Source organism: Nonomuraea solani, assembly GCF_900108335.1.
GTDB classification, from domain to species: Bacteria; Actinomycetota; Actinomycetes; order Streptosporangiales; family Streptosporangiaceae; genus Nonomuraea; species Nonomuraea solani.
Map to the genome: position 1 here is coordinate 608,648 of NZ_FNVT01000001.1, position 112,637 is coordinate 721,284.

The window sequence follows — 112,637 nt, forward strand, 5'->3', positions numbered from 1 at the left end:
ATCGGCCATGCGTTTGAAGTCGGCCTGGGTGTGCAGCAGGCCCGGGTGGGCGAAGGCCGCCCTGGTGCCGCCGCCGACCAGGGCGGAGGCTCCGGCGGCAAGGGCCGCTTTCAGCACGGTGCGCCTGAGCATGATCACTCCTCGCTAGAAATCGGTACCAGGACGGTACGGCGGCGCGCTCCGAGGGACAAGGGCGCCCAGCGAGGGGCACGGAGGTGCTTCTTTACCAACTCACGAGGTCAGCCGGGTAGCCGGAACGGCTGCCACGAAAGTTTTCGTAAAGGGACCGGTTTCTACGGGGTGCACGGCGGGGTGTACGGCCGCCCCGGGACGTACCGCGTCCATTCGGCCCGGGTGATCGACGTTCCCGACGTCTCGCAGACGTTCGCGCTCGCCTGCTCCACGTTCAGCCCCCACCACTGCGCGGCGGTGCCGTCGGCGGCGGCCAGGGCGGAGCCGTCGGCGTTGAGCTCCACGTCGTTCAGCGGGGCACGGCCGGTCAGCACCGCCCAGAGCGCCGGTTCGGCGGTGTTGACGACGCTCCACACGCGCACGGTCGTGTCCTGCGACGCGGTGACCAGGGTGCGGCCGTCGGCGCTGAAGGCGAGGCCGGACACGCCCGCGGCGTGGCCGGGCAGCTCGGACACCCGCTTCGGGCGCTCGGGGCGGGCGACGTCCCACAGCCGGGCCGTGCCGTCAGACGCCCCCGCGGCCAGTGTCCTGCCGTCGGGGCTGAACCGCAGGTCGAGCACGCCGCCGAGGTGCGCGGAGAAGCCGGCGAGCGCGCGCGGCCTGGCGGGCTTGGTCACATCCCAGAGGCGTACCGACGAGGTGCCGGAGGCGGTCGCCAGGACGCGGCCGTCCGGGCGGAACACGGCCACGGTCAGCCGCCCGTCCACGGCGCCGGGCGTGGACACCTGTACGGGAGCGGCGGGCTTGGCGACGTTCCACAGCCGGGCCGTGCCGTCCCGTCCCGTCGTCACCACCATCTTGCCGCCGGGAGCGTACGCGGCCGAGCGCACGCCGTCCGTGTGCCCCGTGAGCGTGCCGAGGAGCTTCGGTGTGGCGGGCTTGGCGACGTCCCACAGCTTGGCCGTACGGTCGAGGGAGCCCGTGACCAGGCGGCGGCCGTCCGGGCTGAACGCGGCCGACGTGACCGAGTCGGTGTGTCCCGTCAGGGTCGACTGCGGCGTGGCCACCGCCGGGTCGGAGACGTCCCAGAGCTTGACGGTCTTGTCGGCCGACGCGGTGGCGAGCACGCGGCCGCCCTTGGCGATCGCGACCCCGTTGACCAGGCCGGTGTGCGCGGCGAGCCGGGCGAAGGGGGAGGTGCGGGCGGCGTTGGCGACGTTCCACAGCCGGGCGATGCCGTCGGCCGACGCGGTCACGAGGTTCTGGCCGTTCGGGCTGAACGCCACCCCCGTCACGCCGTCGGGGAAGCCGGCCAGGGTGGCGGTCAGCTCGGGCTCGCGCGGGTTCTCCATGCTCCACAGGCCGACGGTGGCGTCGGCGGAGGCGCTGGCCAGCACGTCGCCGTCGGGGCTGAACGCGACGTCCTCCACGGCGGCGGTGTGCCCGCGGCCGGTGCCGGCGAGCTTGGCCGCGGTGATGTCCCACACCTGCACGGTGCCGGTGGCGGAGGCCGTGGCCAGGTAGCGGCCGTCGGGGGCGAACGAGACGCTCCTGACGCCGCCGTCCGCCGAGGTCAGCACGGCCAGGCTGCGGGGCGTGGCCGGGGTGAGCACGTCGAGGATCGTGATGGTGCCGCCCGCGGAGGTGAGCGCGACCATGCGGCCGTCCGGGCTGAACGCCGCCCTGGTGGGCTCCGCGGTCTGCGTCAGGGAGGAGAGCTGCTTGGGCTTGGCGGTGTCGGCGACGTTCCACAGCCGCATCGACTTGTCGCGCGACGCGGTGGCCAGGACGTCGCCCTTCGGGTTGAACGCCACCGCGTTCACATGGCCCTTGAGACCCTTGAGCGTGGCCAGCGGGCGTGGGCGGGTGGCGTCGGCGACGTTCCACAACCGCGCGGTGCCGTCGGCGGAGCCGGTCGCGAGCACCTTGCCGTTCGCGCTGAACGCCGCCGTCGTCACGCTGCCCGTGTGCCCCTTGACGACGCCCGCGCTCTTGGGGCGCAGCGGGTCGGCGACGTTCCACAATCGTGCGGTGAAGTCGCCCGAGGCGGTGACGGCGACGCGGCCGTCAGGGCGGAAGGCGACCCGTTCGATGGGGGCCACGTGCCCGATCATCCGCGCGCCGACCGGACGGGAGAGCGAGCCGAGCAGCGCGCCGCGGGCCTCCGGGGTGGGCGACAGGCGGTAGGCGCTGAGGGCGAGCTGGGAGCCGAGCGAGGTGTCCCGGGCGGTGCCGGCGGTGGTGGCGAGCTGGCGGGAGAGCGCCTGGTCGCGCTGGGTGGTGGCGTCGGCGGCCAGACGTCCGGACTGCCTGCTCTGGAGCAGGGCCGTGACGCCGCCCGCCGTGGTCGCCAGCAGGAGCAGCGCCAGGGCGGCGATCGAGGCCCGCGTGAGCACCGACCGCCGCCGCCGTCGCCGCCACGACGCCTTGAGGAACTCGCGCTCGATGCCGTCCTCGTCTTGTGCGGCGTTCTGGGCGGTGGGGAGACGGTCGTCGGTGTACAGAAGGGACGCGTTCTGGCCGTCCCGATGCCACAGCTCGGCGTCCTCGGCCAGGCGGTGCCGTACGAGCAGGGCGGCGCGGCCGGTCTCGGCCCAGTTCCCGAGCCGGGGCCAGGCGTGGATGAGCGCCTCGTGGGCCAGCTCGGCCTCGTCTCCGTCGACGGTCACCAGGCGGGCCCGGACGAACTCGGTCAGCACCTGGCCCTCCACGGACGCCGTGCCCGTGCTCAGCTCGGCGACGGGAACCCGCCGCCGCACGCCGCCGGCCCGCTCGTCCACGCGGACCAGCCGGGTCAGCAGCTCGCGCGCCACCGGCTCGGACTCCGCGCCCAGCCGCCGCAGGGTCTCCTCGCCGCTCATCGCCAGGGCGCGCGCCACCCCGCCCGCCGACCGGTAGCCGGCCATGGTGAGCACGCCGCCCGTACGCCGCTGCCAGGTCACGAAGAGGGCGTGCGAGAGCCGGGGCAGCGGGCTGTCAACCCCGTCCAGTGCCCGCGTCTCCTCCAGGACCAGGTCGGCGAGCCCGGCCTCCAGCGTGAGCCCCGCCAGCGCGGCCGGCTCCTCGATCGCCTTGCGCAGCGCGGCCCCGCTCATCGGCGCGACGATCTCGGGCCGCCGCATCGCCTCCACCAGCCCGGGGTAGGCCGCGCACCGGCCGAAGAAGTCGCCGCCCACGGCGACCACCACGGCCGCCGACCGGGACAACTCCGCGAGCGCCTCGGCGAACCGCCGCCGCTCCGCCTCCTCGGCGCAGGCGGTGAACACCTCCTCGAACTGGTCCACGACCACCAGCGACCTCGCGGGCACCCCGCGCCGCGCCGCCGCCGGGTCCGACTCGATGACCGCCCGCAGCCGCTCGGGGTCGTTGCCCGTCAGCGCCGCCAGCTCGGCTGCCAGCCGGGCGACCGGCCGCTCGCCCGGCGTCAGCACGACGCACCGTCCGCGCTCCTCCCGCACGGCGGGGATCAGGCCGGCGCGCAGCAGCGACGTCTTCCCACAGCCGGACGGGCCGGTGAGGATGAGCGGGGCACCGGCCTCGTACGCCTGCGAGCCGATGACCACCGGCGGCCCGATCGTCCTGAACGCCTGCCGGACCCGGGTGGCCAGCGCCCTGGTCACGTTCTCGCGGCCGAAGAACAGCTCGGCGTGCTCGGGACCGTAGGCGGCCAGGCCGCGGTAGGGGCAGTCGAGGTCGCCGGGGGCGGCCGCCGGCGGGCCCGGCCGGGCGCGCGGCCCCGCGTGGGCCGGGTTGACCGCGAGCGGCGGCAGGTCGCCCAGCTCGCCGGCCTGGCGGCGGGGGCGGGGGAAACCGGCGCCGGGCAGTGTGCGGGCCAGGTGGTGGTGGACGTGGTCGAGCGTGAACGCGGGCGGGCCCGCCGGGTCGCCCTCGTTCAGCAACCTGAGCAGCGCGCCGCTGAGCGCCGTGTGGCGGACGCCGGGCAGCGCCCAGGAGTTCTCGTCCTTGCTGGCGGAGGTCAGCACGTACGCGCCGCGCCAGGCTTCCAGGGTCTTGTCCATCGCCTTGGCCGGCACCGGTCGGGCGCCGCCGGTGAAACAGCAGTCGAGGACCACGACGACGAGCTCGGCCCGGGACGAGCCCAAGATCTGGCGCACCAGCCCGTACGGCAGCGCCTGGTAACCGGGCACCCCCTGCCCCAGGTCAACGGTGGCCCGCGTGGCGAGATGCAGGTCCTGGTCGGGCCCGAACACCCCATGCCCGACATAGTGGAACATCAGCACGCTCGTGGCCTCACACGCCGCCCGATCCAGCGCCTCGCCCAGGTTGGCCGGGGTCGCCGGGTCCAGCAGCACGGTCAGGTTCGCCGGGGCCACGCCCGCCCGCTCGACCAGGCACTGGCCGAGATCGTTGACGGTGGCAGGCACGGCGGGGACCTGCGGCAGGCGGGAGGAGGGCCGGTGCGCGCCCGTGCCCGCCACCAGCACGCGTACGCCCTCGGCGGCCAGCAGCAGAGGTGGACCGTTCCACCTGAGAGGCCGCACGAGCCGGGTCTTCTCGAGCGTCGCAGATTCGTCCTCGGTCATCCGGCGCTCCACGGCGTGGGAGGTTGATCGGCCACAGCTGGTCGAGGGCGCCGTGCGCGGCGACAGCCTCAGCTGGTCCGGACGACCCCCCGATCGGCGCGTATCGCAGAGGGGAACGACGGGAGAGCCCGCCTTTCCCGGTTGTTAATGTACGCACGTCTGAGGCGGCCGTCGAGGGTCCTGTCAGGTTCGCGCGGCCGGATGCGGTGGCAAGCCGGTCTCTATGGTGGATGTCATCCGATCGCCACCTATAAGGCGCCCAGGCGTCTCCCCCTCCCCATCCGAAGGGACCTGTGCCGAAGTGCGGCGGCTCCGGGGGTTACCAGTTGGCCGGCAGGCCAGGCGTGGTGGGCGGGAGCGCGTGGGCCGGCGGGTGGATGACGTACGCGACCCCACCACTGCTCGAACTACGCAGCCAAACGTTCTCAAAGGCCGCCCGCGGATAGACACGCCGCACAGCCGAGTTACTGGAGGAAGCCGGATCGTTGGCGACCACGTCACCCTCCGCGGTGAACCCCACGACCGCCATGAGGTGCCCATTGGTGCCATATCCGGCACCCGGCAGCTCACCCTTCTTGAACGACTGCGACGTGATGACCGGCACACCCGCCTTGATCAACGCCTCCAGCTCGGTCAGCGACCGCAGCCGGGTGATGAACCCGTCCATCCCGTACCGCCCCGCGTAAGCCGTGTTGAACGGCCAGTTGCCCGCCCCCTCGTAGGCATGGTCGTAGGTGTAACGAGCGGCGTAGTCGACCTCAGGGTTCGGATCCCCGGGATCGACCCAGGAGGTGTCCTGCCCGCTCGGCCACTTGTCCCAGAAGCCCAGCACCATGGTGGTCGAGGTCGGGCTGCACCAGGCCTCGCCCCCGCCGTCCCACTCGGGATAGTGGCCCTGGTGGACGTTCTGGGAGCGGCGCGGCACGGCGAGCTCCGTCCCCCACGCGCCGCCACCCGGGCTGACCGGCACGGTCTTGCGCTCGGGCACGTTGGAGCCCATCACCCCGGACGTACGCACCCGCGGCGTCACCGCCGAACCCGGCACGCGGTAAAGGGTCAGCCGGAGCTGGTAGGCGCTCACGGGCTTGCCCGCCGCCGCGACCAGCGTGTCCACGGCCACCGTGGCGTCCGCGTCGCCCTGCCCCGGCACCGAGGTGCGCAGGATGTCGCCTTCCGCGTGGGACCAGCGGCCCAGCGAATACCACTTCGTCAGGCCCTCCGCGTTCCGGGCGCGCGCCTCGACCTGCAGCCAGCTCCCCGGCGGCACGTCGGCGGTCCAGGAGGCTATCAGCTCGGTGGCCGGGAAGCCGATGTCCTGCTCGGGGCCGGTCCAGCGGGCGTATTCCCAGGTCTTGGTGCCGAGCGCGTCGGTGTAGGAGATCGTGCCGGCCGGGGAGCCGAACGCGAGCCCGTCGCCGGCCGTCGTGCCCTCGTAGGTGCCCGTGGTGAAGTCGGCCCGCTTGAAGACCACGTCTGGGGGCGCGTCCGCCGGCCTGGACCGCGCCTCCGCCGGAGCGGTGAAGGCCGTGACCAGGAGCAGGGAGGACAGGACCGCGGTCAGCGCACGCATGGACCCACCTTCTCGAAAGCCGCTTGGTAGGGCCGACACTAGGCACAGCGCCGGGGTAAAACATCGGCAGATCTACGTAAGTCGAGAGTCCGCGTGATTTCGGGATCAGGGACACGGCCGGTGACCTGCCACACCGCGTGACTATTTTGGGAGGACATGCAATAACCCCCAGGAAGTGGAACATGCGGAAATACGTGATCATGGGTGTGCAGGGCAGCGGCAAGGGCACGCAGAGCGCGCTCCTCGCGGGTGATCTCGACCTCGTGCACATCAGCGTCGGCGACATCTTCCGCTGGCACGTCAAGAACCACACCAAGCTCGGCGCCCAGGTCCGCCGTCTGGTCGCGGCGGGCGAACTGGTGGGCGACGACCTGGTGGCGGAGGTGGTCGGCGACCGGCTCCAGCTCCACGACTGGAACTACGGCTTCATCATCGACGGCTTTCCCCGCAGCCGCGGCCAGGCGGAGTTCTTCCTGGAGAGCTACGACATCGACGGAGTGATCCACCTCGACCTGCCGGACGACGAGGTACGCCGCCGCGTCCTGGCCCGCCGGCTGTGCTCGCGCTGCGGCATGGACTACAACCTCATCGCCCACCGTCCGGCGGTGGAGGGCAGGTGCGACGTGTGCGGCGGCGACCTGATCACCCGCGAGGACGACGCCCCCGACGCCTTGGCACGACGCCTGGCCGACTATCACAGCAAGATCGACCCGGTGATCGAGCTGTTCCGGCGCAAGGAGTACGTGATGACCATCGACGCCAGGGCCGACAAGACCACCGTCCAGCAGACCATCCGTACCCGCCTCAACCTCCCGGCGTACACGCCGTCGGAGGGAGAGCCGGTACGGCTATAGGTCAGACCTCGGCGGCGGCGAGAGGCTTCGCCGCGTCCACGGGGGTGTCGTCGCTCCGGTCACGCATGACGATCAGGGCGAGTACGGCCGCCGCCACGACGCCACCGGCGCTGATCGTGAAAGCACTGGACATGGCCGAGGTGAAGGCCTGGCGGGCGGCGTCGGCGATGGCCGGCTCGCCCAGGGCCAGCGCGTCGCCGATCGACCGCCTGGCCTGCTCGGTGGCGCCGGCGGGCATGCCCGCGGTGAAGCCGCTGGAGACGACGCTGCCCAGGGCGGCGATGCCGAGGGCGGCGCCCATCTGCTGGATGGTGCTGTTGAGCGCGGAGCCGACCCCGGCGTGCGCCGGTGGGATCGTACCCATGAGGGCGGAGATCGCCGCCGGCATGGCCAGGCCGCCGCCGGCGCCCAGCACGAACAGCGCCACCGCCGTCATCACGCCACCGGCCTCCGCCGACAGACCGGCCAGCAGGCCGAACCCGGCGGCCATCACGCCGAGCCCGCCACCCACCATGAACCGGTTGCCGATCCTCTTGCCGAGCGTGGCGCCGAGCGTGTTGAACGTCAGGGAGGCGAGGGCCATCGGGACGAAGGCGAGCCCGGCCTGGGTGGGGCTGTAGCCAAGCACGTACTGCAGGAACTGGGTGAGCACCAGCAGCAGGCCGCCGTTGCCGATCTGGACCAGGGTGAGGGAGAAGCTGGCGCCGGAGAAGGCGCGGTTGCGGAACAGCGTGAGCGGGACCATCGGGTGCGGCGTACGCAGCTCCCAGATCACGAAGACGGCCAGGCAGGCGACGGCCACGGCCAGAGACGGCCAGGACAACCCGTGCGGCAGCTCGATGAGGGTCCAGACCAGGGCGGTCATCCCGGCCGCGGACAGGATCGCGCCGAGCGGGTCGGGCTTCGTTCGCGGCCCCTTGGACTCGGGCATCAGCACCACCGCCGCGATGATGGCCAGCACCGCGATCGGTACGTTGATCAAGAAGACGGCGCCCCACCAGAACCAGGCGATCAGAGCGCCGCCCAGCACCGGACCGCCGACGAGGCCGAGCGTCGCCACCGCGCTCCAGGCGGCCATCGCCTTGCGCCGTTCGGTGTCGTCGAAGACGGTGATCAGGATCGACAGCGTGCTCGGCATGATGAGCGCGCCGCCCAGGCCCATCACCGCGCGGGCGGCGATCAGCTGGACGGGTTCGGTGGCGAACGTGGCCACCAGCGAGGCGCCGCCGAACAGCGCCAGCCCGACGATCATGGCTCGGCGCCGGCCGTACCGGTCGGACAGGCTTCCCGCGGTGAGCAGCAATGCGGCGAAGACGAGAATGTAGGAGTCGAGGATCCACTGGATGTCCTGGACGTCGGCGCCCAGATCGGCGGCCATCGGCGGGATCGCCACGGTGAGCACCATGTTGTCGATGACCAGCACCAGCGTGCTCAGGCACAGCACCACCAGGATCAGCCAGCGGCGGGGGTCGCGCGTGTTCATGGAAACGGGTCCTTCGTCTGTCGCGGGCGGGGCCTGCCGGTTGCGGGCCCGTCCTGCGCGGCTCAGGTTCCTGAACCGGTCATGGCGTTCACCATCGCCGACCGCTCTGATACCGGGCCGTCGCCGCCCTGACGCCGCCGCTGACACGCGCCGTGGCCGCTGCCCGCCACGAGGAGCGGAACCGGTCGGGAACACGTTGTCGGAGTTCTACGACCCCGCACGGCCACGGGGCCCGCACGTCCTCCTCGAACAATGACGGTCGCTCAACCGGTCAGCGTGCCGGTGAGGAGGTCGAGGGCGGCGGCGGTGGCCTCGTCGGAGGCGAGGTAGACGACCAGCCGCTGCTCGTCGGGGTCGGGCAGCTCCAGGCTCTCGTACGCCAGCCGCAGCTCGCCCACCTCCGGGTGCGCCCACCGCTCGACACCGGTGCGCGCGGGCAGCGCGGCCGAGCCCTCGAACCGGTCGCGGAAGCGGGCCCCGGCGGTGATCGTCAGCTCCTCGGCGAGCAGCGCGGAATGCGGGTCGCCGAGCGCGGCCGCGGCCCGCAGCGCGGCGGCCCGCTCGCCGGCGACCGCGTCCCAGTCCGGGTGGGCGTCGTGCGCGCGGGGGTCGGTGAACGCGTACCGGGCCAGGTTGGGCGGTTCGCCCTCCAGCAGCCCGGCCGGGCCGGCGAGCCGCGCGAACCCGGCCGTCCACGCGAGCAGGTCGCCGGGCCGGTTGACGACCAGCGCGGGCGCGGGCTCCAGCCGGTCCAGCAGCGCCCGCACGGTCGGCCGCACCGTCCGCGCCCGCGCTACGGCGGCCCCGCCGCACGAGCCGCCGCCACCGGTGGTGGTCTTCGCCAGCCGGTGCAGGTGGATCCGCTCGTCACGGGACAGGCCCAGCGTCTCCGCGAGCGCGGCGAGCACCTGCACGGATGGGCTGCGGTCGCGCCCCTGCTCCAGCCGGGTGAGGTAATCGACGCTGACGCCGGCGAGCGTGGCCAGCTCGGCGCGGCGCAGCCCGGGTGTACGGCGCCGGTTCCCGTTCGGGAGCCCGACCGCGGCCGGTGGGACCGCCTCCCGGTGCGCGCGCAGAAACGCGCCCAGCTCTGTCTCGCTCATCGACCGCGATTGTTCCACGGCGTTCCTGGCCCTGCCAGGGCTAGGAAAACCGCAGCCTGGCCCCCACATGCCCGGCGCGGGGAAGCTCGTAGGCATGAAAGTAGAGGTACACGCCGACATCGCCTGCCCGTGGTGCCGCCTCGGCACGCACCAGTTCCACCGCGCGGTCGCCGAGACCGGTGCGGAACCGGACGTTCAACTCATCCATCGCCCGTACCAGCTCATTCCCGACGCCCCCGAGCAGCCCCGGCCGCTGATGGACACGGTGGCCGAGATGTTCGGTCCGGAACAGGCCGAGGCGATGCTCACGGGCATGACCCGGCTCGGCGCCGCTGAGGGAATCGAGTACCGGTTCGACCGCGCGGTGGCGGTCAACACCTTCACGGCCCACCGGCTGCTGTGGCTCGCCCTGGACGAGCACGGCGCCGCGGTGCAGGCCACGCTGGCGACCGCCCTCTTCGACGCGTACTTCCGCGACGGCGTGAACATCGCCGACCACACGCGCCTCACCGACCTGGCCGAGCGATCCGGCCTGGCCGCCACCCGGGTACGGGACTTCCTCGCCTCCGACGAGGGCGCCGCCGAGGTGCGCGAGCAGGTGGCCGTGGCACGGCGGGAGGGCGTCACCACCGTGCCACGATTCCTCTTCGAGAACGGCGCACTGATCGTCGGCGCGACCAGCACCGACGCGCTCACCGACACGCTCCGGCACTCCACCGAAGACGGCAGCCACACCAGGCATCCTCGTTGAGAGTGAGCAAGCGCGGCGTCTGACGGTGAAAACCGACAGACGCCTGATCGCCCGCCGCGACCATCCCCTACGGTGCCCTGTCGCCCGTCACGGGCTCCAGGCCCTGTCCGCCAGTGCCGCGTCGAGCGTGGTGCCGGTGACGTTGGCGACCCAGTTCGCCATGACGGTGTACGCCGCCTGCGTGATCACCTCAAGGACCTGCGCGGGGGAGTACCCGCTGCCGAGCAGGGCGGCGAGCTCGGCCCGGTCCACGAGGCCGCCGGATCGGACCAGGGCCCGGGAGAAGGTGGCCAGGGCGGCGGCCTTCTCCTCCGGCACGTCGTCCTTGCCGGCCCGCAGGGCGTCGATCACCTCCGGTGGCACGCCCGCCCGTGCGGCGAAGGCCGAGTGGGCGGCCACCGAGTACGGGCACCGGTTGGCGACGCTGACCGCGACCCCCACCACCTCCCGCTCGGCCCCGGTGAGGGTGGTGTCCCGCAGCGCCCGCTGCAGTTGGTTGAAGGCGTCGATCGCGGCCGGCGCGGCGGCGATGGCCCCGGCCAGGTTGGGTACGAACCCCACCCGCCGCCGCAGCTCGTCCAGCGGCTCCCGGGACGGCTCCGGCGCGGTGCCGACGGAGTGAACGGTGAAGATGGTCATCGAAGACCTCCAGAAGGATTGAACGGTGGCTCCACTGTCGGTTCGCGGCCGCACGGATCCAATTCCCTCCGAGGGAAGTGCGCCCGGACGCCGGAGACCGTTGACTGGCGAGGGTGAGGACATCGAACTCCCCGCTCGGCCACCTGCTGCGCTACTGGCGCCGGACCCGGCGCATGAGCCAGCTCACCCTGGCCCACCACGCGCAGGTCTCGCCGCGCCACCTCAGCTTCGTCGAGAGCGGCCGCTCGACCCCGAGCCGCGAAATGGTCATCACGCTGGCGGGCGCCCTCCAGGTGCCCCTCCGCGAGCGCAACGACCTGCTGCTCGCCGCCGGGTACGCCCCCGCCTACCGCCACACCGGCATCGCCGAACCGGCCATGGCCCGGGTACGGGCGGCGCTGGAGCGGGCGCTGGCCCACCACGAGCCGTACCCGGCGGTGGTGATGGACCGCCACTGGAACATCACCCAGACCAACCGGACGGCCGACGTGATGTTCGCCCACCTGCGCGGCGACCGCCCCGCCACCGGCACCGCCAACGTGATCCGGCTCATGTTCGACCCCCTCGAACTGCGCCCCCACGTCGCCAACTGGGCGCAGGTCGCCCCAGCCCTCATCCAGCGCGTCCACCGCGAGGCCGTGGGCGGCGTCCCCGATGCCATCACCCAGGACCTGCTGGCGGAGGTGCTGGCCGGACCCGGCATCCCGGCCGCGTGGCGCGACCCCGACCTCACCGCCGCGATCCTGCCGATCATCCCGGTCATCTTCACGAAGGGCGGCGTGACCGTCAGCTACTTCTCGATGATCACCACTGTCGGCACCCCCAGGACGTGACCGCCCAGGAGCTGCGGGTGGAGAGCTTCTACCCGGCCGACCTGGAAACCGAGCAGCACCGGTGGCGTACCGCGATCGAATGAGTTGCACGGTGTCACCTGCCACGCCGCACGGCTTCACGGTCGTACGCGGCCACGACTACGGCGACGGCACCCCGCTCGACCAGGTCGAATACGAGCTGATCACTTCACACACCGCATGACCAGGAACACCGGGAACCTGGCGGCGTCGGGTCGCCGCTCCGCCCAGCCGGCGGCCGGTTCCGGCTCGGCCAGCTCGTCCAGCCACAGGCCGTGCCGGCGGAAGGTGTTGAGGTAGGTCGAGAGAGTGCGGTGGTTGGCGCCGACCTGGCGGCGCAGCGCCGACAGCTCCCCGTCGGCCCGCCACCAGCCCTCGGCGTGATAGCGCTCGCCCCACGACCCCGAGACGCCCCGCCCGCCGGGGAAGCACGGGTGCAGGATCGAGCAGGCGAAGACGCCCCCGGGACGCAACGCCCCGGCGGCGGTGGCCACGGCCCCGTCGAGATCGTCGATGTCCGACAGGCCGAAGCTGCAGACCACGGCGTCGAAGGGGCCCGGATCCAGCGGCCCTGGCCGGGTGACGTCGGCGTGCTCGTAGCGGATGCCCAGGGGTTCGTCGCGTTCGGCGGCGCGCGCCTTGCCGATCAGGACGGCGGAGATGTCGGCGCCCAGCACCTCGGCGCCACGGCGGGCCAGCGCGCGGCTGATCCGGCCGTGGCCGCAGGCGATCTCCAGCACCCGCCGGCCCTCGACCGGGCCCAGCAGGTCGAGCAGGCGCAGGGAGGCCGGGTCCTCGATGGCGTCGGTCCAGCCGGCCTCGTAGAAGTCGGCGATCTCGTCGTAGCGCGCGGCACCTGTCACGACTTCGACGGTACGCCGCCCGTACCGGACGCGGGAGGTCGTTCGCCCCGGGCAAAGATCGCGCCATGACGGCGCATGGATCCGGTGGGATCGCCCGCGCGCCCCGGGCGGCCGGGGAGAGGATCGCCCCGGTCGAGCAGGCACGGGACGCGAACGGCGGGGGTACGACATGGGCAGGCCCGGGATCGCGGCGGTCATCGCGCTCGCCGCGCTGAGCGGCTGGATCGCCTCCGCCGTCTCCTCATCGGCCGACGCGTCGAGGCCGACGCCACCGCCGCCCGTCAGCGGGCCCGAGCAGACGATCACGCCGACGCCGGTGCTGCGGATCGGTACGTCCATCAGGCCCAGCCCGCTGATCATCGGCAGGGACTCGGTCTACGCGGTGACCGTGACGAACGCCGAGCACCAGGACACCGCCGGGGTCACCGTCACCATCACCCTCGACCAGAACCTGACGCCGGGCCGGGTGCCGGTCGGCTGCTCGCGTACGAACCGGACCATCACGTGCGACGCGCTGACGATCCCGGCGGACCGGAGCGTGACGTACGAGATCCCCGTCGTCACCGACCCGGCGCTCCAGGACGGCACGATCATCACCAACCGCGCCCACGTCACCGGCGGCCCGGCCACGCAGCTGATCAGCCGCGCCCAGGTCATGACCGACCTGGAGATCGCCGCCGACGGCCCGCGCCGGGCCAAGGCCGGCGACAGTGTCCCGCACACGCTGACGGTCACCAACCACGGCCCCTCACGGGCGCAGCAGGTCACCGTCCAGAGCCCGGCCCACGGCGAACGCTCCCTCGGCGCGCTGGCCCCGGACGAGACCAGGACGTTCACGTACACGAAGACCCCTGGGACCCCCGGCCTGTTCGAGACGTGCGCCGTCGTCCGCACCGGCAGCCGCGAGGAGAACGACGCCAACAACCGCTCCTGTACGGGCACCACCGTCAGGCCGGTCCGCGCCCCCGCCCCCGCCTCCACGCCGGAACCGTCGGCCACGCCCCGGGACGCCGCCGCCGAGGCCGTGGTGGTGGAAGAGCCGCCGATGGCGGAACCGAAGCAACAACAGGTCCGCGAGAACGAGCCCCTCCCCGCGCCCGCCGACGTCCCGCCGCCCGCCCACGACGAGGAGCAGGGAACCCTGCCGCTGACCGGCGTGTCGGTCTGGGCGCTCGGGCTCGTCGTGGCCGTGCTGCTGTCGGTCGGCCTGCTGATCGGCTATTTCTCGCGCCATGAGCCCCGCCGTGAGAAGGCCGGACGGGCCCGCTGACCTCACCTCGTACGCGGTGCCAGCGCGTCTCGCGTCCACGACCCGAGCACCAGCAGCGTCTTCGTCCCCGTCACGTCCCCGGCCCTGCGCAGCCGGTCGATGACCTGTTGCAGGTGCCCCAGGTCGCGTACGCGCACGTGGATCAGCGCGTCGGGGTCGCCGGCGATCGTGAACACCGCCTGCACCTCGGGCACGTCCGTGGCGGTCCTGACGATCTCGCTGACCGGCGTCGTGCCGGGGTAGCGCAGCTCGGTGAACGCCTCAATGCCCCACCCGAGCTTGCCGTAGTCGATCTGCACGGTGAAGCCGGTGATCACCCCGAGGTCCCGCAGCCGGTCCACCCGCCGCTTGACCGCCGCCACCGACAGCCCGATCACCTCGGCCATCTCGGAGAACGTCCTGCGCCCGTCCTCCCGCAGCAGCCGCAGCACCTGGTGGTCGATCTCGTCCAGGTCAGCCACGGGGAACGCCTCCTTCGGGCGCAAATAACATCAGCCGATTACTCCATGAAGTCATATTGTTTGCGTCTTCGACCTACTTTATCATCTAATACTTGCGCACATCGTGCCCTCGTTGCTGTGCTGGGACACACACGTAGAACGCCAGGAGGTTCGCATGAGCGCGAGCGAGACTCCCGCCCCCGTATCGCTCGACGACAGGTACGCCGCCCCTGACGGCCGCGTGCTCATCTCCGGCATCCAGGCCCTGGTCCGCCTGACGCTGGAACAGCGCCGCCTGGACGAGGAGCGCGGGCTGGACACGCGGGTGTTCGTCACCGGCTACCAAGGTTCGCCGCTGGGCGGGGTGGACCTGGAGATGGGCCGGGCGGCCCGGTTTCTGGACCCGGCGGGGGTGGTGTTCAGGCCCGGCCTGAACGAGGAGCTCGCGGCCACCGCCGTGGCCGGAACCCAGCTCCTGGAGCAGGTGCCGGGCCGCCGCCACGACGGCGTGACCGGCTTCTGGTACGGCAAGAACCCCGGCCTCGACCGGGCCGCCGACGCCATCAGGCACGCCAACACGGCCGGCACGGCCGCGCTCGGCGGCGCGGTGGCCTGGATCGGCGACGACCCCGGCTGCAAGTCCTCCACGCTGCCCAGCTCGTGCGAGCCGATGTGCCAGAGCCTGTCCATGCCGCTGCTCGCCCCCGGCTCGGTCGCCGAGATCATCGAGTACGGGCTGCACGCGGTGGCCATGTCCAGGGCCGCCGGGCTCTGGGTGGGCATGAAGATCGTCGCGGACATCGCCGACGCCTCCGCCACCGTGGACCTCGGCTCACTGCGCGAGACCATCCCCGTGCCCGGCCGCGACTCACGGGGACCCGCCCCCATCCTGCTCGGGGCGGCCGCCGTGGCGGCGGAGCACGACCTGCTGACCCGCCGCCTCGACCTGGCCCGCGCGTACGCCCGCGAGCACGGCCTGAACCGGATCACCGCCGGCGCCGGCAACACCACGCTGGGCGTCCTCGCCTCCGGCGCCACCTACGCGGTGGTCCAGCGGGCCCTGTCCGACCTGGGGATCGACCTCGACGAGGCGGGGGTGCGGCTGATCAGGATCGGGATGCCGTTCCCGCTCGCGTACGACGAGCTGGTCGCCATGACCTCCGACCTCGACCGGGTGCTCGTGGTCGAGGACAAAGTGCCGTTCCTGGAAGGGCACCTCAAGCAGGCCCTGTACGGCGGCGAGCGCACCCCGGCAATCGCGGGCAGGGACCTGCTCACGGCCAAGGGCACCCTGAGCGCCGAGGACGTGGCCACGGCCATCGCCCGCTGCCTGGGCGTCGAACGGCCCCGCCGCGCGCCCCGGCGACGCGGGCTGCTGCCGGTGGTGGCGGCGCGGACGCCCTACTTCTGCTCGGGCTGCCCGCACAACACCTCGACCCGCACCTCGGACGACACGCTGGTCGGCGTGGGCATCGGCTGCCACGCGATGATCGCGCTGGACGGGCACGGGCGCGGCACCCAGGTGGGCATCACGCAGATGGGCGGTGAGGGGGCCCAGTGGATCGGGCTGTCGCCGTTCACCGAGGACCGGCATTTCGTACAGAACCTGGGCGACGGGACCTTCCACCACTCCGGCTCCCTCGCGATCAGGGCCGCCGTCGCCGCCGGGGTGACGATGACGTACAAACTGCTCTACAACGACGCCGTCGCCATGACCGGCGGCCAGCGCGCGGAAGGCCGGCTCGACGTGCCCGCGCTGACGCGCGAGCTGGAGATCGAGGGCGTGCGCCGGATCGTGGTCACGACGCCGGAGCCGGAGACGTACCGGGGGGTGCGGCTGGCGCCGGTCGCCTCCGTACGGCACCGCGACGACCTGCCCGAGGTCGAGCGCGAACTGGCCGCGCTGGACGGCGTCACCGTGCTCATCCACGACGACCGCTGCGCCGCCGAGGAACGGCGGCTGCGCAAGCGCGGCAAAGTGCCCGCGGCCACCCAGAAGGTCGTGATCAACGAGCGGGTCTGCGAGGGCTGCGGCGACTGCGGCGACGTCTCCACGTGCCTGTCCGTGCAGCCCGTCGAGACCGAGTACGGCCGCAAGACCCGCATCCACCAGGCCTCCTGCAACACGGACCTGAGCTGCCTCAAGGGCGACTGCCCTTCGTTCCTGCTGGTGGAGCCGGGCACTGTTGTCAGGCGCGAGCCGCCGCCGCTGCCCGTGGAGCTCCAGGAACCTCTTCATGGCGCCGGTGACGAGGTGCTGATCAGAATGCCCGGCATCGGCGGCACCGGCGTGGTCACCGTGTCGCAGATCCTGCAGATGGCGGCGCACCTCGACGGGCTGCACGCGGCCGGGCTGGAGCAGACCGGGCTGGCCCAGAAGGGCGGGCCGGTGGTGAGCGACGTACGGATCTCCAAGCGGTCGCCGGAGGGCTCGATCCGGGCCTCGGGCGGGAGCGCCGACGTGCTCATCGGGTTCGACGTGCTGGGCGCGGCGGCCGAAGTCACCCTCGCCGTGGCCGCGCCGGAGCGTACCGTCGCCGTGCTGAACACCTCCATCGTGCCCACCGCCGCCATGGTCACCGGCCGCGTCCCCGTGCCCGGCCACGCCGAGGCGGTGGCGCGGGTCGAGTCGGCCACCAAGGAGCAGTTCCTGGTGGACGCGCACGCGCTGTCGGAGGCGCTGTTCGGTGACCACATGCCGGCCAACCTGCTGCTGCTCGGGGCCGCCTACCAGCACGGCTGCCTGCCGGTCAGCGCCGGCGCCATCGAGCGCGCCATCACGCTCAACAGGGCCGCCGTCGAGCAGAACCTGGCCGCCTTCCGCTGGGGCCGCGCCGCCGTGTCCGACCCCGAGGCCGTGCGCGGGGCCGTCCTGCCCGGCTCGGTGCCTCAGGGGTTCGACGAGGTCATCGCCGCTCGCGTCGCCGATTTGACCGGCTACCAGAACGCGGCTTACGCCCGTACGTACGCCGAGGACGTACGCCAGGTCGTGGCCCTCGCGACCGAGCGGGCGGGCGCTGAGTCCGCCGCCGCGATCGGCCTCGCCTACGCCCGCGGGCTGCACAAGCTCATGGCCTACAAGGATGAGTACGAGGTCGCCCGCCTGCACCTCGACCCCGACGAGCGGGCCCGCCGCGAACGCGAGTTCGGCCCCGACGCCGTCGTGTCGGTCCTGCTGCACCCGCCGGCGCTGCGCGCGATGGGCATGAAGCGCAAGATCAAACTGCGCCGCTCGGCCGGCGTCCTGTTCCGTGGCCTGCGGGCGGCCCGGGTGCTGCGCGGGACGGCGTTCGACGTGTTCGGCCGCGCGGAGGTGCGCCGGGTGGAGCGCTCGCTCGTCACCGAGTACCGCGACCTGGTGCGTACCGCCCTGACCCGCCTCACCCCCGCCACCGCCGGGGCGGTCGAGGAGATCGCGGGCCTGACGGAGCTCATCCGGGGGTACGAGGACATCAAGCTCGCCCGGGTCGCTCAGTTCCGCGAACAAGCCACGGCCGCCCTCGATGCCCTGGACGAGCCCGCTCCTACCGCCTGACCCCGCCCTTCACCCACAGCCGATCGCCCGCACTTGTTCACCCGCACCCGTTCGATCCCACCCGTTCGATCCCACCCGTTCGATCCCACCCACCCGTCCGACCTCACCGTTTCGATCCCGCCAGGAGTGAGTAACCGTGACCGCGACCGTCGACCGCCTGCTACCCGACCAGGACGCCCGGGACCTCATCGAGCTGACCAGGGAGATCGCCGACAAGGAACTGGCGCGCCGGGTGGACGAGCACGAGCGCGCGGAGACGTACCCGGAGGGGCTGTTCACCACGCTGGGGTCGGCAGGGCTGCTCGGACTGCCGTACCCGGAGGAGTTCGGGGGCGGCGGGCAACCGTACGAGGTGTACCTGCAGGTGATCGAGGAGCTGGCGATGCGCTGGGCCGCCGTCGCGGTGGCGACCAGCGTGCACACGCTCGCCTGCCACCCTATTGCCGCCTTCGGCACGCCACAGCAGCGGGAGCGGTGGCTCCCCGACATGCTGGCCGGCCACATGATCGGCGGCTACAGCCTGTCAGAGCCCCAGGCCGGATCCGACGCCGGCGCCCTGACCTGCAGGGCGGAACGCGTCGAAAACGGCTACCGTATCACCGGCAACAAGGCGTGGATCACCCACGGGGGCATAGCCGACTTCTACGCCCTGTTCGTCCGCACCGGCGAGGGCTCACGAGGCGTGTCCTGCTTCCTGGCACCGGGCACGACCGACGGCCTGACGTTCGGCCGCCCCGAGGAAAAGATGGGCCTCCACGCCATCCCGACAACCAGCGCCCACTGGGACGGAGCCATCCTGGAAACCGACCGCCTGGTGGGGGAGGAGGGCCAGGGCCTCCAGATAGCCTTCAGCGCCCTGGACTCCGGCCGCCTGGGCATCGCCGCCTGCGCCACGGGCCTCGCCCAAGCCGCGCTCGACGAGGCGGTGACGTACGCCAAGGAACGCCAGACGTTCGGAAAGCGCATCATCGACCACCAGGGACTCGGCTTCCTCCTGGCGGACATGGCGGCGGCCGTGGACAGCGCACGAGCCACGTACCTGGACGCGGCCCGCCGCCGGGACGCGGGGCTGGAGTACAGCAGGCAGGCGAGCGTGGCCAAACTGGTCGCCACGGACGCCGCCATGAAGGTGACCACGGACGCGGTGCAGGTGTTCGGGGGCTACGGCTACACGCGGGAGTTCCGGGTCGAGCGCTACATGCGCGAGGCCAAGATCATGCAGATCTTCGAGGGCACCAACCAAATCCAGCGCCTGGTCATCAGCAGACACCTGGCCAAGTAGGTTGCCCTCAGCCACCCACCCGTTGCCCGATTACCAGGTTGCCTGGCGGGATCCCACCCTGAGCGGTCCTCGCTCCGCTCGGGCTGCCCGCCTGGGGCGTGCCTCCGGCCCGCCAAAAAGGTCTTCTCTTGGGGCGCTTCGCGCAAGAGCGGCTCAGACGCTCTCACTCAGGCGCCTTCGGCGCACCCCACGCGCCTACGGCGCCCTCCCTTGCCCGGTTACCGAGTGGGCTGGCGGATGCCCACCCAAGATCCTCGCTGCGCTCGGGCAGAGCGCCTTCGGCGCGCATGATCCTGACTACCGGTAGCCATGACACCGCGGTGGGACATGCGCGGGATGATCTTGGTGGAGTTTTCCAGGTCAGTACTGTTGTTGAGCCCTCGTAGAGTCCACGCTGGGGATGTTGCCGCGGACTGGCGTCGCATCGTCTGACACTTCCAACCAATCCCGACGATTCGGTTGCTGCGGTAGGTGAAGCGCAGTCCAATGGCTCATGTCTTGGTCTCCAGCTTGACCGTCCGCACCCAAGGAGTCAGGTATGACCCGGGAGCAAGTGGAACAGGCCTTACGCAGAGCCGAGCAACTCGCCGATCAGGCCAGGTCCAGACTCGACCGCCCGATCGCGCTCATGGGGCAGAACGTATGGACCGGTCCGGCCGCTCAGCGCTTCGCCGGTGAACTGACCGCTCAGCGCCAAATCCTGATCGGGGCGTGTGCCGGGGCGGTAGAAGAACTCCGGGCGTTGTTGGCCCGTACGCCGGCGGACAGCCCCGGCTAGCCATGGGCCAGTTGGAGGGCATGGTGCCGGAGGGAGTCCGCAGTCTGAAAGACGCGCTGCGCCAGGCTGAATCGGCGCTGGACTCCATCGGCGAGGAGTTATGGACACTACTGCGCGGGGCTTGGCTGTCGCCTGCCTCGGCCGACACCATTCGTCGAGTAGCGGCGTGGGCCGGAATTCAAGGCCCTGAGATCAATAAGCGGTTGGTGCTTCTGGAGCGCATGGAGGTGGACAAGCCGGAGCTGTTCGGCGCGGGCAAGCCACCAATCTCTGTCGATGACTCCGTGTTCGCTCCCGGAGCGGTCCTGCCCACGACAGGTGGCTTCTGGGACCGACTCGGCCAGCAGATCCAGGACACGCTCGACCCGAATCTGAACTCCCGTGACGGGATGACGGAAACGGTCAAGGGCGCGGTGGAGAGCGTGGCCGGCTTGGGGAAGTTGGTGATCGACTACTCGCCCACCCGGGCGGTCATCGACCATATGGGCTGGCAGCGCAGCGTCAACGACATGGCTCAAGGGCTGCTCTACGGCGTTCAGAACCCGGCCGAGTTCGCCAAGGCGGCGCTGGACTGGGATACATGGGCCTCAAATCCCGATCGGGCGTTCGGCCGCCTCATTCCGGACATCGTGGCAGCCATCACCACGGCCGGCTCCAGCGGCGCAGTCTCAGGCACCAAGCAGGCCGTTGGAGCCCTGGCCAAGGCCGCCAAGAACGTGATAAATCCCAAGCCGTCGGCCACGCTCTTCCCCTATGGAGAGCGCTTCGAGTTCAAGGGGAAGGAGACGCCACCGCTGTTCCGGGGGGACGGTCGGATCACGGACAAGATCTTCGAGAAGGGCATGACCGCACGAGACCCGGACATGAGCCTTGAAGATCACCTCTCGGGCGAGAACGGCCTGATCGGTGCCTCAAAGAGCAAGAACGTGGCCAGGGGGTTCGCAGTCGGGCACAAGGGATACATCTTCGAGGTCGATGACCGCGGGAACGGCATGGAAGTGAAATACGGGCCCGGATTCAAACACCTCAAGGGCGAGCAGGAGGTCGTGTTCAAACAGATCGATCCATCGCAGATCAGAGGAGCCTGGAAGCCAGGCAAGTACGGGGAAGCGGACGACGTCTGGATCCCGAACCCCAACTATGTGCCGAGGTGAGCATGCACCATCTCCAATTGGTCGCACTGGCCGACGAATCCCTTGTGCCCTGTCAGGTGACAACCCGTACCGACGACGAGACATACGAGCTGCGACTGAATCGCGCAAACGCGTCGCCCATCGTGGTCCATTCGTCGATCGACTTCGAAGACACCTTGAGACAGCTAAGAGCAGAGCTGGAACGGCAGAACCTATTGCTGCTCTGTAATAGATTCCGCCGCAATGCGTTTGTCTCCTCAATGGCACGTCAGATGAGTGATGGCCTAGGCTGCTACCTCGTTGTTGCAGGAGAACCCGTTTCGCCTGAATTGATTGTCGAGAGCCTCGCGCCCGCCCCCAGGGGGGATGTCGTCCTCGCTGACGAGGCGTCGAAATTTATCAACGATTGGATCGCCAGCTTCGATTGAACGATTTCTGGCTTCGGCGCGCACCGCAGGCGGTCGGGGGTGATCGGCTGCCGCGGCCTTCTGCGTTGGGTCTTGCCACCGGGTAGCTTGATGACGACATTGCTGACGGGACGCAGTCGGAGGATTCGGCGCCAGGAGCCCGTCCACGCGGCCTTCGAAGACGGCCATCCAAAGCGCGGTACGGCCTCAATGTTCGGCGTCGACGTCGTCGACCCGTATGGCCAGCTCGGCGACCACTTCAGGTATCCCTGCTCAGCCGCGACGTGCAGCGGCTCGTCGAAGATGCGCACGCCGGAGTTGGGATCAGCGCCTTCTCGCTAGTCTGGGTAACGGTCGAGTAGCTGGTCCCACGCGGAGACTTCGCCGATGCCTCCAGAGAGACCGTGCCACCAACAAGTTTGAGCTGGCGGCTCAGAGCCTGACCGGCAGAGACGGGTGGTGTCGGCACGCCAGCCGTGGCCGCTTCGATCGCGGTGGCGTCGTACCTTGCCGATCCAGATTGCCCGATGATGATGGGCTCAGTGGATGTCGCACGAGAGAGACTGTCAGCAGCCTATGTGGTGAGCTGCGTACGTATGAGGGCTTGCCAAACTGGTTGAGGAGTCCTAGGGGCGAGATCAAGAGAAGCACCCAGAAGAAGCGATCCTGGGACGCCTGGTCGGGTGAAATTGCGGATCTACGCCGGATCGGACGCGCCACCGGACGTAGGAGCCGGACATCATGTGGGCGTAGACGCGGAGGGTGAATCCGGTGCCGGCGCGGCCGATCAGGCCTCTGACAGCCGTCGCCGTTTGCCGTGCCGCAGCTGCTCACCCAGTGCTCTTAGCCTGTTCAGCTTGCGGTCCGTTGGATCGCCTGCGGCCACTTCGAGCAGGTAAGACTTGAACAGCGCTTCCGTGTCGCGCGTCATGCAAAGCTGATCGAGCTTTTCCTTAAGGGGAAGCGCCCCGGAACGTGTACCGGCATCGTCCGCAGAAGCGGCCGTCCCCTTCTCCGCCTCGTTCAGCAACTTCCCGACAGCCTGGTGTGACATACCCAGCAGGTAACCGATGTCGCGGTGAACGTAACCTCTTCGCGCCAGATCAGCCACCGTTGCCTGCGTCGCTTCAGCAGCCTTCTGTTTGACCAGGGTCGCCGCGAGGCGGGTTACCAGCGTGGCCTCCAGTTCTGTGGCCACTTCATCGTCGGCCACGGTCAGGTCGAAGTCGGCGTTCATCTCGAGGACGTCCACATCCAGCATGGTGACCACCAGGTCACGCGCCATCTCCTCGGCTTGCTCCAGGCGCTTCACCTGGGTGTGGTAGCTGCGCTTGAGGCCAGGTCCGGAGACGGTCAAAGCCCACCAGTCATCACTCCTACTGGCGGTGATGGTGTAAGTGTCGCGCTTGCTCACTGCTCCTCCTGCTCCTTCGCAACCTCAGCCAGGATGCTCTCCCAGTTCTCCAGGATTCCTTTCGCCGTGCGCTCATTGACCTCCGAGTGGCGAGGCACAGGCATCGCCTCCGAGCCGGCATGCCACTTCGTGTGGTTGCCGCCTTCGGTTGAACGAACGGATACGCCATACTCCTTCGCGAGCTTGCGCATCCGCCGCTCTAGATCCCGCTTCCTCATCATCAGTGTAGGCTACCGAGGTTGCAAGCTATAAGGCAACTAAGGTTGCAGGTTCAGACGGCGCCTGCACACTGCGCTGCTGCCCAACCAGGCGTTGCGGCTACCAGGTGCCGGTCAGCGGGTCGAAGCCCAGGGGTGGCAAAGTGAACGCCTCGTGTATCGCCAACCTGAAGGAACTGCGCCCCCGGTCTACCGGACGTAGCGCACTTCGACTGCTGTTCGTCTTCGACCCAAGACGGGACGCCATCGTCCTTGTCGCCGGAGACAAGATCAAGGCGAGCCCTCGCGACCCTGACCGCTGGTATGAGGAAGCCGTACCGCACGCAGAGCGGCTGGACGAAAATTACCTGAAAGAGCGCGCAGAAGGGGAGGGGCAGGATTAATGACGACGTTCAAGAAGTGGAACCGCGCTGAGCACGTTGAGTAGGCCGGAGGGGAAGAGGCTCTGGCCGAGACCCGACGCATGGTTGACGATTTCATCGACGCTTGGCAGCTTGCCCAACGCCGCAAGAGCGCCGCTCTGACGCAGAACGAGGTCGCCGCCTTGATGGGGGTGACGAAGGCGCGTGTCTCGCAGATCGAGCGTGGTGAAGTCTCATCAGTGGATGTGGTGGCCCGTTACGTGGAGGCCATCGGCGGACATCTTGAGCTCACCGCCACCTTCCCCGGCGGCACCTACCGGCCACGTGCCGGCGTGATGAGGAAGGCTCGTCAGCGACACTTCAAGTTCATGGGCTCGCATGTCAAGCCGCGCACTACTGACGCCCGATAGCTGGTCCAGCGAAGGAGCCGGGCCTCCCTCAAACGCGAGACGCTCCAGGGTGCGCCCCACTACGTCGCGGCCGCCCACCTGCCGACGTACGGTCTTTCGATGGCTGGCCCGCTAACACACTCACAGAAGGTATTCGGCCAATGGGCACCTCAGCCGCGTCGTCCACGAGTCAGAATCGCGGGCCAATTACGCCGCCGCCCTCGACGATCAGGAAGAAGCCCTGATCACCCGCTCTGGTGGAGAAGGCGTCGTCATGGTGTCGCAGCGCGAATACGAATCGATGCGGGAGACGCTCTACCTGATGGCCTCTCCCGTCAACCGCAGGCGGCTGTCAGAGGCGGTCGCTCGTCTGGAGGCCGGGGGCGGCACCGTCCATGAACTGGCCGATGAGGACGCTTCCGCGTGAAGATCCTCTTCGATGAGCTTGTCTGGGAGGGTTACTGCTGCTGGCGGCGGGAAGATCGACGCATCCCTCGAAAGGATCAACCAGCTGGTCGCTGACATATCCCGCAACGAGAACGAAGGCATCGGCAAGCCGGACCCGTTGAAGTATGAATGGTTCGACTGCTGGCCCAGGCGCATAACGTCGGAACACCGGCTCGTCTATCGCGGAAACGACGACACCATCATGGTCGCCGCCTGTCGTTATCACTACGGGAAGTAGCGGCAGCCGTCACCTGGCCCGTTAGAAGTCGAGGCCCGTCAGTTCGGCGCTGGCGGTCCAGAGGTGGGTCGCGAGGTCGGGGTCGGCCAGGGGGCCTTTAACAGGTTCGAGGGTGGGTAGGCCGCGGATTCCGAACACTCGGGGGCCCCAGAGTTGGCCGCCGCGTACGGACGGGTCGAGGGCGGCTCGGACGGCGGGCCAGGCGGCGGCGTCCTTGCCCTGCAAGAGGAGGCCGGCGGGGAGGGCGCGTAGGCGGTCGGTGGTTGTGCGGTGGTGGATCGGGCGGTCTGGGGTGAGGGAGTCGAGGGCGCCGCCTGGGTGGGTGAGGACGCTTGTCGTGGTGTCGCCGAAGCGGCGGTCCAGTTCGAGGGCGAAGAGCATTTGGGCCAGCTTGGAGCGGGCGTAGGTGCGTTTGGGGTGGTAGTCGTGGGTGCTCTGGAGGTCGTTGAGGTTCAGGGTCTCTGACTTGGCGGTGAAGCTGCCGGTGGTGATGACGCGGCTTCCGGGGGTGGCTTTGAGCAGGGGGAGTAGCCAGTAGGTCAGGGCGAAGTGGCCGAGGTGGTTGGTGGCGAACATCAGCTCGTGGCCGTCCCTGGTGGTGCGGCGGGGTGGGTGGTCGAGGAGCACGCCGGCGTTGCAGATCAGCCCGTCGAGTCTTTCCAGGTCGTCCGCGGTGGCTTTGAGAGAGGGGAGGTCGGCCAGGTCGAGGGGGAGGTGGCGGACCTTGGCACCGGGGACTCGGTCGCGGATGGAGAGGCGGGCGGCTTCGGCCTTGGTGGGGTTGCGGCTGCCGAGGATGACGGTGGCTCCGGTGGTGGCCAGTTGTTCGGCGACGAAGTAGCCGATGCCCGCGTTGCCGCCGGTTACCAGGAAGACCTTGTTGTCGGCGCGGGGCAGGTGGTGTACGTCCCAGGGGTTCGTTTTCATGCGTTCATACTGAACTGATTCTGAAACTATAGCAACTCTAGATTTGTAGGCGTTCTGGGTTTCGGTATGCTGAGGGCATGACGATGGGGCGCCGTGAGCGTAAGAAGGTGCAGACGCGCCGGGCGTTGTCGGAAGCGGCGCTGCGGTTGTTCTCTGAGCATGGATACGACGGTGTCACCGTCGCGCAGATCGCTGATGAGGCCGACGTTTCCATCGCCACGTTGTTCGCGCACGTGCCGGACGGGAAAGAGGCGCTGATCTTCGATGACGGCGACGAACGGCGCGTCTGGCTGGTGAGTGCGGTTCGTGAGCGGTCGCCCGGTCAGTCGGTGTTGGAGGCGTTGCGTGAGTGTCTGGCGGCGCGAGGGCCGTTCGCCGGTGATCTTCCTGACGAGCTGCGGCGGAAGCGCGATCTGATCGTCGGTACGCCTGCGCTCCGGGGATATTCGCGCAAGCTCTGGATCGCGGGCGAAGGGGCCCTGGCTGAGGCGATCGCTGATGAGACCGGGCGTGATCCCGCTGATATGACGGTTCGTGCGCTGGCTCGCTATGTTCTGGAGATTCCTGAGCTCGCGGGTGCCGAGCCTGACCCGCTGGCCGCGTTGAACGCCATCTTTGACCTGCTCGAATCCGGCTGGTCGGCATAGGCTGGTGGCGGCCGCTCGCCTGCGGCCGCCACCAGGTCAGAGGGTCAGGAGCTTGGGCAGGTGTGGCGATACTCCTCGATCGCCAGGCCGCTGGGAGGCGGGCAGAGGAAGGGCTCGTAGCGGACGTCGTCGTCGACGAACCGCTTGAGCCACGACACCATCGACTTGGCCATCGTGGTGTTGGTGGTCTGCGGGAAGAAGTGGCTGGCGTTGTTCAGTTCCAGGTACGCCTTCTCCGACGACGACGGAATGCTCTGGTAGAACGGCTCCGAATGCGTGGTGACCGAGGCGACGCTGTCGCTCTCACCACCGATGATCATCGTGGGGACACGGACGCCCGACCATGACTTCGTCGTGTGCCACGGCGCGAGGGGTACGGCGGCCTGCAGGGACGGGCGGCTGTTGGCGGCCTCCAGGCTGCCGCCGCCGCCCATCGAGTGGCCCGCCACCGCCAGCCTGGATCCGTCGATGCGGCTGCGGACCGTGGCGGTGCTGTCCTCGACCAGGTAGTCGAGTGCCGCCAGGAGTTGGCGGCCGCGGCTGGCGGGCTGGTCGTAGACCGAGTTGGTCTCGATGCCGATCACGACGAAGCCGTGGGAGGCGATTCTCGGGCCGAGCCAGGACAGGCTTGACCACCTGGCGGTGTATCCGGGGGAGATGGCGATCGCGCCGAACGTGCCCTGGCTGGTGTCGGTCGGGTAGTAGATCGTGCCGCCGCCGAAGCCGCTCACGCTCACTGAGGAGACGCTGGTCTGCGCGGTCGCGAACGGGCCGCGGCTCGCCTCCAGGATGGCGTTGGTGGGGTTCGGGCCGCGGTCGTACGGGCCGGCCGCCTGCGTAAGGGAGGCGGAGTCGTACGGGTCGGCCGCCTGGGCGGGGGAGGCGGGCAGCAGAGTGCCGCCGATCAGAAGGGTCGTGAGGGTGAGCTTGGTCAACGCGCCGGGGTGGGGGGTGGAGAGCTGCACGGCGTCATACTCCCTGCTCGCTTGGGGGGTGACTGCGGTCTGTCGCCATTGTTCGGATGCGCGGTCAGCCGTGCATCGGTGAAATCACCGGTCATCCGATCAGGACATGAGCCGTACCAGTTCGACGCGGGAGCGGATGCCGAGGCGGCTGAAGATGTTCCTGAGATGGTGCTCGACGGTGCGGCGGCTCAGGAACAGCCGCTCGGCCACCTCCTTGTTGGTGGCGCCCTCGGCCACCATGCGCGCGATCCGCAACTGCTGGGCCGTGAGCTGCTCCGTGGTCGCGGACGGCGCCGGGCGGATCGGGTCGCCGGCGGCGCGCAGCTCCGTTCTGGCCTGTTCCGTCCAGAGCCGGGCGCCGTAGCGGTCGAAGGTTTCGAGCGCGGCGTGCAGGTGGGCCCTGGCCGCGCCGGGGCGGCGGTCGCGGCGCAGCGCGCTGCCGTAGAGCAGGCTGGTACGCGCCGCCTCGAACTCGTACATGCCCTGGCCGTGCAGGTCGAGCGCCTCGCGGAACAGCTCCTCGGCCTCGCCGGGCGCGGCGAGCAGCGCGCGGCAGCGCGACACCAGCGCGCGCAGGTCGGGGCTGCGCGTGCTGCCGACCCAGCGTTCGAGCACCCGCAGCGCCGCGCCGGCGCCCTCATGATCGCCGGTACGCGCGCACGCCTCGATGAGGTGCGGCGTCGCCATGACCCTGATGACGACGTGGCTGCTGTTGCGGCGCTCGGCGCGCAGCCGGGTGGCGGCGTCGGCCGGGCGGCCCAGGGACAGATCGAGGTAGGCCAGCGCCCAGTTGCCGATGGCGCCCGCGATGCCCAGGTCGTGGGCGTCGGCCAGGTCGATGGCGGCCCCGGCGCGCATCCGGCAGGTCTCCTGGTCGCCCTCGACGGCCGCCGTGATCGCCAGCCAGGCCAGGTGCTGGGCCGCCGTGTTGAGCTGGCCGGTCTCCTGGGACAGCCGCAGGCCCTGGGCGGCGGTCGTGGCGACGGAGGCGTACCGGCCCATCCAGATCTCCGGGTAGATCATGTAGTCGAGGAGCTGCGGCATGGCCGAGGCCGCGCCTCGCACGCGGGCCGCCTCGACGGCGCGCGCCGACAGCCGGTGGGCGGTGGCGTCGTCGCCGAGCAGCATGCTGGCCACGCACGCCCAGACCAGGACGGCGGGATCGCGTACGGCGCCGGCCAGCTCGACCACGCGCCGCAGCGGGCCCGCCGCCTTCTGGTGGTAGCCGCTGAACGTGGCGGCCATGCCGGCCAGGTACTCGAACATGAGCTGCGTGGGCACCGCCTCGTCGGCGCGGCGCAGGGCGGCGGCCTGGCGGGCGATCGCGATGAACGCCCGGTTGTCGCCGGCGCGGTAGCTGGCGTCCGCGGCCCTGACCAGGGCGCGTACGCCCAGCATGCGGTGGCTCTCCAGCAGCCAGGCCGCCGCTGACAGCAGCTCCTCGCGGGCGCTGCCGGTCTCGCCGCGCAGCAGTTCGAGGCTGCCGTGCAGGAGTTGTACGTGGGCGCGCAACTCGTCGGGCGCGCTCAGGCCGCGCAGCCGGGCCAGGAGTGAACGGGCGACCTGGGGGCGGCCGGCCACCCACGCGTGCCGGGCGGCGGCGGCCAGGCGCTCGGCCTTGGCGGGGGAGCGGGGGTCGGTGAGCTCGGCGGCCCGCTCCAGCGCCAGGTACGGCTCCGGGTGGCCATGGGCGGGGTGCGCGCCGAGTGCCGCGGCGGCCAGTTCGCCGGCCAGCTCGTCCGGGGGGCCGTCGAGCGCGCAGGCCCGATGCCAGGCCCGCCGTAAGCCGCCGCTCGCCCCGATCCCGCGAAGACCGCCGCTTCCGGGGAGATCGGCATTCTCGAAGAGGGGGAGATCGGCGTTCTCGAAGAGGGTGACCAGGAGGCGGTGGGCGGCGCGGCGCTCCGCGAGGGAGGCGTCGTGGTAGGCCACCGCGCGTAAGGCCGGGTCGGGGAAGTCGTAGCGGTCGCCGGTGGTGCGCAGGATGCCGGCGCGTTCGGCCGGTTCGAGCGCGGTGAGGGCGCACGCGGGCCGGGCCGCCCGGATCAGCGTGGCCGCGTCGAGGCCGGGGTCGGCGGCGATGAGCAGCAGGAGCGGGCGCGCCCGCGCGGGCAGGGCCGCGAGGCGGGCCGCGTGCTCGCGCCACAACCGCCCGTCCCTGGGCAGGGTGGCGGGCGGGGCGGCCAGGCCCGTGAGCTGGTCGGGGGTGAGCGAGCCGATCAGCTCGGCCAGGGCGAGCGGGTTGCCCCGGGCGATCAGGTCCAGCGCCGCCAGCAGGTCCTCGGCGATCTTCCCCGGTGCGAGGTCGTCGGCCACCTCCCGTACGGCCACCGGATCCAGCCTCGGCAGGGAAAGGGAAGGCACCCCGTCCAGTACGCCCTCACGCGACGCGAACAGCAGGGCGATCGGCTCGTTCGGCACCCGTCTGGCCACGAACGACAGCACGTCGCGGCTGGCCGGGTCCAGCAGGTCCACGTCGTCCACGCAGATCAGCACCGGCTGCTGGGCGGCCAGCGCCGACAGAACCCCGAGCACAGAGGCGGGAATCGTCAGCGCACCGGTCTCCAGCCCGGACATGAGGGCCGGCGCCTCAGGCACGGAAGGCAGGTCCCGGGCGATCGGGCGGAGCAGGCCGTGGAGGCCCGCGTAGGGCAGGTGCGACTCCGCGGCCACCCCCGGCACCCGCAGCACCCGGAACCCAGGAGCGGCCGCGGCCAGGTCGAGGAGGGCAGTCTTGCCCAGGCCAGGCCCGCCCACCAGCAGCAACGCCCCGCCGGACCCGGCGCGGGCGTCGTCGAGCAGCCGCCGCAGGGCGCCCTCCTCCGCGCCGCGGCCGCGCAGCACAGGTGCGCACGTGACAGGAGACACGCGTTCAGTGTTACGCGCGGATGTCAAACCGGAAAGGGGCTCATCGGCGCGCGGTGTCGCGGTCTCTGGAGAGGCGGCCGGTGATCGCCGGGACCAGGCCGTTCGGCAGGAACAGCACCACCAGGATCAGGACGAGCGCGTACACGGCGTAAGAAAGCACACTGGGGGCATACGTCGGCATCCCCGGCAGTGAGGCCAGCCGGTCCAGCCCCTGCACCAGCAGGGTGATCGCGCCCGCCCCCACCACGGCCCCCCAGATCGTGCCCAGCCCGCCCACCACCGCCATGACGATGTACTGGATCGAGATGAGCACCGGGAACGACCCTGGCGCCACGTACCCGGTGTAGAAGCAGTAGATCCCCCCGGCCAGCCCGGCGAAGGCGGCGGACAGGGCGAAGACCACCAGCTTGTAGCGGCCGACCGGGATGCCCGAGGACGCGGCCGCGATCTCGCTGGTGGCCAGCGCGCGCAGGGCGCGGCCGGGGCGTGAGGTGATGACGTTGTGGGTCACCAGCATGACCAGCGCCAGCCCGCCCCACGTCATGTACGCGTACGCCGCCGCGCCCCCCACCTCGAACGACCCCACCGAGAACTGCGGAATGGCCTGCAGCCCGATGTCCCCGCCGGTGAACTCCAGTTGCCCGGCCAGCGAGAGCAGGATGAGCTGCATGGCCAGCGTGGCGAACGCCAGGTGGTGGCCGCGCAGCCGCAGCAGCGGCGTGCCGATGACGAGCGCGGACAGGGCGGCCACCACGGGCGCGGCCAGCAGCCCGGCCAGGGGAGGCACGCCGCCGAGCGCGAGGAGGGCGGCGGTGTAGGCGCCGATGGCGTAGAAGGCACCCTGGCCGAGGGACACCTGGCCGGCGTACCCCATGAGCAGCGACACCCCGACCGTGACCATGGCGGCCAGGCCGAGCAGGATGTAGACGGCCAGCCCGCTGTCGTCGAGCACCGCGGGCAGGACGAGCGTCGCGGCGGCGACCAGCAGCCCGGCACCCAGTTTGATCATGTGAGCTCCTGGGAGATGGCCGGGCGGCGGCTCGCCTGCACGATCATGACGACGAGCATGAGACCGAGGGCGACCTCCAGTTGGTGGGACCCGTAGCCGTAGCCGGCGGCCATGGTCTCGGCCACGCCCAGCAGCAGCGCGCCGACCAGGGTGATCACCGGCCGGGTGAGCGCCCCGAAGACGGCCGCGGCGAAGCCGTTGACGATGAGCGTGACGTCGGTGTCGAACGAGATCGGCCGCAGCGGCGTGACCAGCACCCCCGCGATGCCGCCGAGCAGCCCGCCCAGCGCGAACGCCAGCAGCCCCATCCGCCGCACGTCGATGCCGACCACCCGGGCGGCGTACGGGTTGGAGGCGCACGCCGTCAGCGCCTTGCCCAGGTAGGTACGCCCGAAGAAGAGCGCCAGCAGCACGAACGTGGCCGCCGTCACCCCGATGACCAGCAGGTGCTGCGTCTGGATGCGCGCCCCCGCCACCGTCACCGAGCCCGCCAGCCCGGGCGCGGACCGCGGCTGGTCGCCCCACAGCACGATCTCCACGGCGTAGGCCAGCACGCCGACGCCGAGCGTGACGATCAGCGACGACAGCGCCGTCGTGCCGGGTTTGCCGATGGCGGCCAGCCCGGTCAGCAGGCCCGCGAACGCCGCCACCAGCACGGCGGCCACCTCGCTCAGCCCGTGCGGGAACCCGAGCCCGAGCAGCGACGACGTGCACAGCCCGGCGACCACCGCGAACGTCCCCTGGGCGAAGTTCACCACCCCGGTGACCCGGTGGATGACGACCAGGCCGCTGGCGATCAGCGCGATGGCGCAGCCGACGGCCAGCCCGTTCAGCAGGTAGGTGAGGAATGCGCTCATGTGATCGTCCCGCCCAGGTACGCGCTGGCCACCCGCGGATCGCCGGCCAGCTCCGCGCACTCGCCCTCGGTCACCAGCCGCCCGGACTCCAGGACGTACGCCCGCGAGCACAGCTCGAACGCCAGCCGCGCGTTCTGCTCGATGAGCAGCACGGTCAGCCCCATCGACCGGTTCAGCTCGGTGAGGTGCCCGGCCAGATCGGCGGTCACGTTCGGGGCCAGGCCCAGGGACAGCTCGTCGACCACGAGCACCGACGGGCGCGACATCATGGCCCGCCCGAACGCCACCATCTGCTGCTCGCCCCCGGACAGCACGCCCGCCCGCCGCCCCGCCAGGTCGGCCAGCCGGGGCAGCAGGTCGTAGACGAAGGACGGGTCGCGCTCGCCGGAGCGCCAGCCGCCCAGCACCAGGTTGTCGATGACCGACAAATCCGGGAAAAGCTGGCGGCCTTCCGGGATCAGCGCCAACCGGCCGCCGATCTCCACCGTCCCCGAAGCGGGCCGCAGCAGGCCCGCGAGCGTGTTGGCCAGCGTCGACTTGCCGGCGCCGTTGGGGCCGAGCAGCGCCACCATCTCGCCCTTGCCGACGTGCAGCGTGACGTGCTCCAGCGCGGTCGCGGTGCCGTACGAGACCACCAGGTCCTGGACGTCGATCATGAGGCCTGTCCGAGGTAGGCGGCGAGCACGAGTGGGTCGTTCCGCACCTCGGCCGGCGAGCCGTCGGCGATGACCTGCCCCAGGTCGAGCACCACGACCCGGTCGGCGAGCCGGGTCACGAACGCCACGTCGTGCTCGATGAGCAGGATCGTCAGCCCGCCCGCGCGCAGCTCCTCGACCAGCGCGGCCAGCCGCTCGCGCTCCTGGCCGCGCAGCCCGGAGGCGGGCTCGTCGAGCAGCAGCAGCCGGGGCCGCGCGCACAGGGCGCGGGCCAGTTGCAGCGCGCGCTGCTGCCCGATCGGCAGCCGGTCGGCGGGCCGGTCCGCCCATTCGGACAGGCCCACGCGTTCCAGAGCCGTGGCGGCCTCGGCCGCGATCTCGCGCTCGTCGCGCCGGTGCCGGGGCAGCCGCAGCGCCGCCGAGACGAACCCCGCCCCGGTACGCCCGTGCAGCCCGACCATGACGTTCTCCCTGACCGTCATGCCGCGGAACACCCGGGCCGCCTGGAAGACGATCGACATGCCGAGCCGGGCCCGCCGGTGCGGCGCGAGCCGGTCCACGCGGTGCCCGAGGAACGAGATCTGCCCGTGGTCGGCCGCCAGATGCCCGGTGATCAGGTTGAAGAGGGTGGACTTGCCGGCCCCGTTCGGGCCGATGACGCCGCAGACCTCGCCGTCCGCGACGCTCAGCGACACGTCGCGGACGGCGTAGACGCCCCCGAAGGAGCGGGATACCCCGGTGACCGTCAGCACGCCTCACCCCGCCGCGGTGACGGTCTTGGCGAGCTGCTCCTTGGCCCACTCGGTGGGCACGAACTGACCGTTCTTGACCGTGTTGACCGAGATGAACTCGGGGGACAGCCCGGAGTGGTCGGTGGCGGAGTAGCGGAAGCGGCCGTTCGGCGTGATCAGGTCCATGGTCTCCAGCGCCTGCTGCACCTTGGCCTTGTCGGTGCTGTTCGCCTTCCTGATCGCCTCGAACAGCAGCAGCGAGGCGCTGTAGCCGTCCTGCGCGAACTGCGGTGGCGGATAGCCGTGTTTCTGCTGGTACGGCTTGGCCATCTGCTCGATGATCTGTTTCTGCTTACCGGCGGGCAGGCTGTCGCCGACCACGCCGATGGCGCTCTGCACGGTCATGCCCTCGGCCGCCGCGCCCATCGGCTCCAGCCACAGCTTGCTGGCCTGCGACGCGGTCAGGAACAGCGGCGTCTTGAGGCCCGAGGCGACGTACTGCTTGGCGGCCGTCACCCCGGGCGCTCCCGAGCCCCAGAACACCAGGGCCTCGGCCTTGGAGTCGCGTACGTGCTGGAAGACCGGGCTGAAGTCGGAGGTGGTGGTCTCGTACGACTCGTCGACGGCGATCGTCACGCCGTACTTCGGGGCCAGGGCCACCATGGAGGCGTGGCCGGAGACCGAGTAGGCGCTCTTGGAGTCCCAGGCCACCGCGATCGTCTTGATGTTCTCGGCCTGGATGTACTGCAGGTAGCGCTCGGCGTACATGCTGGACAGGGCGGGCGTGACGAAGATGTACGACTTGATCGGCTCGACCTGCTCCTGGGCCGGCGCCAGCGACAGATAGGGCATCTTGTCGCGTTGTGCGAGCGGCTCGACCGCGAGCGCCGAGTTGGAGAACACGGGCCCGATCAGCGCGTCGATCTCGCCCTTGATCTGGTTGTAGGCCACGATGCCCTGGTCAGGGGCGGTCTTGTCGTCGCGGGCGACCAGCTCCACCTTGCGGCCCAGCAGTCCGCCCTGTGCGTTGACCTGCTCGACCGCCAGCTCGACGGCCTTCTTGTCCTCACTGCCCAGCGGCGTGTAGTTGCCGGTGAGAGAGACGATGAGGCCCACTTTGATCGGATCCTGCCCGCCGGATCCGTCTCCTCCGCCGCCGCCGCACGCGGTGACGGCCAGCAGGAGACAGGCCAGGGACGGTAGAAGCCTGCGCATCAGGACCTCCTGGACCGGGCGATGTGGCCCCGAATGTAGGCAGGTACATTACGGCTGTCAATAGAGTGCCGAATATCCGGAGACACTGTATGAGGCCGCAATCGGTGATCCTGACCTTTCTCGGAGACCACGTGTACGGCCGCGGGATCTGCGTCGCGTCGCAGAGCTTCATCGAGGCGTTCGCCAGCGTCGGGATCTCGGAGGAGGCCACGCGCTCCGCGCTCACCCGGATGGTCGGGCGCGGCCTGCTGCGCCGGCAGCGCTCGGGCCGCCGCATGTACTTCGGTCTCACCCCGACCAGCACCGAGGTGCTCAAGGACGGCGAGCGGCGCATCTGGCACAGCGGCGTGGTCAACGACGCCGACGAGGACCGGTGGACGCTGATCGGCTTCTCGCTGCCCGAGTCCTGGCAGCGGCAGCGGCACGAGCTGCGCTCACGGCTGGTCTGGGCCGGGTTCGGGCCGCTGCAGAACGGCCTGTGGATGGCCCCTGGCGAGGTGGACGCGGCGGGCGTGGTCGAGGACCTGGGCGCGAACGTCAAGGTGTTCGCCGCCGAGCCCCGGCACCCGACCGACATGCAGGCCCTGGTCGGGGACGCCTACGACCTGGCGGGGCTGGGCGACCGCTACCGGGCGTTCCTGGCACGCTGGGACCAGGCCGACCCCGCGCCGGACGCGCCCGACGACCTGGCCCGCTCGCTCATGCTGCTCACCGGCTGGCTGCAGATCATCAGGACCGACCCCCGGCTGCCGCTGCGCTACCTGCCGCACGACTGGCCCGCCGAGAAGGCCCAGCGGGTCTGCCACACGCTGCACGAGCGTTTCAGGGCGGAGGCGGCGGAGGTCGCCGCGCGCCTTCTCGACACTGTCCCCGACGAAAGTTGGGCAGAACGGTGACAGCCATCGCATAGTGGCCTAACTTGAGGGCTTGAGGAGGCCCGATGCGGAATCAGGGGATTGGCTCGTGGCCGGCCCGCCGGGCCCGCATGACGCCCGACAAGGTCGCACTGTCGTACCGAGGACGTGACTACACCTACCGTGACCTGCGCGAACGGGTGAATAGGCTGGCCTCGGCGCTGGACGTGCGGCGCGGCGACCGGGTCGCCTTCCTCGGGGCCAACCAGCCCGCGATGGTGGAGACGTTCTTCGCGGCAGGGCTGCTGGGGGCGGTGTTCGTCCCGCTCAACACCCGCCTCGCCATGCCGGAGCTGCGCTTCATCCTCGATGACGCCGAGCCGGCGGTCCTCGTGCTGGGCGCGGAGCGCGACGGCGCCGGGCTGCCCGGGCGTCACTTGACGGCCGCCGCGTACGAGGACCTGCTCATGACCGGCTCGCCCGAGCCGATCGACGCGCCCGTGGGCCAGGACGACGTGTGCCTGATCATGTACACCTCCGGCACCACCGGCCGCCCCAAGGGCGCCATGCTCACCCACGCCAACCTGACCTGGAACACCGTCAACCTGCTCGTGGACGTTCCGCTCGCGCACGACGAGGTGACGCTGATCAGCGCGCCCATGTTCCACATCGCGGCACTGGCCCAGACCCTGATCCCGAGCGTGCTCAAGGGCGGGCGGGCCATCCTGGAGCCGTCGTTCGACGTGGGCAGGACGTTCGACCTGATCGAGTCGGAGCGGGTGACGGTGATGTTCGGGGTGCCGTCGATGTTCGGCCTGCTGACGCGCTCCGAACGCTGGGCCGGGGCCGACCTGTCGAGCCTGCGGCACCTGCTGTGCGGCGGCGCGCCGGTGCCCGAGCCGCTGATCCGGACCTACCAGGACCGGGGACTGACGTTCCTGCAGGGTTACGGCATGACAGAGACCGCGCCCGGCGCGCTCTTCCTCGGGGCCGAGCACTCGATCGCCAAGGCCGGGTCGGCGGGCGTGCCGTGCTTCTTCGCCGACGTCCGCTTGCTCGCTCCCGACGGCTCTCCCGCCGCCCCCGGCGAGCCGGGCGAGGTGTACGTCGAGGGCCCCAACGTGATGCCCGGCTACTGGCGGCGCGCGAAGGAGACCGCCGAGGTCCTGTCCGCCGACGGCTGGTTCCGCTCCGGCGACATCGGCGTGGCCGACGACGACGGCTACGTGCGCATCTCCGACCGCATCAACGACGTGATCATCTCCGGCGGCGAGAACATCTATCCCGCCGAGGTGGAGAGCGCCCTGTACGAGCACGCCGCCGTCGCCGAGTGCGCGGTGATCGGCGTGCCGGACGAGAAGTGGGGCGAGGTGGGTAAGGCCCTGGTGGTGCCGCGCCCCGGTGCCGAGGTGGCGCCGGGCGACCTGCTGAAGCACCTGGACGGCCGGCTGGCCCGCTTCAAAATCCCGAAATATCTGGAATTCGTGGCTGAACTACCCAAGAACGCGGCGGGCAAGCTGCTCAAGGCCCCGCTCAGAAAGCTCTACGGAGGATGATCTGTCATGCGTACCTCACCACCCTTCCGCGCCGATCACGTCGGCAGCCTCCTCCGGCCGCCCGCCCTGCTCCAAGCCCGTGAGACCCTGACCGGCGACGCCCTGCGCGAGGCCGAGGACGCGGCGATCAGGGACGTGGTGCGCAAGCAGCGCGACGCCGGGCTGCGGAGCGCGACCGACGGCGAGTTCCGCCGGGCCTCCTGGCACATGGACTTCATCTACCGGCTCAGCGGCATCGGCCAGGCCGCCGACGAGCGCATCACGGTCCGCTTCCACAACGAGCAGGGGGATCTCGAATACACCCCGGCCGCGCTGCGCGTGCACGACCGGATCAGGCTGAGCGAGCCGATCTTCGCCGACGACTTCACGTTCCTGCGCGACACGGTGAGCGGGGTGGTGCCCAAGCTGACCATCCCGTCGCCCAGCATGGTGCACTACCGGGGCGGCCCGGCCGCCATCGACCCGAAGGTCTACCCCGACGTCGAGGAGTTCTGGCGTGACCTGAGCGCGGCCTACGCCGAGCAGGTCAGCAGGATCGGCGCGCTGGGGTGCACGTATCTGCAGTTCGACGACACGAGCCTGGCCTACCTGAACGACCCGGCGCAGCGGGCCGAGCTGACCGAGCGCGGCGACGACGCCGAGCACATGCACCTGCGCTACATCAGGCAGATCAACGCCGCGCTGGCCGCCAAGCCGGCCGGCATGACGATCACCACGCACATGTGCCGCGGCAACTACCAGTCCTCCTGGGTGGCCTCCGGCGGCTACGACTTCGTCGCGGAGGCGCTGTTCAACGAGCTGCGGGTGGACGGCTTCTTCCTGGAGTACGACGACGAGCGGTCGGGCGGGTTCGAGCCGCTGCGGTTCGTGCCGCCGGGCAAGATGGTGGTGCTCGGGCTGGTCACGACCAAGCACGGCGAGCTGGAGTCGAAGGACACGCTCAAGCGGCGCATCGACGAGGCGGCCAAGTTCATCGACCTCGACCAGCTCTGCCTGTCGCCCCAGTGCGGCTTCTCCTCCACGGTCGAGGGCAACCGGCTCACCGAGGACCAGCAGTTCGCCAAGATCCGCCTGATCGTCGAGACCGCCCAGGAGGTCTGGGGCTAGAGGACGACCACGGTTCCCGTCAGGCGGGCCTGTTCGGCGGCCCACACGACGCGGTGCGTCATCAGGCTCTCCGCGCCGTCCGAGCGCAGCAGTGAGGCGTCGCCCGAGGCGACGGCGGCGAGGAAGGCGTCGGTGAGCCCTTCGTCGCCGCCGCCATGTCCGTCCGCCGCCGAAGGGCCCGCCTCGCCGTCCGTCGCGATGATCTCCTCCGCGCCCGTCCTGAAGTCCACCAGCCGCAGCGTGCGCCCGTCCCCCTCGATGTGGCCGTGGGTGCCGAACAGGCGGGTGCGCCGGTGCTCCATCGGGGTGAACGCGCTCATCGTGAACGAGCAGGTGCCGCCGTCGTCGAACTCCATCACGACCTCCTGGTGGTCCACGACGTCGTTGTCGCAGGCGTACACGCAGCGTCCGTACGGGCCGGTGCGCAGCGCGTCCAGCACCTCCGCCTCCGTACGCCCGGCGGTGACCGCCGACAGCGGCCAGAACTCGCTGTCCGGATCGCCGAGGCACCCCAGGTAGAGCCGCGGCGCCGAGTAAGGGCACGCCGGTTCGAGCGGGCAGTCCAGGCACCGGTCGGCGGCTCCAGTCGGCCGCTCCTCGGCCCGGAAGTGCGACAGCGAGCCGAACGACGAGACCCGCGCCGGCGGCCGGCCGAACAGGTGCACCAGCCAGTCGATGTCGTGGCACGCCTTGGCCAGCAGCATCGGCGCCGAGGTGTCCTGGCGGCGCCAGTGCCCGCGTACGAACGAGTGTGCCTGATGCCACCACCCCACCGGCTCCAGGTGCTGTACGCTGACCAGCCGCCCGATCCGCCCCTCGTCCAGCAGCCTCTTGACCACCCGCGTGTACGGCGTGTACCGCAGCACGTGGCACACCGCCAGCAGGATGCCGTTGCGCCGGGCCGCGTCGGCGATCGTGGTCGCCTCCGGCTCGCTCGTCGCCATGGGCTTCTCCAGGAGTATGTGGTAACCGAGGTCCGCCAGCGTCACCGCGGGCCCGGTGTGCATCCGGTCGTGCGTGGCGATGACCGCCGCGTCCGCCACCCGCCCGGCCGCCGCCAGCTCCTCCCAGCCCGCGTGCGCGCCCTCGGGGGCGATGCCGAACTCCGCCGCGAAGGCCGCGCGGCGCTCCGGGTCGGGCTCGGCCACCGCCACCACCCGCCCCGCGCCCGTGGCGTGCGCGCGGCGCGCGTAGGTCAGCCCTCGCAGGCCGCCTCCGACGACGGCTAGAGTCACCTGGGTCATTGCACCATCCCCCGACGGAAATATCATGGAGACCATCATTATTCGGGCTGAAAAAGCGCACGGCAAGGGGGGCCGATGGCCGGGGAACTGAGCGGTGGTGACCTGTCCAGGCTGCGGCAGCTCAACGCCCTCGCCGTGATCAAGGCGCTGCAGGGCGGGCCGTCGCTCACGCTCACCGAGGTCGCCAAGCACACCGGGCTGTCGCGGGCGTCCACCGAGGACGTGGTCCGCGAGCTGCTCGGCAAGGGCTGGCTGGCCGAGGCGGGCGCCACCGCGGGCGGGGTGGGCCGCCCGGCCAGGCGCTACCGGTTCCGGGCCGACGCCGGGCGGGTGCTCGGCATCGACATCGGCGGGCACAAGATCCGCGCCGTGGTCGCCGACCTGGACGGCAACGTCGAGCACAGCGCCGGCGTGCCCGTCACGCCCGAGATGGGCCGGCTCGACCGGCTGGCGGCCGTGGACCGCGCCGCGGCCGAGTGCCTGGCGGCGGCCGGGATGACCGGCGCCGACGTCTGGGCCTCCGGCGTCGGCACGACGGGCCTGGTGGACGGCTCGGGGCGGGTGCTGCTCTCGGAGGCGCTGCCCGAGTGGACGGGCGTCGACCTGGCCGCCCACGTACGCCGGCTGGCCCCCGCCCCCGTGCTGGTCGAGAACGACAGCAAGCTCGCCGCCCTGGCCGAGTGCTGGCGCGGCGTGGCCCGCTACGCCAAGGACATGGTGTTCCTGCTGGCGGGGCTCCGCACCGGCGCGGGCCTGGTGATCGACGGCAAGCTGCACCGGGGCTTCGCCAACGCCTCCGGCGAGATCGGCGCGCTGCCGGTGCTCGGCTGGCTGCGCGCCCAGGAGCACCTGACCGCGGCCAGCGGCGAGGCGAGCGACGTGTTCGCCGCCGCGCGGGCCGGTGACAAGGCGGCCAACGCGGCCGTGCGCCGCTACGTCAAGGATCTGGCCCTGGGCGCGTCCGCGCTGGTCCTGGCGCTGGATCCGCAGATGGTCGTGGTCGGCGGCGGCTTCTCGCGCTCGGCCGACGTGCTCATCGAGCCGCTCAGGCGCGAGCTCGACCGCTGGTGCATCCGTACGCCAGAGGTGCGCATGTCGGCGCTCGGCGACGAGGCCGTGGTGCTCGGCGCGGTCCGGCTCGCGCTCGACGACGTCGAGGACCGCGTGCTCGACGGGCGCACGCCGCTCGTGAGCCAGCTGTAACACGGCCACTCTTGACCACAATTTCACTGGACTCCATCATTACTCCCACGTTCTAGGAGAGGACTGGGAGATGTGGAAGTCGGCACGGAGCGGTGCGGCCCTCCTCTGCGCGGCACTGCTCGCCTCCGCGTGCGGCGGCGGTGAGCAGGCCGGCACGAGCGCGCGGCCGGATGGAAAGGTGACGCTGTCCTACGGCGTCTGGGACGCACCGCAGCAGGCGGTGATGCGGGAACTGGCCGCGGAGTTCACCAAGACGCACCCGAACGTCGCCATCGACGTCCAGCTCACGCCCTGGGTCGACTACTGGACGAAGCTCAAGGCCGCGGTCAGCGGCGGCGCGGCGCCCGACGTCTTCTGGATGAACGGCCCCAATTTCCAGCTCTACGCCTCCAACGGCGTGATCAAGCCGATCGAGGAGCAGGTCGACACCTCGGTCTACCCCAAGTCGCTGGTGGACCTCTACACCTACGACGGCAAGCTGTACGGCCTGCCGAAGGACATGGACACGGTCGGCGTCTGGTACAACAAAACGCTCTTCGACGCCGCGAAGGTGAAATATCCGGCGGCCGACTGGACCTGGGCCGACTTCAAGGAGACCGCCGCCAAGCTGACCGACTCCGCGAAGGGCGTCTACGCCGTCGGGGCGCAGCTCACGAGCTTCCAGGAATACCAGTACAACACCATCTACCAGGCCGGCGGCCACGTGCTCTCCCCGGACGGCAAGAAGTCCGGCTACGACGACCCCAAGACGATCGAGGGCCTGAAGTTCTGGACCGACCTCATCGCCGCCAAGCAGTCGCCCGACCTCAAGACCATGACCGACACCGCCCCGCTCCAGCTCTTCGAGGCCGGCAAGCTGGCGATGTACTGGGGCGGCTCGTGGAACGTGGCCGAGTTCACCAACAACGACTACACCAAGGACAAGGTGGACGTCGCCCCGCTGCCCAAGGGCGAGAAGCAGGCCACGATCATCCACGGCGTCGCCAACGTGGTGTCGGCCAAGACCGAGCACCCGGCCGAGGCGTGGGAGTTCGTCAAGTTCCTCGGCTCCAAGCCGGCCGCCGACATCCTGGGCAAGAAGGGCCCGATCCCGGCCTACAACGGCACGCAGAACGACTGGGTGGCCGCCCATCCCGACCTGAAACTGCAGGTGTTCCTGGACGCGGTGGCGTACGCGGTGCCCTACCCCGTCTCCAAGAACACCGCGGCCTGGCAGGAGGCCGAGCTCACCCACCTCACCAAGGCGTGGACCGGCGAGGTGCCCGTCGGCAAGGCGGCCGCGGACCTGGCGGCCGGCATGAACGAGCTGCTGGCCAAGGAGTGACGACGCGCGGCCGCCGTACCGAGGCCCTGTGGGGGTACGCGTTCATCGCCCCCACCGGGCTCGGCCTGGCGATCTTCTACCTGTGGCCAGTCCTGCAGACCGCCTACTTCTCCTTCACCGAGTGGGGTGCGTTCGGCGGGCACACCTGGACCGGGCTGGACAACTACGCCCGGCTGCTCGGCGACCCCGAGGTGGGGCGGGCGGTGCTCAACACGCTGACCTACACCGTGCTCGGGCTGGTCGGGATCCCGCTGGCCATCGTGTTCGCCGCGCTGCTCAACCGGAAGGGGCTGCGCGGCGTGGGCGCGTACCGCACGGCGTTCTTCCTGCCCGTGGTGACCATGCCGGTCGCGGTCGCGATGCTCTGGCGCTGGCTCTACAACGGCGACTACGGCCTGGTCAACCAGGTGCTCGCCGTTGTCGGCATCGACGGGCCCAACTGGATCGCCGACCCCGCCACCGCCATGTACGCGCTGATCGTCGTCGGCATCTGGAGCAGCATCGGCTACAACCTGATCATCTTCCTGGCCGGGATGCAGGCCATCCCCAAGGAGCTGTACGAGGCCGCCGCCATGGACGGCGCCGGCCGGATCAGGCAGTTCTTCACGATCACACTGCCGATGTTGTCGCCGACCGCGTTCTTCATCTCGATCGTCTCGGTGATCGGCTCGCTGCAGCTCTTCGACCTGGTCTTCGTGATGACCGGGTCCGGGCCGGCGGCGCGGGCCAACCCGGCCTACGGGCGGCTGCAGACCGTCGTGCAGCTCTTCTACGAGCGGGCCTTCGTCACCAACGACCGCGGCTACGCGGCCGCCATCGTGATCGCGCTGCTGGTGCTCATCGCGGCGCTGACGGTCGCGCAGTTCCGGCTTCAGCGGAAGTGGGTGCACTATGTCTGAGCGCCGCCCGTACGGCGTGCACGCGGTGCTGGTCGCGGCCTCGCTCGCGATGGTGGCGCCGTTCGCCTGGCAGATCGTCACCTCGCTCAAGACGCTCAGCTCCGCCACCCAGGTGCCGCCCTCGCTGCTGCCCGAGGGTCGCTGGGACAACTACGCCAAGGTCTTCGACCTGCTGCCGTTCGGCGAGCAGTTCCTCAACACCGTGATCATGGCCGCGGGCCGGGTGACCGGGCAGGTGCTGTTCTGCTCGATGGCCGCCTACGCCTTCGCCCGCCTGCGCTTTCCCGGCCGGAACGTGCTGTTCGGCGGGTTCCTGTCCGTGTTGATGGTGCCGCCGCAGCTCTTCGTGATCCCGCAGTATCAGATCATGTCCTCGCTCGGCTGGCTCAACAGCCTGCAGGCGATCATCGTGCCGGGGCTGTTCAGCGCGTTCGGGGTGTTCCTGCTGCGGCAGTTCTTCCTCGGGCTGCCGCGCGAGATCGAGGAGGCGGCCCGGATCGACGGCGCCGGGCCGGTGCGGATCTACTGGTCCATCATGCTGCCGCTGGCCCGGCCCGGGCTGGTGGCGCTGGCCATCCTCACCCTGCTGTGGGCGTGGAACGACCTGTTCTGGCCGCTGGTGGTCAACACCGATCCGGAGAAGATGACGCTGTCGGCCGGCCTGGCGGCCCTCCAGGGGCAGTACCAGACCGACTACCCGGTCCTCATGGCCGGCTCGCTGATCGCCTCGCTGCCCGTGATCGCCGTGTTCGTGTTCCTGCAGCGCCAGTTCATCCAGGGCATCGCGCACACCGGCACCAAGGGCTGACCCGGCGGGAGCCCGCAAGCTCCCGCCGGGCCCCCGTGTCAGCGGGTGACGATCGTGGTGAGCGCCCTCGGTTGCAGCGTCACGGTGCGGCCCGTCACCGCCGACGGGGTGAGCGAGTTGGTGTTGTCGGTGACGTACGCCGTCGCCCGGCCCCGCACGCCCTGCCACGTGACGGGCGCGGTGCCGGTGTTGAGCACCTCGACGACGCGCGAGCCGTCGGGGTTGCGGAACGCTGAAACTTTCAGCGCCGGATCGGCCGCCGACGCCTCCAGCCGCACCGCGCCGGGCCGGATGAACCGGCTGTACGCGGCCAGCGCCCACAGCCGCTTCGACACGTGATACGTCTTGGCCACCTCGTCGAGCTGCAGCAGCGCCCTGGTCGCGCCGCGCGAGCCGCCCAGCCAGTAGACATAGGCGCTGACGTTGCCCAGCGTGAGCGCGTCATGGACGGCCTGGGCGATCGTGAAGCCGTCGTAGCCGCTGCCGTCGTCCCAGTTCTCGTTCCAGGTGTTGCCGTTGGGGTTCCACTCCGACATCCACGTCTTCCTGCTCGTGGGCAGCGGGGCGTCCACGGGGCTGGCGTAGGTGTGGCCGGTGTGCACCTTGACGTGCCGGCGGGCCTGCGGGTCGGCCTCGATCGCCGCCGTGTACGCCTTGGACTCGTTCCAGCCGAAGGAGTCGCAGCAGACCACGTTCGTGCCCCTGGGGACCACCGGGCCGAGCACCTTGACGAACTCGGCGGCCTGCTGCGGGGTGAAGCGCATGGAGGCGTACGTGGCCGTCCAGTCGGGCTCGTTCGTGAACCCCAGGTCGGTGATCTTGATGCCCTCCTTGGCGTAGAACTTCGTGTAGGCCACCAGGTAGTTCGCGTACGCCTGCCGCCACTCGGGCAGCAGCGTGCCGCCGTTCTTGTCGTCGCCGTTGTCCTTCATGTAGCCGGGCGCGCTCCAGGCGTCGGCGAAGAAGCGCTTGACCCCGTACCGCTGGGCCTCCTTGGCCACCCAGACCTGGCTGTTGTCGTCGCCGTCCCAGATGTACTTCGGCGGGGCGTCCGGGCCGCCGGGGTTCTCGGGCTGAATCGTCACCATGTGGTCGTACGGGCTGCCGGTGGGGGAGGAGCCGATGCCGAGCCGCAGAATGCTCAGCCCCGCCCCCTTCGTCCGGTCGAACCACAGGTCGAGGACCTCGCGCTGCTGCGCCGCCGGCAGCGCCTCCAGGAGTTCGTTGCGCCGGAACGCCTGGGAGACGCCGAAGCCGTCCATCTCCTGGTGCCGGACCCGCTCGTTCACAGTGACGACGGGCGGGGCGGCGGGCTGCGCCGGGTGCGCCGCCGGAAGGCCGAGTAGGGTGATCGCGACAAATCCGCGTAGCATGGCGCCTCCGAAAGTTTCGGCGTGGGGTCGATACGTTTCGCCAATCGCCGGAACCGTAAGCGTCCGGAGGCGCCCCCGTCAATGCCTGAGTCAGTGCGTCGACTCGGCTCGCTCCTTGATGGTCAGCATCTGGCGGCGCATCGTCAGGAAGTCGCCGACGTCCGTCATCGCGAGGTAGCCGGTGCCGCGCAGGGTGGACTCGGCGCGCACGCGGAGCCGGAAGATCATGCGGGTCCCGCCGTCGAGCTCGCTCAGGGAGACGCAGCAGCTCGTGGTGGCGTCGGCGCCGCGCATGAGCAGGACGAGGGTGTTCGGCGGCTCCATCCGCTCGACGACGAACCCGCCCTCGTCGAGCACGTCACCGACCTTGAGGCCCTGCTGCTCGCCGGCCGCGTCCGGGCTCGCCGCCGCCCGGGTGCTGCCGGGGCGGTAGCCGCCGAGCCGGACGACCCAGGCCCACACGGAGGCGGGCGGCGCGTCGATGGTGATGGCGCGGGTGGCCTGGTGCTGCGGGTGCCGGATGAGGTCGTCGCCGGGCATCGCGGCGTGCACCTCCCGGTCGTCGGCGCCCCAGCGGAGATGCCACGGGCGGACGGCGAACAGGTAGCCTGCCGCCGCGCCGGCCGCCAGCCTGAACAGAGAGCGCGTCATTAACATTCGAACTCCTTGGTTTCGCCGGTTGGGACGCCCAGTCTCTGACGCGCGGCGCGATTTGGGTAGCTATTTCATGATTTAGGGCTTTATAAAGATCAGATTTGGTCGGGCTTCCAGAGCGTAAGATCGTACGTTTCCGCGATCGGCCGCCAGGCTCTGGAGAAGCGGGTCTTGGCCTTGTGCGCCGTTTCCGATTTGGCCAGTCCTGCCTGGTAGTCGCGGTCGGCCGCCACGGGCCCCGCGCAGTCCGCGCTCACGTGGCGGCGCGCCCACGCGAGGAAGGCGGCGTCGGCCGCGTGCGAGGCGTCCAGGGCGTCGACCAGCGCGTCCTTGAGCTCCGTACCCGAGGGGAGCGCCGTCACGGCGAGCGCCCTGGCGGCGGCGAGTTGTTCGCGGCGGCCGGCGGTGATGTCCCGGATGCTCCGCACCCCGTCGCGCTCGCACCGGGTCGCGCTCGCGATGGCGTCGGACAGGCTGGAGCGCGTCGAACTGCTGCTGGACAGCAGTTCCTCCATCCGCTCGGCCTGCCGCTGGGCGACCGGCCTGGCGGGGGTCGCCGCGACGGACCCCGCGTCGGTGGAAGCGGGCGGCGGGACCTGCCCCGCGCTGCCGCTCCCGGCCGGGGCGAAGCCGCGACCGGCCACGATCCACCAGGTCACGGCCAGCGCGAGAACGGCCGCGAACAGGCTGATCAGCACGGAGGGCCGGCGCCAGGCCGGGCGGCGCCGGGCGACGGGCTCCTGGTGGTGGGGCCGCACACCCGGGGCGGCCTGGTGGGCCTGGCAGCGGGGGCACTGGGGGAGGGTGCCGACGTGGGAGCCGCAGCGCGGGCAGAAGCGGCCGGAGCCGGATTCGTAGGCCAAAGCGCCCTCCCGGAATATCACAAATAAATGGGGCAAAATGGTCAATGCCCACGAGACTATTCGCCAACAACCTACCCTTCCGGCAATGGTCGCTCATATGCTCATGCCCGCACGGATAAATGACGGGAGAGGTCATGGTCGTCAATAGTTCCGGTGTGGACTCGCAGGCGGGCGGCTCCCAGATGAGCAATGTGACCCGCTACCTCAGCGCCGCCGCCTACCTCGACAGCGGCTTCCGCGACAGGGTGCTGGGCGAGCTGCTGTTCGACCCGTACCGGGCGGTGCCTCCCTCGTACGGCGGATTCGACGTCATGCCGGTGCTCCACCACTGCCGGCGCTCCCGCTCGATGCTCCTGGTCCGCGACGGCCTGATCACCGCGTTCTTCGTCATCGGCCTCGTGATGGCCCCGCTGCCCACGATCGCGTGGTTGTCCGCGCTGTTGCCCTTCGTGCTGCTCACCGTGCGCGCGATCCGGCGCGGGCCGCTGTTCCTGCGGGTGCTGATCTGGCTCTGGGCCGGCTACTCGGTCTTCTCCCTGTTCGTCGGGCTGGTCCTCGTCGATCTCGGCCGGGTGCTGGGCCGGATGGTCGGCGGGGGCTTCACGGGCGGCTCGTCGGAGGCCCTCTTCGCGGCGGGCCTCGGCTCGCTGGTGCAGGCGCTGGTCATCCCGGTCGCCACGCTCGGCGTCGCGCTGGTGTACCGGTTCGCCGTCTACATGACCCTCGCCGGCTCCCTGCGCCCCGGCGCGCCCGAGCCCGTCACCCCGGCCGGCGACGACAGGACGGGCCGCCGCCTCGACTACCTCCGCCGGGCGCAGTGGGGCAACGTCACGATGTACGACAACGAGGACGCGTTCATGGGCGCCGGGTCCGTCCGGCGGAGCTGGTCCATCGCCGTCGAGCTCGACCGCGTGCGCGGCGAGGCGGGCGGCGAACGGCGGGACGAGCCGGTCGACATCGACCCGGTCGACCTGCACGGCTTCGTCAGGGAGCGGCTCGCCGAGATGCGCGACCGGGTGCTGCGGCCCAACGAGGGCATCCAGCGGCTGGACATCGGCGACCACGTGGTGACGCGCGGGCTGTTCACGGTGGCCGACTGGCACCGCGACCGCAAGGTGGTGGCGCATCCGTTCATCGGCCAGGACGGGCTGCCCAGGTTCATGGCCACGCCCGAGGAGATCGCGGCCATCGCCCGGCATCCGCAGGGCGGCGTGCGCTACTACCAGCGGGTCACGATCAACAACGCCGGGCAGGAGATCCGCGACCTGCGGGGCAACCTCGTCGCGCCCGCCGAGGACCAGGAGGCGCTGACGTCGGCGTTCATCTATCTGGCGGTCGAGGGGCGGATGCTCTACACGCAGTTCGTGGTGACCGTGCTGCCCCCGGCGTACGGGCCGTACCACGTGGTGGACCGGCTGCCCACGATGACCGGCGGGCGGATCGCGTGGGAGTCGGTCAGGATGCTGCGGCTGGAGCTGCTGCGCGACGTGCTGGCCGCGCCGGTGCGGGTGGTGCGCGCCGGGGTGCAGGCGATCCGGCAGAGCGCCATGACGCCGGATCCGCGCAAGCACATCGTCTATCCGTACGGGGCGGGCTTCAGCGTCCGGCAGCTCGGCGCGGACGAGGAGCTGCAGACCTACATCCAGGTCCTCGACGTGAACAAGTACACCAAGATGATCGAGCAGCGGCTCACCGAGGCGGTCCTGGACTTCCTCGAAGAGCGCGGGATCGAGACCGGGGCCTACCGGTTGCAGGCGGCCGGCGTGATCACGGACAACAGCGTCAACGTGAACGTGCAGGAGGGCGGCGTCTTCAGCGGCGCGATGGGCGTCGGGCAGAACGCCTCGGCGACGGTGAACAAGCGGGCATGAGTGAGGAGCGGGCCATGGAGTACCGGGTGGACGTCAGTGGCGGGGAGGTCAGCGGGGCCATCGCGATGGGGCCCGGCGCCCGGGCGACCGTCAACAACGTCGGCGCGCGCGGGGAGGCCGGGCCACTGCTGGACCGGCTGGAACGGCTGCTCGGGGAGCACGCGGCGGACCTGCCGGAGGCGGCGCAGGCGGGGCGGGACGTCGAGGACGTCCGGCGGGAGCTGGAGCAGGCGGAACCGGACAGGTCGCGCATTCTGGACGCGCTCAAGCGGCTGTCGGTGCGGGCGGCCGAGGTGTCGGTGATCGTGGAGGTCGTCTCCCAGATCCGCGCCCTCTTCCCGTGACGCGCCCTCTTCCCGTGACACGCTCTTTCCCGTGACACGCCGGGGCCCCGAGGGCCCCGGCGCACGGCGTGCCGTCAGCGGCCGAAGCAGATCGTGCGGCCCGCCTTGACGCGGTCGGCCGGGTACGTCACGCGATCGATCGAGGCGCCCTGCCGGTCGGCCAGGATGATGGTGTCACCCCTGTTGCCGAGTTGCAGGGCCCCGCCCAGCGTCACCCGGAGCGTGGTCCCGCCCTCGACGGAGCCGCTCAGCGCCTCGCGGCCCCCGGCGGCGTCCACCAGCGCCCAGCCCGTCAGGTCGATCGCGGCGGACGTCACGTTGAGCAGGGTGACGCTCTCGTTGCCGCGGTCCGTCCCCAGCGGGTCCGGCAGCGCGGCCACGATGAGCAGGTCGCCGGCCGCGACCGGCGGTTTGCCCCCGCCACCTCCCGGCACGGGGTCCGGGCTGATGATGAAGTCTTCCGGCCACATCGTGAGCTGGATCTGCTGCCCCGACCCCTTGACCACGTCGTGCAGGTTGCCCCGCTCAAGCTTGGGGATCAGGAACAGCTCGTCGTCCCGGTTGACCGGGTCGGCCCGCAGCCAGGCGTCGAAGCCGTCGAAGTCGGTGGCCTGCGCCAGGAACGGCACCAGCCGCCGGAACAACTTCGGCCACATCACCAGCCGCTCGGCGTCGTCGAGGTCGTTCACCGTCGCCGCGCCGTTGGGGTCGGCGGTCGAGCGCGGCCAGATGCCGGCGGCCTTGCGCCGGGCGGCCTGGGACACCTCCGCCAGATGCGTACGCAGGTCGGCGGGCAGCGTGGCGTAGAACGCCGGATAGACCAGCCCCTCGGCCAGCAGCCTGCCGTTCACGGACTGGTCCACCATGGGCGGGTCCAGGAACACCGAGGCGCCGTCGGGGCCCGGATGCTCGCCCGTGAAGACGAAGGCGATCAGGCGGCCGTTGCCGTCGATGCCGTTGGAGAGCACGTAGCCGCGGATGGAGTCCTGGTCCGCCTTCTCCACCTTGTTCGGCAGATCGCGCCAGAAGACCACGTTACGGAAGCCGAGCAGCTCCAGCAGCCTGTCCCGCGCCGCGTTGGCCCCTTCCAGCTCCTGGTGGGTCTCCGCGAAGTGGGTCTCCAGCGCGTCGATGGCTTCGAGGCGGGCGGAGATGCCGCGACGGTTGATCTGCGGCGGTGTGCCCGAGCGCCGTGGCAGCCCCTCCACCAGCGAGGGCGTGTCGGGCAGGAACTTCACGGTGTCGCCGTCGGGCTCGGGGCCCTGTCTCGGGAGATCCGGATACCGGATGACGAAGTTGCCGCGTAGCAGCGTGTAGCTCATGGATGCCCCCCATCCTGTTCCCCCGACCATTGGTCAGCGGAGCGTAACTCTCATATCGGGCACCGTCCATGCACGCTGTCTACTTCTCCGGCAGGCGGGACTGGAGGCCGTCGAGGACGCGTTCGAGGCCGTACTCGAAGGCGTCCTGGCCGGTCTTCGAGGCGTCATCGCCGCGCTGCGCCGCGTACAGCGCGCGCAGGCGCGGGTAGTCCTGGACGGCCCGCTCGGCGGCCGGCCACAGGCGCTCGGCCCACTCCCGGGCGCTCTGCCCGCTGCGGGCGACCATGGACAGCCACGCGGCCTCGCTCGTCGAGACCCCGAGCACGAAGGCGGTGACCGTGGACACGGCCTGGTCGGCCTCTTCGAGCGAGAGGCCGGCGGTCTCGAAGACGCTCAGCATGTATTCGCTCTGCCGCAGCATGTTGGGCCCGAGGTAGGCCAGGCCCGCCTCGCCGAGCTTGGCGGCCATCCACGGGTGGCGCAGGATCACCGCGCGCAGGGCGCGCGCCACCTCGGTCGCGGTCGCCCGCCACTCGCCCGCGTCGGGCAGCGGCAGCTCGCCGTAGACCTCGTCCACGGCCAGCTCGAACAGCTCGTCCTTGCTGGCCACGTGCCGGTAGAGCGAGGTGGCGCCGGCGCCCAGCCTGCTGCCGAGGCGGCGCATGCTCAGGTTGTCGGCGCCCTCCTCGTCGAGCAGCCGCACGGCCTCGGCCACGATGGACTCCCTGTTGAGCACGGGCTGCTCGCGCTCGCGGCGCGGGCGGGCCCACACCGAGGGGATCTGCTGGTCGTCTGCTGGCATGATGTCTCCTCCCGGGCCCACCTTAGCGTACGACGTGCGCAGATGCGTACAGTGAACTCGCATATTGACGGAAATTTCCGGCGCACTAGATTTCTGACTACGTAACCCTCGCGCGATCGAGGTGACGGGCCCATGGCGACCTACGCCTACCAGTGCGCGGACTGCGGCCCCTTCGAGGTGCGCAGGCCGATCGGCACCGCCGAGCCCCGCGCGGAATGCGCGGGCTGCGGAGCGCCGGCCCCCCGCGTGTTCACGCCGCCACTGCTGGCGCGTACCCCGCCCGCCAAGGCCCGCGCGTTGCGCGCGCAGGAGGCCAGTGCCCACGAACCCCGGGTGGTGGACGGCGTGCCGCCGGCCGAACGGCGGCCCGCGCCCCCGCCCGACCCCCGCTGGGCCGGCCTGCCCCGCCCCTGACCCAGGGAGGACCCCATGCCGGACGTCGTCTTCAGCGTCGACCAGACCCTTTCCATGGCCGCCCAGATGGTCCCCGGCCACAACCGCTGGCACCCCGACATCCCGGCCGCGGCGAACGTGCGGCCCGGCTCGGAGTTCCGCGTCGAGTGCCGCGAGTGGACCGACGGGCAGATCGGCGACAACGACTCCGCGAGCGACGTACGCGACGTGGACCTGTCGGTCTGTCACATGCTCAGCGGCCCCATCGCGGTGCAGGGCGCCGAGCCCGGGGACCTGCTCGTCCTCGACATCCTCGACCTCGGCCCCGTGCCCCAGGCCGTCGGCGCCGCGCCCGGCGAGGGCTGGGGCTACACCGGGATCTTCGCCAGGGAGAACGGCGGCGGGTTCCTGACCGACCAGTTCCCGCAGGCGTACAAGGCGATCTGGGACTTCCACGGCCAGCAGGCGACCTCCCGCCACATTCCGGGCGTGCGCTTCACCGGAATCACGCACCCCGGCCTGTTCGGCACGGCGCCGTCGGCGGACCTGCTCGCCCGCTGGAACGCCAGGGAGCGGGCCCTCATCGACACCGACCCGGGACGGGTGCCGCCGCTCGCGCTGCCGCCGCTGCCCCAGGGCGCGCTGGCCGGCACGCTGAAGGGCCCGGAGCTGGAGCGGATAGGCAGGGAGGGCGCGCGTACGGTCCCCGCCAGGGAGAACGGCGGCAACCACGACATCAAGAACTTCACCCGCGGCGCCCGCGTCTTCTACCCCGTGCACGTGCCCGGCGCCCTGCTGTCGGGCGGCGACCTGCACTTCAGCCAGGGCGACGGCGAGATCAGCTTCTGCGGCGCCATCGAGATGGGCGGATACGTGGACTTCCACGTCGACCTCATCAAGGGCGGCATGGAGAAGTACGGCGTCACCACCAACCCGATCTTCATGCCGGGCAACGTCGAGCCGCGCTACACCGAGTTCCTGTCGTTCATCGGCATCTCGGTGGACCACGGCACCGACACGAACCTGTACAACGACGCCACGGTCGCCTACCGCAACGCCTGCCTGAACGCGATCGAGTACCTCAAGAAGTTCGGCTACAGCGGCGAGCAGGCGTATCTGCTGATCAGCGCCGCCCCGGTGGAGGGCCGGGTGAGCGGCATCGTCGACATCCCGAACGCCTGCTGCACCCTCTACCTGCCGACCGCCATCTTCGACTTCGACATCCGCCCCACGGCCGACGGCCCGCGCCGCGCCGACCGGGGCGCCTGCGCGGTGAGCGGCTGATGCTCGAATACAAGACCTTCGAGCTGGGGAATCTCACGCTCCAGCACGGCGCCACACTGCGCGGCGCCCGCCTGGCCTACCAGACCTACGGCGAGCTGGCGCCCGACCGCGGCAACGCGATCCTCTATCCGACCTGGTATTCGGGGCGGCACTGGGACAACGAGTGGCTGATCGGCCCCGGCATGACGCTCGATCCCGGCCGATATTTCATCATCGTCCCTAACATGCTCGGCAACGGCCTGTCCAGCTCGCCGAGCAACACCCCGCCGCCGTACGACCGGGCCAGATTCCCCCGGGTGACCGTGTACGACAACGTCGCCGCCCAGCACCGCCTGGTCACCGAGAAGTTCGGCATCGAGCGGCTGGCGCTGGTCACCGGCTGGTCCATGGGGGCCGGGCAGACGTACCAGTGGGCGGTCAGCCACCCCGAGATGGTGCCCAGGATCGCCCCGTTCTGCGGCTCGTCCCGTACCAGCACGCACAACCGGGTCTTCCTGGAGGGCGTCAAGGCCGCGCTGACCGCCGACGCCACCTTCGCCGGCGGCTGGTACGCCCACCCGCCCGTCACCGGCCTGCGCGCCGCGGCCCGGGTCTACGCGGGCTGGGGGTTCTCGCAGGCGTTCTACTGGCGTCACCTGTACGAGGAGCTCGGCTACAGCTCGCTCGAAGATTTCCTGGTCGGCTTCTGGGAGGGCTTCTTCCTCGACGACCGGGACGCCAACAACCTGCTGACCATGCTCTGGACCTGGCAGAACGCCGACGTCGGCCAGACCCCTGGATTCGGCGGCGACACGGTGGCCGCGCTCGGCTCGATCAAGGCGCGGGCCCTGGTGATGCCGGCCGAGAAGGACCTGTACTTCCCGCCGGAGGACGAGGAGTGGGCGGTCCGGCACATCCCCGACGCCGAGCTGCGTGTCATCCCGGGCGTATGGGGACACTTCGCCGGGCACGGAAGCAACCCCGAGGACACCCGCTTCATCGACGCCGCCCTGAGGGAGTTGATGTCGCTCTAGTGGCGCATGCTCGCGGTCCTGGCCGTCGCCGGGCCGTAGCCGAGCGCGCCCATCATGCCCTGCTCCTGGTGGTACAGGTTGTGGCAGTGGAACATCCACTCGCCCGGGTTGTCGGCGTGCACGTCGAGGTTCAGGCGTTCGCGCGGCTTGATGTTCACGGTGTCCTTGCGCGGCCCGCTCCGGCCCGTTCCGGTCCTGAGCTGGAAGGTGTGGCCGTGCAGGTGCATCGGGTGCCACATGGGCGACTGGTTGTCGAGCACGATCCTGATCGTCTCGCCCCGCTCCACCCGCAGCCGCATCGGGTCGTCGCTCAGCCTGCCGTTGAGCGTCCACTCGTTGCCGGACGGGCGCATGCCGAGCGTCACGGTGACGGTCCTGGCCGGGCGGGCCAGGTGGTCAGCACGCCGAGCATTCAGGTCCCCATATTTCAGCATCCGTCCGTCGAGCTGCGGCACCTTCACCTCCGACGGCGGCGCCACCGCGCGGCGCGCGGTCCGTACCACGGCGAACGCCCGCGCCCCCTTCCCCTCGGCCGTCGCGACCAGCGGGAACGCCCCCGCGTCGAGCGTGGCGACGAAGTCGTACCGTTCGCCCATCCCGATCACGAACGTGTCCACGGCGACGGGCCGGCACGGGAACCCGTCGGTGTGCGTCACGGTCATCCGATGCCCGCCGAGCGCCACCCGGAAGGCCGTGTCGGCCGCCGCGTTGATCACCCGGAACCTGACCCGCCTGCCCGGCCGGCTGTGGAACGTCATGGGCGCCTCCGGCGGCCGCCCGTTGACCAGGTAGAGCGGATGCCGCAACTCGCCCGCCACCCCGCCGAGCACCGTGCTGCGGATGGTGGCGTCGTGGGCGGTGGAGGCGTTCAGCCGCCTGAGCACGTCGTCGGGGGTGCCGCCGATGCCGTCCAGCCAGTCGTCGAGCACGACCGTGAACTCCTGGTCGTAGCCGAGCGGCTCACGCGGGTCGGCCACGATCAGCGTGCCGTACAGGCCGCGGTCGTTCTGCATGCCGACGTGCGAGTGGTAGAAGTACGTGCCCGGATCCGGCACCCGGAAGACGTAGTCGAAGCTGCCACCCGGCGGGGTGGGCTCCTGCGTGAAGCCGGGCGCGCCGTCCATCCGCGGGTCGATCCTGATGCCGTGCCAGTGCACCGTGGTGTCGGCCGGCAGCTCGTTGACCAGCCGCGCGCGGACGAGCTGCCCGGCCGTGGCCTCGATCGCCGGGCCCGGCAAGATGTCGTCGTAGGCCCAGGTGGTGACCGTCCTGCGGCCCAGGGAGAGGGTGGCAGGGCGGGCGCGCAGCACGTACGTGTGCGGCCGCGCCCACCCGGCCGCCACCCCCGGCGCCATGGTGGTGCCCACGGCCGCGAACACGCCCGTGACGAACACCCTGCGCGAAACGTTCCCCGCAATGTCCACAGATGACTCCCCCGTCCCCTTCGCAAGGTAACGGAGAGTGATCATCGAGGGCGGTCACGACACGCGGGGCGGCGCCGTGGAGCCCCGGACCACCAGGGACACCGGGAGCAGCAGGGAGCGGGCCGGGCGATCGGGCTGGCCGATGCAGTCCAGGAGCATGCGGGCCGCCTCCGCCCCCAGCTCGTGGTGTGGCACCGCCACCGTCGTCAGGGGCGGGCGGAGCTTGTCCAGGAAGGGCATGTCGTTGAAGCCGATCACGCTCACGTCGCCCGGACACGACAGGCCGCGTTCGGCGAAGACGTCGTAGCAGCCGAGCGCGATGAGGTCGTTGCCGGCCACCACCGCCGTGAGGTCCGGCGAACGGCCGAGTAGCTCCCGCATGGCGGCGGCGCCGTCGGCCTCGCTCCAGTGGGCGCACTCCACGACGAGGTCGCCGGGCAGGCCGTGGTCGCGGGCGGCGTGGCGGAAGGCCCGGGCGCGGACGCGGCCGGTGGAGGTGGTCAACGGGCCCGACAGGTGGGCGATGCGGACGTGGCCGAGCTCCGCCAGGTGGTGGACGGCGGCGGCGACCCCCGTGGCGTCGTCGCCCGTCACGGCGGGGATGCGGGCGTGCTCGACCTGGCGGTTGATCAGGACCATCGTGACGCCCCGCTCGTGCAGCCGGCGCAGCAGGGGGTGGTCGAGGCGGGCGGTGGCGACGATGAGGCCCTCGACCTGGCGGGAGCGGAGCGACTCGATCTGGGCGCGTTCGCGCTCCTCGTCGTTGTCGGTGTTGACGATCCACACGTTGTAGCCGCCGGCCTCCAGGACGCTCTCCACGCCGCGCACGATCGGTGGGAACAGGGGGTTGGTCAGGTCGGGGATCACCAGCCCGACCGTGCCGGAACGGGACGTCTTGAGGCTGCGGGCCGCCGAGTTGGGCTGGTAGCCGAGGGCCTGGGCGGCGCGCATGACGCGGCGGGCGGTCTCCGCGCTGATCTGCTGGCGGGTCTTCGGGTTGAGGGCGCGCGAGGCCGTGGCGGTGTGGACGCCGGCGGCCTCGGCGACGTCGCGGAGGGTCGGTGCTGGGTCGGTCATCGGCCGCGTTCGTCTCCTAGGTCCGACAGCAGGTCTCCGTCAGGGGCGGTGCCGTAGCGGCGCCGCAGGCCGAGGACCGTGGAGAGCGATTCCACGTCCGCGCGCCCGCCGGCCACCAGGCCCTCGTCCGGGTCCTTCAGCCGTCGAAGGTAGCGGGCCGCGGCGGCGGGCGGCAGCCGCAGCGCCGTGGCGGCCTCCTCGGTGACGAGGTCGTCCACCCGGCCGGCCAGGATCGCCGTGGTGGTCTCGCGCAGGGTGTCCGCGAGCGTCCTGACGGCCGGCGCGGCTCCCAGGGAGCAGAGCACCGTGCCCAGGTACGGGCGCGGCACCCCCGCCAGCCGCACCGCCCCCGCGTCCTCGGCCCGCAGGTCGGCGCCCGCGTTGAGCATGGTCGCCGCGCAGCCGCCGGACAGCAGCGCCTCCAGGCGGCGCGGCGTGGAGCCGAGCGTGGCCAGGCGGTAGTCGCCGGGGCGCAGGCCGAGCGCCTCCAGCGCCGCGTACAGGGCGAACGCGTAACCGGAGTCCGGCACGTCGACCCCCACCACCTCGCCCGCCAGTTCGGCCGCCGAGCCCAGCCCGGGACGGCCGTACAGGGCGAGACCGAGCCCCCGGTCCACGGCGGAGACGATGCGCACGTCGGCGGTCAGCCCGAGCGGGTTGGCCGGGACGTGGCGGTAGGCGATCACGTTGTCGGGGCTGGTCAGCGCGGCGTCGATCTCGCCCTTGAGGAGGGCGCGGAACTGGGCGGGGGAGGAGGCGACCGGCACTTCGGCGACGTCCGGCAGGCCGAGCCGCTGGGCGGTGCGGAGGAGAACGGACGGGCTGAAGGCGCCGACCGTCAGGGGTCTGCTCACCTGGCCTCCTTCGTGCAGTCGTTTGCGCCCTCTTGACAGTAGCCGTACGGAAACGGATGCTCCAGCCAGTGCAATCGTTTGCGGGGGCGTAGCGAAGGAGGTCTCATGACCACCCGACCACCCGCACGCCGGTCGCGAGCGGCCGTGACGCTGGCCGTCGTGGCCGTCCTGATGGTGGCGGCCTGTGGCCAGCGCCCGTCGGAAAGGCGGGCGGGTGAGGTGAGCAGGCCCATTGTCATCGGCGTCTCCCTGCCGCTGACCGGCGACTTCGCCCAGCCGGGCGGCGAGGCCAAGCGCGGTTACGACATCTGGCGCGACATGGTGAACGCCCAAGGGGGCGTCCTGGGCCGGCAGGTCGAGCTGAAGATCGCCGACGACGCCAGCAGCCAGGACACCGTGGTCGCCGACTACACCAAGCTGATCACCCAGGACAAGGTGGACCTGCTGCTCGGCACGTTCTCCTCGCTGCTGAACTACCCCGCCTCCGCCGTGGCCGAGAAGAACCGCATGGTCTTCGTGGAGCCGGCGGGCGGCGCGCCGGACATGTTCTCGCGCGGGTTCAAGTACCTGTTCTTCGCCCAGCCCGCCACCGCGCCCCGCCAGGCGGACGTGTTCGTGAACTGGATCAAGTCGCTGCCCGAGGCCGAGCGGCCCAGGACGGCCGCCTATCCGAGCCAGGACGACCCGTTCGCGCTGCCGGTCATCACGTCGATGCGGGAGCAGCTCGAAGGGCTGGGCGTCAAGACGGTCTACAGCGAGGTCTACCCGGCCGACACCACGAACTTCCAGAGCGTCGCCGGCACGCTGGCCGGCAAGAAGCCCGACCTGGTCGCGCAGGGCGCGGTGTTCGAGGACGGGGTCGGCATGGTGCGCTCGCTCAAGCAGCTCGGCTTCTCGCCCAAGATGCTGTTCCAGACCTCCGCGCCGAGCAACTCCAGCCAGTACAGCGAGGGCGTGGGCGTGGAGAGCACCGAGGGCGTCTTCTACACGGTGAGCTGGAACGAGAAGGCGACCACGCCGCTGAACGCCGAGTTCGTGGCCGCCTACCGCAAGGCGCACGACGCCGCGCCCGCCGAGGACGCCGCCGACGCGTTCGCCGCCGCGCAGGTGCTGCAGGCCGCCGTGGAGAAGGTCGGCGCGATCGACCAGGACAAGATCAAGGACTGGCTGCACGCGAACACCGTGCAGACCCTGCTCGGCCCGCTGAGCTGGAAGGAGACCGGCGAGCCGAAGGGCAGCTTCCTGCTGGCCCAGTGGCAGGGCGGCAAGGTCGAGGTGGTCGGGCCGCCCGAGCTGGCGACCACGAAGACCGTGGTGAACCCCAAGCCCGGGTGGAAGTGAGCGATGGCGCACTTCGTACAGGCGGTCGCGCTGGGCCTGCTGATCGGCGGGGTCTACGCGCTGATGGCGTCGGGGCTGACGTTGATCTTCGGGGTGATGCGGATCATCAACGTGGCCCAGGGCGCGTTCCTGGTGCTGGTGGCCATGGTGACGTGGTGGTTGTGGAACCGGACCGGGATCGACCCGATCGTGGCCTCCGTGGTGACGACGCCGATGATGTTCGGGTTCGGGTGGCTGTCGTACCGGCTGCTGATCTCGCGGATCCGGGGGTCGTCGCCGTCCATGTCGGTGCTGCTGACGTTCGGGTTCGCGCTGGTCATCGAGGGGGTGCTGAACCTCACGGCGGGCAACAGGTTCAGGTCGGCCGCCCCCTCCTACTTCGAGGAGTCCTTCCGGGTAGGGGGGATCGCGCTGCCGAAGGCGCAGGTGTTCGGGTTTCTGGCGGCGATGGCGGTGCTGGCCGTCCTCTACTACGTCCTCAACCGGACGTGGACCGGGCGGGCGATCAGGGCGGCCACGCAGAACCCGTCCGGGGCCGCGCTGGTGGGGGTCAGCGCGGCCGGCACGGCGGCGCTGGCGTTCGCGATCGGCAGCGCCACGGCCGGCGTCGGCGGGTCGATCCTGTCGGTGCTCTATCCGTTCTTCCCGGCCTCGCACTACGAGTGGATCTCGCGGCTGCTCGGGATCGTGGTGCTCGGCGGGCTGGGCAGCCTGCCCGGCGCGCTCGCCGGGGCGGCCATCCTGGGGCTGGCCGAGACGCTGACGGCGACGTACGGGTCGCTGGGCTGGTCCACGCTGGTGTTCTACGTGGTGATCATGGCGGTCCTCCTGGTACGGCCGCAGGGCCTGTTCGGGGCCCGGCTGCGGGAGGACGCGGCATGAGGGCCCATCTGGCGGCACTGGTGTGCCTGGCCGCGTTGCTGCTGTATCCCGTGGTCAACCCGTGGCAGCCGTACCCGCAGGCGGTGTTGCTGCTCGGGTTCCTGCTGGCGATCCAGGCCACGAGCTGGAACATCATCTCCGGGTACGCCGGCTACGTCTCGCTCGGGCACAGCATGTTCCTGGGGCTGGGGTCGTACACCGTGGGCATCCTCGCTCTGCGCTGGGGCGTCAACCCGCTGTGGGTCGCGCCGCTCGGCGGCGTGGTCGCGACGGTCATCGCCGTGCTCATCGGCAGCGTCGTGCTCAGGACGCGCGGCCACGCCTTCGTCATCATCACGATCGCGATGCTGCTCGCCGCGCAGATCATCGCGGTCAACTCCAGGGACCTGACGCGCGGCTCCGACGGGATCACGCTGGAGCTGCCGTTCTGGCACCGCGACTTCCAGAACATCCCGTTCTACTACGCCTTCCTGCTGCTGCTCGTGCTGACCGTGCTGTTCAGCGCGTGGATCAGGCGCACCAAGTTCGGTACGGGGCTGGTCGCGATCAGGGAGGACGAGGGCAAGGCGGCCTCCATCGGCGTCGACACCACCCGGTTCAAGGTCGTCGCGTACGCGGCCAGCGCGTTCTTCATCGGCGTGGCCGGCGGCGTCTACGCCTACTACCTGACGTTCATCAACCCCGTCGGCTCCTTCGCGATCCTCGGCAGCGTGACGATCGTGCTGGCCGCGCTCGCCGGCGGCCGGGGCACCCTCTACGGGCCCGTCATCGGCGCGTTCCTCGTCAACCTGGTCAGCGAGGCGGCCACCGTCTACGCGGGCGGGGTGCAGTCGCGGGTGCTGCTGTTCGGGGGCGCGCTGGTGCTCGTGGTGGTGTTCCTGCCCAAGGGCCTGCTGCCGGCCGTCGAGGCGTGGTGGCGGCGCCCTGCGCCGGTCGAGTTCATCGAGCCCGTACGCGTGCGCGAACGGGTTCCCCGGCCACCCCCTTCGCCCGGCGACGTGCTGCTGTCCGTGCGCGGCGTGTCCAAACGGTTCGGCGGCCTGGTCGCGGTCGACGACGTCACCCTCGACGTGCGCCAGGGCACGATCACGGCGCTGATCGGGCCGAACGGCTCAGGCAAGACCACGCTGTTCAACCTGGTCACCGGCGGGCTGCCGGCCGACTCCGGCGAGATCTGGTTCGACGGGCGGCGCGTCGACGGGCTGCGGCCGTGGCGGCGCTGCCATCTCGGGCTGGGCCGGTCGTACCAGGTGACCAGGCTGTTCAAGGAGATGACCGTGCAGGAGAACGTGGTCGCCCCGCTGGCCGACTCGCGCTGGCGTACCCTGCTGTCCGACGCCGTCCACGGGCACGAGGCCGAGCGCGCCCGCGAACTGCTCGACCTGGTGGGGCTGCGGCGGTTCGCCGGGCAGCCGGCGGGCGCGCTGTCGTACGGGCAGCAGAAGCTGGTCGAGCTGGCCCAGGTCCTGATGCTGGAACCCCGGCTGATCCTGCTCGACGAGCCCGCCGGGGGCGTGAACCCGAGCCTGCTCGGCCACCTCACCGAGGTGATCCGCGAGCTGAACGCCTCCGGCGTCACCTTCCTCGTCGTCGAGCACAACATCCCCCTCGTGCTGGACCTGTGCGACCCGGTCGCCGTGCTCGCGGGCGGCCGCCTGATCGCCGAGGGGCCGCCGGGGTTCGTCAGGGAGTCTCCCGTGGTGCTGGAGGCGTACCTGGGGGACGACTGGCAACCGGCGGTGAGCTGAAATGCTGCAGCTCAAGGCGGTGGTCGCCGGGTACGGCGGCGGGAGCGTCCTGCAGGGGGTCGATCTCGAATGCGCCGAGCGCACGATCACCTGCGTGGTCGGCCCCAACGGCGCGGGCAAGTCGACCGTGCTGCGCGTCATCAGCGGCCTGCTCGCCCCCGCCGAAGGCGAGGTCCGCATGGACGGCGAGCTCATCGGCGGCCGGCCGCCCGGCGAGATCCTGCGCCGGGGCATCGCCCAGGTGCCGCAGTCGCACGCCCTGTTCCCGGCCATGTCCGTGCAGGAGAACGTGCTCATGGGCGGCTACCTCATCCGCAGGGACAAACGCCTCCTGCGCGAACGGCTCGACCAGGTCAGGCAGCGCCTGCCCATCGTCGCCGAACGCGCCCGCGACCACGCCGGCAACCTCAGCGGCGGCCAGCGGCGCATGGTCGAGATCGCCCGCTGCCTCATGCTCGACCCCCGGCTCATCCTGCTCGACGAGCCGTCGCTCGGCCTCGACCCGCGCGGCCTGGCCGGCGTCGCCGAGGTCATCCACGAGCTCAACCAGGCGGGCACCACCGTGCTGCTGGTCGAGCAGAACGTCCGGCTCGGCCTGTCCCTCGCCACGCACGGCGTGGTCATGGAGGGCGGCCGGGTCCGCCTGGCAGGACCGGCCGCCGCCGTCCGGGACAACCCCGAGATCGCGTCGCTCTATCTGGGAGGTGAGACACGGTGGACGAGCGAGTCGCCTCCGCCATCGCCCATTGGGGGCCCCGCTTCACCGCCAACGGCGTGACCGTCTCCGACTTCGAGCGTGTCACGCGCGACCTGGACACCTGGGACGAATGGTGCGCCGCCTGGTCGTCGGTGGCTTCTGAGCACGAGGCGCTGGGGCGGCAGGCGCTGGCCACCGGCCGGCACCTGTCGGCGGGCCAGCACCTCGCGCAGGCCGCGCTCTACTTCCACTTCGCCAAGTTCGTCTTCGTGACCGACCTCGACCAGGCGCGCCGGGCCCACCTTCGCGCCGTGGCCTGCCTCGACGACGCCCTGCCGCACCTGTCGCCACCCGGGCGGCGGATCGAGATCGACTTCGAGGGCGGCGTGCTCGCCGGCATCCTCCGGCTACCTTTCGGGCCCGGGCCTCATCCGGCGGTGCTCATGCTGTCCGGGCTGGACTCGGCCAAGGAGGAGCACCGTGTGGTCGAGCGGCTCTTCCTCGAACGCGGGCTGGCCACCTTCGCCGTGGACGGGCCCGGGCAGGGGGAGTGCTCGCTGCCGATCAGGGGCGACTGGTCGCTGCCCGGCAAGGCGCTTCTTGACGCGCTGGCCGCCTCTTCCGGGGTCGACCGTTCCCGGATCGGGGTGTGGGGGGTCAGCCTGGGCGGCTACTACGCGCCCCGGGTGGCGGCCGCCCTGGGGGAGCGGGTGGCGGCTTGCGTGGCGCTGGCGGGGCCGTACGACTTCGGCGACTGCTGGTCCGGGCTGCCGCTGCTGACCAGGGAGACGTTCCGGGTACGGGCGGGGGCTTCGAACGAGGAGGAGGCGCGGCGGATCGCGTACACGCTGACCATGGAGGGCATCGCCCCGTCGATCACCGCGCCGCTGCTGGTCGTGTTCGGGCGCAAGGACCGGCTCATCCCGTGGCGGCAGGCCGAACGCCTGGCCGCCACGGCGGGTGGCGACAGTGAGCTGCTCATGCTGGAAGAGGGCAACCACGGCTGCGCCAACCTCGCGCCCTGGCACCGTCCGTACACCGCCGACTGGCTGGCCCAGCGGCTCCGCTCGAAAGGCATCTCATGACCGTCTCTGAACAGCGGGTGGGCTGGATCGGCACCGGGCGGATGGGCGCGCCGATGGCCGAGCGGCTGGCCCGGGCCGGGGTGGACCTGGCCGTGTGGAACCGTACGCGGGCCAAGGCCGAATCGCTCGGCGCCACCGTGGTGGACACCATCGCGGACCTGCGCTCCCGCGACGTCGTCTTCACCATGCTCGCCACGGCCGCCGACCTGGACGAGGTCCTTCCCGAACTCCTGCCCGGCCCCGGCGTGCTCGTCGACTGCTCCACGATCTCACCTGAGGAGTCGGCCGCCGCCCGGGAATCCTGCGCCCTGCTCGGTACGGCCTTCCTGGCCGCCCCGGTCAGCGGCAACGGCAACGTGGCTCGGGCGGGGGCGTTGAGTCTGGTCTGCTCAGGCCCCCGCGAGACGTACGACCGAGTGGCCGGCCTCCTGGCGTATCTGGGCAGATCGGTTGTCTATGTGGGGGAGGGTGAGACCGCCCGCCTGGTCAAGATCGCCCACAACCTCATGCTCGGCGTCGTCGCCCAGACCCTCGCCGAGATCACCGTACTGGCCGAAAAGGGCGGTGTACCCCGGCACGCCTTCCTGGAGTTCCTCAACGACAGCGTCGTGGGCTCGGCCTTCACCCGCTACAAGTCCCCGGCGTTCGTCCACCTCGACTACACGCCCACCTTCACCCCGGTCCTGCTGCGCAAGGACTTCGACCTGGGCCTGGCCGCCGCGCGGGCCCTGGACGTGCCCATGCCGGTCACCGCGCTCGCCGCCCAGCTCGTCCAGGCCGCCGTCGGCTCGGGACGGGTGGACGAGGACTTCGCCATCCTCCTCGACCTGCAGGCGGCGGCCTCGGGCCTGGAACTCAAACCCGAGGACGTGGCCGTGGACGACGGGCTCGGCTCATGACGGGCCCGCTGCCCGCCCCCGGCCACATGGGCGTCGACTACGAACAGCGCGTCGACTTCCCCCGCCTCAGGGACTACCGCCTGAGCCGCGCCCGCGCCGCCCTGGAATCCGGCGAGTGCGGCGCGTTCCTGCTCTTCGACTTCTACAACATCCGGTACGTCACCCAGACCTGGATCGGCGGCGCCCTCGGCGACAAGATGACCAGGTACGCGTTGCTGACGCGCGGCGGCCCGGTGCGCCTGTGGGACTTCGGCTCCGCCGCCCGCCACCACCGCCTCTACAGCCCCTGGCTGGACCCGGCCGACTGCCACGCCGGCATGCTCGGCCTGCGCGGCGCCATCGCCCCCACGGCCGGCCTGATGACGGACGCCGTCCGCCGGCTCGCGGGCCTCCTGGCCGACGCGGGCCTGGCCGGTGAACCCGTCGGCGTGGACATCGTCGAGCCACCATTCCTCTTCGAAATGCAGCGACAAGGTCTGCGCGTCGTGGACTGCCAGCAACAAATGCTCGATGCCCGCGTCATCAAGTCCCCCGACGAAATCATGCTTCTCACTCAGGCCGCCGCCATGGTGGACGGCGTTTACCAGAACATCGTCGAGGCATTGAAACCAGGCGTCCGGGAGAACGAGATCGTGGCGCTGGCCAGTAAACGCCTCTACGAAATGGGCTCCGACCAGGTCGAGGCCATCAACGCCGTCAGCGGCGAACGCTGCAACCCCCATCCGCACAATTTCTCCGACCGCCTCATCCGGCCCGGCGACCAGGCGTTCTTCGACATCATCCACTCTTTCAACGGCTACCGGACGTGCTATTACCGCACTTTCGGAGTCGGCAGCGCCACGGCCTCACAGCGGGACGCCTATGTGAAGGCCCGGGAATGGATGGACGCCTCCATCGCCATGATCAAACCCGGCGTGGGGACCGACCAGGTGGCGGCGGTGTGGCCGGAGGCGACCGCGTTCGGGTTCGAGGACGAGATGGCGGCGTTCGGGCTGCAGTTCGGGCACGGGCTGGGGCTCGGGTTGCATGAGCGGCCGATCATTTCGCGGCTGAACAGCATGCGGGAGCCGGTCGAGTTGAAGGTGGGGATGGTGTTCGCGCTGGAGACGTACTGTCCGGCGAGCGACGGGTTCTCGGCGGCCCGGATCGAGGAGGAGGTCGTGGTCACGGGGGAGGGGTGCCGGGTGCTGACGTTGTTCCCGGCCCAGGAATTGGTGGTGGCAAACCCGTACTGACGATTTTCCGTGATACCAGTCAATAGTTTCTAACGCGCCGTAGTTAAGGGTTTGCCGTGTGTCAGGTAATGTGAATCACCGGGCTTTTGAAGATGTACATCGCTCGAGGATCATCCAAACGGCCAGGTCGAGCCGAGCGACCCCATCAGCGATATTCACGTCTTCGATCGTTGTGGCAATATGACGATCATCCAAGCGCCACCTGATGTGGAGCAGGATTCGACCGATTTCGAAGCGTTCGATGTCGCGTATCTCTGGGACGGTAGTGGTCCGCCGTCTGCTGCGGTGGCGAATGGCGGTGGCAACTGCTGTTGCGCTCCACGATCACATCATGTTCGTACTGAGTGATAACATCACAGCACGAACTCGCTCAAAGCGCGAAGGCGTGGTACGCAGGTTTCCCGCGCCCTGAGCTCGGCAGGGGAAGGCGTGAGGGCGAAAGTGCGCGGAGTAGCGTTGACGGTGACATGTGCTGGTGGCGGCGTGTGGCGCTGCGGACTTGATTCCCCGGTACGCGGACATCGAGCACTTTGGATATGTCATGGCCAACGCTTTCCGCGCGTCTCACCCTGAATACGTCGTGAGTTCCGAGTCCTATGCCTTCGAGCGTCGGCCGGACGAGATGGCCATTGTCATGAACGCCTCGCACAATCAACAAACGAGTGGTGTCGTTCAGGCTTTCGGCATCCGCCAGGACCAGAACTCGGGGGGATTCTCCTACGCGACCGGTGACGACCGCCATCCGGTGCGGCTTGAAGAGGCACTTCGGCGGCTTGACGCTCCCGAATCGCAAGCTTTGTCCGCGGCGTTGCGCCGGGTCGGGCGAGATGGCGGGCCAATGAAAGAGGAGGTCGATGCCGCGCTACGCAAGGTGGGCCGCAGCAACGAGGTGACCGCGGTCGTGGAGTTGGCGCGGCCTTTGACGGCCAACGAGATCCGTGACCGTAAGCATCTGCCCGTGGACAACGGGATCTTCTCGCCCGCCCTGGGTGGCGCGCCGGTTTACTGGGACATCCACTCCGGCACGTTCTGCAAGGTCTGCGGTGGTGGCGGGGATCAGATAACGCAGGACTTTCGTAATTGGGTGGGCTCTCTGGGGCCGTCTGACGGACCCGGGCTTCAGTACTTCGGGCTGATCCTGCCCCGGCTGAAAGACGTGGCCCGGGCCGGGAAGATTTATGGATATATTCAGCATGCGGAGGATCCTGTGCTTCTTCGCAAGCTGCTGAAGCAGAAATATGTCAAGTCTATGTATATCGTGCGCGTCGCCGACCATTGCGCCGATGAAATGCCTGAAAATTGCTCGTGGCCAGGAGACAGGCAACTGTACGGCTGACGGGCGGGGCATCTATGGTCGTGTTACAGCCTACTCGCTAGTTCGGAGACAGGCCGCCGTATGCCATCAGCGCAATTGTCTCTGTCATGCTCGTTAGGTTTCGCAGCTAGGTTGTCGTCGTTGTGCGTAGCGATTGGCTCACCTCGGATACCTGACGAGCTTGCTGCTTCCTGCATTGTTCTTCACCTTTGCTGGCATTTTCTGCCGGTCAGGCTATGGCGTTGATGACGGCGTCGCGGGTCAGGGGGAGGTCGCGGAGGCGGATGCCGAGGGTGGCGGTCAGGGCGTTGGCTATGGCGGCGGCTACTGGGCCCTGGGCGGCTTCGCCGGCGCCGACCGATGGGGTGCCGGGGTGTTCTACCAGTTCTACTGTGATTTCGGGGGTCTCGGTGAAGGGGAGGATTGGGTAGGTTTCCCAGGTGGTGCTGGTGATCTTCTGGTGGTTGAAGCGGACTCTTTCTTTGAGGGTCCAGCTTGTTGCCTGGGTGGCGCCGCCCTCTATTTGGTTGCGGACGCCGTCGGGGTTGATGATCTGGCCTACGTCTACGGCGATGGTCAGGTGGGTTACTCGGATGTCGTGGTCGGCTTCCAACTCGGCTACCGCGGCGCAGTAGGCGCCGGTGTTCTTGTAGCGGGCGAAGCCCAGGCCGAGGCCGGGGCGGCCCCAGTTTGCCGTTGTGGTTGCTCGCCTTAGGACCTCTTGGGCTCGGGGGTCGGTCAGGTGGGCTAGGCGGTAGGCCAAGGGGTCTTGGTCTGCTTGTTCGGCCAGCTCGTCCATGAAGGATTCGATGGCGAAGACGTTCATGAAGGCGCCGAGGGAGCGTAGAGCTGAGGAGCGGATCGGGGTTTTGAGGAGGCGGTGGCCCGTGATTTGGAGGTGGGGGATCTCGTAGAGCGGGATTGCGTTGCGGGCCATGCCGAGGCCGGAGCCCATAGGTGGGTCGGTGGCGGGTGGGTAGGTCCAGGGGGCTTCTAGGTGAGTGCCGGCTAGTAGGCCGGGGGTGCCGTCTGCGTAGCCGGGGCGGCTGGTGTGGCCTTGGCTCCAGACGTCGTACTGCCAGGATTGGATCAGTCCGGCTTCGTTCACGGCTGCTGTTATGTCGGCGGACATGGCTGAGCCGAAGGGGGACCAGGTTAGTTCGTCCTCTCGGCTCCAGCGGACCAGTACCGGTCTGCCTTGTGCCTCGCGGGCCAGGAGGGCGGCGTCCAGGGCTGCGTCGTCGGCGGCGTTGTGGCCGTAACAGCCGGCGCCCTCGGCGTGGCGGACCTCGATCGCGTCGTGGCCGAGGATTTGGGCGAGTGCCTTGCGTAGGGGGTGGACGCCTTGGGTGTGGCTCCAGATCTCCAGGGTGCCGTCGGGGTTCCAGCGGGCGGCGGCGCAGCTCGGGGCGATCGAGGCGTGGGCGATGAAGGGTCTGCTGTAGGTGGCGGTGTGTTGGGTGCCTTGAGGTTTTTCGCCGGTTGGGGTGTGGACGTTGATGGTTTCGTGGGGGCCTGCGCGGAGGTAGGTGTGGAGGTCGTGTTCGTCGGGGAGGGTGTTGCTTTCGGTCCATGTGGCCGACTTGCGGAGCCGGGTGAGGGCTTGGTCGGCTTCGGGTTCCGTTTCTGCTAGGACTCCCAGGAATGAGCCGTCGCGCACTACGTGGATGTCTGGTGGGAGTGGGGTGAGGGTTTTGAGTCGGGCGGCGGGGGAGGGTGGGCGCAGGATGCGGCCGTGGAGCATGTTCGGTAGGCGGAGATCGTGGATGAAGCGGGGGTGTCCGGCCACCTTGTCGGGCAGGTCCAGGCGGGGAACGCTGACGCCCACGAACACCGGTGATGGCTCGTTTGATGCAGGGCTCTGGGATTCGGGTGGCCGGGGTGCCTGGGAGTGGGGGGTGGTGGGGTCGGGTGGTCGTGCCTGGGGATTGGGGATGGTGAGGTCGGGTGGCCGGGGTGCCTGGGCTGCGCGGTCGGTTGATGGTCCCTGGATGCGGGGGCCAAGGCTTGAGGCCAGGTCGGCGTAGGTTGCGGTTCGGGTGCCGTGGTGGAACTCGCCTCGGTGGACTGTTACCTGGTCTGGGGGGACGTTCCAGCGGCGGGCGGCTTCGGCTGTGTAGGTGGTGCGGATTTGGGTGCAGGCTTCGCGGAGTGGTGGGCCTGCGTGGGCGATTGACATGCTGCCTGCTGTGCAGCCCTCGTTTGGGCCCTCGTCTGTGCGGGCGGGCAGCATACGTACCTGAGACAGGTCGGCGCCCAGGGCGTCGGCGGCGATTTGGGCCAGGGCGGTGAGTACGCCCTGGCCGAGTTCTACTTTTCCGGCGCGTACCGAGATGATTCCGTCGGAACCGACGGAGACGGCCGTCATTCCGCTGCTTTCAGGACCGCGCGGATGATGCGGCGGTGGACGCCGCAGCGGCACAGGTTGCCGTTCAGGGCCTCCGCTACTGCCTGTTCGGTTGGGTGTGGGGTGGTCTTCAGGAGAGCTGCGGCGCTGATCATCATTCCTGAGAGGCAGTAGCCGCATTGGCCGGCCTGTTCCTCCAGGATCGCTTGTTGGATGGGGTGTAGGTCGGCTCCCGGGGCGAGTCCTTCGATGGTCACCACTGATCGGTTCTCGGCGGCTGACAGAGGGGTGTCGCAGGCGGGGGTCACTCGGTCGTCGAGGAGGATGAAGCAGGCGCCGCACATTCCGGCGCCGCAGCCGAAGCGGGTTCCCACCAGGTTCAGTTCTCCGCGTAGTACGTCGAGGAGTGGGGTGGCGGGGTCGGAGGTGGATTTCACGGACTTGCCGTTGATGGTCAGGCGGGTCATGTGAACACCTCTGGGTGGTGGGAGAGCTCCACTCGTGTGCGGCGGATGTGGCCGGTCAGGCAGCGTTCCGCGTCCACGGTGTCGCGGCGTTCGATCGCGTCCAGGAGGAGGCGGTGTTCGGCGTTCACCACCCAGCGTCGTGATGGGCCGGTCAGGTGCATGAAAGCGCGTCGGTAGTGCTGGGTCGCGTTCCACAGGCGGACCACCATGCCTGAGAGGTGGTCGATGGTGCAGCCCGAGTAGGTCAGCAGGTGGAATTCGCGGTCGAGGGAGAGGAACTCGCCGATGTCGGTGTTCGCCTCGATCTTGTCCTGGATGAGGGCCAGGCGGTGGTGGTCGTCGGGGGTGAGGTGAGGGATGCTCTCGGTCAGGGCGAGGGGTTCGAGGCGTTCGCGCATCTGGTAGATCACGTCCACCTGGTGGCGGTCGAGGAGGGGTACGCGGGCGCCGCGGCGCGGGTGGTGTTCGGTGAGGCCCTCGGCTTCCAGCATGCGCAGGGCCTCGCGGACCGGGAGGCGGCTGGCGCCGAGGCGTTCGGCCAGGTCCTCCTGCCGGATCCGCTCCCCGGGGGCGATCGCGCCGCTGAGGATGGCCTCGCGCAGATGGTCGGCCACCCGTTGGCTCTCGGGCATGCGCGTGGTCGGGTCGGGCATGGGCCCGGTCGGATCAGGTGCGTGCACGGTCGAATGCCTTGCCGTTCGGGTACGACACCAGCTCGAACTGCATCCCCCAAGGCGCCAGGAAGTACACCCACCGCTGGCCCTCGCTGGGTCCCTTGCTGGCCGTCGGTTCGCCCAGTATCCGTACGTCGTGTTCGCGAAGGTGGGAGACCGCCGCATCCAGGTCGTCGACGTACAGGGCCACGTGATGGCCGCCGATGTCGCTGTTGCGGGGTACCTCCGGGTGCTGGCCGGGGGCCGCGTACTGGAAGACCTCGAAGATCGCCTGGCCGCCGCATCTGAAGAAGTGCAGCCGTTCCATCACCGCCCGGGGATGCACGTTGAGGTGGTCGCGCATCCACGTGCCCGAGGAGTGGGCGAAGGGGCCGAGGGAGTACATGTACTCGCAGCCGAGTACGTCCACCAGGAACGTCCTGGCCTCCTCCAGATCGGGCACCGTGAAGCCGATGTGGTCCACTCCGCTGAGTCCTGGAAGTCCGGTCATTGCGCCCCCCTCTGGATTTTGGATCCAAAACAGCCTACGTCGGGGGTGATGAGGCGGGGAAGGGGTGTTTTTTGGATCCATCTCGTGTAAGGCTGAGGAATGCCTCTGCGCCGCCGTCTCGAGCCGCGGGCCCCCTGGGTGGAGGTCGTCGCCACCGACGAGGACTGGGACGCCGCCGACCCCCACCTGCTGATGACCATGCTCGGCCACCTCCTGCTGATCAGGACCTTCGAGGAGTACGTGCTCGACCTCGCCAAGTCCGGTCTCGTGCACGGCCCGGCGCACTCCAGCATCGGTCAGGAGGGTGGCGCGGTCGGCTCGGTTCTGGCGCTCGCCGCCGGCGACACCGTCAACGGCTCGCACCGAGGGCATCACCAGTTCCTGGCCAAGGCGCTCCAGCACGTGGAGCCGAAGGGCGTCGATCCGGCGAAGGACTTCTCAGCGGACGTACGGGACGTGCTGCTGCGTACGCTCGCCGAGATCTGCGGCCTGGACCGGGGGTTCAGTCACGGCCGCGGCGGTTCCATGCATCTGCGGTGGAAGGACGCCGGAGCCATCGGTACGAACGCCATCGTCGGCGGCGGCGTCCCGTTCGCGGCCGGGTCGGCGTGGGCGCACCGGCAGGCGGGCACCGGGGCGGTCGCGGTGACGTACTTCGGGGACGGGGCCATCAACATCGGCTCCACGCTGGAGACGCTCAACCTCGCCGCCGCCTGGCATCTGCCGCTCTGTTTCTTCGTCGAGAACAACCGCTACGCCGTCTCCACCGGCGTCACCGAGGCCACCGCCGAGCCCCGCCTGTCGGCCCGTGGCCCCGGGTTCGGCGTGCCGAGCTGGAAGGTGGACGGCATGGACCCGCTCGCCGTTCACCTGGCCATGCGTGAGGCGCTGGCGTACATGCGGGCGGGAGAGGGCCCCACCGTTGTCGAGGCGGACGTGTACCGATATTTCCATCAGAACGGCCCGTTCCCCGGCAGCGCGTTCGGTTACCGGACGAAGGAGGAGGAGCAGGAGTGGCGCGCCCGCGACCCGATCGAACGGCTCACCGGCCACCTGGCCCGCCGCGCCATCCTGACCAGGTCGGACATGGACGCCGCGGCGGTACGGGCCAAAGACCTGATGACGGAGGTCGGTGGCGTCCTGCTCGAACCGATGCCCGGCGGCAAACCGGGGCAGCGCCGGATCAGACCGGGCGAATGGCCGGACCCGGGCTTCGCCCATGTGGGCGTCCGTGGTGACCTGTCCGAGTTCGAGGACGCGCGGACAAAGTTCACCGGGGAGCTGACCGAGGGCAGGTTCATCGACGCCGTGGCCGGGGTCATGGCGCGGCGGATGGGAGAGGACGACTCGATCGTCGTGCTCGGCGAGGACGTACACCGGCTCAACGGCGGCACCAACGGCGCCACCCGCGGACTCAAAGCCGCCTTCCCCGACCGCGTGCTCGGCACCCCCATCAGCGAGAACGCCTTCACCGGGCTGGCCGGCGGCATCGCCTCCGACGGCCGGTACACGCCGGTGGCCGAGCTCATGTACGCCGACTTCATGTGGGTCGCCGCCGACCAGCTCTTCAACCAGATCGCCAAGGCCAGGCACATGTACGGCGGCACCGACCCCATGCCGCTCGTCCTGCGCAGCAAGGTCGCCATGGGCACCGGGTACGGCTCCCAGCACTCCATGGACCCCGCCGGCCTCTTCGCCACCGCGCCCGGCTGGCGGATCGTCGCGCCGACGACGCCGTTCGACTACGTGGGCCTCATGAACAGCGCGCTGCGCTGCCGGGATCCGGTCGTGGTGCTGGAGCACGTCGATCTGTACGCGTCCACGGGCGAGTCGCCGGTGGGCGACCTGGACTACTGCCTCCCTGTGGGGAGGGCGGCCGTCCGGCGGGCGGGAGAGCGGGTGACGGTGCTGACGTATCTGGCGATGACCTCGTACGTGCTGCGGGCCGTCGAGGCGTCCGGCGTGGACGCCGAGGTGATCGACCTGCGCTGGCTGGATCGGGCGAGCCTCGACTGGGACACCATCGGGGTGAGCGTCAAGAAGACGAACAACGTGCTGATCGCCGAGCAGGGGCCCGCCGGGGCGTCCTATGGCGGGTGGCTGGCCGACGAGATCCAGCGGCGATTGTTCGACTGGCTGGATCAGCCGGTGCAGCGGGTGACCGGCGGGGAGGCGTCCCCCAGCATCAGCAAGGTGCTCGAACGGGCGGCCATCGCCGGGGAAGAGGACGTGGCCGCCAAACTCACTGAAATGACGGCGTACTGAGATGGCCGGGCTGCTGCGAATGCCGGAGGTGGCGGCGAACGCGGGGGAGGCGGTTCTGCAGGCGTGGGCGGTTCCGGTGGGCGCGCCGGTGAAGGCCGGGGACGTCATCGCGACCGTGGAGACCGACAAGGCGGTGGTCGAGGTGGCCGCCGAGACCGACGGCGTCCTGGTGCGCACGCTGGTCGATGAGGGTGCCACGGTCGCGGTCGGTACGCCCATCGCCGTCCTGGGAGACGCGGGTGAGCTACCGGGCAAAGCGGACGCCTTGCCCGCCGACCAGGACGCGCCGTCCGAGCGGCCCGCAGAGCGGATCTTTTCGAGTCCGCTGGCGCGCCGCCTGGCCAAGGAGGCGCATCTGGGCCTCGGTGACCTCACCGGCACGGGCCCGAACGGCCGCATCGTCCGCCGCGACGTCGAGACCGCCATCGCCGCCAGAAGCCATCAAAAGCCACGAAGCCCCCAAGAGCTCCAAGAGCCCCAAGAGCAGCTCCGAGAGCCCCAAGAGGTGCCGCATTCGCGGGCACGGCGGGCCGCGGCGGCCCGGCTGACCCAGAGCAAGCAGACCGCCCCCCACTTCTACGTACGCGGCACGGCCCACGTCGGCAAACTGCTCAAACTCCGCCGCGACCTCACCAACTCGGTCTCCATCAACGACCTCGTGATCAAGGCCGCCGCCCAGGCCCACGTCCTCGTACCGGAAATGAACGTCATCTGGACCCAGGAAGCCACCCGCACCTTCACCACAGTGGACCTGTCCGTGGCCATCGCGACCCCGAACGGCCTCGTGACCCCGGTCCTGAAGAGCGTGGAGAAAAGCTCCGTGACCACGATCGCCACCACCGTCAAAGACTTCGCCGACCGCGCCAGAACAGGCCGCCTGCGGCAGGACGAGCTGGAAGGCGGCGTACTGACCATCACGAACCTGGGCATGCACGGCGTGGAGGAGTTCGCCGCGATCATCAACCCGCCCCAGTCCGCGATCCTCGCCGTCGGCGCCGTCCGCCGCGAGCCGGTCGTCGCCAAAGGCCGGGTGAAGGCCGCCCAGGTGATGCGCGTCACGCTCTCGGTCGATCACCGCCCCATCGACGGCACCGTGGCCGCCGCCTGGATGCGGACGTTCCTGGACCTGCTGGCCCACCCCGTCCGCATCCTGGCCTGATCACGGCGCGGGACGGGGACCGCTCCGGTCCCCACCGGCCCGCGCGGTCCCGAAATACTCCACCCGCCACGCGCCCCCGCTCCGCATCAGGGTGCGGGCCTCGAACCGGCCCCGCTGGTCGACCCTGGTGACCGTGCTCCGGCCGGCCGAGTGGAACGCCCCGGACGGCGCGCCAGGCTCCCGGTAGAAGACCCAGATCCGCTGGTTGGACAGCCATTCCCAGGTCGAGACCGGCTTGCCGCGCAGCCGCCCCGTGTGCACGATCTCCTGGCCCAGGCGCCGGACCTGGTAGCCGACGATCTGGGTCGCGTACGGCCGATACGAGGTCGCCTCCACGAACACGGCCTCGCTCCGCCCCCCGATGGCCTCGGACGTGGTGCGCACCTCGGCCCGCCAGTCCCCGCTCGCCACGACCGGCCCGCCCACGGTGAACCGGCCCAGGTCGTCGGTGACCGCCTCGGCCAGCTCGCGCCAGCCGCACACGTTGTCCTCCCGGAACGCGAGCACCACGTCCAGCCCGCCGCCCGGCCCCGTGGCACCGTTCTTGACCAGTTCGGCCCGCCCCGTGAGCCGCGCCAGCTCGCCCCTGGGCACCTGGGGCGGCTGGGCGTCGAAGTCCGTGAACCGCACCTCGGCCCTCGTCCCGCGCGTGGCGACGTCGAAGTCGTGCCCGGCGCTGGTCTCCCCGGCGCGTACCTCGACGCGCCAGGGGCCCTCGGGGGCGCCGGGCCGCAGCAGGTGGGTGGCCTGCCAGCCGCAGGGCGCGTGCCGGTCGGTGAAGCCGATCGGGTACGCGATCCCGTCCGGGGCGGTCAGCCACCCGTACATCGTGGAGACGCGCGTGGCGGACACGTCGATGACGATCTCGATCGGACCGGTGTCCAGGACGACCGGGTGCGGGGTCACCTCGATGGCGCGGATGTCGGGTGAGGTCTGCACGATGCTCTCCTCCAGTCAGCAGATCCTGCGGTAATGCGCGCCGGGGATGAGGCGGGTCCAGTCGCTCCTGGTCAGGGAGCGGCCGGCTCTGGCGCACAGGGCGGCGGCCACGTTGGCGGGGGCGACGGAGGGGTCGCCCAGGGCTCCGTCGGAGCGGAGGCTGTGCGCCCAAGCTAGCCACCGCCGCGTTCCCACGCTTCCGGGTGCGGCCTAGGGAAAACCCGGGCACGCTGCCCTCTTGATCGGGCGGTGGACGCGAAATATGGTGTTAATCGTTTAACACTCACCTGAAACGGCGACGTGTAGATCATCACCATGTCCACCTATCAGCCGAGATCCGGCACCACAGAATCCCTGCTATTCCCATAGGTAATGCTAGGTTATTCGACTAACATGAGACCAACAGCGCGACAAGTGGCCGAGCTGGCGAACGTGTCAGTGGCGACCGTCTCCTACGTGCTCAGCGGCCGGGACCGTCCCGTGGCCGCCGAGACCAGGCAGCGGGTGCTCGACGCGGCCAGGCAGCTCGGCTACACCCCCAACCAGGCCGCCAGGAGCCTGCGCAAGCGCCGTACCCAGCGGGTGGCGCTCGTGCTGAGCTCGCTCGGCGGCGTGCCCTCCGACGAGCGGCTGGCCACCGACCTGCACGAGATGGCCGACGCGCGCGGCTACTCCGTGGTCTCGCTGGCCGTCGACTCCGAGGCCCGCGCCGCCGGCGCCATCGACGTGCTGCGCGGCGGATTCGCCGACGGCGCGCTGGTCAACCTCGTCGCCGGCCACCTGACCCGCGACCTGCTCGGCGGGCTCGCCACCACCGGGCTGCCGATGGTGGTGCTGAGCAACGAGAGCGGGCTGGAGGGCTGCGACCTCGTCCGCACCCCGGAGATGGAGGCGAGCGCGGAGGCCGTCGAGCACCTGCTGGCGCAGGGCAGGCGGCGGATCGCGTTCATGGCGCACCGGCACGAGGTCTACCGCGACAAGCCGGCCGGACGCCTGCTCGGCTACACCACGGCCCTCGACCGGCACGGCGTGAGCGAGCGGATCGTCACGGCGGGTGCGGACGACCGCGTGGCGGCGTACCAGACCGCGACCGAGCTGCTCGGCTCCCCGAACCGCCCCGACGCGATCTTCGCCGCCTCCGACCGGGCCGCGATCAGCGTGATCTGGGCGGCCAGGGACCTGGGGCTGAGCGTGCCGGGCGACGTCGCGGTCGTCGGCGCCGGCAACATCGACGAGGGTCTCATCAGCAATCCGCAGCTCAGCACCGTCGGCCCGCTCCGGCACGACTACACCGACGTCGTACGCCTGCTCTTCGACCGCCTCCAGGCCGAGGAGCCGCCACCCGCCCGCGAGATCGTCCGTTCGTGGACCTTCGTGCGGCGGGGCTCGTCCTAGAAGGGAAATCCGAGATGTCTCCCCAGCTCTCGCGCCGTGACCTGCTCCGTCTAGCCGGTGCGGCCGCCGCCGTGCCGGTCCTGTCGTCCTGCGCGGGAGCGCCGTCCGCGCCGGCCGCCGCCCCCGGCACCTTCACCGTCTACTGGAACGCCGGCCACGACTACCAGGCCTACCGCAAGGTCATCGCCGAGTTCGAGCAGGCCCACAAGGTCAAGGTCAACCTGCAGAAGTATCAGTGGCCCGACCTGCGGACCAGGCTCCTGGCCGACTTCGCCTCGGGGACCGTGCCGGACCTGGTGGAGGAGCCCGGCGGGTGGGTGCAGGAGTTCGCCGTCTCCGGCAACGCCCGCTCGCTGCAGGACTTCGTCGACCGCGACGGCCAGGCGATGGGCTTTCCCTCCGACTGGCAGCCGGTCACCGTGGAGCGCAACTCCTACCAGGGCAAGGTGTACGGCGTGCAGCTCCACCTGACCTGCAACACCCTGCTCTACAACAAGGCCATGCTCAGGGACGCCGGGGTGGAGGTGCCGGCCACCTGGGAGGAGTTCCTCGCCGCCGCCCAGAAGCTCACCAAGGACGGCGTGTACGGCGTCGCGCTCAACCAGGACTACCTCTACGTGTGGCCGTGGCTGGTGCAGGCCGGTGTCACCCCGTACGACCCGCGGACCGGCAAGGTCATGACCCCGATGGCCGACGCGGTCGAGGCCCTGCAGTTCCAGGCCGACCTGATCCACAAGCACAAGGTCGCCCCCGTGCCCGTCTCCGGCACCGACTACTCGGGCCCGCAGAAGCTGTTCTCGGCCAAGCGCGCCGCCATGATCCTCACCGGCCCCTGGGACCTGGAGCCGATCAGGAAGACCAGCCCCGACCTCGAACTGGGCGTCGCGCCGCCGCTGAAGCACAAGGTCGAGGCCACGCAGGCGGCCGGGGTCAGCATGTTCGTGCCCGCCAAGGCGGCCAGGCCCGACCTGTCGTGGGACTTCATCAAGCGCATCACCACCATCGAGGTCGAGCAGGCGGCCACCAAGGAGACCGGCATGCTCATGCCCCGCCGCTCCTGGGCCGAGCTGGCCGAGGTGCGGTCGAACGAGGCCATCAAGGTCTTCGCCGACGCCCTCCCGAACGCCAAGGACTCCTCCCAGCAGGTACGCCTCACCGGCGAGCTCGGCAAGTGGGAGGAGCAGCTCAAGGTCATGTACCAGCAGGTCCTCATCCAGAACCAGCCGGCCGCCGAGGCGCTGAAGAAGTTCGCCGAGTCGGCGGAGGGCTTCCTGAAGTGAGGCCGCCCACGCTGTCCGGCCGCTACGCCAGGACCGCCTACCTGTTCCTGCTGCCGGCCATCCTGTTCTTCGCGGCCTTCTTCTACCTGCCGATCGGCAACGTGGTGGCCACGAGCTTCCGCACCGGCCCGCAGGCCGACCAGTGGACGGGGCTCGGCAACTACACCGAGGCCGTGGCCGACCCGGCCGTGCAACACTCGTTCCTGGTCACGGCGGGTTTCTCGGTGATGGTGGTGCTCGGGTCGATCGTGCTCGGGCTGGCCCTGGCGATGGCGCTCGACCAGCCGCTCAAGGGGCGGGTGGTGTTCCGGGTGCTGCTGCTGGTGCCGTATCTGACGTCGGTGGCGATCGTCGGCCTGCTGTGGCGCAACATCCTCGACCCCGAGCTGGGCGTGCTGAACCGGGTGCTCGGCTCGATGGGGCTGCCCGGGCAGCAGTGGCTCAACACCGCGCCGCTGCTCACCATCGCCGCCGTCACGCTGTGGCAGAGCGTCGGCTACACGATGGTGCTGTTCCTGGCCGGGCTGCAGGGCATCCCGGAGACCTACCATGAGGCCGCCAAGATCGACGGGGCCGACGCCTGGCGCCGGTTCTGGCGGATCACGCTGCCGCTGCTCGCCCCGACCACGCTGTTCGTCTCGGTCATGGCGGTCATCTCGGGGCTGCAGGCGTTCGGGCAGGCGTACATCATCACCAACGGCGGGCCCGGCGACGCCACCGACCTGTCGGTCTTCCACATCTTCAACGTGGCCTTCCGCGCGAGAGACTTCGGCTACTCCTCGGCGCAGTCGGTGCTGCTGCTGATCGTCATCGTGGCGTTCACCCTGGTCCAGCTCCGGGCCGGGCGGCGCGGAGAGGTTCAGTACTGATGCGCAAGGCCCTGCTCTACCTCCTGCTCGGCGTGGCCTCGCTCGTCACGGTCGTCCCCCTGCTCTACATGCTCTCGCTGTCGCTCCAGACCGAGGCCGAGACGCTGGCGGCCACCGCCGTCGTGGTGCCGGAGACGCCGCAGTGGGGCAACTACGCCGAGCTGTTCACGCGCGCGCCGTTCGGGAACTTCATCGTCAACAGCCTGGTCGTGGCCGGGGTGATCACGCTGGCGCACCTGGTGTTCGACCCGCTCGTCGGCTACGTGTTCGCCAAGTTCCGCTTCCCGCTGCGCAACACGCTGTTCGTGGCGCTGCTGGCCACGCTGATGGTGCCGTTCTTCGTGCGGATGATTCCGCTGTACGTGCTCATGGCCAACATGGGCTGGCTGAACACGTACCAGGGGCTGATCACGCCGTTTCTCATGGACGCGTTCGGGATCTTCCTCATGCGGCAGTTCATCCAGCCCATTCCCGACGACCTGATCAGCGCGGCCCGCATCGACGGGGCCTCCGAGCTGCGCATCTACCGGAGCGTCATCCTGCCACAGACGCGGCCGGCACTGGCGGTGCTCGGGCTGTTCACGTTCGTCTTCCAGTGGAACGAGTTCCTCTGGCCGCTGGTCGCCACCACGACGCCCGAGATGCGGACCATCCCGGTCGGGCTCACCCTGTTCAACCAGGAGTACTTCACGCTGTGGCACCTCACGGCCGCCGGCTCGGTGATCCTCTTCGTCCCCACCGCCGTCCTGTTCGTCCTCACTCAGCGATACTTCGTCCGGGGTATCGCCCTGACCGGCCTCAAATAAGGAGTCTCTGGTTGTGCGCCCGAACGTGATCGTCGTCTTCACCGACCAGCAGCGGTGGGACACCGTCGGCCCCTTCACTCCGAACCTCGACGCGATGGCCAGGAACGGCACGCAGGCCACGGTCGCGCTCACCCCGCAGCCGGTGTGCGCGCCCGCCCGCGCGGCCCTGCAGACGGGCCGCTACCCGACCACGACCGGCGTCTACCGCAACGGCCGCGTCCTGCCTCCCGAGGAGCGCACGCTGGCCCACCACTTCGGCGCGGCCGGCTACGCCACCGGCTACATCGGCAAGTGGCACCTGGGCGGCAGCGAGCCGGTGCCCGCCGAGCAGCGCGGCGGCTACCGGTCGTGGCTGGCGGCGAACGCGCTGGAGCACACCTCGGACGCGTACCGCACGATCGTCTTCGACGAGGCCAACGACCCCGTGTTGCTGCCCGGCTACCGGTCCGACGCGCTCGTGGACGCGGCCGTCCGGTTCGTCGCCGACCACGCCGACGAGCCGTTCTACCTGTTCCTGTCGTTCCTGGAGCCGCACCACCAGAACGAGGTGGACAACTATCCGGCGCCCGAGGGCTACGAGCAGCGCTACCAAGGAAGCTGGATGCCACCGGACCTGGCGGCGCTCGGCGGCACGGCGCACCAGCACATGGGCGGCTACCTCGGCCAGGTCAAGCGCCTGGACGAGGGGCTGGGGCGGCTGCTGGACGCGCTGCGCAGCATGGACCTGCTCGACGACACGATCGTGGCCTACACCTCCGACCACGGCAACCACTTCAAGACCCGCAACGGTGAATACAAGCGGTCCTGCCACGACGCCTCGCTCCGGGTGCCGCTGGCCGTGCGCGGGCCCGGCTTCGACGGCGGCGGCGCCATCTCCCGGCCCGTCAGCACCCTGGACCTGCCGCCCACGCTCCTGGAGGCCGCCGGTCTGCCCGTGCCCGACGCGATGCAGGGCCGCTCGTTCCTGCCGCTGGTCCGCGACTCCCGGGCGGAGTGGCCGTCCGAGGTGTTCTTCCAGGTCAGCGAGTCGGAGGTGGGGCGCGGGATCCGTACGTCCCGCTGGAAGTACTACGCCGTCGCCGAGGACGCCCACCCATGGGACGTCTCGGCCGCGCCGAGCTATCGCGAGCAGGCCCTGTACGACCTGGAGAACGACCCCCACGAACTGGTCAACCTGGCCGGCTTCGCCTCACACGCCGGCGTGGCGGCGGAACTACGCGGCCACTTGGTACGCCGCATCGTCGAGGCGGGCGAAGCGGAACCCACCATCGAACCCGCCATCCCCCGCCCAGGCCGCGACCAGGCCATGCCCGACCCAGAAGTCCGCCTGAACGGCCCCAAACCCACCCGCTACGGCCACCAGCCCCGCCCCTGATCCGCCGTGCGGGCGGGCCGGGGCGACCGGCCCGCCCGCACTCCACTTCCCCCAAAGGGGCCTGTACCGAAGCGCGGCGGTCAGCTCGCGGAGTCCGCGGGCTTGTGGGTGCGGGCGTTCCGAGCCCCGGTCGGAGCCGGCGCGCCGCCCCCGATCGTGCCCGTGTCGAACGCGTACGTCCCCACCAGCGTCGCGATGGCGTCCGAGTTCACATCCAACGCCTTGTCGCTGATGTTCCTGATGGTGTCGCAGGCACTGTGATAGCAGGGGTCGAGCGGAACCCCGGCCGTGCCACCGAAGATCGCCGCCTCCTCCGCCGTCTTCAGCACCTCGGCCCCGGTGAACAGCCCGCCCGCCGGAATCCCGGCCGCGATGAACGGCCCGTAGTCCGACCGCCCGGTGAAGGCCGTCGCCGTGAACGGCTGCCCGCGCCCGGCGAAGAACTTCTCGAAGTCCTCCTCGATCACGTCCGACCCGGGAGGCCCGGCGGTGCCGAACGCGTCACCGTCCCCGTCGTAGATCCCGAACGTGTAGTTGGGCGAGGCGATCATGTCGAAGTTGAGGTAAAGGGTGATCTTGGCCCGCTCCTCCGCCGTCAGCGCGCCCACGTAGTGCGTGGAGCCCAGCAGCCCGAACTCCTCGGCCCCCCAGAAGGCGAAGCGCACCCGGTTCTTCGGCCTGGTCTTGGCGAACTGGAGCGCCACCTCCAGGATCCCGGCGCTGCCCGAGCCGTTGTCGTTGATCCCCGGCCCCTCCTGGACGCTGTCCAGGTGCGCGCCGACCATGACGACGTTGTCGGGGTCACCCTTCCCGGTCTGCGCGATCACGTTGTACGTGGTCCTGGTCTCCACGATCGGGTCCCAGTTCATCGTGACCGTGGTGCCCGCGGCGGCGGCCAGTTCGTTACCGGTCGCGAAGCTGGCGAAGAACGACGGGATCGTCACGCCAGGCCCGCCGAGCACCGGGTTGAGATCGACCTCGGTACGCCCTGGCTGCCCCTCGTTGAACACGATGGCCCCGGAGGCCCCCGCCGCCATGGCGTTGTCCACCTTGACGCGGAAGTTGCAGGTGCCGCGCTGCATCAGGGCGACGTTCCCGGCCACGAACCCGGCGAAGTCGCTCGCCTCACACCCCGAGTTCGAGGTGTTGGCCGCGGGCCCCGGCGGCAGCACCAGGTCCACCGCCTGAATCGTGCCGGTGACGGACCCGGCGGGCGAGTCGCCCATCGCCACGTAGTCGCTGAAGAACCCGTACGTGTACGTCTTCGCCGGGCTGTCGCGCCGCAGCACGGGCGGCGTGACGTAGCCGTCGAAGGTGAACTCGAAGGGCTGGATCGTCACGTCGTACCCGGCGGCGCGCAGCCGGCGCGCCACGTAGTCCCGGGAGGCGTCGAACCCGGCGGTCCCCGACACGCGGGTGTTGTCGTGGATCTTGGCGATGGCCTGCAGCACCTGCAGGTGCTTCTTGACGTTCTTGCCCGAGACGGCCTTGACCAGCTTGTGGACGGGGTCCTTGCGGGAGTGGGCGTCGGCCGGGGCGGTGAGGGAAAGGGTCACGGCGACGGCGGTGATGACGCCGAGCACGCCCGTACGTAAGCGGGAACGCATGGTTGCTCCTCGAAATGTGAACCGGGCAAAATGCGCGCGTGACCCGAAACGTATGCATCAGCCAGGTGATAGGGAAGGTTGAGCGCGTATCCGTTGCATCACGGACTTGGAACGTCTAACTCGAAATGGGAAACCGGATGTCCATATCGCTGCCGTCCACCGGCACGTTCACCATTGGTGACAAGAGTGTCCATCGCCTGGGTTTCGGGGCCATGAGTCTCACGGGGCCGGGTGTCTGGGGGCCGCCCCGCGATCGCGGCGAGGCCGTCCGGGTGCTGCGCCGGGCCGTCGAGCTGGGCGTTGACTTCATCGACACCGCCGACTCCTACGGGCCCTACGTCAGCGAGGAGATCATCCGCGAGGCGCTGCGGCCGTACCCGGAGGGGCTGCTGGTCGCGACCAAGGCCGGGTTCGTGCGTACGGGGCCGGGCCAGTGGCATGTCGTGGGGCGGCCCGCGTACCTGCGGCAGGAGGTCGAGATGAGCCTGCGCAGGCTCGGCGTGGAGCGGCTCGACCTGCTCCAGTTGCACCGCATCGACCCGGAAGTGCCGCTGGAGGACCAGCTCGGCGAGCTGAGGGCGCTGCGGGACGAGGGCAAGATCGGCAGTGTCGGCCTGTCGGAGGTGACGGTCGAGGAGCTGGAACGGGCGCGGCGCGTCGTCGAGATCGTCACCGTCCAGAACCGCTACAACCTCACCCTCAGGACCTCCGAGGACGTGCTGCGGCACTGCGAGGAGGAGGGGATCGGGTTCATCCCGTACAGCCCGATCGCGAAGGGCGCGCTGGCCGCGCCCGGCAGCCCGGTCGAGCACGTCGCCAAGGCCGTCGGCGCCACGCCCGCGCAGGTCAGCCTGGCCTGGCTGCTGGCCCGCTCGCCGGTCGTGATGCCGATCCCGGGCACCTCGTCGGTCGCCCACCTGGAGGAGAACCTGGGCGCCTCCACCGTGTCGCTGACCGCCGGGCAGCTCGAAGAGCTGAGCGGATCGTGAGAACGGCCTTGGCCGCTCCGGCGACCTGCCGGACCAGGCCGAGCTCATGCCGGAGCGGGACGGCGACGACGGCAGGGCGGTGACTCACCGCTGAGCCGGAGGCCGGCCCCCCGGACAGGGGGGCCGGCCGGTCGGGTCAGCCCAGGCCGTTGCGCATGGCCGTGAGCAGTTCGGCGTTCGTGGTGTCGCCGCTGAGCTCCCAGAAGAACGCGCCGCCGAGGCCCTGGTTCTTCGAGTAGCTCATCTTGCCGCCGATGGTGGCGGGGGTGTCGTAGCTCCACCACTGGTTGCCGCAGTGGGCGTACGCGGTGCCCGCGACCGTGCCGTTGGCCGGGCAGCGCGTCTTGAGGACCTTGTAGTCCTCGATGCCCTGCTCGTACGTCCCCGGCGCCGGCCCCGTGGCCGTGCCGCCCGGCGCCGCCTGCGTGACCCCGGCCCAGCCGCGGCCGTAGAAGCCGATCCCGAGCAGCAGCTTGCTCGCCGGCACGCCCTTGCTCTTCAGCTTCTGGATCGCGGCGTCGGAGTGGAAGCCCGCGGTCGGGATGCCGTTGTAGGAGGTGAGCGGCGAGTGCGGCGCCGTCGGGCCCTGCGGCGCGAAGGCGCCGAAGTAGTCGTAGGTCATGACGTTGTACCAGTCCAGGTACTGTGCCGCGCCGCCGTAGTCCGCCGCGTCGATCTTGCCGCCGTTCGTGCCGTCGGCGGTGATCGCCGCCGTCACCAGGTTGCCGGAGCCGAAGCGGGAGCGCAGGGCCGACATGAGGTTCCTGAACGCGGCCGGCCCGCTGGTGTCACAGGTCAGGCCGCAGGCGTTCGGGTACTCCCAGTCGATGTCGATGCCGTCGAACACGTCCGCCCAGCGCGGGTCCTCGACCAGCCGGTAGCAGGCGTCGGCGAAGGCGGCCGGGTTCTGCGCGGCCTGGCCGAAGCCGCCGGACCAGGTCCAGCCGCCGAAGGAGAACAGCACCTTGATGTGCGGGTACTTCTTCTTGAGCTTGCGCAACTGGTTGAAGCTGCCGCGCAGCGCGCCCGCGTCCCAGGTGTCGGCGACGCCGTCCACGCTCTCGCCCGCCTGGTAGAAGCGGTCGTAGTCGGCGTAACTGTCGCCGATCGCGCACTGCCCGTTCGTCACGTTGCCGAAGGCGTAGTTGATGTGGGTCAGCTTGGCCGCCGAGCCGCTGGTGTCGATGTTCTTGACGTGGTAGCCGCGCTGGTAGACGCCCCACTGGACGAAGTACCCGAGCACCTTGTTCCCGCCGCCTCCGCCGCCGCCCGTGGTGGTCGCGCTGACGCTGTTGCTGTTGGCGGAGCGGTTGCCGGCGGCGTCGCGGGCGCGGACGGTGTAGTTGTAGGCGGTGTTCGCGGTCAGGCCGGTGTCGGTGTGGGTGGTGCCGGTGACGGTGGTGACGAGGGTGCCGCCGCGGTAGATCTCGTAGCCGGTGACGCCGACGTTGTCGGTGCTGGCGTTCCAGGCGAGGGCGACCGAGTTGTTGGTCACGCCGGTGGAGCGCAGGTTGCCGGGGACGCTGGGCGCCGTGGTGTCCGTGCCGCCGCCGCCCGTGGTGGTGGCGCTGACGCTGTTGCTGTTGGCGGAGCGGTTGCCGGCGGCGTCGCGGGCGCGGACGGTGTAGTTGTAGGCGGTGTTCGCGGTCAGGCCGGTGTCGGTGTGGGTGGTGCCGGTGACGGTGGTGACGAGGGTGCCGCCGCGGTAGATCTCGTAGCCGGTGACGCCGACGTTGTCGGTGCTGGCGTTCCAGGCGAGGGCGACCGAGTTGTTGGTCACGCCGGTGGAGCGCAGGTTGCCGGGGACGCTGGGCGCGGTGGTGTCCGTGCCGCCGCCGCTCGCGACCTTCCACAGGGCCGGTACGTTCGGGGGCTCCCAGCCGGGCTGGGAGGTGTGTCCTTGGACGCATTCGTACTCGACGCCGCCGTACGTGACGCGCGCGCCCGTCGCGTACGCCGTCCACGCGGCCCATTCGGCGGCGGCCGCCTGGATGGAGGCGAGGGCCGTGGGCGGTGCGACGACCACGGCCGTGAGGGGGAGTGCCAGCGCCGCCAGCACCGCGAGAAGCCTGCTCAGGATCTTGTGTCTCATGACGCTCCGACATCCGTAGGGGCATAGGGGGTGGGATGCCAGGAAACTATTAGGAAAGTTTCCTTTAAGTTATGACACGACCGTAGTTCCTGCCTGCGGACTCGTCAATATGTGAACCGGCCGAGTAAAGCCGGCTGATAAGTGTTCACGCCTGAATAACGGTTGCAAAACGGGCGCTGACGCGGGGGCCGGCGTGGCGCAGCATGGAGATGTGGCAGGAATGACCGCCTGGTGGCGGGGGTCTGAACGCAGAGGGCCCTACGTGGCCCGTGCGGTGGCCGAGTTGCGGTCCTGGCCCGCGCTGGCGGTGAGCGACACCCGGCGCGGCCCTGTCTTCGCCGTACGCGGGACCGAGATCCTCCGGCTGACCGGCGCCGACAAGGTGCAGGTGCGGCTGACCGTACCGGCGATCGACCGGCTCGGACCCTACCTGCGCGACTGCGACCAGGTGCGGACCTTGCCCGACAAGGCGTGGGTGGCCGTGCGGGTGGACGCCGAACCGGACCTGGAGCTGCTGCTCGCCCTCACCAGCGTGGCGATCAAGGCGCACGTGCCGTGAGATCGGAGGCGTGAGCGCCCGTACGGCGGGGGAAGGGGCAGGCATGGCCGTGTTGCTGCTGGGAACCTTCGACACCAAGGGCGACGAATACACCTACGTCCGTGACCTGCTCGGCCACGAGGTCGTGCTGCTCGACGCGGGCGTCATGGGCGTCCCCGGGCTGGCCGCCGACATCGGTCCCGCCGCCGTCGCAGCGGCCGGGGGGACGAGCCTGGAGGAGCTGCGGAGCGCCGGCGACCGGGGCGCCGCCTTACAGGTCATGGCCGCGGGGGCGGCCGCCATCGCCAGGGATCTTTACGAGCGTGGCCGGCTGAGCGGGGTGCTGGCGCTCGGTGGCAGCGGCGGGTCCTCGATCGCGGCGGCCGTCATGCGGGTGCTGCCGGTCGGGCTGCCGAAGTTGCTCGTGTCGACCATGGCGAGCGGCGACGTGTCCGCGTACGTCGGCCAGAGCGACGTGACCCTCATGTACAGCGTCGTCGACGTCGCCGGGATCAACTCGATCTCCCGCCAGATCCTGGCCAACGCCGCGGCCGCCATCGACGGGATGGCCACCGCCTACGAGACCCGTCAGGGCGCGCCGGCCGGGGAGCGGCCGCTGGTCGCCGCCACGATGTTCGGCGTCACCACGCCCGCCGTCGACGCCGCCCGCGCCAGGCTGGCGGAGCTGGGCTACGAGGTGCTCGTGTTCCACGCCACCGGCTCCGGCGGGCGGGCCATGGAGGCGCTCGTCGCGAGCGGCTACTTCGCCGGGGTGCTCGACCTCACCACCACCGAACTGGCCGACGAGCTCGTCGGCGGCGTCCTGTCCGCCGGTCCCGGCCGGCTGAACGCGGCCGGAGCCGCCGGGGTGCCGCAGGTCGTCAGCCTGGGCGCGGTGGACATGGTGAACTTCGGCCCGATGGGCACCGTCCCCGAGCACTTCAGGGACCGTACGCTGCTGGTGCACAACCCCACCGTGACGCTGATGCGCACCACCCCGGCCGAGAACGCCGAGATCGGCCGCCTGATCGGCGCGAAGCTGGCGGCCGCCACCGGCCCCGTCGCGCTGTTCGTGCCGCGTGGCGGTGTCTCCGCCGTCGACGTCGAGGGCGGCCCGTTCTGGGACCCGGCCGCCGACGCCGCCTGCTTCGAGGCCGCGCTGCTGGCCGTGGCGGGCAGCGACGTCCAGGTGGTGGAGAGCGACGACGACATCAACGCGGCGCGGTTCGCGATCGCGGCCGCCGACCGGCTGCACGAGCTGATCCAGAAAGGTGCGGGATGAATCGCAACGAGGCTCTGAGCAGGCTGCACGCCGAGCGGAAGGCCGGCCGGCTGATCATCGGGGCCGGCGCGGGCTCGGGGCTGTCGGCCAAGGCGGCGGAGACCGGCGGCGTGGACCTGCTCATCATCTACAACTCCGGCCGGTTCCGGATGGCCGGGCGCGGCTCGCTGGCCGGGCTGCTCCCGTACGGCGACGCCAACGCCATCGTGGTCGAGATGGCCGGCGAGGTGCTGCCCGTCGTCAAGGACACGCCCGTGCTGGCCGGGGTGTGCGGGACGGACCCGTTCCGGCTCATGCCGCGGTTCCTCGACGAGCTGGCCAGGATGGGCTTCACCGGCGTCCAGAACTTCCCCACCGTCGGCCTCATCGACGGAGTCTTCCGGGCGAACCTGGAGGAGACCGGCATGGGATACGACCTGGAGGTCGAGATGATCAGGCTGGCCGCCGAACGCGGCCTGCTCACCGCCCCCTACGTGTTCACCCCCGAGCAGGCCACGGCCATGGCGCGGGCGGGCGCGGACGTCCTCGTGCCGCACATGGGCCTGACGACCAAGGGCAGCATCGGCGCCGTGACCGCGCTCAGCCTCGACGAGTCGGCCGCCCGCGTCCAGGCGATGCACGACGCCGCCGTCGCCGTGAACCCAGACATTCTCGTTCTGTGCCACGGCGGTCCCATCGCCGAGCCGGACGACGTCCGCTACATCCAGGAACGCACCTCGGGGATCGCCGGCTTCTTCGGCGCCTCCTCGATGGAGCGCCTGCCCGCGGAGCGCGCCATCGCCGACCAGCTCCGCGCGTTCAAGGGCCTGTAGGAAAGGGGCACGCCATGCACCGCGAACCGGACTCCGTCCCCACGATGCTCTTCGACTGGGGCTCCATCAAATGGCACGTCACGCCCCGCGACGTGTTCGGCGCGTCGTCCAGTTTCGGTGAGGTCGTGATCAACCCGAACAAGGGGCACGACCGTCACCAGCACCCCAACTCCGACGAGATCCTCTACGTCATCGAGGGGGAGGGGCGGCAGACGGTCGGCGACGGGCCGGAGTTCGCGGTCAAGGCGGGCGACGCGGTGTGGATCCCGATGGGGACGCTGCACTCGACGTTCAACACGGGGTGGCGGCCGATGCGGATCATCGCGACGTACACGCCGGGCGGCGCCGAGGACGCGCTGCGCGACCTGCCCGACTTCGTGGAACTGGCCCCGGGCGAGCACCCGACCTGGGCGGTGGGCGAAGTCAAGCCAGGCTGATCCGGTCAGCCGGTGGCGCCGTCCAGGGCCTTGGCGACGCTGCGCAGGTGCTGTTGCATGGCCGTCTGGGCGGCCTCCGGGTCGCGGGCGACGATGGCCGCCACGATCAGTTCGTGCTGCGGCAACGACACCGCGGCCCGCCCCGGCTGCCGGGCCAGGCGGAACTTGTGCCGCACCACCTGCGCCCCCAGCCGTTCGATGATCGACGCCGACGTCCGGTGGCCGGCGATCTCGCGGATCTTGGCGTGCAGGGCGGCGTTCAGCTCCGAATAGCGGTCGAGGTCGTTGCGGCCCACGGCGGCGCGCATGTCGGCGACGATCTCCCGGAGCTCGTCCGCCTGGCCGGGGGTGACCCGCTCGGCGGCCTTGGCGGCCGACAGGCCCTCCAGCACCATCCGGACCTCGGTGATCTCGACGGCCTCCGCCTTGGAGATCGCCCGGACGCGGGCCCCCTTGTTGCGCAGGATCTCGACCAGTCCCTCCCCGGCCAGCTCTTTGAACGTCTCGCGTACGGCGGCGCGCGTGGCGCCGAACTGCTCGCACACGTCCGCCTCGACCAGCCGCTGGTTGGGCACGAAGTCGCCGTCGAGTATGACCGCCCTGACCCGGTCGGTCAGCGTCTCTTCCCGTGGCGGCTCTGCGGTCACGGAACCCTCCTAGTGTCGTCCCCGGTTGACAATATTATCGACAATCTCGCCCGGTCGGCCGCTTTGATCGTTTAGCTCCGTTCTGTCAGTGCCCTCCGGTAAGTTCCCGGATCATTGATCAGCCGTTCGCGAAGGCGCGGGCATGTCCGCCCGCGCCCGCGAGCCGGCCGGGGCGGGAGGTTCTGAGGTCGTGGACGCGGACACAACCGCGTGGGAGCAGCGCAGCGTGATTCAGGTGGTGCCGCCCACCGAACCACGCAAACTGGCGAAAGTGCCCTTCGTAGAGCTGGCCGACGGCCGCCTGCAGGGCGTCGTGTCGAGCGGATCCGACATCGAGCGGGTCTACGTCTCGTCGATCACCGCCGGTGATCACGCATTGAGCTGCAGCACCAACAACAACCGGCCGTGCGGCGCGCTGCACGGCTACGCGTGCAAACACATTCGCCTGCTGGCCGACGAGGCGATCCTGCAGTACGGACTGGAGCAGGTGGCCCGCTACCTGCGGGTCGAGGTGCCCGCGGGCGGCGACCTGATGAGCAGGCTGGACGCGCACGTCGAGCGCACCCCGGCGGCCGTCGTGTTCAGCCGGTTCCTGCGCCATCTGGCCTATCTGGAGGTGCCCGACAGCACCGATCCGCTGACCGAGCTGCACTGGTTCCCGGCGATGGAGGTGGCGCGCTGATGGCACGCGGACGGCTCGTGAAGGTGGTGTGCTGATGCTCGACGTACAACTCGGGCAGTTGCTCGGCGATGCCCCCACGGGCAGCGAAGAGGCGCTCGACCTGGTGAGGGCGTTCGACGACGCGCTGGCCTACGGGTTCGCCAGGGTCGGGGAAGAGTCGGCCGCGGCGCTGACCGCCCTGGCGGGCGCGCTGGCGGCCAGCCCGATCGGCGACCGCGTGAGCGAGGCCGCGGAGAAGGTGAGCGCCGGATCCCTCGGCGACGAGCACCTGGCGGCGCTGGCGGGCGGCCGGGCCGCGCTGTTCGGCGCGGTGCACGACGCCCTGCTCACCCGGCTCGACACGGCGCTCGGCCGCGCCCGCGCCGCCTGGGAGCCGCCGCAGGACCGCACAGAGGTGGCCGAAAACCTGCTGGCCGGCTGCCGGATCTGGCTGCGCGAGCTGGCCATCGTCGGCTGGCGGGGCGTCGACCACGACCTGGTCTCCTCCGCCGACCAGACGATCGAGGCGCTGCTGGCCGTGCCCGAGCTGCGCGGGCTGGCGGTGCTGCTCGACGGCCTGGCGGCCGAGCTGCGGGCCTCGTCCCCGGTGTCGACGATGGAGCTCCTGCCCGCCCGGCGCTGGGCCGACCTGTGGACGCGCGCCCTGCTGCTGGCCCAGCGGGGCCCGTGGAACGACGGCGCCGAGCAGGTGTCCGGCCGGCTGCTGATCCTCGGCACCGACGTCCACGAGCACGCCACCGTCATCCGCGTCCAGGTCCACGCCGTCTTCGAGCCCGCCGGCGGCGCGCCCTCGCGGCTCGTCCGCACGAGCGTGGCCGCCGCCAAGGTGGACACGATCGTCGGCCCGACCGTGTGGCGGCTGCTGAAGGGCCACCCGGTGCTGCTCAGCGCGCTGGCCGAGCACCGCAGCCTGGACATCACGGACATGCCGCTGCTGCCCGGCGGCGACCTGCTGTGGCACGACGACCGGGCGAGCGCGGGCGAGGAGGCCGACCCGTTCGCCGTGGCGCGCGTCCAGCTCGCCCAGGCGACGGCGCCGCCGGTCAACCCGCTCGACCGCCATCCCGTGCGCATCGCCGAGCCCGTCCTCCTGGAGGGCTACAAGGTCGACGGCCTGACGATCGAGCTGGGCGGCAACACCCTCCGGCTCGACCTCGACCGGCTGCCGTCCTGCGGCCCGCTCACCTCGTCGCTGGTCGGCGACTCCTCGTCCTGCATCGGGCTGATGCACTGGGACGCCGGCCGGTGGCGGCTCCAGCCGATCGCGGTGCAGGCGACGGTCAAGAAGAAGCCCGTCGTCGCGCACAACGGCGACTGGGCGATGGGCCCCACCGACCCCAAGGTGGTCAAGGCCGAGGCCAAGACCGGCGACGTCGTCGCCGTGCTGCGCGAGCGGGCGGGACGGCTGCTGCGGAAATGACCGAGATGACCGAAGCTTCGCAGAGCGCCGACCAGACCCGGCGCCAGGTGCTCTACTGGCGCCTGCTGTCGCGCCTGTTCAGCTCCGACGAGCAGCCCGCGCTGGAGACCGCCAGCCTCGGCATCGTCGGCGACCTGGAGCTGCCGCTCGCGCTGCTCGACCCCGGCGTGTCGGTCGACAACCTGGTGCAGCGCCACCCCGAGCTGGCCGCCGAGTTCCAGGACCTGATGGCCGAGAAGGAGCACGAGGAGGGCGACGAGGTCCGCCGCGCCGCCCTGGTCTCCAAGCTGCTGCTCAACGTGTTCTCGACCGGGCAGGGCAACGTCACCGCCGCCCAGCTCGAAAGCTGGAAGCAGGACGCCGCCTGGTTCGAGAAGGGCATGGGCTGCTCGCCCGGCGAGCTACGCCACAGCCAGGGCGGCGGCGAGCTGGCCAAGGTCCTCGCGGGCCTGGAGGGCGACCTGGTCAAGCGCATGCGCCTGCGCGAGGTGCTCGCCGACCCGGCGCTGGCCAAGCAGCTCACGCCCAGCATGTCGCTGATCGAGCAGCTCCTGCGCGACAAGTCCAACCTGTCGGGCGTCGCGCTGGCCAACGCCAAGGCGCTGATCCGCAAATACGTCGACGAGGTCGCGCAGGTGCTGCGCACGCAGGTGGAGAAGACCAGCGCGGGCGTCATCGACCGGTCGGTGCCGCCGAAGCGGGTCTTCCGCAACCTCGACATCGAGCGCACGATCTGGAAAAACCTCACCAACTGGAGCCCCGAAGACCAGCGGCTCTACGTCGACCGGCTCTTCTACAAGCAGACGGCCCACCGCACCACCCCCGCCCGCCTGATCGTGGTCGTCGACCAGTCGGGCTCGATGGTGGACTCGATGGTCAACTGCACCATCCTGGCCTCGATCTTCGCCGGGCTGCCCAAGGTCGACGTGCACCTGATCGCCTACGACACGCGGGCCATCGACCTGACCCCGTGGGTGCACGACCCGTTCGAGGTGCTGCTGCGTACCAAACTGGGCGGCGGCAACAACGGGCCGGTCGCGATGGCCATGGCCCGCCCGAAGATCAGCGATCCGCGCAACACCGTGATGGTGTGGATCTCCGACTTCTACGAGTTCGGCGCCTCCCAGCCGCTCTACGACGGCATCGAGTCCGTCTATCGGTCGGGGGTCAAGTTCATCCCCGTCGGCTCGGTCAACAGCTCGGGGGTCCAGAGCGTCGATCCGTGGTTCCGCAAGAAATTCAAGGACCTGGGCACCCCGGTGATCTCGGGCCGCATCCACAAGCTCGTCTTCGAGCTCAAGAACTTCCTCACCTAGGAGACACGCGAAATGAGTGACGATATGCTGCGCGCCCCCGCAGAGGTGAAGTACGCGGCGGAGCTCGACTGGCTGGAGTCGGTCGACACCGGCCCCAAGCCGTTCTCGTGGCGGCTCAGCCCGCGCATGATCCGGCTGTTCATCCTCGGCTCCGAGCGCTCCGACGGCCTCGACCGGGAGATCCCGCAGAAGTGGTTCGGTGACCGCAGCCTCGTCGAGCGCGCCATCGTGACCCTGGCCTCCGACCGTGGCCTGCTGCTGATCGGCGACCCGGGCACCGGCAAGAGCTGGCTGGCCGAATTGCTGGCCGCGGCGATCAGCCGCAACTCCACGCTCGTGGTCCAGGGCACCGCCGGCACCACGGAAGACCACATCAAATACTCGTGGAACGTCTCCATGGTCATCGCCAAGGGCCAGTCCCGCGACTCGATGATCCCCTCGCCGATCATGACGGCCATGGAGGGCGGCGTGATCGGCCGGTTCGAGGAGCTGACCCGCTCGACCAGCGACGTCCAGGACGCGCTCATCTCGATCCTGTCGGAGAAATACGTCTCCATCCCCGAGCTCGACGACGACAACATCGTCTTCGCCCAGCCCGGCTTCTCGATCATCGCCACCGCCAACAGCCGCGACCGGGGTGTCAACGACCTGTCGTCGGCCCTCAAGCGCCGCTTCAACTTCGTCCGCATCCCGGTCGTGACGAACAAGAAGAGCGAGGCGGAGATCGTCCGGTTCCGCACCGAAGAGCTGCTGCGCAGGCACCAGATCGAGCTGGACCTGCCGCCCACGCTGCTCGACATCCTGCTGCAGAGCTTCGCCGACCTGCGCTCGGCGGCCTCCTCGGCCACCAGTGACGACGACAAGCTGGAGTCGGCGCTGTCCACGGCCGAGCAGATCGGCGTGCTCGAGGACGCCATCCTGCACAGCCACTTCTTCGGCGACCGGGTGCTGCGCGCGCAGACGCTCGCCGGGTCGCTGGTCGGCTCGCTGGCCCGGCGCAGCCCTGAGGACCTGGCGATCCTCAACAAATACTGGCACGGCGTCGTCGAACCCCGCAGCAAGAAGGACGGCGGCGAGTGGCCGGAGTTCCTCGAGGGCGGCCGCGAGGCCATCGCCACGCTCTCATGATCGACCAGACGAGCCCGTTCGGCTCGCTCCGGGGACAGCTCCTCGACGCCGCCGAGAAGTTCGCCGGCAGCCCCGTCGCCGTGTCCGGCATCCTGGCGGGGCTGGTCGACGACGTGGACCGGGCGCTACGCGAGGAGCTGGAGATCTTCCCGGTCTGCCACCACTCGCCGGCCTCCGCGCTGGCGATGGTGCGCAGGCTGCGGGAGAAGCAGCCGAAGGTCATCTACCTGGAGCTGTGCGAGGACATGCAGCCGCTGCTCACCGAGCTGCGCAACTGCCGGCTGCCGGTCGCGGTCCAGGCGTTCGCCACCGACATCGACGGCTTCCCGAAGACGTGGGCGCCGCTCAGCGTGGTGGCGCCCATCACCGAGGCGTCGGCCGAATACCAGGCCATCGCCTACGCCCTCGAAACCCCCGGCGTCGAGCTGGTGCTGGTCGACCGCTCGACCGACCACGTCTTCCAGTGGATGCCCAAGGAGGAAGAGGAGCCGCAGAGCGCCCCCAAGGAGGAGGAGGCGGGCCTGCACGGCGACTCGGTCGGCGTCGAGATCGGCGACCTGCGGCCCGGCTTCGCCGAGCTGGAGGAGCACCTGCTGCACCACGGCAAGGTGCGCCACTGGTCCGAGTGGTGGGACCAATACGTCGAGCAGCCCCTGTCCGGGGCAGACTACGACACCTACCGCCAGGTCATGGTGCTGATCGGCAGCCTGTTCCGCCGCCTGCGCCCCGTGGGCGGCCGGCTGGCGGTCGACGAGGACCGCGAGCGCTACATGTGGACCAGGATGCGCGAGCACCTGGCCACCTCCGGCGCCGACCCGGCCGACTGTCTCTACGTCTGCGGCGCCTTCCACGCCGCCAGCCGCGTCGAGCAGTTCGGCCTGAAGTCCACGGCCACCTTCGAGATCAGCCCGCGCACGGACACGAAATGGCTGTACGGCCTCATCCCGTCCAGCCACTCGGCCATCGAGGCCCAGTTCGGGCTCGCCTCGGGCTCGGTGTCGATCGCGGCGGCGACCTGGGCCAAGGCGCTCACGCGGGGCAAGCTGACGCCGTTCCAGCTCGAAGGGCAGAAGGGTGCGCGCAAGCGGGCCGCCAAGCTGCCCGCGCCCGTGGCGAAGGGCGAGGTGGCCGACAAGCTGACCGGGTTCCTGTCCCGGCCGGCCGCCCTCGACGACCTGGACGAGGCCGAGCTGCTCGGCTGGTGCGTCGACCTCGTCCGGCTCGCCCGCCGCAACGGCTACCTGGCCAGCACCGCCGACGCCATCGCGGTCTACGAGACCTCGATCCTGCTGGCGGGCATGCGCAACCGGTCCAGGCCGACCCCGTACGACTTCCAGGACGCGGCGGTCACCTGCATCGAGAAGGACGTCGTGCCGGGCCGGCGCGACGTGCGGCGGCTGTGCGAGATCCTGCTCGGCGGCGACCGCGTCGGCGAGGTCGGCTACGACGCGCTGCCGCCGCTGGCCAGGAACGTCTACGACCGGCTCGAACCGCTCGGGCTCGACCTGGAGAAGCGCACGATCCAGCGGGCGCTGCTCAACCTGCACGCCGAGCCGCACCTGGTGCCCTGCTCCGACCTGCTGTGGATGCTGCGCTACCTGCTGCCGTCCGACGCGGTGCGGCCCATCATGGGCGAGCGCCGCCTGGGCGAACGCTCGATCCAGGAGAGCTGGGACCTGTCGTTCGGCAAATACCAGCGCTCCATCATCGAGCTCGGCTACGAGGGCGTCACCATCGAGCAGGTGCTGGAGCAGCGGCTGCGGCGCTCGGTGTGGGACTCCAAGGCCACCGCGTCCGTCGCGCTCGCGGCGGTCGAGGACTCCATCCTCTTCCTGAACAGCCGCCGGTTCGCCGACGAGCTGGGCGCGCGGGCGGTGGAGCTGCTCGCGGCCGAGCGCACGGTGGACGACGCGCCGGAGGTGCTGCGCAGGATCCGGCGGCTGCTGGCCCACTACCGGGCCACCGAGCCGGAGCTGCCGGCCTGGATCGAAGACTTCGCCACCCGCGGCTACGCCCACTACTGCACGCTGCTGCCGACGTCCTTCGTGGACGACGACACCGGCGTGCGGCAGGTGGCCGCCATGCTGGGGTTCCTGTTCTCGATGGAGAGCCTCGCGCTGGCGCTGGGCTGCGACCGGGCCCAGCTGGAGCTGGCCGTGCAGCAGTCGCACCCGGAGTCGCCCGCCAAGGTGGCGCTGCTGTGGGCGGCCCGCCACCAGCTCGGGCTGCTGCCGCTGGCCGAGCTGCGGGCGCGGTGCGACGAGCTGCTGGCCAACCCGCTGGTCATCCCGTCGTTCCCGCAGTACATCATCGGGTTCGTGCAGGCCATGGAGCCCGTGCCCAGCCTGGCCGGGTTCGGGGTGGAGCTGATCTCCAAGGCGTTCGGGCGGCTGCCCGACAGCGTGCTGCTGCCGTGGCTGCCCAAGCTGATCACGATGCTGCGCGACGGGGCCGGGGAGCAGGTGCCGGTGCTCGTACGCGAGGCCGGGCGCACGTTCCCGGGCTCGCTGACGGCGGTGGACTCGTGGGTGCCGCCGTGGACGGCCCGCCCCAAGCCCGCCGCCGCGGCCGCTCCGATGGCGGCGGGGCCCGTGGCCGAGCTGCTCCTGGGGCAGCCGGCGGCGTGCGACGCGGTGGCGGAGCTGCTCGGGTGCGAGGGCGAGTGGCGTACGCCCGCCACCGGCGGGTCGGCGTACCGGGAGGTCGGCGCGCTGCTGACCGAACACCCGGAGCCGGCCCTGGCCGTGGCGGGGCTGCTGGGCTGAGCCGTGCGGTCCGTCCCTACGAGGGGCGGGCCGCATTCGCTTCGAATGAATGGCCGGGGAATCTTCGATGTATTTCCCGTGACGTTTCCTCCTGAACTCGGCTATTGCTTTCCCGGGTAATCCGGCGGGGTGCGCTGAATCGTAGTATCCAGTGCTGAGGCTCCTGCTCGACGACGAAGGGGTGGGCATTGTCACGTCCGGGAGAGCACCTCGGGCGGATCGCCGGTTACCGGCTCACCGGGTTTCTCGGCGAAGGCGGGCAAGGGGTGGTCTACCTGGGCTTGGACCCGTCGGGGACCGAGGTCGCGGTCAAGGTGCTGCGCGTCGGGATGCCGGGGGATCCGGAGGCCGCGCGGAGATTCTTCCGTCAGGTCGAACTGGCGCGCCGGGTCGCTCCATTCAGCACCGCTCGGGTGCTCGACATGGGAATGCACGAGGAACGTCCGTACATTGTCAGCGAATATGTACGCGGTGATTCCCTGGAACGTGCCGTCAGAAGGGACGGCCCGCGTACGGGCGGCGGCCTGGAGCGGCTCGCGGTGGCGACCGCCACCGCGCTGGCGGCCATTCACCATGCCGGAGTCGTCCATCGGGACCTGAAGCCCGGCAACGTCATTCTCGGGCCCGAGGGGCCTGTGGTGATCGACTTCGGCATCTCCCGCGCCCTCGACCACGCCGTCACGCAGACCGGCGCCGTCGGCACGCCCGGCTACATGGCGCCGGAACAGGTGCGCATGGAGCCGGTCGGTCCGGCGGCGGACGTGTTCAGCTGGGCGGCCACCATGGTGTACGCGGCCACGGGGCGGCGGGTGTTTCCCGGCGATTCGGTGGCGGCGGTGTTGCGGGCGCTGCTGTACGGGGAGCCCGACGTTGAGGGTGTCCCGGAACAGCTCCGGTCCCTGGTCCTGGCCTGCCTGTCCAAGGAACCCGCCGGGCGGCCCACCTCCGACGACCTCGTCCAGACCCTGACCGGGCGCACCGCCCTCACGACCACACCCGTTCCGGCGACCATGCCCGCGCCCGCCCTTGAGCCGGAGCCCGCACCCCCGCCCGAGACCGCACCCCCGCCCGTGTCCCTGTGGAAGCGCTGGTGGCGGGCGCTTCTGGCCGGTGGGGTGGCCGTCTGTGTCGTGGCGGCGGTGCTGGCGATGACCATGTGGTCTCGGTCGCCCGGCACGGGCCCGGCACCCACCGCCACCGCCACGGCCACCCCGCCCTTGGGGACGGACATCGGGCGGCCGCTGGCGGGGCACACCAACGACGTGCGGGCGGCGGCCGTGGGCACGCTGGACGGCGTGCCCGTCGTCCTGACCGGCTCGGACGACGAGACCGCGCGCCTGTGGAACCTGCGTACCTCACAGCAGCTCGGCGCCCCGCTCGCCGGCCACACGGAATGGGTCAGATCGGTCGTCCTGGACCAGCTCGACGGCCGCCCGATCGCCGTCACCGCGAGCGACGACGACACCGCCCGCGTCTGGGACCTGCGCACCGGGCAGGCGCGCACCTTGAAGGGGCACGAGGGGGACGTCAAGGGAGTGGCGACGGTGCGGATCGGTGACCGGCACGTCGCCGTGACCGCCTCCGCCGACGGCACCGCCCGGGTGTGGGACCTGCGGAGCGGCGAGCAGACCGGCGCGCCGCTGACCGGGCACAAGGGCGCGGTGTGGGCGGTGGCCGCCGGGCAGGTCGGCGGCCGGGCCATCGCGGTGACCGCCGGGGACGACAAGACCGTGCGCATGTGGGACCTGACCACCAGGAAGCAGGTCGGCGCGCCCATGACCGGGCACACCGGCTGGGTACGTTCTGTCGCCCTGGCGAACCTCGACGGTGTGCCCGTGGCGGTGACGGGCAGCGAGGACACGACCGTGCGCGTGTGGGACCTGACCAGCGGAAAGGCGTACGGTGCGCCGCTCACCGGCCACACGGGGTGGGTCTGGGCGGTGGCGGCCGGCAATGTGGGGGGCGTTCCCGTGGTGGTGTCGGGCGGTGAGGACAAGACGGCGCGGGTGTGGGACCTGAGGACGAGGAAGCAGCTCGGCGCGCCGTACACGGGGCACACCGACTGCGTGTGGTCGGTGGCGATCGGCCTGCTCGACGGCCGGCCGATCGCCGTCACCGGCAGCCGCGACCAGACGGCCCGCGCCTGGAGCCTCGGCCCGCCCCGCTGACAGCGGGACGGGCGTTTTGAGGTCAGCCGACGACGCGGGCGACGGCCGGGATGCGGCGCAGGACGAGCCAGTCCAGCAGCAGCACCGCCGCCATGGTGACGCCCGCCAGGGGGAACAGCAGGCCCAGGACGGCCATGATGGCGATCACCCCGTACGCCGTGCGCTTGTTCGTGGTGCGGACCGGAGCGCCGGAGCGGCCGCGCGGGCGGCGCTTCCACCACATCCAGACCCCGGTGACCACCAGGGTGATCAGGGCCAGGCAGGCGCCCAGCATGAGGATCAGGTTCGCGGGCCCGTAGCGGCGCCCCTCGTGCAGGGCGATGCCCTGTTCGACGGCCTTGGCCAGCACGCCGTACTCGGCCCAGCCATAGGAGACGAGGACGCGGCCGCTGTACTGGTCCACGTGCAGCGTCTGCGAGTCCGCCGGGTCGCGGCGCGGGTCGGCCACGATCGTGTAGACGCCGGTGGGGCCGTCGGGAAGCAGGACCTTGAGGTCGCACGAGCCCGCCGGGCACGACCGGATCGCGGGCTTGGCGGCGGCCAGGGCGGTCTCGATGGGCAGGGCGCCGGGCTGCAGGACACCGGAGGCGCCGCCGTGCCCGGCGTGCTCGTCCTGCGAGTCGGGCACGGGGAGACGCTCCGCCGCCCATGGCACCTTCGCGTCGGGGTTCGCGGACAGGTCGCCGGACAGGGGTGGGGTGGAGGTGCTGGGGAAGTCGCTCGCGCTCGGCGTGGTCGATCCGGTGGAGTCCTGGATGCGCTGGAGCCCGTCACCCCACACGCCCGACCAGGGCAGCCCCGAGATGACCAGGAACACCACGACCACGCCGCTGCCGAGCCCGGTGACGATGTGCAGCCGGCGCAGCCGCGCCCGTTTGGCCGCCTTTGTGGGCTTCCTGCGGGTACGCCGGCCGCTCCACCACAGGTACGTGCCGGTGGCGATGAGGATCAGGGCCCAGCAGGCGGCGATCTCCACGATCCGGTCGCCGATCGTGCCGGACATGAATTCGCCGTGGATCGTGCGGATCACCCGCATGAAGGTGGCCCCGTCGTCGATCTCGCCGACCACGCCGGCGTTGGCCGGGTTCACGTACACGGAGATGCCCTGGGCGAAGGGGCCGGCGTCGGCGCCCTGGAGGATCACGCGGGTGGTGCGTTCAGGGGACGTGGGCGGAATGACGGACATGACGGACGCGCCGGGGTGCGTGCCCTGGGCGGCGGCGATCTGCTCCGTGAGGGGGCGCGCCTCGGTCACGGGGGTGGCGAGCGTACGGACGTCCTGGTAGCGCCACTCTTCGAAGGGCTCTTTGAACAGGTAGATGGCGCCGGTGACGGCCAGGACGAGCAGGACGGGGGCGACGAAGAGGCCGGCGTAGAAGTGCCAGCGCCAGACGGCCCGGTAGCGCTGCGAGGTGGAGGGAGGAGCGGAGGTGACGGGCGTACTGGCTTGCGGACGTATTTCGACAGACGTCATGGGGACTCCGATTCGCGGGCGCGCGCGTTCAGATGAGCTGGGGGGCAGGATCGACGGCGCACCGAAAGCAAGGAGGATCCGCCAGGGGCGCGCACGCCGATGGGCGCGCCGAAGGCAAGGGGAGACGCGAGACGCGCGAGCAGAGCGCCCGGCACATCAAGCGTGCGGGCTGGGCCGGGCGTCACGGAACGGTGGTGCGGTCTCCTAGCGAGGAGGTCCCCTGCGGCACAACGTCCAGGCCAGCGCCTGGGAGGCGAGAACGGCGGGCGGCCGGGCGGCCGGAAGTCCCGGTCGCGGAGTGGCGAAGGGCGGTGTGATCAGCAGCCGCCACAGGGCGGGCAGCGTGCAGGCCAGCAACAGCAGCAGTTCGGCCAGCGCCGTCTCGCCGCGATCGAGCCACCACGCCGACAACGTCGCCACGACGGCGTGCGCCGGCAGCATCCCGGTGTCCGTGGCGAACCCGGTGCCGTGGTGGGCGGCCATGGAGGTGGCGCCCATGCTGAAGAGCTGGTGCATCCCGTACTGGGCCGCGAAGGAGGCGGCGAGCAGCGTACGCGGGGAACGGCGGCGGCGGGCCAGCACGAACGCGCCCGCCCCCGTCATCACGGTCGCCGCCGCGATGGTGCCCAGACCGGTGATCGGGCCGCCGGCCAGCACGTGCATGGCCAGTGCGGCGAGCACGCATACGACCGCGAACACCGAGGCCCGCAGCCCGCGCAGACCGGGCCGGCCGGTCTGCGCGGTGTCCCTGCTGCCGGTGCCGCTGCCTCTCTGGTCGGGGTTCATGCGCGATCACCGCTCACACCGACAGATACGGCGGGCCCGGGACCAGGGTTCAGTGGGTGCGCACGGAAATTCGCGGCGCGGGTGTCAGAAGACGAGGCGCGGCGGGTGGTTCCGGTACAACTGGCTGACGGTGACGAAGGTGTAGCCGCGCTTCGACAGGCTCCGCAGCACGGCCGGCATCGCCTGGACCGTCGACGGGTGGATGTCGTGGAACAGGATGACGCTGCCCGGGCGTACCGACGTGACCGCCTTGCGGGCCACCCGGGCGCTGTCACGGAAACGCCAGTCCAGGGTGTCCACGCTCCACAGCACCATCGGCCGCCTGGTCTGCAGGCGCACGGTCCTGTTGAGCGCGCCGTACGGCGGCCGGACGAGCTTCGGCGTCACGCCGGTGGCCGCCCTGATGGCCCGGTCGGTACGGGCGAGCTGCGAACGCACCCCGGCGGCCGACAGCTTCGTCAGGTCCGGATGCGACCAGGTGTGGCTGCCGATCTCATGCCCGGCCGCGTACGTCCTGCGCACGATGCCCGGATTGGCGGCCACGTTCTGCCCGACGACGAAGAACGTCGCCTTGGCCCGGTAGGAGGCGAGGTGACGCAGCAGCGCGTCGGTGTGGCGCCCCGGGCCGTCGTCGAAGGTGAGCGCCACACACTTGGCCCGCCGGCAGTCGACCGCCGCGACCGGCACCGCCCGCGCCGGACGATCGGCCACCGCCGCGACCGGCAGCGCCCGCGCCGGACGATCGGCCACGGCTAAGACGGCCGGCGTCCCCGCGACGGGCGCGGGTGCACCGGCCTTCGCCTGAGCCGGTGTGAAGCTCGCTGGAATCGTGATGGCCAGGATGGCCGTGGCGAGTACGCTCGCCGTCCCCCGCATCACGCCGGCCCGAGCAGGCCGGCGCGACCTCGCGCCGATGTTCATCCATCCCCCTTGGCGCACCGCCCCCGGTGCGTGTCGCCCGGTCCTGCCCCAGGACCGTTCCAACAGGTTCGACGACCGTCGTTCGCACCTGGTTCGCCGGAGACCGCTCTCCGGATGACGCCCGCTCAGGAAAGCCGCCCGCGTACGTCAGCCCGCCGGGCAGCACCGTCGCAGGCTTGACAGCGGCCCGGGGCTGGTCTTCTCTCGACGCATCGGGGGTCGGGAGGGGAGCCCTGGCATGCGTGCGATCCGACGGTCCGTCCTTGTCCTGATCACCTCGGCCGCGCTGGTGGTGGTCCCCGCCGATCCGGTGACGGCCAGGGCGCCCGCGCCGGGCGGGCCGGGGGCTCCGTCACACTTCGGGCTCGCCCGCAAGGACTGCGTGGGCACGGCCACCGGGCGGACCTCGAAGGTCTGGTACACGGTGGCGGGCGGTGTCCTGTCCGACGTGTACGAGCCCACCATCGACAACACCAACGTCGAGACCATGCAGTTCGTCGTGACCGACGGCCGCAGCTTCACCGAACTGCAGGCCCGCGACACCACCTACCAGGTGAGCACCGACCGCTCCGGCCTGACCTGCACGATCACCTCGGCGAGCAGGAGCGGCCGCTACCGCCTGACCACCACCTACGTCACCGACCCGGGCAGCGACGCCGTCGTCGTGCGCACCCGGCTCCAGCCCGCCGGCCTGCGACTGTACGTGCGGCTCGACGCGAGCGTGAACGGCAACGGCGGCGGCGGGCAGCCCAACGGCGGTGCCGACAGTGCGACCGTGGACGGGCCCACCGGCGCGCCGGTCATCTGGGACGAGAACACCGAGACCTCCGCCCCGGCCCGCGACTACGCCGTCCCCACCCACCTGGCGCTGCGGGCCGAGCGCCGGCTGCCGCAGGCGAGCGTCGGCTACGCCGGCACGCCGAGTGACGGCGTAGCCCAGCTCGACGCGGCCCGCGACCTGACCCCCTACACCGACGCCCCGTCCGGCAACGTGGTGGCCACCGCCCGGCTGCCGATCGACGCCAGGGGCGAGGTGACGTTCGCGCTCGGGTTCGGGCGCGGCAGGGCCGCCGCACTGCGCACCGCCGGCGAGGCCGCCACCCGCTCGTTCGACGGCACGCGAGCCCGGTACGAGGCGGGCTGGGCGGCCTACGACGCCACCCTGCGCCGCCCACCGAACGCGCAAGCCGACTTCTACCGGTTGTCCGCGAACGTGCTGAAGGCCAGCGAGGACAAGACGTTCCCGGGTGCGGTCGTGGCGTCCCTGGCCAGCCCATGGGGACAGGCGATCGGCGCCGGCGAGCTGCCCGGCGGCAAGCCCGTCTACTTCGGCTCCTACCGCGAGGTGTTCGCCCGCGACCTCTACGAGGCGTTCACCGGCTTCCTCGCCGCCGGTGACCTGGCGACCGCGCGGGCCACGGTGCGTTTCCTGCTGGAGCGCCAGCAACTGCCCGACGGCCGGCTGCCGCGCAACTCGCTGCTCAACGGCCAACTGGCGCCCGACTCGGGCGGTGACCAGCTCGACGAGACCGCGTACCCGCTGCTCATGGCCTACCAGGCGGGGCTGGCGGGCGACGCGGCGCTGTGGCCGCGCGTGCGGGCGGCGGCCGACTTCGTGCTCTCACGCGGGCCCGCGTTCGGCGTGGAGCGGTGGGAGGAGCAGTCGGGCCACTCGCCGTCCACGATCGCGGCCGAGATCGCCGGGCTGGTCGCGGCGGGGGAGATCGCCGCCCGGCAGGGCGACCAGGCCAGGGCCCGGCTCTACCGCGCCACGGCCGACCACTTCGCCCGCTCGATCAAGGCGTGGACGGTCACCACGACCGGCCCGTACGCCCCCCGCTACTTCCTGCGCCTGTCACGCACCGGCGACCCGAACGCCGCCGTGGAGTACAACCTGGGCAACGGCGGCCCCACCGAGGACCAGCGCCGCGTGGTGGACGCGGGCTTCCTGGAGCTCACCAGGCTCGGCATCCTGCCACCCGACGACCCCGACGTGCTGGCCAGTCTGCCCGTCGTGGACCGCGTGATCAGGCGGACGACTGCGAAGGGCGACGGCTGGTACCGCTACGGCTCCGGCACCCCGGGCACCGAGGACGGCTACGGCGACTGCCACGAGCCCGACCCCACCGCCTGCGCGCCGTCCGGCAAGCCCTGGCCCACCGGCAACAGCGGCTCCGGTCACCTCTGGCCGGTCCTGGCCGGCGAACGCGCCGAGCAGGCGCTCCAGACCCGCGACCCCGGCACGGCCGCCACGCTGCTGGGCACCATGCGCGCCATGGCGTCGGGCACCGGCCTCATCCCGGAGCAGTCGTGGGAGAACGCGGACCTGCCCGCGTCCCCGTACGGCACCGACCCGGCCACCGCCTCGATCGGCCTGCGCGACGGCGGCCCCGCCGGCTCGGCCTCCCCGCTGACCTGGGCGCAGGCCCAGGTCGTCAGGCTCATCCTGTCGCTGGGCGGCACCCGCCCCGTCGAACAGCCCGACGTCGTCAGGCGCCGCTACGCCACCATGCCGCAGGCCGCGCCGCTGACGGTCACCGCCCCGCCGGACGCCACCGGCACGGAGGCCGCCGTCGAGGGCACCACCGTGCCGGGCGCCCGCGTGGACCTCGCCGCCACGCCCATCGACACCGGCGCGCCCACTCAGGTCGTCTCGGTACGCGCCGCCGCGAACGGCGCCTTCACGGCCCGGGCCCCGGTCTCGTTCGGGGAGATCGCGATCACCGTCACGGCCACCGCCCCCGACGGCCGCACCGGGTACGCGCGGCGCACGGTGATCGGCGACATCGGCGACGCCACGACCGTGCTCGACGTCACCGACCCGGCGGGCGACGACAACGGCCCCGGCACGTACGCCTATCCGACGTCGGCCGACTTCCACGCCGGGGCGTTCGACCTGACCAGGTTCCAGGTGATCACGGACGCGAGCACCGTCTACCTGCGAGCCGAGGTACGCGACCTCACCGCCACCTTCGGCAACCAGATGGGCGCCCAACTGCTCGACGTCCACGTCCAGGACCCGGCCGTGGTCACCCGCTCGGCGGACCCGGCGTTTCCGCAGCGCAACTACCGCATCGCCGAGCCGGACGCCTGGACGCAGCGGCTGGAGGCGCAGGGCTTCGCCGCCCCGGTCTGGGTGACGGCCGCGGGCGAAGCGCGGGCCGGGGCCGCCGTCCGCGCGTCCGGCACCACGAGGACGATCACGATCGCCCTGCCCAGGGCCGTCTTCGGCACGCCGGGCCCCGGCTGGCGCTTCGCCGTGGTGCTCACCGGCCAGGACGGCTTCAGCGCCGACCAGGCCCGGGGCTTCGCCGCCACGCCGCAGCCGTTCCAGTTCGGCCTCTGCGCCGCCGGCGGCACGGCCCCGCTGTGCGCCGCCGACCCGGGCACGGTGCCCAAGGCCGTCGACATCCTCGTGCCCGCCGGCGGCTCCCAGGCCGACGTGCTCAACCCCCTTCTGGGCCCGGTCACGGTCCCGGCCGTGCCGGTCCCGTAAGAACTGATGAATTCAGGCGAAGCGCTCCACCGTGACCGGGATCAGGCCCTGGTCACGGATCGCCTGCCGATGGTGATGCAGCAGCGCCCCGAGCGCCGGGGCCGGGCCGGAGCCGAGCTTGGTGGCGGTCACGTCCACGCACCAGGCGATGCCCTGGCCGATCCGGCGCAGCTCCCAGGTGAAGCCGTGCCCGCCGGCGTCGACCGAGGCCGTGCCCACCACGCGCGGGTCGCCGGTGGGTTCGAGCTGCAGGGCCGTGCGCGCGTTCGCCAGCCCGTCGTCGCCGAGCTCTCCGGCGAACAGGATCCGGTAGCGGCGCGGCCGGGTGCCGGAGCCCCCGGATCCCAGGTTGAGGGGGGCCGAGGTGGGCAGGGTGCGGCGCTCCTGGAAGAGCGTGCGCAGCCCGGCCTCCTCGGGCAGCTCGCCGCCGCCGAGCAGGGCGAAGGCGTCGCTCGCCTCCTGCCTGCTCACCGGCGTCACCCGGTCGCGCAGCGCCCGGTCGGCCCGGATGGCCCTGCTCAGTTCCGCGGAGGCTGACCAGGCACCGGTGTCCGGTCTCCACTCGGCACCGTCGATGCCGGCCGCCGTGTAGTCGTCGCAGAGGACGAACTCCTCCACCAGCAGGCCCGCCGGTGACCGTTCGCCCGCCTTCCCGGCTATCAGGTAGTAGTCCACGGGCCAAGATTGTCGGCACCGGAGAGCCGGATCAAGCTCATCCGCTCGCGTCGGCGGGCCCGCCGATCGACTCTGCCCGCATGGGGCCGCCCATAGCGGGCAGAAGTCCACCTGATCCCCTCTATGTCAGGCACGGGAGGCATCGATGATGCGGAACGGCCGGACCAGCACCATCATCACCGGCACTCTCACGGCGGCGCTCCTGGTCACCGCCGGATGCACCAACAGCACTCCGTCCGCGCCACGGGAACAGGCCCCGGTGGCGAAGCTGGCGATCACGCCCGCCGACGGCACCAAGAAGGTCGCCCCGGACACCGGCATCAGTGTCAAGGCCACCGCCGGCCAGGTCACGAAGGTCACCGTGGCCGACGCCAAGGGCCGCGCGGTGAAGGGCGCCGTGGGCTCCGACGGGACCTGGCGTCCCCAGTGGCCGTTGAGGCCGGCGACGGCGTACACGGTGGACGTACGGGCGACCGGCACCGACGGCAAGCCGGTCACGGGCCGGGCCACGTTCACCACGCTCAAACCGAAACGCGCGCTGGAGAGCGGCATGTCGCCGCTCGATGGTGAGAAGGTCGGCGTCGGGATGCCCGTGCAGCTCCTGCTGTCGCAGCCGGTGACGGCCCGGCGGGACCGGGCCGCGATCGAGCGCTCGCTGGTCGTGCGGATGTCCAAGCCCGTCGAGGGCGCGTGGAGCTGGGTGAGCGACCGTGAGGTGCAGTTCAGGCCGCGTGAATACTGGCCGGCCGGGCAGAAGGTCACGGTCGTGGCCCATTTGGCGGGCGTACGAGCCGGGCAAGGGTTGTGGGGCACCAAGGACCGCAGCCTGAGCTTCACCGTCGGCGACGAGCACATCACCAAGGTGAGCGCCGGCGCGCACCGCGCGGTCGTGCGGGAGAACGGCGAGGTCGTCAAGAACATCCCGGTCAGCCTGGGCCGGCCGGGCGACGACAGCTACTCGGGCGTCATGATCGCCCAGGAGAAGGCGGCGGACATCGTCATGGACTCGGCCACGATCGGCGAGCCCGGCGAATACCGCATCCGTACGAAATGGAACGTCCGGATGACCTACAGCGGCACCTTCTTCCACGCCGCCCCCTGGTCGACCGGCGCGCAGGGCAGCCGCAACGTCAGCCACGGCTGCGTGAACGTCAGCCCGGACAACGCCCGCTGGTTCTACGACTTCACCCAGCGCGGCGACATCATCGAGGTCACCGGCACCTCCAGGAAGCTGCGGTTCGGGAACGGGCCGACGCCGTGGGCGAAGTCGTGGGAGGACTGGCTGGCGGGCAGCGCGCTGGGCGAACCGATCACCGGGCAGTGACTTCCGGGCGCAGACTGGGAGGATGACATCGCCGTCCAAGGAAGGCGCCGTGGTGTCGCGTGCCCGCTGACGGAAGGGGACGGAGGCTGGCCGGTCTCCCCGCCGTGGCCCTGTGGCTGCTGATCTGGTTGCTGAACGTCTACGAGTTCTTAGTGGCCTTCTGAAGCCCCCGGGACGACCAGGCCGGACTCGTAGGCGAAGACCACCAGTTGCGCCCGGTCGCGCACCCCCAGCTTGGTCATGGATCGGCTCACGTGGGTCTTGGCGGTGGCGCCGCTGATCACCAGGTGGGCGGCGATCTCGTCGTTGGACATGCCCCGGGCGACCAGGGAGACGATCTCGCGCTCGCGCTCGGTCAGCCGGTCGGCGCCGGGGGCGGGCACGGGGCGCGGCGGGGTGCTGACGTACTCCTCGATCAGGCGGCGCGTCACCGACGGGGACAGCAGCGCGTCGCCGCGGGCGGCCACCCTGACCGACTGCAGCAGGTCGCCGGGCTCGATGTCCTTGAGCAGGAAACCGCTGGCCCCGGCCCTGAGCGCGGCGAAGACGTACTCGTCGAGGGCGTAGTTGGTGAGGATCACCACGCGGACGGTGTTCAGGGCGGGGTCGGCGCCGATCCGCCGGGTGGCCTGGATGCCGTCGAGCAGGGGCATCCGCACGTCGAGCAGCGCCACGTCCGGCAGCAGCCGGCCGGCCAGCTCCACGGCCTGCGCGCCGTCGGCGGCCTCGCCGACCACGGTGATGTCGCCGGTGAGCTCCAGCAGGGCCTTGAAACCGGCCCTGATCAGCGGCTGGTCATCCGCCAGCAGCACCCTGATCATGGCACGGGCAGTTCGGCGCGGACGGCGAAGCCGCCGCCGTCGCGGGGGCCCGCGGTGAGGGTGCCGCCGATGGCGACCGCGCGCTCGCGCATCCCGATCAACCCCATTCCCGGCCCGGCCGTGCCCGGCTCGCCGTCGTTCTCCACCCGCAACACGAGCTTCGAGGGATCGTATTCGACGGCCAGCGTGACCGTCGCGGGGCCCGCGTGCCGCAGCACGTTGGTGAGCGCCTCCTGCGCGATCCGGTACGCGGCCCGGTCCACCGCCGGCGCCAGCGCGTACGGGTCCCCGGACACCGTGTGCGCCACCCGCAGCCCCGCCCCCTCGGCCCTGGACACCAGGCGCGGCAGCCGGGACAGCCCCGCCTCGACGCCGTCGGGCTCGCCCTGGCGCAGCACGCCCAGCGTGGCCCGCAGTTCGCGCATCGCCTCGTGCCCCGACTCCTTGATCGCGGCCAGCGCCTCCCCGACCCGCTCTGGACGTCGTTCGAGCAGCTCCATGGCCAGCGCGACCTGCACGTTGACCACCGAGATGCTGTGCGTGAGCGAGTCGTGCAGCTCCTGCGCGATCCACAGCCGCTCCTCGCCCGCCCGGCGCAGCGCGGCCTCCTCACGGGTGCGCTCGGCCTCCTCGGCGCGCTGTTCCACCGCCCGCAGGTACGCCCGGCGCCCCCGCGCCACCTCGCCGACCACCACCATGGCCACCAGCCACCCGCTGAGCAGGGTCATCGCGTTGCCGGCGGCGGGATCCTCGGACGCCAGCGCCATGATCCCGTAGACGGCCACGGCCAGCCCCGACGCCAGCCAGATCGCCGCCCCGCGGCGGCCGATCGCGGCCAGCGTGTAGATGCAGGCCAGCACCGGCGCCGCCGCGAACACGCCCGGATAGTGCACCGCGTAGTAGACGAACCCGGCGACGGCGGCCACGATCCCGGCCGCCAGCGGGGCGGAGCGCCGGAAGGCGAGCGACAGCGCCGCGACCGTGATCAGCCCCAGCCCCGCCGGGTCGAGCGGCCGCTCGAAGGGGCCGGTCCACGACAGGTTCGCGTACGTGCCGCCCACGATCGCCACCAGGGCGCCCGCCGCGACGAGCGCGTCCATTTTCCGGCTGTCCATCCTCACAAGGTAGGCGAACCGGCTGAGACCGGTCGTCATCCCCCGGGCGTACGTTTTCGGTGCTCAGCGGGCCGCGTACGCCCCCGGGCGTACGCCGGGGTGCCCCTCCCGGACGGATGTGGCCGGGGCCGGACTTCACGAGCATCGTGGTCATGAAGTCCTCCTCCTGGATCGTCTGGTCGCTGCGCGTGACGGCCACCGCGCACCTGGCCGGGGTGCTCGGCCAGGCCGCGCTGGCCGGGTTATTCGTCACCGGCGACGTCGACCTGCTGGCCTGGCACCGTGACAACGCCGGGGTCACCCACAGCATGCTGTACCTGCAACTGGTGGCGGCGATCCTGCTGTGGCGGCCGGGGCGGGGGCCGCTGTGGCCCGCGCTGGTGAGCCTGGGGCTCGTGGTGGTGGAGACGGTCCAGGTGGCGCTGGGCCAGTGGCGGGTGATCGAGCTGCACTTCCCGCTGGGCATGACGATCTTCGGTCTGTCGGCGGTGTTCACCGTGTGGACGTGGCGGGCCCTCCGCGCGGACGCGGCATGAGGCGGCGGGCGTTCCTCGGCGCGCTGGCCGGGGCCGGGCTCGCGGTCGCGGGCTGCCGCGAGGTGGCCGGGCAGCTTTTGAGCAGCCGGTTGCCGCTGCCCCGGCTGTTCACGGTGCCGCTGCCGATCCCCGAGGTGGCCCGGCCCGTGCGCCCCGGGCGTTACGAGGTGACGCAGCGGGTGGCCAAGGCCGAGATCGTCCCGGGGACGCGTACCGAGGTCTGGGGTTACGGGGGGACCTTTCCCGGGCCGACGTTCGAGCTGCGGCGGGGGAGCGCCGCCACGATCGCCGTACGGAACGAGCTGCCCGTGCCGACCTCCACGCACCTGCACGGCGGCGTCAACCCGCCGGACTCCGACGGCTACCCGACCGACCTCGTGGTCCCGCCCGGCCACCACGCGCACCACGGAGGGCACCCCGGCGAGGTGCTGCACCAGGGTGTGAAGGACTACCACTACCCGGTGGACCAGCGGGCGGCCACGCTCTGGTACCACGACCACCGGATGGACTTCACCGCGCCGCAGGTGTGGCGCGGGCTGGCGGGGTTCGCGCTGGTGCGGGACGCGGAGGAGGACGCGCTGCCGCTGCCCGGGGGCGAGCGGGAGCTGCCGCTGCTGATCTGCGACCGGGCCTTCGAGGAGGACGGCTCCTTCCGCTATCCGGCCGCGCACGACGGCGCCTACATGGAGGGCGTCGAGGGCGACGTGATCCTGGTCAACGGCGCGCCCTGGCCGGTGGCGGAGGTGAGCGCCACCCGCCACCGGCTGCGGCTGCTGAACGCCTCCAACGCCCGCAGGTACCGGCTCCGCCTGGCGCCCGGCGGCCGGTTCACCCAGATCGGCAGCGACTCCGGCCTGCTGGCCGCGCCCGTGGCGCACGAGGAGATCCCGATCTCGCCCGGCGAGCGGTACGACGTCGTCGTGGACTTCTCCGCCTACCCGGTCGGCAGCGCGGTCACCCTGGTCGATGCCCTGTCGGAGGGGCCCGTCATGCGGTTCGTGGTCGCCCGCCGGGCCGCCGACGACAGCGCCGTGCCCGCCCGGCTGTCCCGCCCGCCGGACCGGCCGCCCGCCGTGGCCACCCGGCGGTTCGACTTCCGCAGGACCGAGGACGTCTGGACGATCAACGGCCACCCCTACCGCCCCGGCGTCCCGCTGGCCAGGCCGCGCCTGGGCACCGCCGAGGTCTGGCGGCTGACCAGCGACTTCCACCATCCCGTGCACGTGCACCTGGCCCACTTCCAGGTGCTGGCCAGGAACGGCAAGCCGCCGGCCGCCACGGACGCGGGCTGGAAGGACACCGTGGACGTGCGCCCGTACGAGGTCGTGGACGTGCTCGCCCGCTTCGACGGCCACCGCGGCCGCTACATGCTGCACTGCCACAACCTCGAACACGAGGACATGGCGATGATGGCCGACTTCGAGGTCATCTAGCCGGGGTAGGGCACAGAGCACTAACGTTGCCATAGGGGACGATTCATCGGATGAAACGCCCCTTATCGGGATGATGGAGCTAGGAGCAGGCATGCGGATCGTACGGTTCACCAGCCCTCTGACCAGCGCCGACGCGGTCGGCGTGGACGACGGTGAGCAGGTGGTGGAGCTGACCGGGGTGACCACCGTGGGCGAGCTGCTGCGGTTGTCCTCCGATGGGCTGCGCGAGCGGTGCGCGGAGGCGAACGGGCCCCGGCACCCGTCGGCCTCCGTGCGCCGGCTGGCTCCGGTGGACGGGCGGATGGAGGTGTGGGCGGCGGGCGTGACCTACCGGCGTTCGCGCGAGGCCCGGGTGCTGGAGAGCGAGCGCGCCGCCGACGTGTACGAGCTGGTCTACGAGGCCGAGCGCCCCGAGCTGTTCTTCAAGTCGGTGGCCTGGAAGGTCTCCGGCGACGGCGGCCGCGTCTCGGTGCGCGAGGACTCCGAGATCGACGTGCCGGAGCCCGAGCTGGGCCTGGTGCTCAACGCGGGGGGTGAGATCGTCGGCTACACCGTGGTCGACGACGTCAGCTCGCGCACCATCGAGGGTGTCAACCCGCTCTACCTGCCGCAGGCCAAGATCTACCTGGGCGGCTGCGCGGTCGGCCCGGCGATCAGGCCCGCGTGGGAGGTGGCCGACCCCTACGCGCTGGACATCACGCTGACCATCGCCAGGGCGGGCGAGACGGTGTGGGACGGCAAGGCGAGCACCTCGCAGCTCAACCGGCGCCTGGACGACCTGGCCGGCTACCTCTACCGGGCCGACGCCTTCCCCGACGGCGCGGTGCTGGCCACCGGCACGTGCCTGGTCCCCGACCTGCCCTTCACGCTGCAGGACGGGGACACGGTGTCGATCGGCATCGGCGAGATCGGCACGCTGACCACCACCGTGGTCAAGGGCCTGGCCGCGATGCGGTGACCTGACGGCGGGCGGGCAGCAGGAAGCTCGCCGCGAGGGTGACGGCCAGCAGCACGACGCTGACCCACATCGTGACCCCGAACGCCGCCGCGTAGCCGGCCGTGGGCAGCAGCGGGAAGAAGATCGCCCCGATGATGGCCACGCCGGCCGAGGCGCCCACCTGCGCGACCGTGTTGAACAGCCCGGAACCCGAACCCGCGTGCTCGGCGGGAACGCCCTCCAGGGTCAGCGCGGCGAGCGGGGCGATCGTCAGGCCCATCCCCGCGCCGCCGATGATCACGCCGGGCAGGAAGACGGTCTCCGACACGGCCAGCAGGGCGAACCCCGCGGCCAGGACGACGAGCCCCAGTTGCACGGTCAGCCGGCCCAGCCGCGGGAGCAGGACCGCCGCGCCGAGACCGGCGGCGACGGAGGTGGCGATGGGCCAGGGCAGCATCGTGAGCCCGGCCTCCATCGGCGACATGCCGAGGCCGGACTGCAGGAGCAGCATGAAGGTGAGGAAGAAGCCGATCACCGGCACGAAGAACAGGAACTGGACCAGCAGCCCGCCGCCGACCGAGCGCGTCCCGAACAGGGAGACCTCCACGAGCGGGGAGCGCCCCGCGCGGGCCAGCCGCCGCTGGTGGCGGTGGAAGGCGGCCAGGACGGCCACGCCCGCCGCCAGGCTGACGTAGGTCCAGGCCGGCCAGGGGAGTTTTTCGCTGCCCGCGATGAGGGGGTAGAGGATCAGCACCAGGCCGGCGGTGCAGATGGCCATGCCGGTCAGGTCCAGGCGGGGCCGGGTGGCGGCGCGGCCGTGGGGGAGCACGCGGGCGGCCACGACGATGGCCAGGATGCCGACCGGGACGTTGATCCAGAAGACGCTGCGCCAGCCCAGGCCGTACCAGTCGGCCCGCAGCAGCAGCGCGCCGAGGATCGGGCCGACGGCCGCGGCCAGGCCGGACAGTGACGAGAAGGCGGCCATCGGACCGCCGCGCTCGTGCGGGGCGTACATGAGCTGGATCTGCGAGAGCACCTGCGGGACCATCGCCGCGGCGAAGACGCCCTGGATGATGCGGGCCGCGACCAGCACCTCGGCCGTCGGGGCGGCGCCGCAGAGC

General features: G+C 70.9%; 99 protein-coding genes and 2 pseudogenes (2 of these 101 running past the window's edge). 57 read left to right on the forward strand and 44 right to left on the reverse strand.

Annotated elements, in window-relative coordinates:
- From C4V41_RS02740 to C4V41_RS02750, 3 genes are all read right to left on the reverse strand, one after another.
- Positions 1-132, reverse strand: the start of a protein-coding gene (locus C4V41_RS02740; RefSeq protein ID WP_103954098.1) for an alginate lyase family protein. 1,038 nt of this gene lie to the left of the window's left edge; the window shows 132 of its 1,170 coding nt (coding positions 1-132); its start codon is at positions 130-132; the stop codon falls past the left edge of the window.
- Between the two features lie 161 nt (positions 133-293).
- Positions 294-4,676, reverse strand: coding sequence for a caspase, EACC1-associated type (locus C4V41_RS02745; RefSeq protein WP_103954099.1), 4,383 nt, complete (start codon positions 4,674-4,676; stop codon positions 294-296).
- Positions 4,677-4,995: 319 nt separating this feature from the next.
- Positions 4,996-6,246, reverse strand: coding sequence for a peptidase C39 family protein (locus tag C4V41_RS02750; protein WP_103954100.1), 1,251 nt, complete (start codon positions 6,244-6,246; stop codon positions 4,996-4,998).
- Positions 6,247-6,428: 182 nt separating this feature from the next.
- Here C4V41_RS02750 and C4V41_RS02755 point away from each other — a divergent pair, with 182 nt between their 5' ends.
- Positions 6,429-7,100: an adenylate kinase family protein gene (locus tag C4V41_RS02755; RefSeq protein ID WP_103954101.1), complete on the forward strand. Its 672-nt coding sequence runs from the start codon at positions 6,429-6,431 to the stop codon at positions 7,098-7,100.
- A gap of 1 nt (position 7,101) precedes the next feature.
- Here the strand turns inward: C4V41_RS02755 and C4V41_RS02760 are convergent, their stop codons facing one another.
- Both C4V41_RS02760 and C4V41_RS02765 read right to left on the reverse strand, forming a co-directional pair.
- A complete protein-coding gene (locus tag C4V41_RS02760) occupies positions 7,102-8,583 on the reverse strand; it encodes an MFS transporter (protein WP_103954102.1) in 1,482 nt (493 codons plus the stop codon).
- A 263-nt stretch (positions 8,584-8,846) separates the two neighbouring features.
- On the reverse strand, positions 8,847-9,686 hold the full coding sequence (locus C4V41_RS02765) for a helix-turn-helix transcriptional regulator (RefSeq protein ID WP_103954103.1): 840 nt from the start codon (positions 9,684-9,686) through the stop codon (positions 8,847-8,849).
- A 94-nt stretch (positions 9,687-9,780) separates the two neighbouring features.
- Here C4V41_RS02765 and C4V41_RS02770 point away from each other — a divergent pair, with 94 nt between their 5' ends.
- Positions 9,781-10,437: a DsbA family oxidoreductase gene (locus C4V41_RS02770; protein ID WP_160150147.1), complete on the forward strand. Its 657-nt coding sequence runs from the start codon at positions 9,781-9,783 to the stop codon at positions 10,435-10,437.
- Positions 10,438-10,524: 87 nt separating this feature from the next.
- On the opposite strand, the gene C4V41_RS02775 is transcribed toward C4V41_RS02770, so the two are convergent.
- Positions 10,525-11,076, reverse strand: a complete 552-nt coding sequence (locus C4V41_RS02775) for a carboxymuconolactone decarboxylase family protein (protein WP_160150148.1) — start codon at positions 11,074-11,076, stop codon at positions 10,525-10,527.
- A gap of 113 nt (positions 11,077-11,189) precedes the next feature.
- Between C4V41_RS02775 and C4V41_RS02780 the strand changes: the two genes are divergently transcribed.
- On the forward strand, positions 11,190-11,909 hold the full coding sequence (locus C4V41_RS02780) for a helix-turn-helix domain-containing protein (RefSeq protein WP_200823705.1): 720 nt from the start codon (positions 11,190-11,192) through the stop codon (positions 11,907-11,909).
- A gap of 182 nt (positions 11,910-12,091) precedes the next feature.
- Here C4V41_RS02780 and C4V41_RS02785 read toward each other — a convergent pair whose 3' ends face one another.
- The gene (locus C4V41_RS02785; protein WP_160150149.1) at positions 12,092-12,790 is read right to left on the reverse strand and encodes a class I SAM-dependent methyltransferase; all 699 of its coding nucleotides are present in this window, start codon (positions 12,788-12,790) and stop codon (positions 12,092-12,094) included.
- 169 nt (positions 12,791-12,959) lie between these two features.
- Between C4V41_RS02785 and C4V41_RS02790 the strand changes: the two genes are divergently transcribed.
- Positions 12,960-14,060 (forward strand): CARDB domain-containing protein, encoded by a 1,101-nt coding sequence (locus tag C4V41_RS02790; protein WP_146103501.1) that lies wholly within the window; start codon positions 12,960-12,962, stop codon positions 14,058-14,060.
- Between the two features lie 2 nt (positions 14,061-14,062).
- On the opposite strand, the gene C4V41_RS02795 is transcribed toward C4V41_RS02790, so the two are convergent.
- Positions 14,063-14,521 carry an Lrp/AsnC family transcriptional regulator gene (locus tag C4V41_RS02795; RefSeq protein WP_103954705.1) on the reverse strand — a complete coding sequence of 153 codons (459 nt, stop codon included), beginning with the start codon at positions 14,519-14,521 and terminating at the stop codon, positions 14,063-14,065.
- A 154-nt stretch (positions 14,522-14,675) separates the two neighbouring features.
- Between C4V41_RS02795 and C4V41_RS02800 the strand changes: the two genes are divergently transcribed.
- From C4V41_RS02800 to C4V41_RS60575, 5 genes are all read left to right on the forward strand, one after another.
- Positions 14,676-18,035: an indolepyruvate ferredoxin oxidoreductase family protein gene (locus tag C4V41_RS02800; RefSeq protein WP_103954108.1), complete on the forward strand. Its 3,360-nt coding sequence runs from the start codon at positions 14,676-14,678 to the stop codon at positions 18,033-18,035.
- 136 nt (positions 18,036-18,171) lie between these two features.
- The gene (locus C4V41_RS02805; RefSeq protein WP_103954109.1) at positions 18,172-19,317 is read left to right on the forward strand and encodes an acyl-CoA dehydrogenase family protein; all 1,146 of its coding nucleotides are present in this window, start codon (positions 18,172-18,174) and stop codon (positions 19,315-19,317) included.
- Positions 19,318-19,855: 538 nt separating this feature from the next.
- A complete protein-coding gene (locus C4V41_RS02810) occupies positions 19,856-20,095 on the forward strand; it encodes a hypothetical protein (RefSeq protein WP_103954110.1) in 240 nt (79 codons plus the stop codon).
- Positions 20,096-20,097: 2 nt separating this feature from the next.
- Positions 20,098-21,249, forward strand: coding sequence for a scabin-related ADP-ribosyltransferase (locus C4V41_RS02815; protein ID WP_146103502.1), 1,152 nt, complete (start codon positions 20,098-20,100; stop codon positions 21,247-21,249).
- Between the two features lie 17 nt (positions 21,250-21,266).
- Entirely contained in the window at positions 21,267-21,656 is a 390-nt protein-coding gene (locus tag C4V41_RS60575) for a hypothetical protein (RefSeq protein ID WP_146103503.1), read from the forward strand.
- A 766-nt stretch (positions 21,657-22,422) separates the two neighbouring features.
- On the opposite strand, the gene C4V41_RS02820 is transcribed toward C4V41_RS60575, so the two are convergent.
- Both C4V41_RS02820 and C4V41_RS02825 read right to left on the reverse strand, forming a co-directional pair.
- Positions 22,423-23,049: a hypothetical protein gene (locus C4V41_RS02820; RefSeq protein WP_103954112.1), complete on the reverse strand. Its 627-nt coding sequence runs from the start codon at positions 23,047-23,049 to the stop codon at positions 22,423-22,425.
- Positions 23,046-23,240 carry a hypothetical protein gene (locus C4V41_RS02825; protein WP_200823706.1) on the reverse strand — a complete coding sequence of 65 codons (195 nt, stop codon included), beginning with the start codon at positions 23,238-23,240 and terminating at the stop codon, positions 23,046-23,048. The genes C4V41_RS02820 and C4V41_RS02825 overlap by 4 nt, the downstream gene beginning before the upstream one ends.
- A 170-nt stretch (positions 23,241-23,410) precedes the next feature.
- Here C4V41_RS02825 and C4V41_RS02830 point away from each other — a divergent pair, with 170 nt between their 5' ends.
- From C4V41_RS02830 to C4V41_RS02845, 4 genes and pseudogenes are all read left to right on the forward strand, one after another.
- Positions 23,411-23,650, forward strand: a complete 240-nt coding sequence (locus tag C4V41_RS02830; RefSeq protein ID WP_235029870.1) for a type II toxin-antitoxin system RelE/ParE family toxin — start codon at positions 23,411-23,413, stop codon at positions 23,648-23,650.
- Between the two features lie 80 nt (positions 23,651-23,730).
- Complete coding sequence (locus C4V41_RS02835) at positions 23,731-24,039, forward strand: helix-turn-helix domain-containing protein (protein WP_103954115.1); 309 nt, start codon at positions 23,731-23,733, stop codon at positions 24,037-24,039.
- 205 nt (positions 24,040-24,244) lie between these two features.
- A pseudogene (locus tag C4V41_RS02840) lies at positions 24,245-24,445 on the forward strand (type II toxin-antitoxin system Phd/YefM family antitoxin); the annotation flags it as partial.
- A gap of 12 nt (positions 24,446-24,457) precedes the next feature.
- Entirely contained in the window at positions 24,458-24,703 is a 246-nt protein-coding gene (locus C4V41_RS02845; protein ID WP_235029871.1) for a Txe/YoeB family addiction module toxin, read from the forward strand.
- 21 nt (positions 24,704-24,724) lie between these two features.
- Here C4V41_RS02845 and C4V41_RS02850 read toward each other — a convergent pair whose 3' ends face one another.
- Entirely contained in the window at positions 24,725-25,630 is a 906-nt protein-coding gene (locus C4V41_RS02850; RefSeq protein ID WP_103954117.1) for an SDR family NAD(P)-dependent oxidoreductase, read from the reverse strand.
- Positions 25,631-25,707: 77 nt separating this feature from the next.
- Between C4V41_RS02850 and C4V41_RS02855 the strand changes: the two genes are divergently transcribed.
- Positions 25,708-26,277 carry a TetR/AcrR family transcriptional regulator gene (locus C4V41_RS02855; RefSeq protein ID WP_103954118.1) on the forward strand — a complete coding sequence of 190 codons (570 nt, stop codon included), beginning with the start codon at positions 25,708-25,710 and terminating at the stop codon, positions 26,275-26,277.
- A 44-nt stretch (positions 26,278-26,321) separates the two neighbouring features.
- On the opposite strand, the gene C4V41_RS02860 is transcribed toward C4V41_RS02855, so the two are convergent.
- The 7 genes from C4V41_RS02860 to C4V41_RS02890 all read right to left on the reverse strand — a co-directional run bounded on the left by C4V41_RS02860 (position 26,322) and on the right by C4V41_RS02890 (position 34,578).
- On the reverse strand, positions 26,322-27,242 hold the full coding sequence (locus C4V41_RS02860; protein ID WP_103954119.1) for an alpha/beta hydrolase family protein: 921 nt from the start codon (positions 27,240-27,242) through the stop codon (positions 26,322-26,324).
- Between the two features lie 99 nt (positions 27,243-27,341).
- Positions 27,342-30,110 (reverse strand): helix-turn-helix transcriptional regulator, encoded by a 2,769-nt coding sequence (locus C4V41_RS02865; RefSeq protein WP_103954120.1) that lies wholly within the window; start codon positions 30,108-30,110, stop codon positions 27,342-27,344.
- 40 nt (positions 30,111-30,150) lie between these two features.
- Positions 30,151-31,119, reverse strand: coding sequence for a branched-chain amino acid ABC transporter permease (locus C4V41_RS02870; protein WP_103954121.1), 969 nt, complete (start codon positions 31,117-31,119; stop codon positions 30,151-30,153).
- Positions 31,116-31,976 carry a branched-chain amino acid ABC transporter permease gene (locus tag C4V41_RS02875; RefSeq protein ID WP_103954122.1) on the reverse strand — a complete coding sequence of 287 codons (861 nt, stop codon included), beginning with the start codon at positions 31,974-31,976 and terminating at the stop codon, positions 31,116-31,118. The genes C4V41_RS02870 and C4V41_RS02875 overlap by 4 nt, the downstream gene beginning before the upstream one ends.
- Positions 31,973-32,632 (reverse strand): ABC transporter ATP-binding protein, encoded by a 660-nt coding sequence (locus C4V41_RS02880; RefSeq protein WP_103954123.1) that lies wholly within the window; start codon positions 32,630-32,632, stop codon positions 31,973-31,975. The genes C4V41_RS02875 and C4V41_RS02880 overlap by 4 nt, the downstream gene beginning before the upstream one ends.
- A complete protein-coding gene (locus tag C4V41_RS02885; protein ID WP_103954124.1) occupies positions 32,629-33,384 on the reverse strand; it encodes an ABC transporter ATP-binding protein in 756 nt (251 codons plus the stop codon). The genes C4V41_RS02880 and C4V41_RS02885 overlap by 4 nt, the downstream gene beginning before the upstream one ends.
- Before the next feature lie 3 nt (positions 33,385-33,387).
- Positions 33,388-34,578, reverse strand: coding sequence for an ABC transporter substrate-binding protein (locus tag C4V41_RS02890; protein WP_103954125.1), 1,191 nt, complete (start codon positions 34,576-34,578; stop codon positions 33,388-33,390).
- A gap of 89 nt (positions 34,579-34,667) precedes the next feature.
- Between C4V41_RS02890 and C4V41_RS02895 the strand changes: the two genes are divergently transcribed.
- From C4V41_RS02895 to C4V41_RS02905, 3 genes are read left to right on the forward strand one after another with little or no spacing between them, the layout of a single operon-like run.
- A complete protein-coding gene (locus C4V41_RS02895; protein WP_103954126.1) occupies positions 34,668-35,474 on the forward strand; it encodes a PaaX family transcriptional regulator in 807 nt (268 codons plus the stop codon).
- Positions 35,475-35,518: 44 nt separating this feature from the next.
- Entirely contained in the window at positions 35,519-36,988 is a 1,470-nt protein-coding gene (locus tag C4V41_RS02900) for an acyl-CoA synthetase (protein WP_103954127.1), read from the forward strand.
- Positions 36,989-36,994: 6 nt separating this feature from the next.
- The gene (locus tag C4V41_RS02905; RefSeq protein WP_103954128.1) at positions 36,995-38,095 is read left to right on the forward strand and encodes a 5-methyltetrahydropteroyltriglutamate--homocysteine S-methyltransferase; all 1,101 of its coding nucleotides are present in this window, start codon (positions 36,995-36,997) and stop codon (positions 38,093-38,095) included.
- Here C4V41_RS02905 and C4V41_RS02910 read toward each other — a convergent pair.
- Positions 38,092-39,339 (reverse strand): Gfo/Idh/MocA family protein, encoded by a 1,248-nt coding sequence (locus C4V41_RS02910; RefSeq protein ID WP_103954129.1) that lies wholly within the window; start codon positions 39,337-39,339, stop codon positions 38,092-38,094. The two genes, C4V41_RS02905 and C4V41_RS02910, sit on opposite strands and share 4 nt — an antisense overlap.
- Before the next feature lie 75 nt (positions 39,340-39,414).
- Here C4V41_RS02910 and C4V41_RS02915 point away from each other — a divergent pair, with 75 nt between their 5' ends.
- From C4V41_RS02915 to C4V41_RS02930, 4 genes are all read left to right on the forward strand, one after another.
- Positions 39,415-40,542, forward strand: coding sequence for an ROK family transcriptional regulator (locus tag C4V41_RS02915; protein WP_103954130.1), 1,128 nt, complete (start codon positions 39,415-39,417; stop codon positions 40,540-40,542).
- 70 nt (positions 40,543-40,612) lie between these two features.
- Positions 40,613-41,866 carry an ABC transporter substrate-binding protein gene (locus tag C4V41_RS02920; protein WP_103954131.1) on the forward strand — a complete coding sequence of 418 codons (1,254 nt, stop codon included), beginning with the start codon at positions 40,613-40,615 and terminating at the stop codon, positions 41,864-41,866.
- Positions 41,863-42,765 carry a carbohydrate ABC transporter permease gene (locus tag C4V41_RS02925; protein WP_235029872.1) on the forward strand — a complete coding sequence of 301 codons (903 nt, stop codon included), beginning with the start codon at positions 41,863-41,865 and terminating at the stop codon, positions 42,763-42,765. The genes C4V41_RS02920 and C4V41_RS02925 overlap by 4 nt, the downstream gene beginning before the upstream one ends.
- Positions 42,758-43,573, forward strand: coding sequence for a carbohydrate ABC transporter permease (locus C4V41_RS02930; RefSeq protein ID WP_103954132.1), 816 nt, complete (start codon positions 42,758-42,760; stop codon positions 43,571-43,573). The genes C4V41_RS02925 and C4V41_RS02930 overlap by 8 nt, the downstream gene beginning before the upstream one ends.
- 38 nt (positions 43,574-43,611) lie before the next feature.
- Here the strand turns inward: C4V41_RS02930 and C4V41_RS02935 are convergent, their stop codons facing one another.
- The 3 genes from C4V41_RS02935 to C4V41_RS02945 all read right to left on the reverse strand — a co-directional run bounded on the left by C4V41_RS02935 (position 43,612) and on the right by C4V41_RS02945 (position 46,463).
- Positions 43,612-44,946 carry a glycoside hydrolase family 30 protein gene (locus tag C4V41_RS02935; RefSeq protein WP_103954133.1) on the reverse strand — a complete coding sequence of 445 codons (1,335 nt, stop codon included), beginning with the start codon at positions 44,944-44,946 and terminating at the stop codon, positions 43,612-43,614.
- A gap of 90 nt (positions 44,947-45,036) precedes the next feature.
- Complete coding sequence (locus tag C4V41_RS02940) at positions 45,037-45,597, reverse strand: hypothetical protein (protein WP_103954134.1); 561 nt, start codon at positions 45,595-45,597, stop codon at positions 45,037-45,039.
- A 98-nt stretch (positions 45,598-45,695) separates the two neighbouring features.
- A complete protein-coding gene (locus tag C4V41_RS02945; RefSeq protein ID WP_103954135.1) occupies positions 45,696-46,463 on the reverse strand; it encodes a hypothetical protein in 768 nt (255 codons plus the stop codon).
- Between the two features lie 134 nt (positions 46,464-46,597).
- On the opposite strand from C4V41_RS02945, the gene C4V41_RS02950 reads away from it, so the two are divergent.
- Both C4V41_RS02950 and C4V41_RS02955 read left to right on the forward strand, forming a co-directional pair.
- Positions 46,598-48,334, forward strand: coding sequence for a hypothetical protein (locus tag C4V41_RS02950; protein WP_146103504.1), 1,737 nt, complete (start codon positions 46,598-46,600; stop codon positions 48,332-48,334).
- Complete coding sequence (locus tag C4V41_RS02955; RefSeq protein ID WP_146103505.1) at positions 48,331-48,678, forward strand: hypothetical protein; 348 nt, start codon at positions 48,331-48,333, stop codon at positions 48,676-48,678. The genes C4V41_RS02950 and C4V41_RS02955 overlap by 4 nt, the downstream gene beginning before the upstream one ends.
- A gap of 74 nt (positions 48,679-48,752) precedes the next feature.
- Here the strand turns inward: C4V41_RS02955 and C4V41_RS02960 are convergent, their stop codons facing one another.
- Together C4V41_RS02960 and C4V41_RS02965 are read right to left on the reverse strand one after the other, a co-directional pair.
- Positions 48,753-50,000, reverse strand: coding sequence for a lamin tail domain-containing protein (locus tag C4V41_RS02960; RefSeq protein ID WP_103954138.1), 1,248 nt, complete (start codon positions 49,998-50,000; stop codon positions 48,753-48,755).
- Between the two features lie 79 nt (positions 50,001-50,079).
- A complete protein-coding gene (locus tag C4V41_RS02965) occupies positions 50,080-50,802 on the reverse strand; it encodes a TetR/AcrR family transcriptional regulator (protein ID WP_103954139.1) in 723 nt (240 codons plus the stop codon).
- A 132-nt stretch (positions 50,803-50,934) separates the two neighbouring features.
- Between C4V41_RS02965 and C4V41_RS02970 the strand changes: the two genes are divergently transcribed.
- From C4V41_RS02970 to C4V41_RS02980, 3 genes are read left to right on the forward strand one after another with little or no spacing between them, the layout of a single operon-like run.
- Positions 50,935-51,216 carry an FmdB family zinc ribbon protein gene (locus C4V41_RS02970; protein WP_103954140.1) on the forward strand — a complete coding sequence of 94 codons (282 nt, stop codon included), beginning with the start codon at positions 50,935-50,937 and terminating at the stop codon, positions 51,214-51,216.
- 15 nt (positions 51,217-51,231) lie between these two features.
- Entirely contained in the window at positions 51,232-52,479 is a 1,248-nt protein-coding gene (gene fmdA / locus C4V41_RS02975; protein WP_103954141.1) for a formamidase, read from the forward strand.
- The gene (locus C4V41_RS02980; protein WP_103954142.1) at positions 52,479-53,492 is read left to right on the forward strand and encodes an alpha/beta fold hydrolase; all 1,014 of its coding nucleotides are present in this window, start codon (positions 52,479-52,481) and stop codon (positions 53,490-53,492) included. Before fmdA ends, C4V41_RS02980 begins: the two co-directional genes overlap by 1 nt.
- On the opposite strand, the gene C4V41_RS02985 is transcribed toward C4V41_RS02980, so the two are convergent.
- Genes C4V41_RS02985 through C4V41_RS02995 form a run of 3 tightly spaced genes read right to left on the reverse strand, consistent with a single transcriptional unit; the run spans position 53,489 to position 56,847 of the window.
- On the reverse strand, positions 53,489-54,916 hold the full coding sequence (locus tag C4V41_RS02985) for a multicopper oxidase family protein (RefSeq protein WP_235029873.1): 1,428 nt from the start codon (positions 54,914-54,916) through the stop codon (positions 53,489-53,491). The genes C4V41_RS02980 and C4V41_RS02985 overlap by 4 nt on opposite strands.
- A gap of 54 nt (positions 54,917-54,970) precedes the next feature.
- A complete protein-coding gene (locus tag C4V41_RS02990; RefSeq protein ID WP_103954144.1) occupies positions 54,971-55,993 on the reverse strand; it encodes a LacI family DNA-binding transcriptional regulator in 1,023 nt (340 codons plus the stop codon).
- A complete protein-coding gene (locus C4V41_RS02995; protein ID WP_103954145.1) occupies positions 55,990-56,847 on the reverse strand; it encodes a substrate-binding domain-containing protein in 858 nt (285 codons plus the stop codon). Before C4V41_RS02995 ends, C4V41_RS02990 begins: the two co-directional genes overlap by 4 nt.
- Before the next feature lie 105 nt (positions 56,848-56,952).
- Here C4V41_RS02995 and C4V41_RS03000 point away from each other — a divergent pair, with 105 nt between their 5' ends.
- The 8 genes from C4V41_RS03000 to C4V41_RS03035 all read left to right on the forward strand — a co-directional run bounded on the left by C4V41_RS03000 (position 56,953) and on the right by C4V41_RS03035 (position 66,070).
- A complete protein-coding gene (locus C4V41_RS03000) occupies positions 56,953-58,188 on the forward strand; it encodes an amino acid ABC transporter substrate-binding protein (protein ID WP_103954146.1) in 1,236 nt (411 codons plus the stop codon).
- A 3-nt stretch (positions 58,189-58,191) separates the two neighbouring features.
- On the forward strand, positions 58,192-59,070 hold the full coding sequence (locus C4V41_RS03005) for a branched-chain amino acid ABC transporter permease (protein ID WP_103954147.1): 879 nt from the start codon (positions 58,192-58,194) through the stop codon (positions 59,068-59,070).
- Entirely contained in the window at positions 59,067-60,818 is a 1,752-nt protein-coding gene (locus tag C4V41_RS03010; RefSeq protein WP_200823707.1) for a branched-chain amino acid ABC transporter ATP-binding protein/permease, read from the forward strand. Before C4V41_RS03005 ends, C4V41_RS03010 begins: the two co-directional genes overlap by 4 nt.
- A 1-nt stretch (position 60,819) precedes the next feature.
- The gene (locus C4V41_RS03015) at positions 60,820-61,596 is read left to right on the forward strand and encodes an ABC transporter ATP-binding protein (RefSeq protein ID WP_103954148.1); all 777 of its coding nucleotides are present in this window, start codon (positions 60,820-60,822) and stop codon (positions 61,594-61,596) included.
- A complete protein-coding gene (locus C4V41_RS03020; RefSeq protein ID WP_103954149.1) occupies positions 61,533-62,600 on the forward strand; it encodes an alpha/beta hydrolase family protein in 1,068 nt (355 codons plus the stop codon). The genes C4V41_RS03015 and C4V41_RS03020 overlap by 64 nt, the downstream gene beginning before the upstream one ends.
- Positions 62,597-63,499, forward strand: a complete 903-nt coding sequence (locus tag C4V41_RS03025; protein ID WP_103954150.1) for an NAD(P)-dependent oxidoreductase — start codon at positions 62,597-62,599, stop codon at positions 63,497-63,499. The genes C4V41_RS03020 and C4V41_RS03025 overlap by 4 nt, the downstream gene beginning before the upstream one ends.
- On the forward strand, positions 63,496-64,734 hold the full coding sequence (locus tag C4V41_RS03030) for a M24 family metallopeptidase (RefSeq protein WP_103954151.1): 1,239 nt from the start codon (positions 63,496-63,498) through the stop codon (positions 64,732-64,734). Before C4V41_RS03025 ends, C4V41_RS03030 begins: the two co-directional genes overlap by 4 nt.
- Positions 64,735-65,275: 541 nt before the next feature.
- The gene (locus tag C4V41_RS03035; protein WP_146103506.1) at positions 65,276-66,070 is read left to right on the forward strand and encodes a hypothetical protein; all 795 of its coding nucleotides are present in this window, start codon (positions 65,276-65,278) and stop codon (positions 66,068-66,070) included.
- Positions 66,071-66,278: 208 nt separating this feature from the next.
- Here C4V41_RS03035 and C4V41_RS03040 read toward each other — a convergent pair whose 3' ends face one another.
- The 5 genes and pseudogenes from C4V41_RS03040 to C4V41_RS03060 all read right to left on the reverse strand — a co-directional run bounded on the left by C4V41_RS03040 (position 66,279) and on the right by C4V41_RS03060 (position 70,027).
- Complete coding sequence (locus tag C4V41_RS03040) at positions 66,279-67,883, reverse strand: xanthine dehydrogenase family protein molybdopterin-binding subunit (protein ID WP_235029874.1); 1,605 nt, start codon at positions 67,881-67,883, stop codon at positions 66,279-66,281.
- 231 nt (positions 67,884-68,114) lie between these two features.
- Positions 68,115-68,417 (reverse strand): annotated as a pseudogene (locus tag C4V41_RS66025) (molybdopterin cofactor-binding domain-containing protein); the annotation flags it as partial.
- Positions 68,414-68,863 (reverse strand): (2Fe-2S)-binding protein, encoded by a 450-nt coding sequence (locus tag C4V41_RS03050; protein WP_103954153.1) that lies wholly within the window; start codon positions 68,861-68,863, stop codon positions 68,414-68,416. The pseudogene C4V41_RS66025 and the gene C4V41_RS03050, both read right to left, overlap by 4 nt.
- A complete protein-coding gene (locus C4V41_RS03055; RefSeq protein WP_103954154.1) occupies positions 68,860-69,516 on the reverse strand; it encodes a GntR family transcriptional regulator in 657 nt (218 codons plus the stop codon). Before C4V41_RS03055 ends, C4V41_RS03050 begins: the two co-directional genes overlap by 4 nt.
- 13 nt (positions 69,517-69,529) lie before the next feature.
- Positions 69,530-70,027 (reverse strand): VOC family protein, encoded by a 498-nt coding sequence (locus tag C4V41_RS03060; protein WP_103954155.1) that lies wholly within the window; start codon positions 70,025-70,027, stop codon positions 69,530-69,532.
- 99 nt (positions 70,028-70,126) lie between these two features.
- On the opposite strand from C4V41_RS03060, the gene C4V41_RS03065 reads away from it, so the two are divergent.
- The gene (locus tag C4V41_RS03065) at positions 70,127-72,292 is read left to right on the forward strand and encodes an alpha-ketoacid dehydrogenase subunit alpha/beta (protein ID WP_103954156.1); all 2,166 of its coding nucleotides are present in this window, start codon (positions 70,127-70,129) and stop codon (positions 72,290-72,292) included.
- Position 72,293: 1 nt separating this feature from the next.
- Positions 72,294-73,451 carry a dihydrolipoamide acetyltransferase family protein gene (locus tag C4V41_RS03070; RefSeq protein WP_103954157.1) on the forward strand — a complete coding sequence of 386 codons (1,158 nt, stop codon included), beginning with the start codon at positions 72,294-72,296 and terminating at the stop codon, positions 73,449-73,451.
- Here the strand turns inward: C4V41_RS03070 and C4V41_RS03075 are convergent, their stop codons facing one another.
- Together C4V41_RS03075 and C4V41_RS60580 are read right to left on the reverse strand one after the other, a co-directional pair.
- On the reverse strand, positions 73,452-74,390 hold the full coding sequence (locus C4V41_RS03075) for a hypothetical protein (RefSeq protein ID WP_103954158.1): 939 nt from the start codon (positions 74,388-74,390) through the stop codon (positions 73,452-73,454). It abuts the gene before it with no gap.
- 15 nt (positions 74,391-74,405) lie between these two features.
- Positions 74,406-74,585 carry a hypothetical protein gene (locus tag C4V41_RS60580; RefSeq protein ID WP_146103507.1) on the reverse strand — a complete coding sequence of 60 codons (180 nt, stop codon included), beginning with the start codon at positions 74,583-74,585 and terminating at the stop codon, positions 74,406-74,408.
- A 198-nt stretch (positions 74,586-74,783) separates the two neighbouring features.
- Here C4V41_RS60580 and C4V41_RS03080 point away from each other — a divergent pair, with 198 nt between their 5' ends.
- Genes C4V41_RS03080 through C4V41_RS03100 form a run of 5 tightly spaced genes read left to right on the forward strand, consistent with a single transcriptional unit; the run spans position 74,784 to position 80,115 of the window.
- Positions 74,784-75,785, forward strand: coding sequence for a LacI family DNA-binding transcriptional regulator (locus C4V41_RS03080; RefSeq protein WP_103954159.1), 1,002 nt, complete (start codon positions 74,784-74,786; stop codon positions 75,783-75,785).
- A gap of 14 nt (positions 75,786-75,799) precedes the next feature.
- Positions 75,800-77,065 (forward strand): ABC transporter substrate-binding protein, encoded by a 1,266-nt coding sequence (locus tag C4V41_RS03085; protein WP_103954160.1) that lies wholly within the window; start codon positions 75,800-75,802, stop codon positions 77,063-77,065.
- Positions 77,062-77,934, forward strand: a complete 873-nt coding sequence (locus C4V41_RS03090) for a carbohydrate ABC transporter permease (RefSeq protein ID WP_200823710.1) — start codon at positions 77,062-77,064, stop codon at positions 77,932-77,934. Before C4V41_RS03085 ends, C4V41_RS03090 begins: the two co-directional genes overlap by 4 nt.
- Positions 77,934-78,740, forward strand: a complete 807-nt coding sequence (locus C4V41_RS03095) for a carbohydrate ABC transporter permease (RefSeq protein ID WP_103954161.1) — start codon at positions 77,934-77,936, stop codon at positions 78,738-78,740. Before C4V41_RS03090 ends, C4V41_RS03095 begins: the two co-directional genes overlap by 1 nt.
- 13 nt (positions 78,741-78,753) lie before the next feature.
- Complete coding sequence (locus tag C4V41_RS03100; RefSeq protein ID WP_200823711.1) at positions 78,754-80,115, forward strand: sulfatase-like hydrolase/transferase; 1,362 nt, start codon at positions 78,754-78,756, stop codon at positions 80,113-80,115.
- A gap of 80 nt (positions 80,116-80,195) precedes the next feature.
- Here C4V41_RS03100 and C4V41_RS03105 read toward each other — a convergent pair whose 3' ends face one another.
- Entirely contained in the window at positions 80,196-81,722 is a 1,527-nt protein-coding gene (locus C4V41_RS03105; protein WP_103954162.1) for a M28 family metallopeptidase, read from the reverse strand.
- A 137-nt stretch (positions 81,723-81,859) separates the two neighbouring features.
- On the opposite strand from C4V41_RS03105, the gene C4V41_RS03110 reads away from it, so the two are divergent.
- Positions 81,860-82,711 carry an aldo/keto reductase gene (locus C4V41_RS03110; RefSeq protein ID WP_235029876.1) on the forward strand — a complete coding sequence of 284 codons (852 nt, stop codon included), beginning with the start codon at positions 81,860-81,862 and terminating at the stop codon, positions 82,709-82,711.
- A 136-nt stretch (positions 82,712-82,847) separates the two neighbouring features.
- On the opposite strand, the gene C4V41_RS03115 is transcribed toward C4V41_RS03110, so the two are convergent.
- On the reverse strand, positions 82,848-84,803 hold the full coding sequence (locus tag C4V41_RS03115; RefSeq protein WP_103954164.1) for a glycosyl hydrolase family 18 protein: 1,956 nt from the start codon (positions 84,801-84,803) through the stop codon (positions 82,848-82,850).
- Between the two features lie 220 nt (positions 84,804-85,023).
- Here C4V41_RS03115 and C4V41_RS03120 point away from each other — a divergent pair, with 220 nt between their 5' ends.
- From C4V41_RS03120 to C4V41_RS03135, 4 genes are read left to right on the forward strand one after another with little or no spacing between them, the layout of a single operon-like run.
- A complete protein-coding gene (locus C4V41_RS03120; protein ID WP_103954165.1) occupies positions 85,024-85,362 on the forward strand; it encodes a luciferase domain-containing protein in 339 nt (112 codons plus the stop codon).
- A 43-nt stretch (positions 85,363-85,405) separates the two neighbouring features.
- The gene (locus C4V41_RS03125) at positions 85,406-86,623 is read left to right on the forward strand and encodes a Tm-1-like ATP-binding domain-containing protein (protein ID WP_103954166.1); all 1,218 of its coding nucleotides are present in this window, start codon (positions 85,406-85,408) and stop codon (positions 86,621-86,623) included.
- The gene (locus C4V41_RS03130) at positions 86,620-87,435 is read left to right on the forward strand and encodes a phosphoenolpyruvate hydrolase family protein (protein WP_103954167.1); all 816 of its coding nucleotides are present in this window, start codon (positions 86,620-86,622) and stop codon (positions 87,433-87,435) included. The genes C4V41_RS03125 and C4V41_RS03130 overlap by 4 nt, the downstream gene beginning before the upstream one ends.
- Positions 87,436-87,449: 14 nt before the next feature.
- A complete protein-coding gene (locus tag C4V41_RS03135) occupies positions 87,450-87,872 on the forward strand; it encodes a cupin domain-containing protein (RefSeq protein ID WP_103954168.1) in 423 nt (140 codons plus the stop codon).
- Between the two features lie 5 nt (positions 87,873-87,877).
- Here C4V41_RS03135 and C4V41_RS03140 read toward each other — a convergent pair whose 3' ends face one another.
- Complete coding sequence (locus tag C4V41_RS03140; protein ID WP_103954169.1) at positions 87,878-88,519, reverse strand: GntR family transcriptional regulator; 642 nt, start codon at positions 88,517-88,519, stop codon at positions 87,878-87,880.
- 142 nt (positions 88,520-88,661) lie between these two features.
- Here C4V41_RS03140 and C4V41_RS03145 point away from each other — a divergent pair, with 142 nt between their 5' ends.
- The 6 genes from C4V41_RS03145 to C4V41_RS03170 all read left to right on the forward strand — a co-directional run bounded on the left by C4V41_RS03145 (position 88,662) and on the right by C4V41_RS03170 (position 97,998).
- The gene (locus tag C4V41_RS03145) at positions 88,662-89,201 is read left to right on the forward strand and encodes a hypothetical protein (RefSeq protein ID WP_103954170.1); all 540 of its coding nucleotides are present in this window, start codon (positions 88,662-88,664) and stop codon (positions 89,199-89,201) included.
- Positions 89,202-89,235: 34 nt separating this feature from the next.
- On the forward strand, positions 89,236-90,621 hold the full coding sequence (locus tag C4V41_RS03150) for a hypothetical protein (protein ID WP_103954711.1): 1,386 nt from the start codon (positions 89,236-89,238) through the stop codon (positions 90,619-90,621).
- A gap of 5 nt (positions 90,622-90,626) precedes the next feature.
- Positions 90,627-91,937 (forward strand): VWA domain-containing protein, encoded by a 1,311-nt coding sequence (locus C4V41_RS03155; protein WP_103954712.1) that lies wholly within the window; start codon positions 90,627-90,629, stop codon positions 91,935-91,937.
- Positions 91,938-91,949: 12 nt separating this feature from the next.
- Complete coding sequence (locus tag C4V41_RS03160; protein ID WP_103954171.1) at positions 91,950-93,065, forward strand: ATP-binding protein; 1,116 nt, start codon at positions 91,950-91,952, stop codon at positions 93,063-93,065.
- On the forward strand, positions 93,062-95,830 hold the full coding sequence (locus C4V41_RS03165) for a DUF5682 family protein (RefSeq protein ID WP_103954172.1): 2,769 nt from the start codon (positions 93,062-93,064) through the stop codon (positions 95,828-95,830). Before C4V41_RS03160 ends, C4V41_RS03165 begins: the two co-directional genes overlap by 4 nt.
- A 188-nt stretch (positions 95,831-96,018) precedes the next feature.
- Positions 96,019-97,998 (forward strand): serine/threonine-protein kinase, encoded by a 1,980-nt coding sequence (locus tag C4V41_RS03170; protein WP_103954173.1) that lies wholly within the window; start codon positions 96,019-96,021, stop codon positions 97,996-97,998.
- Positions 97,999-98,020: 22 nt separating this feature from the next.
- Here the strand turns inward: C4V41_RS03170 and C4V41_RS03175 are convergent, their stop codons facing one another.
- The 3 genes from C4V41_RS03175 to C4V41_RS03185 form a co-directional block, all read right to left on the reverse strand.
- On the reverse strand, positions 98,021-99,472 hold the full coding sequence (locus C4V41_RS03175; protein WP_103954174.1) for a PepSY-associated TM helix domain-containing protein: 1,452 nt from the start codon (positions 99,470-99,472) through the stop codon (positions 98,021-98,023).
- Between the two features lie 204 nt (positions 99,473-99,676).
- Positions 99,677-100,258, reverse strand: a complete 582-nt coding sequence (locus C4V41_RS03180) for a hypothetical protein (protein WP_103954175.1) — start codon at positions 100,256-100,258, stop codon at positions 99,677-99,679.
- 84 nt (positions 100,259-100,342) lie between these two features.
- The gene (locus tag C4V41_RS03185; protein WP_235029877.1) at positions 100,343-101,179 is read right to left on the reverse strand and encodes a polysaccharide deacetylase family protein; all 837 of its coding nucleotides are present in this window, start codon (positions 101,177-101,179) and stop codon (positions 100,343-100,345) included.
- 238 nt (positions 101,180-101,417) lie between these two features.
- Between C4V41_RS03185 and C4V41_RS03190 the strand changes: the two genes are divergently transcribed.
- Entirely contained in the window at positions 101,418-104,675 is a 3,258-nt protein-coding gene (locus C4V41_RS03190; protein WP_103954176.1) for a glucodextranase DOMON-like domain-containing protein, read from the forward strand.
- Positions 104,676-104,687: 12 nt separating this feature from the next.
- Here the strand turns inward: C4V41_RS03190 and C4V41_RS03195 are convergent, their stop codons facing one another.
- Positions 104,688-105,350, reverse strand: coding sequence for a hypothetical protein (locus C4V41_RS03195; protein WP_103954177.1), 663 nt, complete (start codon positions 105,348-105,350; stop codon positions 104,688-104,690).
- 145 nt (positions 105,351-105,495) lie between these two features.
- Between C4V41_RS03195 and C4V41_RS03200 the strand changes: the two genes are divergently transcribed.
- A complete protein-coding gene (locus C4V41_RS03200) occupies positions 105,496-106,674 on the forward strand; it encodes a L,D-transpeptidase (RefSeq protein WP_235029878.1) in 1,179 nt (392 codons plus the stop codon).
- A gap of 149 nt (positions 106,675-106,823) precedes the next feature.
- On the opposite strand, the gene C4V41_RS03205 is transcribed toward C4V41_RS03200, so the two are convergent.
- The gene (locus tag C4V41_RS03205) at positions 106,824-107,495 is read right to left on the reverse strand and encodes a response regulator (protein WP_103954178.1); all 672 of its coding nucleotides are present in this window, start codon (positions 107,493-107,495) and stop codon (positions 106,824-106,826) included.
- A complete protein-coding gene (locus C4V41_RS03210; RefSeq protein WP_103954715.1) occupies positions 107,492-108,610 on the reverse strand; it encodes a sensor histidine kinase in 1,119 nt (372 codons plus the stop codon). The genes C4V41_RS03205 and C4V41_RS03210 overlap by 4 nt, the downstream gene beginning before the upstream one ends.
- A gap of 152 nt (positions 108,611-108,762) precedes the next feature.
- On the opposite strand from C4V41_RS03210, the gene C4V41_RS03215 reads away from it, so the two are divergent.
- The 3 genes from C4V41_RS03215 (at position 108,763) to C4V41_RS03225 (ending at position 111,537) form a co-directional block, all read left to right on the forward strand.
- Positions 108,763-109,146 (forward strand): hypothetical protein, encoded by a 384-nt coding sequence (locus C4V41_RS03215; RefSeq protein ID WP_235029879.1) that lies wholly within the window; start codon positions 108,763-108,765, stop codon positions 109,144-109,146.
- Positions 109,143-110,579, forward strand: coding sequence for a multicopper oxidase family protein (locus C4V41_RS03220; protein WP_103954716.1), 1,437 nt, complete (start codon positions 109,143-109,145; stop codon positions 110,577-110,579). The genes C4V41_RS03215 and C4V41_RS03220 overlap by 4 nt, the downstream gene beginning before the upstream one ends.
- A 91-nt stretch (positions 110,580-110,670) precedes the next feature.
- Positions 110,671-111,537 carry a fumarylacetoacetate hydrolase family protein gene (locus C4V41_RS03225; RefSeq protein WP_103954180.1) on the forward strand — a complete coding sequence of 289 codons (867 nt, stop codon included), beginning with the start codon at positions 110,671-110,673 and terminating at the stop codon, positions 111,535-111,537.
- On the opposite strand, the gene C4V41_RS03230 is transcribed toward C4V41_RS03225, so the two are convergent.
- On the reverse strand, positions 111,512-112,637 hold the 3' portion of the coding sequence (locus C4V41_RS03230) for an MFS transporter (RefSeq protein WP_103954181.1). Its footprint extends 278 nt past the window's final position; the window shows 1,126 of its 1,404 coding nt (coding positions 279-1,404); the start codon falls outside the window, past its right edge; it ends in the stop codon at positions 111,512-111,514. The two genes, C4V41_RS03225 and C4V41_RS03230, sit on opposite strands and share 26 nt — an antisense overlap.

Bases quoted from the DNA above. Each gene is read 5' to 3' on its own strand.
- C4V41_RS02890 (WP_103954125.1), bottom strand. From the start codon at position 34,578: ATGCGCAGGCTTCTACCGTCCCTGGCCTGTCTCCTGCTGGCCGTCACC.
- C4V41_RS03225 (WP_103954180.1), top strand. From the start codon at position 110,671: ATGCGGATCGTACGGTTCACCAGCCCTCTGACCAGCGCCGACGCGGTC.
- fmdA (WP_103954141.1), top strand. From the start codon at position 51,232: ATGCCGGACGTCGTCTTCAGCGTCGACCAGACCCTTTCCATGGCCGCC.
- C4V41_RS03145 (WP_103954170.1), top strand. From the start codon at position 88,662: ATGTCCGCCCGCGCCCGCGAGCCGGCCGGGGCGGGAGGTTCTGAGGTC.
- C4V41_RS03105 (WP_103954162.1), bottom strand. From the start codon at position 81,722: ATGCGTTCCCGCTTACGTACGGGCGTGCTCGGCGTCATCACCGCCGTC.
- C4V41_RS02815 (WP_146103502.1), top strand. From the start codon at position 20,098: ATGGGCCAGTTGGAGGGCATGGTGCCGGAGGGAGTCCGCAGTCTGAAA.
- C4V41_RS02800 (WP_103954108.1), top strand. From the start codon at position 14,676: ATGAGCGCGAGCGAGACTCCCGCCCCCGTATCGCTCGACGACAGGTAC.
- C4V41_RS02790 (WP_146103501.1), top strand. From the start codon at position 12,960: ATGGGCAGGCCCGGGATCGCGGCGGTCATCGCGCTCGCCGCGCTGAGC.
- C4V41_RS02845 (WP_235029871.1), top strand. From the start codon at position 24,458: ATGAGCTTGTCTGGGAGGGTTACTGCTGCTGGCGGCGGGAAGATCGAC.
- C4V41_RS03060 (WP_103954155.1), bottom strand. From the start codon at position 70,027: ATGACCGGACTTCCAGGACTCAGCGGAGTGGACCACATCGGCTTCACG.
- C4V41_RS02745 (WP_103954099.1), bottom strand. From the start codon at position 4,676: ATGACCGAGGACGAATCTGCGACGCTCGAGAAGACCCGGCTCGTGCGG.
- C4V41_RS03030 (WP_103954151.1), top strand. From the start codon at position 63,496: ATGACGGGCCCGCTGCCCGCCCCCGGCCACATGGGCGTCGACTACGAA.
- C4V41_RS03215 (WP_235029879.1), top strand. From the start codon at position 108,763: ATGAAGTCCTCCTCCTGGATCGTCTGGTCGCTGCGCGTGACGGCCACC.
- C4V41_RS02835 (WP_103954115.1), top strand. From the start codon at position 23,731: ATGGTTGACGATTTCATCGACGCTTGGCAGCTTGCCCAACGCCGCAAG.
- C4V41_RS02895 (WP_103954126.1), top strand. From the start codon at position 34,668: ATGAGGCCGCAATCGGTGATCCTGACCTTTCTCGGAGACCACGTGTAC.
- C4V41_RS02980 (WP_103954142.1), top strand. From the start codon at position 52,479: ATGCTCGAATACAAGACCTTCGAGCTGGGGAATCTCACGCTCCAGCAC.
- C4V41_RS02935 (WP_103954133.1), bottom strand. From the start codon at position 44,946: ATGCTACGCGGATTTGTCGCGATCACCCTACTCGGCCTTCCGGCGGCG.
- C4V41_RS02910 (WP_103954129.1), bottom strand. From the start codon at position 39,339: ATGACCCAGGTGACTCTAGCCGTCGTCGGAGGCGGCCTGCGAGGGCTG.
- C4V41_RS02900 (WP_103954127.1), top strand. From the start codon at position 35,519: ATGCGGAATCAGGGGATTGGCTCGTGGCCGGCCCGCCGGGCCCGCATG.
- C4V41_RS02960 (WP_103954138.1), bottom strand. From the start codon at position 50,000: ATGAGCTACACGCTGCTACGCGGCAACTTCGTCATCCGGTATCCGGAT.
- C4V41_RS03150 (WP_103954711.1), top strand. From the start codon at position 89,236: ATGCTCGACGTACAACTCGGGCAGTTGCTCGGCGATGCCCCCACGGGC.
- C4V41_RS03115 (WP_103954164.1), bottom strand. From the start codon at position 84,803: ATGAGACACAAGATCCTGAGCAGGCTTCTCGCGGTGCTGGCGGCGCTG.
- C4V41_RS03210 (WP_103954715.1), bottom strand. From the start codon at position 108,610: ATGGACAGCCGGAAAATGGACGCGCTCGTCGCGGCGGGCGCCCTGGTG.
- C4V41_RS03110 (WP_235029876.1), top strand. From the start codon at position 81,860: ATGTCCATATCGCTGCCGTCCACCGGCACGTTCACCATTGGTGACAAG.
- C4V41_RS02870 (WP_103954121.1), bottom strand. From the start codon at position 31,119: ATGATCAAACTGGGTGCCGGGCTGCTGGTCGCCGCCGCGACGCTCGTC.
- C4V41_RS03205 (WP_103954178.1), bottom strand. From the start codon at position 107,495: ATGATCAGGGTGCTGCTGGCGGATGACCAGCCGCTGATCAGGGCCGGT.
- C4V41_RS02920 (WP_103954131.1), top strand. From the start codon at position 40,613: ATGTGGAAGTCGGCACGGAGCGGTGCGGCCCTCCTCTGCGCGGCACTG.
- C4V41_RS03050 (WP_103954153.1), bottom strand. From the start codon at position 68,863: ATGACCCGCCTGACCATCAACGGCAAGTCCGTGAAATCCACCTCCGAC.
- C4V41_RS03095 (WP_103954161.1), top strand. From the start codon at position 77,934: ATGCGCAAGGCCCTGCTCTACCTCCTGCTCGGCGTGGCCTCGCTCGTC.
- C4V41_RS03125 (WP_103954166.1), top strand. From the start codon at position 85,406: ATGGCCGTGTTGCTGCTGGGAACCTTCGACACCAAGGGCGACGAATAC.
- C4V41_RS02850 (WP_103954117.1), bottom strand. From the start codon at position 25,630: ATGAAAACGAACCCCTGGGACGTACACCACCTGCCCCGCGCCGACAAC.
- C4V41_RS02755 (WP_103954101.1), top strand. From the start codon at position 6,429: ATGCGGAAATACGTGATCATGGGTGTGCAGGGCAGCGGCAAGGGCACG.
- C4V41_RS02880 (WP_103954123.1), bottom strand. From the start codon at position 32,632: ATGATCGACGTCCAGGACCTGGTGGTCTCGTACGGCACCGCGACCGCG.
- C4V41_RS03070 (WP_103954157.1), top strand. From the start codon at position 72,294: ATGGCCGGGCTGCTGCGAATGCCGGAGGTGGCGGCGAACGCGGGGGAG.
- C4V41_RS02760 (WP_103954102.1), bottom strand. From the start codon at position 8,583: ATGAACACGCGCGACCCCCGCCGCTGGCTGATCCTGGTGGTGCTGTGC.
- C4V41_RS02950 (WP_146103504.1), top strand. From the start codon at position 46,598: ATGGTCGTCAATAGTTCCGGTGTGGACTCGCAGGCGGGCGGCTCCCAG.
- C4V41_RS03180 (WP_103954175.1), bottom strand. From the start codon at position 100,258: ATGAACCCCGACCAGAGAGGCAGCGGCACCGGCAGCAGGGACACCGCG.
- C4V41_RS03220 (WP_103954716.1), top strand. From the start codon at position 109,143: ATGAGGCGGCGGGCGTTCCTCGGCGCGCTGGCCGGGGCCGGGCTCGCG.
- C4V41_RS02930 (WP_103954132.1), top strand. From the start codon at position 42,758: ATGTCTGAGCGCCGCCCGTACGGCGTGCACGCGGTGCTGGTCGCGGCC.
- C4V41_RS03120 (WP_103954165.1), top strand. From the start codon at position 85,024: ATGACCGCCTGGTGGCGGGGGTCTGAACGCAGAGGGCCCTACGTGGCC.
- C4V41_RS03035 (WP_146103506.1), top strand. From the start codon at position 65,276: ATGGCCAACGCTTTCCGCGCGTCTCACCCTGAATACGTCGTGAGTTCC.
- C4V41_RS03165 (WP_103954172.1), top strand. From the start codon at position 93,062: ATGATCGACCAGACGAGCCCGTTCGGCTCGCTCCGGGGACAGCTCCTC.
- C4V41_RS03000 (WP_103954146.1), top strand. From the start codon at position 56,953: ATGACCACCCGACCACCCGCACGCCGGTCGCGAGCGGCCGTGACGCTG.
- C4V41_RS03065 (WP_103954156.1), top strand. From the start codon at position 70,127: ATGCCTCTGCGCCGCCGTCTCGAGCCGCGGGCCCCCTGGGTGGAGGTC.
- C4V41_RS02855 (WP_103954118.1), top strand. From the start codon at position 25,708: ATGACGATGGGGCGCCGTGAGCGTAAGAAGGTGCAGACGCGCCGGGCG.
- C4V41_RS03200 (WP_235029878.1), top strand. From the start codon at position 105,496: ATGATGCGGAACGGCCGGACCAGCACCATCATCACCGGCACTCTCACG.
- C4V41_RS03055 (WP_103954154.1), bottom strand. From the start codon at position 69,516: ATGCCCGACCCGACCACGCGCATGCCCGAGAGCCAACGGGTGGCCGAC.
- C4V41_RS02915 (WP_103954130.1), top strand. From the start codon at position 39,415: ATGGCCGGGGAACTGAGCGGTGGTGACCTGTCCAGGCTGCGGCAGCTC.
- C4V41_RS02775 (WP_160150148.1), bottom strand. From the start codon at position 11,076: ATGACCATCTTCACCGTTCACTCCGTCGGCACCGCGCCGGAGCCGTCC.
- C4V41_RS02765 (WP_103954103.1), bottom strand. From the start codon at position 9,686: ATGAGCGAGACAGAGCTGGGCGCGTTTCTGCGCGCGCACCGGGAGGCG.
- C4V41_RS03130 (WP_103954167.1), top strand. From the start codon at position 86,620: ATGAATCGCAACGAGGCTCTGAGCAGGCTGCACGCCGAGCGGAAGGCC.
- C4V41_RS03010 (WP_200823707.1), top strand. From the start codon at position 59,067: ATGAGGGCCCATCTGGCGGCACTGGTGTGCCTGGCCGCGTTGCTGCTG.
- C4V41_RS02990 (WP_103954144.1), bottom strand. From the start codon at position 55,993: ATGACCGACCCAGCACCGACCCTCCGCGACGTCGCCGAGGCCGCCGGC.
- C4V41_RS02970 (WP_103954140.1), top strand. From the start codon at position 50,935: ATGGCGACCTACGCCTACCAGTGCGCGGACTGCGGCCCCTTCGAGGTG.
- C4V41_RS03015 (WP_103954148.1), top strand. From the start codon at position 60,820: ATGCTGCAGCTCAAGGCGGTGGTCGCCGGGTACGGCGGCGGGAGCGTC.
- C4V41_RS02750 (WP_103954100.1), bottom strand. From the start codon at position 6,246: ATGCGTGCGCTGACCGCGGTCCTGTCCTCCCTGCTCCTGGTCACGGCC.
- C4V41_RS02965 (WP_103954139.1), bottom strand. From the start codon at position 50,802: ATGCCAGCAGACGACCAGCAGATCCCCTCGGTGTGGGCCCGCCCGCGC.
- C4V41_RS02905 (WP_103954128.1), top strand. From the start codon at position 36,995: ATGCGTACCTCACCACCCTTCCGCGCCGATCACGTCGGCAGCCTCCTC.
- C4V41_RS02810 (WP_103954110.1), top strand. From the start codon at position 19,856: ATGACCCGGGAGCAAGTGGAACAGGCCTTACGCAGAGCCGAGCAACTC.
- C4V41_RS03080 (WP_103954159.1), top strand. From the start codon at position 74,784: ATGAGACCAACAGCGCGACAAGTGGCCGAGCTGGCGAACGTGTCAGTG.
- C4V41_RS02875 (WP_103954122.1), bottom strand. From the start codon at position 31,976: ATGAGCGCATTCCTCACCTACCTGCTGAACGGGCTGGCCGTCGGCTGC.
- C4V41_RS03190 (WP_103954176.1), top strand. From the start codon at position 101,418: ATGCGTGCGATCCGACGGTCCGTCCTTGTCCTGATCACCTCGGCCGCG.
- C4V41_RS02825 (WP_200823706.1), bottom strand. From the start codon at position 23,240: ATGCGCAAGCTCGCGAAGGAGTATGGCGTATCCGTTCGTTCAACCGAA.
- C4V41_RS03175 (WP_103954174.1), bottom strand. From the start codon at position 99,472: ATGACGTCTGTCGAAATACGTCCGCAAGCCAGTACGCCCGTCACCTCC.
- C4V41_RS03025 (WP_103954150.1), top strand. From the start codon at position 62,597: ATGACCGTCTCTGAACAGCGGGTGGGCTGGATCGGCACCGGGCGGATG.
- C4V41_RS03135 (WP_103954168.1), top strand. From the start codon at position 87,450: ATGCACCGCGAACCGGACTCCGTCCCCACGATGCTCTTCGACTGGGGC.
- C4V41_RS03160 (WP_103954171.1), top strand. From the start codon at position 91,950: ATGAGTGACGATATGCTGCGCGCCCCCGCAGAGGTGAAGTACGCGGCG.
- C4V41_RS02770 (WP_160150147.1), top strand. From the start codon at position 9,781: ATGAAAGTAGAGGTACACGCCGACATCGCCTGCCCGTGGTGCCGCCTC.
- C4V41_RS03085 (WP_103954160.1), top strand. From the start codon at position 75,800: ATGTCTCCCCAGCTCTCGCGCCGTGACCTGCTCCGTCTAGCCGGTGCG.
- C4V41_RS03155 (WP_103954712.1), top strand. From the start codon at position 90,627: ATGACCGAAGCTTCGCAGAGCGCCGACCAGACCCGGCGCCAGGTGCTC.
- C4V41_RS02955 (WP_146103505.1), top strand. From the start codon at position 48,331: ATGAGTGAGGAGCGGGCCATGGAGTACCGGGTGGACGTCAGTGGCGGG.
- C4V41_RS03185 (WP_235029877.1), bottom strand. From the start codon at position 101,179: ATGAACATCGGCGCGAGGTCGCGCCGGCCTGCTCGGGCCGGCGTGATG.
- C4V41_RS02940 (WP_103954134.1), bottom strand. From the start codon at position 45,597: ATGACGCGCTCTCTGTTCAGGCTGGCGGCCGGCGCGGCGGCAGGCTAC.
- C4V41_RS03005 (WP_103954147.1), top strand. From the start codon at position 58,192: ATGGCGCACTTCGTACAGGCGGTCGCGCTGGGCCTGCTGATCGGCGGG.